The 113,266-nt window shown below is 66.7% G+C and carries 101 protein-coding genes and 1 tRNA gene (2 of these 102 running past the window's edge); 51 read left to right on the forward strand and 51 right to left on the reverse strand.

What is annotated here, in order from left to right:
* Positions 1-1,461, forward strand: the 3' portion of a protein-coding gene (locus AC1RRP_RS04420; protein ID WP_493033634.1) for an EAL domain-containing protein. It extends 876 nt beyond the left edge of the window; 1,461 of the gene's 2,337 nt are visible here — the last part of the coding sequence; its start codon lies beyond the left edge, outside the window; it ends in the stop codon at positions 1,459-1,461.
* A complete protein-coding gene (locus AC1RRP_RS04425) occupies positions 1,458-3,419 on the forward strand; it encodes a methyl-accepting chemotaxis protein (RefSeq protein WP_493033636.1) in 1,962 nt (653 codons plus the stop codon). The genes AC1RRP_RS04420 and AC1RRP_RS04425 overlap by 4 nt, the downstream gene beginning before the upstream one ends.
* 40 nt (positions 3,420-3,459) lie before the next feature.
* Here AC1RRP_RS04425 and AC1RRP_RS04430 read toward each other — a convergent pair whose 3' ends face one another.
* The 4 genes from AC1RRP_RS04430 to AC1RRP_RS04445 form a co-directional block, all read right to left on the reverse strand.
* Positions 3,460-4,341 (reverse strand): pirin family protein, encoded by an 882-nt coding sequence (locus tag AC1RRP_RS04430; RefSeq protein ID WP_493033637.1) that lies wholly within the window; start codon positions 4,339-4,341, stop codon positions 3,460-3,462.
* 34 nt (positions 4,342-4,375) lie between these two features.
* On the reverse strand, positions 4,376-4,930 hold the full coding sequence (locus AC1RRP_RS04435; protein WP_493033639.1) for a flavodoxin family protein: 555 nt from the start codon (positions 4,928-4,930) through the stop codon (positions 4,376-4,378).
* Between the two features lie 90 nt (positions 4,931-5,020).
* A complete protein-coding gene (locus AC1RRP_RS04440; RefSeq protein ID WP_493033641.1) occupies positions 5,021-5,431 on the reverse strand; it encodes a DoxX family protein in 411 nt (136 codons plus the stop codon).
* 43 nt (positions 5,432-5,474) lie between these two features.
* The gene (locus tag AC1RRP_RS04445) at positions 5,475-6,176 is read right to left on the reverse strand and encodes a pirin family protein (protein ID WP_493033643.1); all 702 of its coding nucleotides are present in this window, start codon (positions 6,174-6,176) and stop codon (positions 5,475-5,477) included.
* 128 nt (positions 6,177-6,304) lie between these two features.
* Between AC1RRP_RS04445 and AC1RRP_RS04450 the strand changes: the two genes are divergently transcribed.
* From AC1RRP_RS04450 to AC1RRP_RS04480, 7 genes are all read left to right on the forward strand, one after another.
* Positions 6,305-7,249, forward strand: a complete 945-nt coding sequence (locus tag AC1RRP_RS04450; RefSeq protein ID WP_493033645.1) for a LysR substrate-binding domain-containing protein — start codon at positions 6,305-6,307, stop codon at positions 7,247-7,249.
* 95 nt (positions 7,250-7,344) lie between these two features.
* Complete coding sequence (locus AC1RRP_RS04455; protein WP_493033647.1) at positions 7,345-8,391, forward strand: NAD(P)/FAD-dependent oxidoreductase; 1,047 nt, start codon at positions 7,345-7,347, stop codon at positions 8,389-8,391.
* Between the two features lie 104 nt (positions 8,392-8,495).
* Complete coding sequence (gluQRS, locus tag AC1RRP_RS04460) at positions 8,496-9,389, forward strand: tRNA glutamyl-Q(34) synthetase GluQRS (RefSeq protein WP_493033649.1); 894 nt, start codon at positions 8,496-8,498, stop codon at positions 9,387-9,389.
* Entirely contained in the window at positions 9,386-10,150 is a 765-nt protein-coding gene (trmB, locus tag AC1RRP_RS04465) for a tRNA (guanosine(46)-N7)-methyltransferase TrmB (RefSeq protein WP_493033651.1), read from the forward strand. Before gluQRS ends, trmB begins: the two co-directional genes overlap by 4 nt.
* Positions 10,151-10,163: 13 nt before the next feature.
* Complete coding sequence (locus AC1RRP_RS04470) at positions 10,164-11,081, forward strand: pseudouridine synthase (RefSeq protein ID WP_493033653.1); 918 nt, start codon at positions 10,164-10,166, stop codon at positions 11,079-11,081.
* A gap of 68 nt (positions 11,082-11,149) precedes the next feature.
* Positions 11,150-11,869 (forward strand): hypothetical protein, encoded by a 720-nt coding sequence (locus AC1RRP_RS04475; RefSeq protein WP_493033655.1) that lies wholly within the window; start codon positions 11,150-11,152, stop codon positions 11,867-11,869.
* A 136-nt stretch (positions 11,870-12,005) separates the two neighbouring features.
* Positions 12,006-12,980: a Bug family tripartite tricarboxylate transporter substrate binding protein gene (locus AC1RRP_RS04480; protein ID WP_493033657.1), complete on the forward strand. Its 975-nt coding sequence runs from the start codon at positions 12,006-12,008 to the stop codon at positions 12,978-12,980.
* 128 nt (positions 12,981-13,108) lie between these two features.
* Here AC1RRP_RS04480 and AC1RRP_RS04485 read toward each other — a convergent pair whose 3' ends face one another.
* The gene (locus AC1RRP_RS04485) at positions 13,109-14,815 is read right to left on the reverse strand and encodes a methyl-accepting chemotaxis protein (RefSeq protein ID WP_493033659.1); all 1,707 of its coding nucleotides are present in this window, start codon (positions 14,813-14,815) and stop codon (positions 13,109-13,111) included.
* Positions 14,816-15,148: 333 nt separating this feature from the next.
* Between AC1RRP_RS04485 and AC1RRP_RS04490 the strand changes: the two genes are divergently transcribed.
* A complete protein-coding gene (locus AC1RRP_RS04490; protein ID WP_493033661.1) occupies positions 15,149-16,333 on the forward strand; it encodes a lipid-transfer protein in 1,185 nt (394 codons plus the stop codon).
* Between the two features lie 11 nt (positions 16,334-16,344).
* On the opposite strand, the gene AC1RRP_RS04495 is transcribed toward AC1RRP_RS04490, so the two are convergent.
* Genes AC1RRP_RS04495 through AC1RRP_RS04510 form a run of 4 tightly spaced genes read right to left on the reverse strand, consistent with a single transcriptional unit; the run spans position 16,345 to position 19,572 of the window.
* On the reverse strand, positions 16,345-16,812 hold the full coding sequence (locus AC1RRP_RS04495; protein ID WP_493033663.1) for a rhodanese-like domain-containing protein: 468 nt from the start codon (positions 16,810-16,812) through the stop codon (positions 16,345-16,347).
* Between the two features lie 27 nt (positions 16,813-16,839).
* Complete coding sequence (locus AC1RRP_RS04500) at positions 16,840-18,153, reverse strand: MFS transporter (RefSeq protein WP_493033665.1); 1,314 nt, start codon at positions 18,151-18,153, stop codon at positions 16,840-16,842.
* A 13-nt stretch (positions 18,154-18,166) separates the two neighbouring features.
* Positions 18,167-18,898, reverse strand: a complete 732-nt coding sequence (locus tag AC1RRP_RS04505; RefSeq protein WP_493033667.1) for an MBL fold metallo-hydrolase — start codon at positions 18,896-18,898, stop codon at positions 18,167-18,169.
* An 11-nt stretch (positions 18,899-18,909) separates the two neighbouring features.
* Complete coding sequence (locus AC1RRP_RS04510) at positions 18,910-19,572, reverse strand: ArsR/SmtB family transcription factor (RefSeq protein ID WP_493033669.1); 663 nt, start codon at positions 19,570-19,572, stop codon at positions 18,910-18,912.
* 134 nt (positions 19,573-19,706) lie between these two features.
* Between AC1RRP_RS04510 and AC1RRP_RS04515 the strand changes: the two genes are divergently transcribed.
* Positions 19,707-20,855 carry an acyl-CoA dehydrogenase family protein gene (locus AC1RRP_RS04515; RefSeq protein WP_493033671.1) on the forward strand — a complete coding sequence of 383 codons (1,149 nt, stop codon included), beginning with the start codon at positions 19,707-19,709 and terminating at the stop codon, positions 20,853-20,855.
* Between the two features lie 76 nt (positions 20,856-20,931).
* A complete protein-coding gene (locus AC1RRP_RS04520) occupies positions 20,932-21,177 on the forward strand; it encodes a hypothetical protein (RefSeq protein ID WP_493033673.1) in 246 nt (81 codons plus the stop codon).
* A gap of 47 nt (positions 21,178-21,224) precedes the next feature.
* On the opposite strand, the gene AC1RRP_RS04525 is transcribed toward AC1RRP_RS04520, so the two are convergent.
* Entirely contained in the window at positions 21,225-22,496 is a 1,272-nt protein-coding gene (locus AC1RRP_RS04525; protein ID WP_493033675.1) for a nitronate monooxygenase, read from the reverse strand.
* Positions 22,497-22,726: 230 nt separating this feature from the next.
* Here AC1RRP_RS04525 and yihG point away from each other — a divergent pair, with 230 nt between their 5' ends.
* A complete protein-coding gene (yihG, locus tag AC1RRP_RS04530) occupies positions 22,727-23,620 on the forward strand; it encodes a 1-acylglycerol-3-phosphate O-acyltransferase, YihG family (protein WP_493033677.1) in 894 nt (297 codons plus the stop codon).
* 155 nt (positions 23,621-23,775) lie between these two features.
* On the opposite strand, the gene AC1RRP_RS04535 is transcribed toward yihG, so the two are convergent.
* From AC1RRP_RS04535 to AC1RRP_RS04550, 4 genes are all read right to left on the reverse strand, one after another.
* Positions 23,776-24,213 carry a universal stress protein gene (locus AC1RRP_RS04535; protein ID WP_493033679.1) on the reverse strand — a complete coding sequence of 146 codons (438 nt, stop codon included), beginning with the start codon at positions 24,211-24,213 and terminating at the stop codon, positions 23,776-23,778.
* 172 nt (positions 24,214-24,385) lie between these two features.
* Entirely contained in the window at positions 24,386-25,255 is an 870-nt protein-coding gene (locus AC1RRP_RS04540; RefSeq protein WP_493033681.1) for an energy transducer TonB, read from the reverse strand.
* A gap of 181 nt (positions 25,256-25,436) precedes the next feature.
* Entirely contained in the window at positions 25,437-28,529 is a 3,093-nt protein-coding gene (locus AC1RRP_RS04545) for an FAD-binding and (Fe-S)-binding domain-containing protein (protein ID WP_493033683.1), read from the reverse strand.
* A gap of 7 nt (positions 28,530-28,536) precedes the next feature.
* Positions 28,537-29,217 carry a GntR family transcriptional regulator gene (locus AC1RRP_RS04550; protein WP_493033685.1) on the reverse strand — a complete coding sequence of 227 codons (681 nt, stop codon included), beginning with the start codon at positions 29,215-29,217 and terminating at the stop codon, positions 28,537-28,539.
* A 113-nt stretch (positions 29,218-29,330) separates the two neighbouring features.
* Here AC1RRP_RS04550 and AC1RRP_RS04555 point away from each other — a divergent pair, with 113 nt between their 5' ends.
* The 6 genes from AC1RRP_RS04555 to AC1RRP_RS04580 all read left to right on the forward strand — a co-directional run bounded on the left by AC1RRP_RS04555 (position 29,331) and on the right by AC1RRP_RS04580 (position 36,154).
* Positions 29,331-30,566 carry a pyridoxal-phosphate-dependent aminotransferase family protein gene (locus tag AC1RRP_RS04555; RefSeq protein ID WP_493033687.1) on the forward strand — a complete coding sequence of 412 codons (1,236 nt, stop codon included), beginning with the start codon at positions 29,331-29,333 and terminating at the stop codon, positions 30,564-30,566.
* A 40-nt stretch (positions 30,567-30,606) separates the two neighbouring features.
* On the forward strand, positions 30,607-31,584 hold the full coding sequence (locus AC1RRP_RS04560) for a Bug family tripartite tricarboxylate transporter substrate binding protein (protein WP_493033689.1): 978 nt from the start codon (positions 30,607-30,609) through the stop codon (positions 31,582-31,584).
* A gap of 141 nt (positions 31,585-31,725) precedes the next feature.
* Positions 31,726-32,517, forward strand: a complete 792-nt coding sequence (locus AC1RRP_RS04565) for an enoyl-CoA hydratase/isomerase family protein (RefSeq protein ID WP_493033691.1) — start codon at positions 31,726-31,728, stop codon at positions 32,515-32,517.
* The gene (locus tag AC1RRP_RS04570; RefSeq protein ID WP_493033693.1) at positions 32,517-33,731 is read left to right on the forward strand and encodes a CaiB/BaiF CoA transferase family protein; all 1,215 of its coding nucleotides are present in this window, start codon (positions 32,517-32,519) and stop codon (positions 33,729-33,731) included. The genes AC1RRP_RS04565 and AC1RRP_RS04570 overlap by 1 nt, the downstream gene beginning before the upstream one ends.
* 60 nt (positions 33,732-33,791) lie before the next feature.
* Entirely contained in the window at positions 33,792-34,904 is a 1,113-nt protein-coding gene (locus AC1RRP_RS04575) for an ABC transporter substrate-binding protein (protein ID WP_493033695.1), read from the forward strand.
* Between the two features lie 119 nt (positions 34,905-35,023).
* Positions 35,024-36,154 carry an ABC transporter substrate-binding protein gene (locus AC1RRP_RS04580; RefSeq protein ID WP_493033697.1) on the forward strand — a complete coding sequence of 377 codons (1,131 nt, stop codon included), beginning with the start codon at positions 35,024-35,026 and terminating at the stop codon, positions 36,152-36,154.
* 82 nt (positions 36,155-36,236) lie between these two features.
* On the opposite strand, the gene AC1RRP_RS04585 is transcribed toward AC1RRP_RS04580, so the two are convergent.
* Positions 36,237-37,349, reverse strand: a complete 1,113-nt coding sequence (locus tag AC1RRP_RS04585; RefSeq protein WP_493033699.1) for a transglutaminase-like domain-containing protein — start codon at positions 37,347-37,349, stop codon at positions 36,237-36,239.
* A 172-nt stretch (positions 37,350-37,521) separates the two neighbouring features.
* On the opposite strand from AC1RRP_RS04585, the gene AC1RRP_RS04590 reads away from it, so the two are divergent.
* Positions 37,522-38,697 (forward strand): hypothetical protein, encoded by a 1,176-nt coding sequence (locus AC1RRP_RS04590; RefSeq protein WP_493033701.1) that lies wholly within the window; start codon positions 37,522-37,524, stop codon positions 38,695-38,697.
* A 17-nt stretch (positions 38,698-38,714) separates the two neighbouring features.
* Entirely contained in the window at positions 38,715-39,827 is a 1,113-nt protein-coding gene (locus tag AC1RRP_RS04595; RefSeq protein ID WP_493033703.1) for an acyltransferase family protein, read from the forward strand.
* Here AC1RRP_RS04595 and AC1RRP_RS04600 read toward each other — a convergent pair.
* Together AC1RRP_RS04600 and alaS are read right to left on the reverse strand one after the other, a co-directional pair.
* Positions 39,722-40,264 (reverse strand): TlpA family protein disulfide reductase, encoded by a 543-nt coding sequence (locus tag AC1RRP_RS04600; RefSeq protein ID WP_493033705.1) that lies wholly within the window; start codon positions 40,262-40,264, stop codon positions 39,722-39,724. The genes AC1RRP_RS04595 and AC1RRP_RS04600 overlap by 106 nt on opposite strands.
* The gene (alaS, locus tag AC1RRP_RS04605) at positions 40,264-42,888 is read right to left on the reverse strand and encodes an alanine--tRNA ligase (protein WP_493033707.1); all 2,625 of its coding nucleotides are present in this window, start codon (positions 42,886-42,888) and stop codon (positions 40,264-40,266) included. The genes AC1RRP_RS04600 and alaS overlap by 1 nt, the downstream gene beginning before the upstream one ends.
* 190 nt (positions 42,889-43,078) lie before the next feature.
* Here alaS and AC1RRP_RS04610 point away from each other — a divergent pair, with 190 nt between their 5' ends.
* The 5 genes from AC1RRP_RS04610 (at position 43,079) to AC1RRP_RS04630 (ending at position 46,481) form a co-directional block, all read left to right on the forward strand.
* Positions 43,079-44,563, forward strand: a complete 1,485-nt coding sequence (locus AC1RRP_RS04610; protein WP_493033709.1) for an NAD-dependent succinate-semialdehyde dehydrogenase — start codon at positions 43,079-43,081, stop codon at positions 44,561-44,563.
* Between the two features lie 8 nt (positions 44,564-44,571).
* Complete coding sequence (locus AC1RRP_RS04615; protein WP_493033711.1) at positions 44,572-45,048, forward strand: LEA/WHy family protein; 477 nt, start codon at positions 44,572-44,574, stop codon at positions 45,046-45,048.
* Positions 45,049-45,062: 14 nt separating this feature from the next.
* Positions 45,063-45,136, forward strand: a tRNA-Gly gene (locus AC1RRP_RS04620).
* 10 nt (positions 45,137-45,146) lie between these two features.
* A complete protein-coding gene (locus AC1RRP_RS04625; RefSeq protein ID WP_493033713.1) occupies positions 45,147-45,938 on the forward strand; it encodes a spermine/spermidine synthase domain-containing protein in 792 nt (263 codons plus the stop codon).
* A gap of 120 nt (positions 45,939-46,058) precedes the next feature.
* Positions 46,059-46,481 (forward strand): BLUF domain-containing protein, encoded by a 423-nt coding sequence (locus AC1RRP_RS04630; protein WP_493033715.1) that lies wholly within the window; start codon positions 46,059-46,061, stop codon positions 46,479-46,481.
* A gap of 108 nt (positions 46,482-46,589) precedes the next feature.
* On the opposite strand, the gene AC1RRP_RS04635 is transcribed toward AC1RRP_RS04630, so the two are convergent.
* From AC1RRP_RS04635 to AC1RRP_RS04645, 3 genes are all read right to left on the reverse strand, one after another.
* Positions 46,590-48,221 (reverse strand): sensor histidine kinase, encoded by a 1,632-nt coding sequence (locus tag AC1RRP_RS04635; RefSeq protein ID WP_493033717.1) that lies wholly within the window; start codon positions 48,219-48,221, stop codon positions 46,590-46,592.
* A gap of 214 nt (positions 48,222-48,435) precedes the next feature.
* A complete protein-coding gene (locus AC1RRP_RS04640) occupies positions 48,436-49,428 on the reverse strand; it encodes a substrate-binding domain-containing protein (RefSeq protein ID WP_493033719.1) in 993 nt (330 codons plus the stop codon).
* A 9-nt stretch (positions 49,429-49,437) separates the two neighbouring features.
* Positions 49,438-50,421: a Bug family tripartite tricarboxylate transporter substrate binding protein gene (locus AC1RRP_RS04645; protein ID WP_493033721.1), complete on the reverse strand. Its 984-nt coding sequence runs from the start codon at positions 50,419-50,421 to the stop codon at positions 49,438-49,440.
* Between the two features lie 118 nt (positions 50,422-50,539).
* Between AC1RRP_RS04645 and AC1RRP_RS04650 the strand changes: the two genes are divergently transcribed.
* On the forward strand, positions 50,540-51,052 hold the full coding sequence (locus tag AC1RRP_RS04650) for a MarR family winged helix-turn-helix transcriptional regulator (protein ID WP_493033723.1): 513 nt from the start codon (positions 50,540-50,542) through the stop codon (positions 51,050-51,052).
* Positions 51,053-51,168: 116 nt separating this feature from the next.
* Here the strand turns inward: AC1RRP_RS04650 and AC1RRP_RS04655 are convergent, their stop codons facing one another.
* The 3 genes from AC1RRP_RS04655 to AC1RRP_RS04665 all read right to left on the reverse strand — a co-directional run bounded on the left by AC1RRP_RS04655 (position 51,169) and on the right by AC1RRP_RS04665 (position 52,878).
* A complete protein-coding gene (locus AC1RRP_RS04655; RefSeq protein ID WP_493033725.1) occupies positions 51,169-51,402 on the reverse strand; it encodes a hypothetical protein in 234 nt (77 codons plus the stop codon).
* Between the two features lie 122 nt (positions 51,403-51,524).
* A complete protein-coding gene (locus tag AC1RRP_RS04660; RefSeq protein WP_493033727.1) occupies positions 51,525-52,163 on the reverse strand; it encodes a 3-oxoacid CoA-transferase subunit B in 639 nt (212 codons plus the stop codon).
* A gap of 10 nt (positions 52,164-52,173) precedes the next feature.
* Complete coding sequence (locus tag AC1RRP_RS04665; protein WP_493033729.1) at positions 52,174-52,878, reverse strand: CoA transferase subunit A; 705 nt, start codon at positions 52,876-52,878, stop codon at positions 52,174-52,176.
* A gap of 89 nt (positions 52,879-52,967) precedes the next feature.
* Here AC1RRP_RS04665 and AC1RRP_RS04670 point away from each other — a divergent pair, with 89 nt between their 5' ends.
* From AC1RRP_RS04670 to AC1RRP_RS04690, 5 genes are all read left to right on the forward strand, one after another.
* Positions 52,968-53,522: a helix-turn-helix transcriptional regulator gene (locus AC1RRP_RS04670; RefSeq protein WP_493033731.1), complete on the forward strand. Its 555-nt coding sequence runs from the start codon at positions 52,968-52,970 to the stop codon at positions 53,520-53,522.
* 7 nt (positions 53,523-53,529) lie between these two features.
* Complete coding sequence (locus AC1RRP_RS04675; protein WP_493033733.1) at positions 53,530-54,180, forward strand: Rossmann-fold NAD(P)-binding domain-containing protein; 651 nt, start codon at positions 53,530-53,532, stop codon at positions 54,178-54,180.
* 246 nt (positions 54,181-54,426) lie between these two features.
* Positions 54,427-55,836, forward strand: a complete 1,410-nt coding sequence (locus AC1RRP_RS04680) for a diguanylate cyclase (protein WP_493033735.1) — start codon at positions 54,427-54,429, stop codon at positions 55,834-55,836.
* Positions 55,837-55,877: 41 nt separating this feature from the next.
* Complete coding sequence (locus AC1RRP_RS04685; RefSeq protein WP_493033737.1) at positions 55,878-56,453, forward strand: peroxidase-related enzyme; 576 nt, start codon at positions 55,878-55,880, stop codon at positions 56,451-56,453.
* Positions 56,454-56,575: 122 nt separating this feature from the next.
* Positions 56,576-57,025, forward strand: coding sequence for a tetratricopeptide repeat protein (locus tag AC1RRP_RS04690; RefSeq protein ID WP_493033739.1), 450 nt, complete (start codon positions 56,576-56,578; stop codon positions 57,023-57,025).
* A 3-nt stretch (positions 57,026-57,028) separates the two neighbouring features.
* Here AC1RRP_RS04690 and AC1RRP_RS04695 read toward each other — a convergent pair whose 3' ends face one another.
* The 3 genes from AC1RRP_RS04695 to AC1RRP_RS04705 form a co-directional block, all read right to left on the reverse strand.
* Entirely contained in the window at positions 57,029-59,452 is a 2,424-nt protein-coding gene (locus tag AC1RRP_RS04695; RefSeq protein ID WP_493033741.1) for a Lon protease family protein, read from the reverse strand.
* A 73-nt stretch (positions 59,453-59,525) separates the two neighbouring features.
* The gene (locus AC1RRP_RS04700) at positions 59,526-62,672 is read right to left on the reverse strand and encodes an EAL domain-containing protein (protein WP_493033743.1); all 3,147 of its coding nucleotides are present in this window, start codon (positions 62,670-62,672) and stop codon (positions 59,526-59,528) included.
* A 140-nt stretch (positions 62,673-62,812) separates the two neighbouring features.
* A complete protein-coding gene (locus tag AC1RRP_RS04705; protein WP_493033745.1) occupies positions 62,813-63,595 on the reverse strand; it encodes an SDR family oxidoreductase in 783 nt (260 codons plus the stop codon).
* Positions 63,596-63,764: 169 nt separating this feature from the next.
* Between AC1RRP_RS04705 and AC1RRP_RS04710 the strand changes: the two genes are divergently transcribed.
* Together AC1RRP_RS04710 and AC1RRP_RS04715 are read left to right on the forward strand one after the other, a co-directional pair.
* Positions 63,765-65,450 (forward strand): electron transfer flavoprotein-ubiquinone oxidoreductase, encoded by a 1,686-nt coding sequence (locus tag AC1RRP_RS04710; RefSeq protein WP_493033747.1) that lies wholly within the window; start codon positions 63,765-63,767, stop codon positions 65,448-65,450.
* Between the two features lie 154 nt (positions 65,451-65,604).
* Positions 65,605-66,363, forward strand: a complete 759-nt coding sequence (locus AC1RRP_RS04715; protein ID WP_493033749.1) for a molybdate ABC transporter substrate-binding protein — start codon at positions 65,605-65,607, stop codon at positions 66,361-66,363.
* 69 nt (positions 66,364-66,432) lie between these two features.
* Here AC1RRP_RS04715 and AC1RRP_RS04720 read toward each other — a convergent pair whose 3' ends face one another.
* Positions 66,433-66,939, reverse strand: coding sequence for a DUF1993 domain-containing protein (locus tag AC1RRP_RS04720; RefSeq protein WP_493033751.1), 507 nt, complete (start codon positions 66,937-66,939; stop codon positions 66,433-66,435).
* A gap of 91 nt (positions 66,940-67,030) precedes the next feature.
* Positions 67,031-67,273, reverse strand: coding sequence for a DUF2789 domain-containing protein (locus tag AC1RRP_RS04725; protein ID WP_493033753.1), 243 nt, complete (start codon positions 67,271-67,273; stop codon positions 67,031-67,033).
* Positions 67,274-67,394: 121 nt separating this feature from the next.
* Here AC1RRP_RS04725 and fumC point away from each other — a divergent pair, with 121 nt between their 5' ends.
* Both fumC and ytfE read left to right on the forward strand, forming a co-directional pair.
* Positions 67,395-68,828 carry a class II fumarate hydratase gene (gene fumC, locus AC1RRP_RS04730; RefSeq protein ID WP_493033755.1) on the forward strand — a complete coding sequence of 478 codons (1,434 nt, stop codon included), beginning with the start codon at positions 67,395-67,397 and terminating at the stop codon, positions 68,826-68,828.
* Between the two features lie 139 nt (positions 68,829-68,967).
* A complete protein-coding gene (gene ytfE / locus AC1RRP_RS04735; protein WP_493033757.1) occupies positions 68,968-69,699 on the forward strand; it encodes an iron-sulfur cluster repair protein YtfE in 732 nt (243 codons plus the stop codon).
* Positions 69,700-69,753: 54 nt separating this feature from the next.
* Here the strand turns inward: ytfE and ccoG are convergent, their stop codons facing one another.
* The gene (gene ccoG, locus AC1RRP_RS04740; RefSeq protein ID WP_493033759.1) at positions 69,754-71,202 is read right to left on the reverse strand and encodes a cytochrome c oxidase accessory protein CcoG; all 1,449 of its coding nucleotides are present in this window, start codon (positions 71,200-71,202) and stop codon (positions 69,754-69,756) included.
* A 332-nt stretch (positions 71,203-71,534) separates the two neighbouring features.
* Here ccoG and hppD point away from each other — a divergent pair, with 332 nt between their 5' ends.
* Positions 71,535-72,611 (forward strand): 4-hydroxyphenylpyruvate dioxygenase, encoded by a 1,077-nt coding sequence (gene hppD, locus AC1RRP_RS04745; RefSeq protein ID WP_493033761.1) that lies wholly within the window; start codon positions 71,535-71,537, stop codon positions 72,609-72,611.
* A gap of 108 nt (positions 72,612-72,719) precedes the next feature.
* Positions 72,720-73,658, forward strand: coding sequence for a hypothetical protein (locus AC1RRP_RS04750; RefSeq protein ID WP_493033763.1), 939 nt, complete (start codon positions 72,720-72,722; stop codon positions 73,656-73,658).
* 12 nt (positions 73,659-73,670) lie between these two features.
* On the opposite strand, the gene AC1RRP_RS04755 is transcribed toward AC1RRP_RS04750, so the two are convergent.
* The 3 genes from AC1RRP_RS04755 to AC1RRP_RS04765 all read right to left on the reverse strand — a co-directional run bounded on the left by AC1RRP_RS04755 (position 73,671) and on the right by AC1RRP_RS04765 (position 79,390).
* Entirely contained in the window at positions 73,671-75,143 is a 1,473-nt protein-coding gene (locus AC1RRP_RS04755) for an RNB domain-containing ribonuclease (protein WP_493033765.1), read from the reverse strand.
* A gap of 50 nt (positions 75,144-75,193) precedes the next feature.
* The gene (locus AC1RRP_RS04760; protein ID WP_493033767.1) at positions 75,194-78,091 is read right to left on the reverse strand and encodes an EAL domain-containing protein; all 2,898 of its coding nucleotides are present in this window, start codon (positions 78,089-78,091) and stop codon (positions 75,194-75,196) included.
* 87 nt (positions 78,092-78,178) lie between these two features.
* Complete coding sequence (locus tag AC1RRP_RS04765) at positions 78,179-79,390, reverse strand: GGDEF domain-containing protein (protein WP_493033769.1); 1,212 nt, start codon at positions 79,388-79,390, stop codon at positions 78,179-78,181.
* A 386-nt stretch (positions 79,391-79,776) separates the two neighbouring features.
* Between AC1RRP_RS04765 and AC1RRP_RS04770 the strand changes: the two genes are divergently transcribed.
* From AC1RRP_RS04770 to rbp, 3 genes are all read left to right on the forward strand, one after another.
* Positions 79,777-80,013 (forward strand): DUF6566 family protein, encoded by a 237-nt coding sequence (locus AC1RRP_RS04770; protein WP_057676587.1) that lies wholly within the window; start codon positions 79,777-79,779, stop codon positions 80,011-80,013.
* A 36-nt stretch (positions 80,014-80,049) separates the two neighbouring features.
* A complete protein-coding gene (gene infA, locus AC1RRP_RS04775; RefSeq protein ID WP_493033771.1) occupies positions 80,050-80,316 on the forward strand; it encodes a translation initiation factor IF-1 in 267 nt (88 codons plus the stop codon).
* A 77-nt stretch (positions 80,317-80,393) separates the two neighbouring features.
* Positions 80,394-80,744 carry an RNA-binding regulator gene (gene rbp / locus AC1RRP_RS04780; RefSeq protein ID WP_493033773.1) on the forward strand — a complete coding sequence of 117 codons (351 nt, stop codon included), beginning with the start codon at positions 80,394-80,396 and terminating at the stop codon, positions 80,742-80,744.
* Between the two features lie 52 nt (positions 80,745-80,796).
* On the opposite strand, the gene AC1RRP_RS04785 is transcribed toward rbp, so the two are convergent.
* Positions 80,797-81,822, reverse strand: a complete 1,026-nt coding sequence (locus AC1RRP_RS04785) for a hypothetical protein (protein ID WP_493033775.1) — start codon at positions 81,820-81,822, stop codon at positions 80,797-80,799.
* 160 nt (positions 81,823-81,982) lie between these two features.
* Here AC1RRP_RS04785 and gcvH point away from each other — a divergent pair, with 160 nt between their 5' ends.
* Together gcvH and AC1RRP_RS04795 are read left to right on the forward strand one after the other, a co-directional pair.
* Complete coding sequence (gene gcvH / locus AC1RRP_RS04790; protein WP_493033777.1) at positions 81,983-82,345, forward strand: glycine cleavage system protein GcvH; 363 nt, start codon at positions 81,983-81,985, stop codon at positions 82,343-82,345.
* A 127-nt stretch (positions 82,346-82,472) separates the two neighbouring features.
* Entirely contained in the window at positions 82,473-84,392 is a 1,920-nt protein-coding gene (locus AC1RRP_RS04795; protein ID WP_493033779.1) for a PhoX family protein, read from the forward strand.
* Positions 84,393-84,408: 16 nt separating this feature from the next.
* Here the strand turns inward: AC1RRP_RS04795 and AC1RRP_RS04800 are convergent, their stop codons facing one another.
* The 3 genes from AC1RRP_RS04800 to AC1RRP_RS04810 all read right to left on the reverse strand — a co-directional run bounded on the left by AC1RRP_RS04800 (position 84,409) and on the right by AC1RRP_RS04810 (position 87,693).
* Positions 84,409-85,140: a proteasome-type protease gene (locus AC1RRP_RS04800; protein ID WP_493033781.1), complete on the reverse strand. Its 732-nt coding sequence runs from the start codon at positions 85,138-85,140 to the stop codon at positions 84,409-84,411.
* A 70-nt stretch (positions 85,141-85,210) separates the two neighbouring features.
* Positions 85,211-86,170, reverse strand: coding sequence for an alpha-E domain-containing protein (locus AC1RRP_RS04805; RefSeq protein WP_493033783.1), 960 nt, complete (start codon positions 86,168-86,170; stop codon positions 85,211-85,213).
* Between the two features lie 17 nt (positions 86,171-86,187).
* Entirely contained in the window at positions 86,188-87,693 is a 1,506-nt protein-coding gene (locus tag AC1RRP_RS04810; RefSeq protein WP_493033785.1) for a circularly permuted type 2 ATP-grasp protein, read from the reverse strand.
* A gap of 126 nt (positions 87,694-87,819) precedes the next feature.
* Between AC1RRP_RS04810 and AC1RRP_RS04815 the strand changes: the two genes are divergently transcribed.
* From AC1RRP_RS04815 to AC1RRP_RS04825, 3 genes are read left to right on the forward strand one after another with little or no spacing between them, the layout of a single operon-like run.
* Positions 87,820-91,302, forward strand: a complete 3,483-nt coding sequence (locus tag AC1RRP_RS04815; RefSeq protein WP_493033787.1) for a transglutaminase family protein — start codon at positions 87,820-87,822, stop codon at positions 91,300-91,302.
* Positions 91,303-91,346: 44 nt separating this feature from the next.
* The gene (locus AC1RRP_RS04820; protein ID WP_493033789.1) at positions 91,347-93,911 is read left to right on the forward strand and encodes a circularly permuted type 2 ATP-grasp protein; all 2,565 of its coding nucleotides are present in this window, start codon (positions 91,347-91,349) and stop codon (positions 93,909-93,911) included.
* Between the two features lie 10 nt (positions 93,912-93,921).
* Complete coding sequence (locus tag AC1RRP_RS04825; RefSeq protein ID WP_493033791.1) at positions 93,922-94,848, forward strand: transglutaminase family protein; 927 nt, start codon at positions 93,922-93,924, stop codon at positions 94,846-94,848.
* Here AC1RRP_RS04825 and AC1RRP_RS04830 read toward each other — a convergent pair.
* The 6 genes from AC1RRP_RS04830 to aroQ all read right to left on the reverse strand — a co-directional run bounded on the left by AC1RRP_RS04830 (position 94,837) and on the right by aroQ (position 99,495).
* Complete coding sequence (locus AC1RRP_RS04830; protein ID WP_493033792.1) at positions 94,837-95,802, reverse strand: hypothetical protein; 966 nt, start codon at positions 95,800-95,802, stop codon at positions 94,837-94,839. The genes AC1RRP_RS04825 and AC1RRP_RS04830 overlap by 12 nt on opposite strands.
* Positions 95,803-95,880: 78 nt before the next feature.
* Entirely contained in the window at positions 95,881-96,414 is a 534-nt protein-coding gene (locus AC1RRP_RS04835) for a DUF2937 family protein (protein WP_493033794.1), read from the reverse strand.
* A 98-nt stretch (positions 96,415-96,512) separates the two neighbouring features.
* Positions 96,513-97,178 carry a DsbA family oxidoreductase gene (locus tag AC1RRP_RS04840; RefSeq protein ID WP_493033795.1) on the reverse strand — a complete coding sequence of 222 codons (666 nt, stop codon included), beginning with the start codon at positions 97,176-97,178 and terminating at the stop codon, positions 96,513-96,515.
* A gap of 52 nt (positions 97,179-97,230) precedes the next feature.
* Positions 97,231-97,656, reverse strand: coding sequence for an alternative ribosome rescue aminoacyl-tRNA hydrolase ArfB (gene arfB, locus AC1RRP_RS04845; protein WP_493033797.1), 426 nt, complete (start codon positions 97,654-97,656; stop codon positions 97,231-97,233).
* A gap of 13 nt (positions 97,657-97,669) precedes the next feature.
* Complete coding sequence (gene trhP, locus AC1RRP_RS04850; RefSeq protein ID WP_493033799.1) at positions 97,670-99,043, reverse strand: prephenate-dependent tRNA uridine(34) hydroxylase TrhP; 1,374 nt, start codon at positions 99,041-99,043, stop codon at positions 97,670-97,672.
* Complete coding sequence (gene aroQ, locus AC1RRP_RS04855; RefSeq protein ID WP_205630035.1) at positions 99,040-99,495, reverse strand: type II 3-dehydroquinate dehydratase; 456 nt, start codon at positions 99,493-99,495, stop codon at positions 99,040-99,042. Before aroQ ends, trhP begins: the two co-directional genes overlap by 4 nt.
* Before the next feature lie 79 nt (positions 99,496-99,574).
* Here aroQ and AC1RRP_RS04860 point away from each other — a divergent pair, with 79 nt between their 5' ends.
* Both AC1RRP_RS04860 and AC1RRP_RS04865 read left to right on the forward strand, forming a co-directional pair.
* Entirely contained in the window at positions 99,575-100,870 is a 1,296-nt protein-coding gene (locus AC1RRP_RS04860) for an amidase (protein ID WP_493033802.1), read from the forward strand.
* Positions 100,867-101,457: a nitroreductase family protein gene (locus AC1RRP_RS04865; protein WP_493033804.1), complete on the forward strand. Its 591-nt coding sequence runs from the start codon at positions 100,867-100,869 to the stop codon at positions 101,455-101,457. Before AC1RRP_RS04860 ends, AC1RRP_RS04865 begins: the two co-directional genes overlap by 4 nt.
* Here the strand turns inward: AC1RRP_RS04865 and AC1RRP_RS04870 are convergent.
* Genes AC1RRP_RS04870 through aroC form a run of 4 tightly spaced genes read right to left on the reverse strand, consistent with a single transcriptional unit; the run spans position 101,454 to position 104,694 of the window.
* Complete coding sequence (locus AC1RRP_RS04870) at positions 101,454-102,629, reverse strand: MFS transporter (protein ID WP_493033806.1); 1,176 nt, start codon at positions 102,627-102,629, stop codon at positions 101,454-101,456. The two genes, AC1RRP_RS04865 and AC1RRP_RS04870, sit on opposite strands and share 4 nt — an antisense overlap.
* Positions 102,630-102,650: 21 nt before the next feature.
* The gene (locus AC1RRP_RS04875; RefSeq protein ID WP_493033808.1) at positions 102,651-102,842 is read right to left on the reverse strand and encodes a 4-oxalocrotonate tautomerase; all 192 of its coding nucleotides are present in this window, start codon (positions 102,840-102,842) and stop codon (positions 102,651-102,653) included.
* Between the two features lie 14 nt (positions 102,843-102,856).
* On the reverse strand, positions 102,857-103,591 hold the full coding sequence (locus tag AC1RRP_RS04880; RefSeq protein ID WP_493033810.1) for a class II aldolase/adducin family protein: 735 nt from the start codon (positions 103,589-103,591) through the stop codon (positions 102,857-102,859).
* Positions 103,592-103,599: 8 nt separating this feature from the next.
* A complete protein-coding gene (gene aroC, locus AC1RRP_RS04885; RefSeq protein WP_493033812.1) occupies positions 103,600-104,694 on the reverse strand; it encodes a chorismate synthase in 1,095 nt (364 codons plus the stop codon).
* 49 nt (positions 104,695-104,743) lie between these two features.
* On the opposite strand from aroC, the gene AC1RRP_RS04890 reads away from it, so the two are divergent.
* Positions 104,744-108,274, forward strand: a complete 3,531-nt coding sequence (locus AC1RRP_RS04890; RefSeq protein WP_493033814.1) for a class I SAM-dependent DNA methyltransferase — start codon at positions 104,744-104,746, stop codon at positions 108,272-108,274.
* A gap of 57 nt (positions 108,275-108,331) precedes the next feature.
* Here the strand turns inward: AC1RRP_RS04890 and AC1RRP_RS04895 are convergent, their stop codons facing one another.
* The 3 genes from AC1RRP_RS04895 to AC1RRP_RS04905 all read right to left on the reverse strand — a co-directional run bounded on the left by AC1RRP_RS04895 (position 108,332) and on the right by AC1RRP_RS04905 (position 109,545).
* Complete coding sequence (locus tag AC1RRP_RS04895) at positions 108,332-108,637, reverse strand: addiction module antidote protein (protein ID WP_493033816.1); 306 nt, start codon at positions 108,635-108,637, stop codon at positions 108,332-108,334.
* Between the two features lie 6 nt (positions 108,638-108,643).
* Positions 108,644-108,928 (reverse strand): type II toxin-antitoxin system RelE/ParE family toxin, encoded by a 285-nt coding sequence (locus tag AC1RRP_RS04900; protein ID WP_493033818.1) that lies wholly within the window; start codon positions 108,926-108,928, stop codon positions 108,644-108,646.
* A gap of 158 nt (positions 108,929-109,086) precedes the next feature.
* A complete protein-coding gene (locus AC1RRP_RS04905; protein WP_493033820.1) occupies positions 109,087-109,545 on the reverse strand; it encodes a CBS domain-containing protein in 459 nt (152 codons plus the stop codon).
* 142 nt (positions 109,546-109,687) lie between these two features.
* Between AC1RRP_RS04905 and AC1RRP_RS04910 the strand changes: the two genes are divergently transcribed.
* Together AC1RRP_RS04910 and AC1RRP_RS04915 are read left to right on the forward strand one after the other, a co-directional pair.
* Positions 109,688-110,989: an O-acetylhomoserine aminocarboxypropyltransferase gene (locus AC1RRP_RS04910; RefSeq protein WP_493033822.1), complete on the forward strand. Its 1,302-nt coding sequence runs from the start codon at positions 109,688-109,690 to the stop codon at positions 110,987-110,989.
* Positions 110,989-111,807: an alpha/beta fold hydrolase gene (locus AC1RRP_RS04915; RefSeq protein ID WP_493034175.1), complete on the forward strand. Its 819-nt coding sequence runs from the start codon at positions 110,989-110,991 to the stop codon at positions 111,805-111,807. The genes AC1RRP_RS04910 and AC1RRP_RS04915 overlap by 1 nt, the downstream gene beginning before the upstream one ends.
* A gap of 12 nt (positions 111,808-111,819) precedes the next feature.
* Here AC1RRP_RS04915 and AC1RRP_RS04920 read toward each other — a convergent pair whose 3' ends face one another.
* Positions 111,820-112,215 carry a tetratricopeptide repeat protein gene (locus tag AC1RRP_RS04920; RefSeq protein ID WP_493033824.1) on the reverse strand — a complete coding sequence of 132 codons (396 nt, stop codon included), beginning with the start codon at positions 112,213-112,215 and terminating at the stop codon, positions 111,820-111,822.
* 101 nt (positions 112,216-112,316) lie between these two features.
* Positions 112,317-113,266, reverse strand: the 3' portion of a protein-coding gene (locus AC1RRP_RS04925) for a tetratricopeptide repeat protein (protein WP_493033826.1). It continues 2,848 nt past the right edge of the window; only the last 950 of its 3,798 coding nucleotides appear in the window; the start codon falls outside the window, past its right edge — the gene reads right to left on this strand; it ends in the stop codon at positions 112,317-112,319.

A 113,266-nucleotide genomic window follows, 5' to 3' on the forward strand; every position in this document is an offset into this window, starting at 1 on the left:
AGCACCTTCCTGAGCGCCAGCGGCAAGACTTTTCCCGTTGAGATCAGCAGCCGGCCGGTGCGGCGCAAGGACCGATTCGTGCGCAGCGTGACCGTGTTCTCCGACATCTCCGAGCGCAAGGCGCACAGCGAACACATCTACCACCTGGCCTACCACGATGCCCTCACCGGCCTGCCCAACCGCCGCCTGCTGTTCGAGCGTCTGCAGGAAACCCTGGGGCGCAGCAACGGAAGCAGCCGCGGCGCCCTGCTGTTCTCGGACCTGGACCGTTTCAAGCAGATCAACGACACCCTGGGCCACAAGGTCGGCGACGCGCTGCTGCAAGCCGTGGCCGGGCGCATGCAGCGCATCGTCGGCGACCAGGGCCTAGTGGCGCACACCGGCGGCGACGAGTTCGCGGTGCTGCTGGAGAACCTCGACCCCGAGCGCGCCAGTGCCCAGGCACGCAGCCTGGCCGAGAAGCTGCGCAGCAGCATGCGCGAACCCTTCGGCATCGACAGCCAATACCACCAGATGTCGGTCAGCATCGGCGTGGCGCTGTTCGATGGCCCCGAAACCGGTGCCGACGAACTGATCAAGCGCGCCGACATGGCCATGTACGAGGCCAAGGCCGGCGGACGCAATGCCATCCGCTTCTTCGACCACGACATCGCCGTGCACCTCAGCCAGCGCGTGACCCTGGAAGCCGAACTGAACCAGGCGCTGGCCCTGCAGCAGTTCCGCGTGTACTACCAGCCACAATTCGACGGTGACGGCCGCATGGTCGGCGCCGAGGCCCTGGTGCGCTGGCTGCATCCACAGCGCGGCCTGGTGACGCCGGGCCACTTCATCCCCCTGGCCGAGGAAACCGGCCTGATCCTGCCGCTGGGCCAGTGGGTGCTGGAGCAGGTCTGCCAGCAGATCGAGCGCTGGCGCGGCCAGCCGGTGCTGGGCGAGCTCGTGATCTCCGTCAACCTCTGCGCCCACCAGCTGCTGCAGGCCAATTTTGTCGAAAGCGTCACCTCGGTGCTGATGGCCACCGGCGCCGACGCCAACAAGCTGCAGCTGGAGCTGACCGAAAGCGTGCTGGCCCACAACATCGACGACGCCACCCACAAGATGCGCCGGCTGGTGGCGTTGGGCGTGCAGTTCGCGCTGGACGACTTCGGCACCGGCTACTCTTCGCTCAGCTACCTCAAGCGCCTGCCCATCCAGCAGCTCAAGATCGACGCCTCCTTCGTGCGCGATCTGCAGACCGACCCCAACGACGTGGTCATCACCCAGACCATCGTCGCCCTGGGCCGCAGCCTGGGCCTGGAAGTGATCGCCGAGGGCGTGGAAACCCAGGCCCAGCGCGACATCCTGCAGCAGCAGGGCTGTCGCCTGTTCCAGGGCTATTTCTATGCCCGGCCTCAAGCTTTGGCCGATTTGGTCGATCTAGTCCATAAAGTTCATCCGTTTCCCCTGGAGTCTCCCCCATGACCGGTTTTTTCGGACCCGCCACGGCCCTGATGGCGCGCCTGCGCTTCAGCTACAAATTCGCACTCTCCGGCCTCGTGGCCCTGGCCCTGCTGCTCTACATGGGCATCTCCCAGCTCACGGCCCTGCAGTCGCGCGTGAGCATGATCGCCTCGGAACGCGCTGCCGTCGCCCTGATGGCCGATCTGGTCGAATGGAACAAGGTGCTGATCGAAAGCCGGCGCATCACCATCACGGCCGCACCCGGCGACCAGGGTGTGCGCCAGCGCTTCAAGGACAACGCCAAGGCGGTGGACGCCGTGCTCAAGCGCATCGAAGACGGTGTGAAAGCCTCCACGCCCTGGTTCGACATGGGCAAGGAGCTGAAGGGTCTGCAGGAGGGCTGGGCCGAACTGCAGAAGAAGGTCGACGCCCTGCCGCTGGATGCCGACTTCGCACAGAAGGCCTTCGGCGCGCACGCCCCGGAGTACGGCCGCCTGTACGCCTTCATGCGCGACATGGGCAACCGCTCGCGCATGTCGCTGGACCCGGACCTGGACCTGTTCTACCTGGGCTACCCGCTGGCCAACAACACGCCCAGCACCGCCGGCATCGCCGTGCGCATGGCCGCCTATTCGACGCTCAACGTCTCGCGCGGCGACATCAAGCCCGCCGACAAGGTGTTCTACGAAGTGACCGAGGCGCGCCTGAGCGACACCTTCGGCACGGTCGAGACCATGCTCTCCCAGGCCATGAAGGCCAACCCCGACGTGGAAAAGAAGCTCAGCAAGAACTTCGACACACTCAAGTCCAGTGCCAAGGAATTCATCGCCTTCACGCGCAAGAACTTCACCACCGCTGACACCATCGGAGTCAACCAGCAACAGGCCGGTCAGGCGGCGCAGGCCACCATCGATGCGGCGTGGGCGCTGGTCGAGCAGAACCGCAAGGTCATGGACGAACTGCTGGCCGAGCGCTCCAGCAGCGCCGCCACCAAGCGCACCCTGCTGGGCATCGTGCTGGGCCTGGGCATCCTGGTCTCGATCTACCTCTACATGGGCATGTATTTCGGCATCACGGGTGCCATGCAGCAGGCCAAGCAGGCTGGCCGCGCCATTGCGGCGGGCGAGCTGGGCACCGTGCCCGAACCGGCCACACGCGACGAATTCGCCGACCTGATGGACGACCTGCGCCGCGCTGACCGCTCCCTGGTCGGCATCATCAGCAACGTCAAGGGCGCGGCCGAGTCCATCGCCACCGCCTCCTCGGAAATCGCCCAGGGCAATGCCGACCTGAGCTCCCGCACAGAACAGCAGGCCGGCTCCCTGGAGCAGACCGCCTCGGCCATGGGCAGCCTCACGCAGACCGTGCAGCACAGTGCCGACAACGCGCGCCAGGCCTCCCAGCTGGCGGCCACCGCGTCCGAGGTCGCAGCGCGTGGCGGCCAGGCCGTGGGAGAAGTCGTGAGCACCATGGCCGGCATCCAGCATGCCTCGAAGAAGATCAACGACATCATCGGCGTGATCGACGGCATTGCCTTCCAGACCAACATCCTGGCCCTCAACGCCGCCGTGGAAGCCGCGCGCGCCGGTGAGCAAGGCCGGGGTTTTGCCGTGGTGGCTGGTGAAGTGCGTCTGCTGGCGCAGCGCAGCGCCGAGGCCGCCAAGGAGATCAAGGCCCTGATCTCCGACAGCGTGAACCAGGTGGACAAGGGTTCGCACCTGGTCGGCGACGCCGGCAACACCATGGGCGAGATCGTGGCGCAGGTCCGGCGCGTGACCGACCTGATCGGCGAGATCAGCGCGGCCACGGTCGAGCAGTCCTCAGGCATCGCCCGCGTCAACGACTCGATCACCGGCATCGACCAGATGACGCAGCAGAACTCGGCCCTGGTCGAGGAATCCGCCGCCGCAGCGGCCAGCCTGCGCGATCAGGCCAACCGTCTCAACGAGATGGTCAGCGTGTTCAAGATCACCAGCTGATCCATGGCCACGAGGTCCAGGCCGGGTCTCGTCGCTTGCCTCAGGCCAGGAAGCGTCGCTCGGGCAGGGGAATGAACTCGGTCTCGCCCGGCACCTGGCCCAGGCGCTGAGCCTCCCAGTCGTCGGCCGCCTGCACGATGCGCTCGCGGCGCGCTGAAACGAAGTTCCACCACATATGGCGTGGCGCATCGAGCGGTGCACCGCCGATCACCACCAGGCGGGTGGCTGCGCTGGCGATCAACTCCGCGCCCGCCGGGTCCGGCACCACCATCTGCTGCGCCGCCAGCGGCTGGCCATCGCAGTTCAGCGAGCCCTGTACCACGTAGACCGCCATCTCGGGCGCCAGCGCGGGCAGTTTGAGACGGCCGCCGGCCGGCAGCTGCACATCCAGGTAGAGCGTGGGCATCAGCGTGTGCACCGGCGAACGCAAGCCGAAGGCCTGCCCCACCAGCACGCGCACGGTCGCATCATCGACACGCCCTTCGGGAATCGCCGCCGCCGGTGTGTGCTCGAAAGACGGCTCGGTCTCCTCGTGCTCACGCGGCAAGGCCACCCAGAGCTGCAAGCCATGGTTGGTGTAGGTACTGCTGCGCAGCGACTCGGGGCGGCGCTCGGAATGCACGATACCGCGCCCGGCCGTCATCCAGTTGATGGCGCCGGGCTCGATCAGCTGCGAAGAGCCGATGCTGTCGCGGTGCATCATCGCACCCTCGAACAGATAAGTGACCGTGGCCAGGCCGATGTGCGGATGCGGCCGCACGTCGTGCTCGCTTGCGGGCGTTTCCAGCGCGGGGCCGAAGTGGTCAAAGAAGATGAAGGGGCCGACCGAACGCTGCGTCGCAGCCGGCAGGAGGCGCCGCACCAGGAAACCGCCCCCCAGATCCTTCTGGTGGCCCGTGAGGATATGCGGTGGCGATGTCATGGTGTTGTGGCCCTCCTGGAGCCCGACTCTACGCTCAGCCGCGCAGCTTGGCGGCAGCCGCGGCCACGCGCTGGCCGAACAGGCGCGCGGTTTCCAGGTCACCGGCTTCCATCTTGTCGGCCGGCGCATCGGAGGCGGTCTGACCCATGAGGCCGGCGTTTGCGGCGAGATAGTTCACGTCGCTGCGCTTGGAGTCCTTGGTGTTGTGGTACGCCATGCCCAGACCGACCCACAGGCCGCCATGCTGCATGGCCAGCGTGTGCAGATAGCTCAAGGTGGAACCCTTGTCGCCATTGACGTTGGAACTGTTGGTGAAACCTGCGAACACCTTGTCCTTCCAGGCCTGGGTGTACCAGGGCTTGCTGGAAGCGTCGGCGAACTTCTTGAACTGCCAACTCACGCTGCCCATGTAGGTGGGCGAGCCCATGATGATGGCGTCGGCGGCGGCCAGCGTCTCCCACGCCGCTTCGGGCAGGTTGCCCTCGGCGTCGATGGTGAGCAGCTCGGCGCCGGCCCCTTCGGCCACGGATTGGGCCAGGCGCTGGGTGTGACCGTAACCCGAATGAAAGACAACAGCAACTTTTGCCATGAGATGACTCCGGTAAAAAACGATTTGAGAAATTTGCAGGGACGCGTGCCGGGTCTCGTGTGTCACGAGACCCGGCACGCGGGCTGAGGATCAGCGCTGACGCTTGGCGTCCAGGCTCCAGGCGCCGGCACCGTGCGCGGCCAGCACCAGCAGGCCACCGACCACCGCGATGTTCTTGTTGAACATCAGCTGTTGCACGAAGGCCTGGTCGGCCGGCACGCCCCAGTAGTTGTGGAAGATGAAGGTCGCGACCAGCGTGAACAGGGCCAGCGCCAGGGCGGCCAGGCGGGTGCCGAAACCGAGGATCAGGGCCAGGCCACCGAGGATTTCCACCGCGACGGCGATGGCTGCGCCCACTTCCGGCAGGGGCAGGCCCTTGGAAGCGATGTAACCGGCGGTACCGGCAAAGCCACCGATCTTGCTGATGCCAGCCGGCAGGAACAGGGCGGCCAGCAGCAGTCGACCGATGAGGGACAGGGGGTTTTGCAGTGTGTTGAACATGGGAAGCTCCTTGGGTAAAAAATGAAACAGGGTGGAAAAACAGTCAGTCGGCCAGGTCGAAAACCAGCACTTCGGCATCCTTGCCGGCCTGGAGCTCGACCCGACTTTCGCCGGCCAGCAGGGCAGCGTCGCCGCCGCTCAGCCGCTGGCCATTGACCTCCAGCTCGCCGCGCACCAGGTGCACATAGCTCTTGCGCACCGGATCCAGGGACAGTGTCGCGCTTTCGCTGCCATCGAACAAACCGGCATACAGACGGGCATCGGCATGGACGGTCACTGAGCCGTTGGCGCCATCGGGCGAGGCCACCAGGCGCAGCGCACCGCGCTTCTCGGGCGTGGCAAAGGTCTTCTGTTCGTAGCTGGCCGGAATGCCGGTCACGTTCGGCTCGATCCATATCTGGAAGAAATGCGTCGTGTCCTTGGGCGCATGGTTGTATTCGCTGTGCATCACGCCGTTGCCGGCGCTCATGCGCTGCACATCGCCCGGCGGGATGGCGCGGCCGTTGCCCATGTTGTCCTTGTGCGCGAGTTCGCCGGACAGCACGTAGCTGATGATCTCCATGTCGCGGTGGCCGTGCGTGCCGAAGCCGGTGCCCGGGGCGATGCGGTCCTCGTTGATCACGCGCAGGTTGCCCCAGCCCATGTGCTGCGGGTCGTAATAACCGGCAAAGGAAAAACTGTGGAAGGACTTGAGCCAGCCGTGATCGGCGTAGCCGCGGTCCTGCGATTTGCGTACGGTCAGCATGGTGGGCTCCTTCCAGGGTTCAGCAGGACAGGCCTGCGATGGGGTGAACTTTAGGCCGGTCCGCGGGGTTTGCGATCCATGCGCTTTGATGGCATCATTCAAATTAATTGAATTTAAGATGATCCACCATGCAAACCGCCCGTGACGTTCTGACCCCCGACGCCCTGGCCATGCTGCAGACCATCGAGCACGCCGGCAGCTTTGCCGCTGCCGCGCGCGCCCTGGGCGTGGTCCCCAGCGCCCTGACCTACCGGGTGCGCCAGATCGAGGATGCTTTGGACGTGCTGCTCTATGACCGCAGCTCGCGCCAGGCCCGGCTCACCGCCGCCGGCGCCGAGCTGCTGCGCGAAGGGCAGCGCCTGCTGGCGGAAATCGACGCCGTGGCCAACCGCGTCAGGCGCGTGGCCACGGGCTGGGAATCGCAGTTCACGGTGGCGCTGGACGGCATCATCCACCGCACCACGGTGATGGAACTGTGCGAGAGCTTCTTCGCCCTGGGCGCGCCGACGCGCCTGAAACTGCGCGAGGAAACCCTCTCGGGCACGCTGGAGGCGCTGACCGCCGGCCAAGCCGACCTGGCCATCGGCGTGGCCCTGGACCCCAGCACCAGCGCCGGCGTGCACGGCAAACCCCTGGGGCCGGTCAGCTTCGTCTACGCGGTGGCGCCGCATCACCCGCTGGCGGCAGCGCCCGAGCCTCTGACCGACGAGATGCTGCTGCGCCATCGCGCCGTGGCGGTGGCCGACTCGGCGCAGCGCGGCAGCGGCCTGACCATCGGCCTGCTGGCCGGACAGGATGTCTTCACCGTGGCCACCATGCAGAGCAAGCTCGATGCGCAGCTGCGCGGCCTGGGCGGCGGCTTCGTGCCCGAGAGCATGGCGCGACCGCACATCGACGCCGGCCACCTCGTGGTCAAGAAAACCGAGCGACCGCCACGGGTGGTGCGCGTGAGTTACGCCTGGCGCGGCGGCACCGAGCACCAGCAAGGCCGCGCCCTGCAGTGGTGGCTGCAGCAGCTCGAAAGCCCGGCCACGCGGCGGGCACTGCTCGGGCCGGTCCACACCAGTTTCTGAGGCCCGGCGGTGGTCCCCGGGAAGGCCGGCCGCCGCTCCGGTACAGTGGAAGCGAAGGTGCAACTGAAATATCGACAAGAACGGAGACTGCCGACATGAAAAAACCCGCGCAACACTACGCCGTCATCGGCGCCGGCATGGCCGGCGTGGCCTGCGCCCGCACCCTGGTGCAGGCCGGCCACCAGGTCAAGCTGTTCGAGAAAAGCCGCGGCGCCGGCGGCCGCATGGCCACGCGTGATACCGAGTTCGGCAGCTTCGACCACGGCACCCAGTACTTCACGGTGCGCAACCCGATGTTCGCGCGCGCCCTGGAAACCGTGCCCGGCCTGTGCCGGCCCTGGAGCGCCAACGCCGTGCGCGTGCTCGACCCGCTGGGCCGCGTGGTGGCCGCGCCGCTGCCCACGCGCGAATCGCACTGGGTGGCCACCCCCGGCATGAACGCGCTCGTCAAGCGCTGGGCCGAACCGCTGCTGGCCCAGGGTGCGGTGGAACTGCAGACCCGGGTGGTCAAGATCGAACGTGATGCGCTCAACGAGCGCCGCTGGCAGCTGCACACCGAAGGCGTGGACGACAGCCGCCACGTGCACTCCGGTTTTGATGGCGTGCTGCTGGCCATGCCCAGCGTGCAGGCGCTCGAACTGCTGCGCAACTCGAAACAGGCACCCGCCCTGGCCGAGCGCATTGCCGAAGTCCGTGTGGCGCCCTGCTGGACGCTGATGGTGGCCTTTCCGCAGGCCATGCAACCGGGCCTGTCGGCGCTGGGGCCGCAGTGGAATGCGGCGCGCAGCACCCACCACCGCATCGCCTGGCTGGCACGCGAATCGAGCAAGCCGCGACGCGGCCCCATCGAACGCTGGACCGTACAGGCCAGCCCGGCCTGGTCGCAGGAACACCTCAACGACGACGCCGAGCGCGTGCAGTCCAAGCTGCTCAAGGCCTTTGCCGAAGTCACGGGCATCCGCGCCGAACCCAGCTACGCCACCGTGCACCGCTGGCACTACGCGCAGACCCTCCAGCCCCTGGACCAGAGCCATCTGTGGGATCCGGCCGCGCGCATCGGCGCCTGCGGCGACTGGTGCATGGGCCACCGCGTCGAGGATGCCTTCATCTCGGGGCTGGAGCTGGCACTCAAGGTGGCATGACGAACATGACCCCCACGGTCGCTCACTGCGTGTGCTCCCTGCCCCCCGAGGGGGCCGAGTTTCGCCTTGGGGCGGCCCGGCGGCGAAACATCCGCGCTTGGTGAATGCCTGCGAACTACGTCGGTCGCTTCGCCCCCTCGCCCACCGGCCCGCTGCACGCCGGCTCGCTGGTGGCCGCACTCGCCAGCTGGCTCGATGCCCGCGCCCACGGCGGGCGCTGGCTGGTGCGCATCGAGGACGTCGACGTGCCACGCTGTGTGCCCGGCGCCGACCGGGTGATCCTGCAGCAGCTCGCCGATTGCGGCCTGCTGCCGGACGAGCCGCCCCTTTACCAGTCGCAGCGCAGCGCGCTCTACGAGCAGGCACTTGATGCGCTCGTGGCGCGCGGCCTGGCCTACCCTTGTGCCTGCTCTCGCCGTGACATCGAAGCCGAGCAGCAGCGCCTGGGGCGTGTGAAACCGCGCCATGGTGAGCTGGTCTACCCCGGCACCTGCCGCGACGGTCTGCACGGCAAGCAGGCGCGGGCCTGGCGCCTGCGTGTGCCCGCCGGCGTCGTGCCCTGGACCGACCGTCGTCTGGGCCCGCAATCGCAGGACGTGGAACAGGACGTCGGCGACGTCGTGCTGAAACGCGCCGACGGCCATTTCGCCTACCAGCTCGCGGTGGTGGTGGACGACGGCGACCAGGGCATCACGCACATCGTGCGCGGCGAGGACCTGGCCGACAACACGGCGCGCCAGCTCCTGCTGCAGCGCGCGCTTGGCCTGCCCACGCCCGCCTACCTGCATACACCGCTGGTGCTGGGCGCCAACGGCGAAAAACTCAGCAAACAGAACGGCGCCCTGGCGCTGGACACACACGATCCGCTGCTCGCCCTCAAGACCGCCGCCGCCGTGCTGGGCCTGCACGTATCGGGCACGACCATCGGCGACTGGCTGGCGGCGGCCACGGCGCAATGGGCTGCCGTCTGGAGAGCGCCCGCTAAAATCCAGGGGTGACCGATACCCCCAAGCCCCCCGCACAGGATGCCGCAGCGTCAGGCCCGCCCAAAGACCGGCGCCGCCTGCCGCCGCCCGGCGTCGACTTTCCCAAGACCATCAAGAGCTTCGTCAAGCGTGCCGGGCGCACCACCACGGGCCAGGCCAAGGCCTTCGAGCTGTATGGCCCGCGTTTTGTGCTGCCTTACAGCGCAGCGCCGCTGGACCGGGTGGCGGTCTTCGGCGCGGAAGCGGCGAAGCGCCCGCTGATCCTGGAGATCGGCTTCGGCATGGGCGACGCCACGGCGCATATCGCAGACCTGATGCGCGATACCAACTTCCTGGGCTGCGAGGTGCATGAGCCCGGTGTGGGCGCGCTGCTCAAGCACATCGGCGAACGCGGGCTGACCAACCTCCGCATCCTGCAGCACGACGCGGTCGAGGTGCTGGACCACATGCTGCCGGAGCAGAGCCTGGACGGTGTGCACATCTTCTTTCCCGATCCCTGGCACAAGACCAAGCACCACAAGCGTCGCCTGCTGCAGGCCCCGCTGGTGGCCAAGCTGGCGACACGCCTCAAACCGGGCGGCTACCTGCACTGCGCCACCGACTGGGAACCCTATGCCCAGCAAATGCTGGCCGTGCTGGGCGCCGAGCCGCTGCTGAAGAACACCGCCGAGGACTACGCCCCCAAGCCCGACTACCGCCCTCTGACCAAGTTCGAGAAACGCGGCCTGCGCCTGGGCCACGGGGTCTGGGATCTGGTGTTCACGCGCATCTGACCTCCGTCCGGCCATGAGCCGCCCGCCACACCGCCACAAGCCGCCCATGGTCGACGGCGTGAGTGCGAGCTGCGTGGCCCTGCCGCACGGCGCGTGGCCGCGGCTCATCGACTTCCTGGCCGAGCGTCTGCCAGCCATCAGCCCCGAACAGTGGATGCAGCGCATGGGTGCAGGCCGTGTGCTGGACGAAGCAGGCATGGCGCTGCCGCCCGAGGCGCGTTTTGTCCCCGGTACGCGCGTCTACTACTACCGCGAACTCGAGACCGAGCCCCTCATCCCCTTTGAAGAAGAAGTGCTCTACCAGGATGCCCACCTGCTGGTGGCCGACAAGCCGCATTTCCTGCCCGTCACCCCCACCGGCCGCTTCGTGCAGCAGACCCTGCTGGTGCGCCTCAAGCGCCGCACCGGCATCGAACATCTGAGCCCCATCCACCGCATCGACCGCGAGACCGCCGGCCTGGTGCTGTTCAGCGTGCAGCCGCAGGACCGCGGCGCCTACCAGGCCCTGTTTCGCGAGCAGGTGGTGCACAAGGAATACGAAGCCATCGCCCCGCTACGACCCGATCTGCCGCTGCCGGCCGTGCATCGCAGCCGTATCGAACCCGATGCACGCTTCTTCCGCCAGCGCGAGGTACCGGGTGCCCCCAACAGCGAAACGCAGATCGAGCTCATCGAAGCGCTCGGCGATCTGGCGCGTTACCGCCTGCGCCCGCGCAGCGGCAAGACGCACCAGCTGCGCGTGCACATGGACGCGCTGGGGCGCCCGATCACCGGCGACCTCTTCTACCCTGAAGTGGTCCATGGCCCGGGCCAGGCCGAGGAAGACTGGAGCCACCCCCTCCAGCTGCTGGCGCGCGCGCTGGCCTTCACCGACCCCGTCACCGGCGAGTCGCGCCACTTCGAAAGCCGGCGCCAGCTGGCGGCAAGGTGATACGTCTTGAAACAGCGCAACTGCCACGACACGGCGATACTGCAACGCATTTCCTGCACCACGACACCATGAAAAAACACCTCACACTGCTCGCCTTCACCGCCTTCCTGGCCCAGCCCGCCCTCGCCGGCGACCTCTCGGCACTCGGCAACCTCAGCCAGTCGGAATTCCGCCGGGTCTCCGAAGACCTGGGCGCCGCCTTCAGCTACAAGCCCATTGCGCCGACCGAGGCGCAAGGCATCACGGGCTTCGACATCGGCCTCGAAGTCACCGGCACCGACATCTCCCGTAGCGCCGGCGCCCTGTCACGGGCCGGCGCCAGCGACAGCAGCATGAACACGCTGCTGATCCCGAAGCTGCATCTGCACAAAGGGCTGCCGCTCGGGCTGGACGTGGGGGGCTTCATCGCCAACGTCCCGGCCATCAACGCCCAGCTCTACGGCGCCGAAGTACGGTATGCCCTGCTCGGTGGCGGCGTGGCCATGCCGGCCATCGGCGTGCGCGGCGCCTACACCCGGCTCGACGGCGCCAGCCAGCTCGCCCTGAGCACGCGCAGCCTGGACATCTCCATCTCCAAGGGCTTCACCGTGCTCACGCCCTACGCCGGTGTCGGCCAGGTCTGGGTCAACAGCTCGCCCAATGCGGGCAACCTCGCGGGCGAAAGCTTCAGCCAGGGCAAGCTCTTCATCGGCCTCAACCTGAACCTGGGCCTGTTCAACCTCGCCCTCGAAACCGACAAGACCGGCGACACCACCTCCTGGGGCATGAAGGCGGGCCTGCGCTGGTGATCGCCCGACACCATGGGGCTATCACTTTTTCCGATAGCTGCTAAGTACTAACCAGCGTCCGACGGACGGCCGTGCTCCCTATACTGAAAGATTGCATCGGCCCGCCTGGCGGGCTGCATCCACCTGAGGAGATTCCATGACCTTCAAGATCACGACGCTCGCCCTCGCGCTGGGCACCTTGCTGACCGCCGGCCCCGCGCTGGCCCAGGCCAACTGGCCGACCAAACCCCTGACCATGGTGGTGGGTTTTGCCGCCGGCGGCGCCACCGACGCGGTGGCCCGCATCATCGCCAAACACCTGGGCGATGAGCTCAAGCAGAACGTGGTGGTCGACAACAAGGCCGGTGCCGGCGGCAACATCGCCACCGACTTCGTGGCCCGCGCCGAGCCGGACGGCCACACCCTGCTGCTGGGCAGCGTGGGTTCGCTCACGGTCGCCCCGCACATGAATGCCAAGCTGCCCTACAAGCCGCTGCAGGACTTCGCCCCCGTCACCATGGCCGTGGTGTTCTCCAACGTGCTGGTGGTCAAGGCTGACCTGCCCGTGAAAAACCTGGCCGACTATGTGAAGCTGGCCAAGGCACAACCCGGCAAGCTGACCTACGCATCGCCCGGCATCGGCGGCGCCGGCCACCTGGCGGGCGAACTGCTGAAGATCAAGGCCGACATCGACCTCACCCACGTCGCTTACAAGGGCGGCGGCCCGGCCATGCTGGGCCTGCTCGGCGGCGAGGTCGATTCCTTCATGTCTACCCCGCCCACGGCCGGCCCGCACATCAAGAGCGGCAAGATCCGCGCCCTGGCCACCACCGGTCTCAAGCGCGACCCGCTGATGCCCGACGTGCCCACCGTGGCCGAGCAGGGTTACCCCGGCTTCGATACGCTGAACTGGTACGCCTACGTGGTGCCCGCGAAGACGCCCAAGGCTGTGGTGGACCGCCTGAACCAGGTGCTGGTCAGGATCCTCAAGGAACCGGAGGTGGTCAAGGAACTTGAGTTGAAGGGCCTGTCACCCAGCCCCAGCACCCCGGCCGAACTCGCGGCCTACATGAAGCGCGAGTACGACACCTGGGGGCAGGTGGTCAAGAAGGCTGGTATCAAGCCCGAGTAATCGGACCCGGGCCAGCGCAGCGGGCTCAGGCGACCGCTGCACTGGCGAACTCATTGTTGGGCGCTAAGCTGGCCAGTAAGCCTGCATGGAACGGCCACACGCCGACCCTCACCCCTCAGACAGTTTGTTCAGAAGCTTTCCCAGTCTCCGGCATCCCCCCCCGCGCTGGACTTGACCGGCACGGCGGAAGAAGCCGCCGGCGAAGATAGCGCCGGCTTGGGAGTGGCCGGGCGCGGTGCCGGCTTGCTGGCAGGCGCGCGGCTGGGTGCAGGTGTGGCCGCAGCCTGCGCCCCCTGGGCCAGCTTGAAGACGGCCACCGCCTGCACCAGGTCCTGTGCCTGCCCGCGCAGGCTGCTGGCCGCCGCCGCCATCTCCTCCACCAGCGCGGCGTTCTGCTGCGTGGCCTGGTCCATCTGCGTGACCGCCTCGCCGATCTGCGCCACGCCCTGGCTCTGCTCGGTGCTGGCCGCGCTGATCTCGCCCATGATGTCGGTCACGCGCCGGATGCTGACCACCACTTCGTTCATGGTGGCGCCGGCCTGGTCCACCAGGGTCGTACCCTGCTCGACCCGGCCCACACTTTCCGTGATCAGGGTCTTGATCTCCTTGGCGGCTTCCGCGCTGCGCCCGGCCAGGCTGCGTACTTCGGCGGCCACCACGGCAAAGCCGCGGCCCTGCTCGCCAGCACGCGCGGCCTCCACCGCCGCATTGAGCGCCAGGATGTTGGTCTGGAAAGCGATACCGTCGATCACGCTGATGATATCGGCGATCTTCTTGGAACTGTCATTGATGCCTTTCATGGTGTCCACCACCCGAGCCACGACTTCACCGCCCTGCACGGCCACGGTGCTCGCGCTCTGCGCCAGCTGGTTGGCCTGGCGGGCGTTGTCGGCGTTCTGCTTCACCGTGGAGGAGAGTTCTTCCATCGAGGCCGCCGTCTCTTCCAGCGCGCTGGCCTGGCTTTCGGTGCGCGCGCTCAGGTCGTTGTTACCCTGGGCAATCTCGGCGCTGGCCGTGGAGACAGACTCCGAGCCCTGGCGCACCGTGCCCACCACCCCCACCAGGGAACTCTGCATGGACGACAGGGCCTGCAGCAACTGCGCCACCTCGTCCTTGCCGGTCGTCGTGATGGGGCGCGACAAATCACCCTGCGACACGGCATGCGCAGTCTCGATGGCCTCGGCCAGGGCACGCGAAATATTGCGCACCAGCATCCAGCCAAAAACAATGGCGAAGCCTGCGCCCAGGATGAAGAAGCCGATCATCATCATGCGGGCCGTGGTGAAACGCGCGACGGCGCCGTCATATTCCTGCCTGGCCACGTCCAGTTGCAGTTCGGTCAGCAGCCCCAGCTGCTTGCGCACCTCCGGATAGATCACCCTGTCTTTTTCGGCCAACAAACGGCGCGCCGTATCGAGGTCGTTGGCGCGCAGGGCCGTCTGGACGGGCCGCAGGAATTCACCGACAAAACGGTCCCAATCCTGGGCGAAGGCCTTGGCAATCTCGGTCTCCTTGGGGGTCAGGTAGGTGGCCATGTATTCTTTCCACACCTTGTTGATCGCAGCGATGTTCTGATCGATTTCGTCTGCCCTCTCCTTGATGTTCTCCGGCGTGGGCATGGCGATGGCGTTGTTGGCCGCCACCCGGTTGCGCAGGATGTTGCGCTGCACGTCCAGCAGCTGCCCCATGGGCACGGTACGGTCTTCGTAGACCGTCTTCAAGCCGTCATTGGTATCGCCCATCCCCCGTATGCCTATGAAACCGACGATCAGCAGCAGCAGGACGAGCACGCCGACCAGCAGGGTGAGTCGCGTGGAGATCTTGAGGTTGTTCATCGGGAGTCCCTGGTCGTTGTTCATTTGGGGGAGGTGGCATCGGAGGACCGGAATCAGCATAACGCCGGATCAGGTTCAGGGCAATGACGATCAGCACGGTTTTCCCACGATCCCTTGCACGCTGTCCATGGGCGCCCTGGCCCGGCGATCCCGCTGACCGCCCTGGCTGTCTGTCGACCCCAAAGCGCTGAAACTTGAGTGTCCCACGCCCAAGCCAGCCGCGGCCGGCCATGACCTGCTCGCGACAAGCAGCAAACATACGCGGCCATTGGCGAATTCGGCGCGCCGCCGGCCGGTGCTAAGCTGGCAGCAGTCAGAACTGCGGAGCTCCCCATGTCCAGCCACGTCCTGGTCGCCGGTGTCGGCATGATCCCCTTCACCAAACCCGGCGCCAACCGCCCCTACCCCGAGATGGCCGCCGAAGCCACGCGCGCGGCCCTGGCCGACGCCGGCCTGGATTACGCGCAGATCCAGCAGGCCTACGTGGGCTACGTCTACGGCGACTCCACTGCTGGCCAGCGCGCGCTCTACGAGGTGGGCATGAGCGGCATCCCCATCATCAACGTCAACAACAACTGCTCCACCGGCTCCACCGCCCTGTTCCTGGCGCGCCAGGCCGTGGCCAGCGGTGCGGCCGACTGTGTGCTGGCCCTGGGCTTCGAACACATGAGCCCCGGCGCCCTGGGCGCCGTGTTCGGCGACCGGCCCTCGCCCTTCGACCGCTTCGACCACGCCACCGAGGAGCTGGTCGGCCATGCCGAGATACCGCTGGCCCTGCGCTACTTCGGCGGCGCCGGCCTGGCGCATATGCAGCAGTACGGCACGAAGCTGGAAACCTTCGCCGCCATCCGCGCCAAGGCCAGCCGCCACGCCGCGCACAACCCGCTGGCGCTCTTCCGCAAGGAAGTGACAACCGACGATGTGATGGCCGCGCCCATGCTGTGGGACGGCGTGATGACGCGCCTGATGGCCTGCCCGCCCACCTGCGGCGCCGCAGCGGCCGTGATCTGCTCGGATGCGTTCGCGCGAAAGCACGGACTGGACCGCAGCGTGCGCATCCGCGCCCAGGCCATGACCACCGACACGCCTGCCACCTTCGAGGCGCGTGACATGCGCGAGGTGGTCGGTTTCTCCATGGCGAAGGACGCCGCGCGCCAGGTCTACGAGCAGGCCGGCATCGCCCCGCAGGACATGGACGTGGTGGAACTGCACGACTGTTTCGCCCAGAACGAACTCATCAGCTACGAGGCCCTGGGCCTGTGCCCGGAAGGCGGCGCCGAGAAGTTCGTCATGGACGGTGACAACACTTACGGCGGCCAGTTCGTCACCAACCCCTCGGGCGGCCTGCTTAGCAAGGGCCACCCGCTGGGCGCCACGGGCCTGGCCCAGTGCACCGAGCTCGTGCAGCAGTTGCGTGGCCAGGCCGGCGCACGCCAGGTGGCCGATGCGCGCCTGGCCCTGCAACACAACCTGGGCCTGGGTGGCGCCTGCGTGGTGACGCTGTACGAGCGGGTCTAGGGCCTGCGACGTCAGTTCCCGCTGTGCGAGGGTGCGCCCGTGGCGCGGCTGGCCGCGTCGAAACCGCCCTTGGCTTTCCACTCGCCCATGCCGCCCTGCAGGATGCGCACGTTCTCGTACCCTGCCAGGCGCAGCGCCAGCCCGGCCTGCGCCGACAGCGTGCCCTGGTTGCAATAGATCAGCACCGGCTTGTCCTTGGGGATCTCGTTGCGCTTGGCCAGCACCTGGCGCCACTCGATGTGGTGCGCGCCGGGGATGTGGCCCTTGTCGAACTGACCCTTGTCACGCGCGTCGATGACGAAGAACTTCTTCCAGTCGTCCTTGGGGATCTGCTCGGGGAAGATGGTGGCGCCGCCGTAATCGACGAACTCGAAATAGCCCTCCAGCGCATCGAGGACCGCCTTGTCGTCGGCATGGGCCGGCAGGCTGGCAACAGCAGCGGACAGCGCGAGCAGGGAGAGGGTCAGCAGTTTTTTCATGGTTTCATTTCTCCAGTTTGAATCGGTTCAGGCGGGGTTGATCCGCGGGTGGGTTTCCTCACCCCACCACCACAGCAGCGCACCGGAAAGGGCCATGGACAGGGCCACGAACCAGAAGGCGCCCTCCATGTGACCGGTGAAATGCGCCACCGCGCCCAGGCCCAGCGCGCCGATGCCGTAGCCCAGGTCGCGCCAGAAGCGGTAGATGCCGATGGCCGAGCCGCGCCAGCTGGGGTGCGAGATGTCGGCCACAGCGGCCGAGAGGTTGGGGTACAGCAGCGCCATGCCCAGACCCGACACCGCCGCCGAAAACGACCACCAGGCCACGCCCGAGCCCAGCAGCATCATGGCCACGCCGGCGCCGCAGATCCCCATGCCGGCCACATTGGGCAGGTGGCGGCCGATACGGTCCGACAGCTTGCCCGTAAAGAGCTGCGAGCCGCCCCAGACAAAACCATAGACGCCGATGACCCAGCCCACCTGGGGCAGGCACAGGCCCTGCTGGTAGAGGAACACCGGGTAGAAGACCCAGATCAGCGCATCGACGAACTTCTCCACCAGGCCGGCCTGGCAGAGCGCGGCCAGGCGGCGGTCGCGCCAGGTCATCAGCGCAAACAGGTCCCAGGTGCTGGGCTTGGCAGGCACGTTGACGGGATAACGCGGCACCGGCCCGCCGGCCTTGCCGGCCGCATGGCGCGCCCCTTCGGCCTTGGCCCAAGGCAGGGTTTCCCGGACGAAGAACAGCGTCAGCAGCAGCGCCGAGACGATCACCACCAGGCCGAAGATCAGCAGGCCCAGCCGCGCGCCGAAGGCCGTGGCCATGTAGCCGGTCACGATTCCGGCGATGGCCACGCCCACATAACCGGCGAACTCGTTGAGGCCGATGGTCAGGCCGCGCTGGTCGGCGCGCGTGATGTCGAGTTTGGCCGTCTGCGTCATGGACCAGGCGAAGCCCTGGTTCATGCCCAGCAACACCGTGGCTGCCACGATCCAGCCCCAGCTCGGGGCCCACAGGATCATGAAGGGAATCGGCAGCGCGCTGAGCCAGCCGATCAGCAGCACACGCTTGCGCCCGAAACGCTCCGACAGGCGACCGGCCACGAAGTTGAGGGTGCCCTTGACGAAGCCGAAGGCCACGACAAAGGAGATCAGCAGCATGAAGGAGCCCTGGGGCACGCCGAACTCGACACTGGCCAGGGCCGGCACCACGGTGCGCATCATGCCGATGGTCAGGCCCACCAGCAGCACCTGCAGCAACTGGTGGACGAACTGCGCCAGGTTCTGACGGATGCCGTGCAAATAGTCTTGCACCTCGTGGCGCGCCACGCTGAGTTCACTCACAATGCTTCCCCGTTCAGGCCGAGATATTGGCCGCGACCATACGGTCCATGTCGGCCGGGCGCGGCGGGATCTCGCGCGTGAGCTCGGTGATGAACTCTTCGCGGCGCATGGAAAGCGCCGGGTTCCAGCGCTTCTCAAAGCCGATGGTGGACGAGGGCTTGCCCGACAGGCCGACACCACAGGCGCTACCCGCCTGGTGGCCAGGGTAGATCTCCAGATCGGCCGGCAGGCGCATCAGCCGGGTCTGCAAAGCGTCATGGAGCTGCCCCGCCATCACGCGCTCTTGTCCTGCCAGGTCGGGGCGGCCGACGGCGCCGACGAACAGCGTGTCGCCCGTCAGCACGAACCAGGGCGCGCCGCCGCGGCGCAGGTCGGTGACCAGCGGGCAGATGCTGTCGGGCGTATGCCCCGGCGTGTGCAGCACTTCCACCTGCACATTGCCCAGATCCAGGGTCTGGCCGTCGCGCAGCGGCTCGAAGTCGAACTGCACGACGCTGCGGTCAGCCTCGTGCAGGCAGTACGGCGCGCCCAGCATGGCGGCCAGCTTGCGCCCGCCGGAGTAGTGGTCGGCGTGGACGTGGGTGTCGATCACGTGCGTGATCGACACCCCGGCCTTCTTCGCTTCATCGATGAACCAGGGTTCATCCCCCGCCACGACGTCCACGGCCACCGCCTTGGCAGCCGTTGCGCACCCGAAAAAATAGGACAGCGACGCTTCTTTCGTCGCCAGTTGCCTGAAAAACATGGTGTCTCCTCTTATCCGCGTTCCAGCGGCAAACCGGCGGCCCGCCACTCGGCCACGCCGTCCAGCAGCTTGCGCACGCGGTAGCCCTTGCGCGTGAGCAGTTGCTGCGCTTCCTCGGAAAACAGGCAGAACGGTCCACGGCAATAGGCAACGATCTCGCGCCCCTTGGGCAGTTCGGCCAGGCGTTTCTCGATCTCGGCCACCGGCATGGAGCGCGCATAGGGCAGGTGCGCCACCTCGTACTCTTCCTCGGGCCGCACGTCCAGCACGATGACCTCGCCGCGCTTGGCCTGGGCCAGCAGTTCCTTGCGGCTGGCCTGGGTGAGCTGCTCGGGTGCGGCCACCATCTTCTGCAGCGCCAGCTGCAGCTCCACCAGATGCTCCTCGGCCACCAGGCGCAGCGTCACCCAGAGCTGGCCCACGTCCTCACCACTGAGGCGGTAGACCATGTACTTGCCCTCGCGCCGGTGCTCCACCAGGCGCGCGGCCTTGAGCGCCTTGAGGTGCGCGCTGGCCAGTTTGACGTCGATGGACAGTTCGGCCGCCAGCACCTCCACCGTCTTCTCGCCCTGGGCCAGCAGTTCCAGCAGCTCCAGCCGCTTGGGACTGGAGACGGCCTTGCCGATGCGGGCCACCTGTTCGTAGAGCAGGTCCTTGAGTTCGCGCTTTTTCATGCGTACATTCTAACGTCTGTTTGAATGATGTAAAGCTCGGGAAAGCACGGACGGCCTCCGGCGCCGGCAGCTTCAACGGCAGCGCAAGCCTGTCGCACAATCGGCAGCACACGCGCCGCCACCGAAGGAACCCCATGCTGCCGCAACTGCACCGCCACCCCTGGATGGATACGGACATCGACGCCTTCCGCGACCAGCTGCGTCGTTACGTCAACGCCCAACTGCTGCCGCACCTCGCTGGCTGGCGCCAGCAGGGTTACATCCCGCGCGGAGTCTGGCGGCCTTTCGGTGAGCTGGGTTTCCTGCTGCCCGAGATGCCCGAAGCCTATGGCGGCGCCGGCGCCAGCCTGGCCTACCAGCTGGTGGTGGCCGACGAACTGGCGCGCGCCGAAATCCCCGGGACGGTCGCCGTGCACACCATCGCCGCGCACTACATCCTGGACTACGGCACCGAAGAGCAGAAGCAGCGCTGGCTGCCCGGTCTGGCCAGCGGCGAACTGATCGCCGGCATCGCCATGACCGAGCCCGGCGCCGGCTCCGACCTCAAAGCCATCCGTACCCGCGCACGCCGTGAGGGCGATGACTACGTGGTCGACGGCAGCAAGGTTTTCATCACCAACGGCTACACCGCCAACCTGCTGGTCGTGGTCGTGCGCACCGGCGGCGAGGGCAGCAAGGGCGTCTCGCTGCTGGTGCTCGAAACGGAGAAGCTGCCGGGCTTTCGCGCCACCCTCCTGGAAAAGGTGGGCCTGCACGCCTCGGACACCTGCGAGCTCTTTTTCGACGGTGCGCGCGCGCCCGTCGCCAACCTGCTGGGCGGCACGGAAGGCCAGGGTTTTGCACAACTCATGAGCCAGCTGCCCTTCGAGCGCATGCTGCTGGCCGTGGCTGCGGCCTCGGTCATCGAACGCGCGGTGGAGCTCACGGTGGACTACACGCAGCAGCGCAAGGCCTTTGGCCAGCGCGTGATCGATTTCCAGAACACGCGCTTCAGGCTGGCCGAATGCGCCACGCTGGCGCACGTGGTGCGCAGCTTCGTGAACGACTGCACCCAGCGCCTGCTCGACGGCACGCTGGACGTGGAGGCGGCGTACATGGCCAAGTGGTGGACCACCGAGCAGCAGTGCAAGGTGACGGACGAATGCCTGCAGCTCTTTGGCGGCTACGGCTACATGGCCGAATACCCCATCGCCCGCCTCTGGGCCGACGCCCGCGTGCAGAAGATCTACGGCGGCACCAACGAGATCATGAAGGACCTGATCGCGCGCAAGGTCTGCGGCTGAGGGCGTGCGGTTGCGGGGCGGGCCGCAGCCCGGCATGGATAATCCAGACACCCTTCACGCACAAGAGACCCGCAGCATGCCCGCCACCGAGATCAAAGTCACATCGGCCGGCATCGTTGCAGGCAAGGAGCTGCTCATCCCGACGGGTGAGCAAGGCAGCACCCTGCCGCATGTGCAGGACTGGGTCACCAGCAAGCTCAAGGCCAAGTCAGCCCTCAAGGACGTCAGTGCCTCGGTCCTGGTCAAGGGCATCAAGCAATGGGCGGCCTACGATGAAATAGCGGGTTCCCGGAAAACAAGAACCGTCTTCAAGATCACCTAGGGTAGGCCGATCCGCCCTGGGCGGCCCCGAAGGCGCGAACGAGCGGATCAGTCGGCTGACACCGGCGCCGCCTCGGCCGCCGGCAGGCGCACCTGGTTGTCGGTGCTGAACTGGTAGTCCTCGAAGACGTGCTGCGCGCTGAGCAGCTGGTAGCTGCCGTCGGCGTGGCGCACGCTGGTGTCCTTCAGGCGCCAGGCCAGCTGGCCGCAGGTCCAGATGTCGAAGTTGCGCATGTGGGTGCACAGGCAGGTCTTGTCCCACACCTTGACCTTGCGCTCGCCGGGGTGGGCCGCCACCTCGCGGTTATAGGCCTCGATATAGGCGCACTTGCCGTTGGCGTCCAGCAGATAGCCGTAGGCCTCGCAGTTCGGGCGGATGCCGTCGCCGATGCCGGGGCTGCCCTTGATCATGCGCATGGGATAACCCGTGGGCGAGATCTCGTTGACCTCGATGTCCTCTTCCTTGGCCTTGAAGTATTCCTGCTTGATGTCCTCCGGCAGGCCGCACTCCCTGGTGACGGTGAAGCGCGTGGCCACCTGCACACCCGAGGCGCCCATCTCCATGAAGCGCACGGCATCGCTGCCCGTGAAGATACCGCCCGCGGGGATGACGGGAATGTCGAGCTGCTCCTGCTTCAGGTAGGCCAGGATCTCGGCCACGATGGTGGCCAGGTCGTACTGGGCCCAGTCCATGCCGAAACCCAGGTGACCGCCGGCCAGCGGGCCTTCCACCACCACATAGTCGGGCAGGCGGTTCAGGCGGCTGTTCTTCTTCAGGAAGAGCTGCAGCGCGCGCAGCGAAGACACGATGATGCCCAGCTTGGCGTCACGAAAACGCGGGTTGCCCTCGATCAGCGCGAAAGAGCCCAGGTGCAGGCCGGCCGCCAGCGTGATGCCGTCGATGCCCGCGTCCAGCGCCGCGTTCATGCGCACGCTGAGCGTCTCCTTGGGCCCGTTCATCGTGAGCTTTTCCATGCAGTTAATGAAGATCTGGCCGCTGCCGGTCTTGCGCGCCATGGTGTTGCCCACGTGCAGGCGCGTGGCCTCGGCCAGATCCTCCAGGTTGAACTTCACGGCCGACTTGTCCGCCGACTCCACGTTGTACTGGTACTGCGCCTGCTTGGCCTTGACGAACTTGGTCTTGTAGCGGCGGTCGCTCACCGTCTTGACCATGGCATCGGAGATATGCCCCACCCCGCCCAGGCGGGCGGCCTCCACGGCGAGATCGGCGGAGGAGATGTCCACCCCCATGCCACCGATCATGATGGGTACCAGTTCCTGGCGACCCAGGCGCATGCGGAAATCATCCAGACGTTTCATCTGCATTTCTTGAATAGTCAGCTCCAACCCGGCCGGAGCCCCGGCCCCGGCTTCTTGCCTGCAATTATGTGCCGGCTCGCTGCCACCCGCCTTACATCAGGGGAAATCCGTCAAATGATGATCTAGCGCAGTGCCGGAAGCCCGCACAAGACGCACAATGTGCCTACCGCTTCATTTGTGGCGGCGTCCGGGCCAGAACTTGGCCTGTCCTCCGCCCACCCCGACCTGCCATGCTCAGTTTCCTGCCTTCCCTCGTCAAAGGCATCCTCGCCTCCTTGCTGCTGGCGATCAACACGCTCTCCTGGTGCTCGCTGTTGTTCATGTTCGCGCTGGTCAAGCTGGTGTTGCCCTTCCAGGCCGTGCGGCAAGCCATCGACCCGGTCCTCAATGCCATCGCCACCGCCTGGATCGCCTGCAACAGCGGCTGGATGTGGCTTACGCAGAAAACCCGCTGGGATGTGCAGGGCGTGGCCGAGCTGCCCTACCAGGGCTGGTACCTGGTGAACTGCAACCACCAGTCCTGGGTGGACATCTTCGTGCTGCAGCATGTGATGAACCGGCGCATCCCCATGCTGAAGTTCTTCCTGAAGCAGCAGCTCATCTACGTGCCCGTGATCGGCCTGGCCTGGTGGGCGCTGGACTTCCCCTTCATGCGCCGGCACGGCAAGGCCGCCTTGCGCAAGAACCCCGACCTGCGCCGCCAGGACCGCGAGACCACGCGCCGCGCCTGCCAGAAATTCGCCCGCGTGCCCACCAGCGTGATGAACTTTGCCGAAGGCACGCGTTTCACCGCGGCCAAGCACCAGTCCTCGGGCTCGCCCTACCGCCACCTGCTCAAGCCCAAGGCCGGCGCGCTGGCACTGGCGCTCAACGCCATGGGCGATCAGTTCCACGCCATGATCGACGTGACCATCGTCTACCCCGATGGCGCCCCCACCTTCTGGCAGTTCCTCTGCGGCCGCACGCCCAGGGTGATCGTGCGTGCGCGCCAGCTGCCCATCCCGGCCGAGTTCTGCACGGGCGACTACGAGGACGACGCGGAATTCCGCGGCCAGTTCCACCGCTGGCTGGCGGCCATCTGGGAAGAAAAAGACCAGCAGATCACTGCGCTGCTGCGGGGCTGAGCGGGCGCCTTCAGAACTTGTGAAGAAATCATAGCGAGCGGCCCGAGCGCAAGGCGGACGGAGCGCAGTCACCGGAACGTACTTCAGGTACGTGAGGATGACGAGCACCGCCCAACGCCGCGACGGGCCAGCGCCGTAGATGTATTCGCAAGTGCTCAGCGCGTGATCACCACCAGCACGCTACAGGGCGCGTGCTCGATGAGTGATTTGGAGACCGAGCCGCGCCACCAGCGCGCGGCCCAGCTGTCCTGGTGCTGGTGCCCCAGCACGATCAGGTCGGCCTGCAGGCGGCCGGCAGCCTTGGCCAGCTCGTGCACCGGATCGCCACTGAGCACCTCACCGCGTGCCTGCAAACCCGCCTGCGCCAGACGCTGCACCCCGGCCTCAAGGATGAGGCGGTAACGTTCCCGCTCGATCTCCTCCACCTTGGGGTCATAGAGCCCGCCCTCGGGCCCCAGGCTGGCGATGGGCAGCGGCATCACGGCCACGAGCACCAGCTCGGCCTGGCTCCACTGCGCGATCTCGCGGCTGCCCAGCAGGGCCTGCTGCCCGGACTCGGAACCGTCGTAGCCCAACAGGATGCGCTTGTACATGGCAAGACTCCGTTTCTGGATGGATGTGGGTTCGCCTGCATCTTAGGACGATCCGCGGGGGCTGCCAACTTTGCCGGGGCAGAGGTGCTCCACAAGGCGTGGCACCGTCACGGTCACACGAGGCCCCGGCGCAGGGCTTCGATGGCAGCGAACCCATACCCGCATCGGATCGTCAGCGGCCCAGTTTGTCCGATCCCCATTGCTCAAGCTGTCTCTGGTCGTGCGCGCCCTCGGCCTCGATGGAGTCCTGGGGCAGTTGCCTGAGGCATTCCTCGACAGCCTGCGGGTCGAGTTTCTCGACCGGCTCGGGCTCGGTCGGGACTTGCGGGGACCGCCCGTCCCACGCAAACGGATTGCGGAACGAAGGCGGCTCCGGCAGGCAGTCGTCCCGGTAGATCGGGGGCCCCTCCGAAGCAAAAGGCGTGAACGAGATCGTCCTCTCGAAGCGCAGGGGTTTGCCAGTCGGCGTCGCCGGCAAACGCGGCATGCTCTCGATGGCTCGACGGGCCCGTTGCTCGGCAAGGGCGGAAGTGCTCCACAACAGCTCCAGCTTCGACAAGCTCCCATCAGGCGCAATTTCCACCCGAAACCTGACCAGGCCCTGGTCGGGGCCCTCGATCGCCGTGCCCATCAGGCTGCGGACCTGCTGACCCCAGCTGTAGCGGTAACCCTTGCTGTTCCTGCGCGTGTATCTGGCGGCGAAGGCCCACTCTTCGGCAGTGGGCGCCGGCGGTGCGGGCATGGAAGCCGGTTGACGCCCGGCCGCCGCGGCCGTCACGGTGCGGTCGGGCAGGACCGTTTTCGCAGGAGCCGTGATCGCGGCTGGCCGGGGCCCCAGGATCGCCGGATAGGCCGGGACAGGGAGCGCCCTCGTGGGAGGAGGTGGCACAACCCCGACCCCGGTGACGACCTCCGCCGCTTCCGGCGGAGGAGACTTGCCGGACAGACTGAACCGGTAGTTGACGGCCAAGGCAAGCACCACTGCGTGCAGGAGCACGGAGAATACGACAGCCAGCAGCAAGCTGCTGCGCAGGGACCGCATGTCTCGACCAGGCCTGGCCTAGTACTGCGCCCCAGAAGTATCGAAACATGAAAGCGCGCCTTCGCGCGCATGGCCGCGTTGCAAATCCTCGCCATAGCGAAGGCTATGACTGTGGTTTGCGCCTCGCCCTGCGCACGAATTCATCGCTTTCATCATGTTCCTCTACCTCTGGGTTGCAGTACTAGCCCAGCTGTCCTGCGAGCAGCCTCGCCACGTGCACCGCCTCACGCTGCGCACCATCCGCGATCTGGTGCCTGCAACTGGTGCCGTCCGCCACGACTATCGCATCGACCTTGGCCCGCACGGCCGGCAACAGCGCCGCCTCGGCCATCTGCATCGATACCTCGTAGTGCTCGGCCTCGTAGCCGAAGCTGCCGGCCATGCCGCAGCAACTGCTTTCGATCAGCTCGGGCTTGGCACCGGGGATCAGGCTGAGCACTTCCATCACGGGCGTGACGGCGGCGAAGGCTTTCTGGTGGCAGTGGCCGTGCAGCAGTACGGGCTGGCTCACGGGTTTGAGTTTGGCCTTGAAGGCTTCCAGCTGGCCGGCCCTGGCTTCGCGGGCCAGGAACTCTTCGAACAGCAGGGCCTGTCTGGCAATGGCCTGCGCCGGTTCGCCCACGCCCATCACCAGCAGTTCGTCGCGCAGGGTCAGCAGACAAGACGGCTCCATGCCCACGATGGCGATGCCTTTTTCGGCGAAGGGCAAGAGGCTGTCCACCACCTCGCGCGCTTTCACCCTGGCCTGGTCCACCATGCCGGCGGAGAGCAGGGTGCGGCCACAGCAGAGGTGCTTGCCGTCTTCTTGCACCTTGCTGGCGATGTGCACGGTGTAGCCCGCAGCCTGCAGCACCTGCAGGGCGGCGTGGGCGTTCTCGGATTCGAAAAAGCCGTTGAAGGTGTCGACGAAGAGCACCACGGGTTTGGCGGCGGCCAGCACTTCGGCGCGCGTGGCGCTCTGCACGGGTGTATTGAAGAAGTGGGTTGACTTCCATTGCGGCAGGCTGCGTTTGGCGGAAAAGCCGAAGAGCTTTTCGCTGAGCTGGGCCATCAGAGGAACCTTGTCGCGCAGGTTGAGCAGCGGGGCCACCTTGGCGGCGTGGCGCGCGTAGTCGGGCAGTTGGCCCACCAGCTTGTCCTTGAGCGTGTGGCCGTGTTTGGCCTTGTAGTGCTGCAGGAACTCGACCTTGAGCTTGGCCATGTCCACGCCGGTGGGGCAGTCGCGCTTGCAGCCCTTGCAGCTCACGCAAAGATCCATCGCTTCGCGCACGACTTCGCTGGTCAAGGCATCCTTGCCGTCCAGCCCCTCGATCTGGCCGCTGAGCGCCAGGCGCAGGGTGTTGGCGCGGCCGCGGGTGAGGTGCTGTTCGTCGCGTGTGACGCGGTAGCTCGGGCACATGGTGCCGGCGTCGAACTTGCGGCAGTGGCCGTTGTTGTTGCACATCTCCACGGCCTTGGCAAGGCCCTGGGCCGGGTCGCCGCCGGTGCCGGGGGCAGTGGTCACTTCGGTCACCGGGTCGGCCTGCACGTTCCAGGCGCTCCAGTCCAGCGCGGGCTGGATGGGCACCACCTTGTAGCTGGGCCGGAAGCGCATCAGCGTGGTGTCGTCCATCCTGGGCGGGTTGATCAAACGCTTGGGGCTGAGCAGACAGGCCGGATCCAGGTACTCCTTGATCTGGGTGAAGGCTTGCGTGAGGCGCGGGCCGAACTGCCATTCGATCCACTCGCCGCGGCACAGGCCATCGCCGTGCTCGCCGCTGTAGGCGCCCTTGTACTTGCGCACCAGCTCGCTGGCCTCTTCGGCGATGGCGCGCATCTTCTTGGCGCCATCGCGCCGCATGTCCAGGATGGGGCGCACGTGCAGCGTGCCGACCGAGGCGTGGGCGTACCAGGTGCCGCGGCTGCCGTATTTGCTGAAGACCTCGGTGAGCGCGTTGGTGTATTCGGCCAGGTGCACCAGGGGCACGGCGCAGTCTTCGATGAAGCTCACGGGTTTGCCGTCGCCGCGCAGGCTCATCATGATGTTGAGGCCGGCCTTGCGCACTTCCCACAGGTTCTTCTGCGGCGCGTCGTCGATCATCTCCACCACGCTGCCGGGCAGGCCCAGCTCACCCATCAGGTCCACCAGTTCCTTGATCTTGGGCGCGATGTCGGCCTTGCTGGCGCCGGAGAATTCCACCAGCAGCACGGCTTCGGGTTTGCCGCCGTTGATGGCGGGCGAGAGCGCGGTGCGGATGGTGGGGGCGAAGGCCGGGTTCTGCAGCGAGAGCTCGATCATGGTGCGGTCCACCAGCTCCACGGCCGTGAGCGCACCCTCGCGCATGTTGTGGCCCAGCTTGACGATGTGCTGGGCGCTGTCCATCGCCTGGTAGAAGGTGGGGAAGTTCACCACGCCCAGCACCTTGGCGCGCGGCAGCTCGCTGAGCTGCAGGCAGAGCGAGCGGGTGAGCGCCAGCGTGCCTTCGCTGCCGATGAGCAGGTGGGCCAGGTTGACCGAGCCGTCCTTCGTGTACGGCTTCTCGTTCTGGTTGTGGAAGATGTCGAGGTTGTAGCCGGCCACACGGCGCAGCACCTTGGGCCAGCGGGCTTCGATCTCGTCGCGGTGCAGGCCGGCCAGGCCGCGCACGTAGTCGCCGATCTGCTTCTCGCGGCCACTGGCCTGGTCGTAACGGCCGAAGGTCAGCAGTTCGCCGTCGGCCAGCCAGGCCTGGGCGCCGATGACGTTGTGCACCATATTGCCGTAGGCGATGGAGCGGCTGCCGCAGGAGTTGTTGCCGGCCATGCCGCCCAGCGTGGCCTGCGCGCTGGTGGAGACGTCCACCGGGTACCAGAGGCCGTGCTTCTTGAGATCGGCGTTCAGGTGGTCCAGCACCAGGCCGGGCTCCACGCGCGCGGTGCGCTGCTCGACGTTGACGTCGAGGATCTTGCGCATGTGTTTGCTGTGGTCGATGACCAGCCCCGCACCCACCGTCTGGCCGCACTGGCTGGTGCCGCCGCCGCGCGGCACGATGGGCACACCCAGGTCGCGGCAGATGTCGATGGCCAGGCGCACGTCGCAGGCCTCGCGCGGCAGGAACACGCCCACGGGCATGGCCTGGTAGATGGAGGCGTCGGTGGCGTAACGGCCGCGGTCGGCCGGGCTGAACAGCACCTCGCCCTGGGTCTCGGCGCGCAGGCGCGCGGCCAGGCGACCGGCGACTTCGTTGCTGAGGCGGGAAACGGTCTCGTAGGTCTGGGAGGCGGGTGTCACATTGGCGGGCAGGGGGGCGTTCATATCCATCTCACTTTGCGATCTGCGCTGTCTGAGCCGCGCGCATTTGCTCCACCACGACATCACGCTTGTGGCCCAGGTGGGCGACGAGTTCGGTGCGCAGGGCGGCGCCGTCGCGCCTTTGCAGGGCCTCGATCATGCGGTCGTGCTCCTGCATGGCGCGCGCCCATTTCTCGCCATCCTGGTTGGAGCGGAAGCGCAGGGCCTGCAGTCGGGCGTTGACCTGCTGGTAGGTGGCGGTGAGCACCGGGTTGCGGGCGGCGGCGTTGAAGGCGCGGTGGATGGCCGCGTTGAGCCGGTAATAGGCCGAGAGGTCGCGCCGGGTATAGGCGGCCTTCATCTCGTAGTGCATGGCCTCGATCTCGGCCAGCTCCGCGGGCGTGATGCGTTGTGCCGCCAGTTCGCCCGACAGACCTTCCAGGCCGGCCATGACCTCGAAGGTGTTGAGGATGTCGGCCTCGCTCAGCTCCACGGCAATGGCGCCGCGGTTGGGCAGCAGCTCCACCAGGCCTTCGGCGGCCAGGGTCTTGATGGCCTCGCGCAGCGGGGTGCGCGAGACCTTCATCTGCTCGCACAGTTCGCGCTCGTTGAGTTTGGCGCCGGGGGCGATCTGCCCTTCCACCAGCAGCTGGCGCAGGCGCTGGGTGACCTGCCCGTGCAGGGCCGTGGGCATGGACAGGATTTCAGCCATGGATATGCTTTGTATTCAAAAAGATCGTGATTTCAGGCGATTTTAGGGTCTTTCTGATTGACAAACAAATTTTGTATGCAAAAAATGCGTCTGTTCTTCACCTCTGATTTGCCATGCTGACCACTGATTTCCACCCCACCGGCCGCCACTTCCTGCAGATCCCGGGCCCCTCCCCCGTGCCCGACCGCGTCCTGCGCGCCATGAGCCTGCCCACCATCGACCACCGCGGCCCCGAGTTCGGCGCCATGGGCCTGAAGATCCTGGCCGACATCCAGAAGATCTTCCAGACCAAACACCCGGTCATCATCTACCCGGCCTCGGGCACCGGCGCCTGGGAAGCCGCGCTGACCAACACCCTCTCGCCCGGCGACCATGTGCTCATGTACGAGACAGGCCACTTTGCCTTCCTCTGGAACCGCCTGGCCACGCGCCTGGGCCTGAAGGCCGAGGTCATCGCCCTGCCCGGCACCGACAACGGCGTGCCGGCCAGCTGGCGCCGCGGCGTCTCGGCCGAGCTGATCGAGCAGCGCCTGAGGGCCGACCCGGGCCACAGCATCAAGGCTGTGTGCGTGGTGCACAACGAAACGTCGACGGGCGCGACCAGCAACATCGCCGCCGTGCGCAAGGCGATGGACGCGGCAAAACATCCGGCCCTACTGCTGGTGGACACCATCTCGGGCCTGGCCTCGGCCGACTACCGACACGACGAATGGGGCGTGGACGTCTCCATCAGCGGCTCGCAGAAAGGCCTGATGCTGCCGCCGGGCATGAGCTTCAACGCGCTCTCGCCCAAGGCCATCGAAGCCAGCAAGACCGCCAAGCTGCCGCGCAGCTTCTGGGCCTGGGACGAGATCATCGAGATGAACAAGACGGGCTACTGGCCCTACACGCCCAACACCAACCTCATGTACGGCCTGAGCGAAGCGGCCGACATGATCCTGGGCCAAGGCCTGGAGACCGTGCTGGCGCGCCACCAGCGCTGGGCCGCCGGCGTGCGCGCCGCGGTGAACGCCTGGGGCCTGCCCATCCAGTGTGCCGACGCGGGCGTGTACTCGCCCATCCTGACCGGCGTGATGACGCCCGAGGGTGTGGACGCCGATGCCATCCGCAAGATCGTCTACGAGCGTTTCGACTGCTCGCTGGGCACGGGCCTGGGCAAGATCAAGGGCCGCATGTTCCGCATCGGCCACCTGGGTGACAGCAACGACCTCACGCTGATCGGCACCATAGCCGCCTGCGAGATGGGCCTGAAGCTCGGCGGCGTGAAGCTGGCGGGCTCGGGCGTGCAGGCCATCATGGACTACTACGCTGGCCACCCGGCGGCCGTGCCCCAGCGCAAGGCCGCCTGATCGACAAGCAGAATTTCTACAACGACCCGAGGAGACACCCATGAAACGCAGAACCTTCGTCACCGCCACGGCGGCCACAGCTGCCACCCTGGCGGCCCCCATGCTCCAGGCGCAGACCCTGCCCGGCGGACCGGTCCGCATCATCGTGGGCTTCGCCCCGGGCGGCGGCACCGACGTGCTGGCCCGCATCGTCGGCCAGAAACTGCAGGCCATGTGGAACACCACGGTCGTCATCGAGAACAAGGCTGGCGCCTCCGGCGTCATCGCGGCCGACTTCGTGGCCAAGGCCCCGGCGGATGGCAACACCCTGCTGATGGCCCACATCAACAGCCACGCCCTAGCCCCCGGGCTCATGCCCAAGCTGGGCTACGTGGTGGAGCGCGACTTCACGCCGCTGACGCTGGTGGGCGTCACGCCCAACCTGCTGATCGCCAACACCAACCTGCCCGCCAGGACGGTGGCCGATGTGGTGGCCCATTGCAAGGCCGAACCGGGCAAGGTCAGCTTCGGCTCGGCCGGCCAGGGCTCGGCCCAGCACCTGGCCATGGAGTCCTTCAAGCTCGCGGCCGGCGTGGATGCGCTGCACGTGCCCTACAAAGGCTCGGGCCCCATGCTGGTCGACCTGATCGGCGGCCAGATCCAGTACTCCTTCGACACCATGACGGCCGCCACCCCGCACGTGAAGAGCGGCAAGGTACGTGCCATCGCCCAGACGCGCGCCAAGCGCGCCTCGGGTCATCCGACAGTGCCGACCATGGCCGAGGCCGGTTTCCCCGGCTTCGAGGCCACCACCTGGTATGGCCTGGTGGGCCCGGGCAAGATGCCGGCGGCCATGGCACAGCGCATGAACGAAGACATCAACAAGGTGCTGGCCATGCCCGACGTGAAGGAAAAGCTGGACCTGTACGGCGCCGAAGACGGCGGCGGCACGGCCCAGCAGTTTGCCGAGTTCATTCGCGCGGAGCAGCTGAAGTGGGGCAAGATCATCAAGGACGCCAAGGTGACGGTAGAGAGCTAACCCCCGTGAGGTGCCGCACATCGTGCGGCACCTCTCCCCCCTTTCAGGGGGCGACGCCAGTGGCCCGGCGAAGCCGGTTCCACGGCGTCCCTCGCATTGAAACCCGCCAATGTGGCGAACCTTCAAACGGGCATCTTTCCCATGAACGAATCAGGCCGGGTCACCCTGCGCATCGAGGCCGGCGTGGCCTCGGTGCTCTTTGACCGACCCCAGGCACGCAACGCGATGACCTGGGCCATGTACGAGCAGCTGATGGTCATCTGCCGCCAGCTCAAGGACGACCGCAGCGTGCGCGTCGTCACTTTCCGCGGCGCCGGTGGCGAGGCCTTTGTGGCCGGTACCGACATCGCGCAGTTCCAGAACTTTGGCAGTGGAACGAAAGGCGGCGAGGACGGCGTGGCCTATGAGCGCCAGATCGACGCCTGCATGGAACTGCTGGGCAGTCTGCCCATGCCCACGCTGGCCGTGGTCGAGGGCTGGTGCGTGGGCGGCGGCGTGGCGATTGCCACCGGCTGCGATTTCCGCATCGCCACGCCCACGGCCAAGTTCGGCGTGCCGATTGCCAAGACCCTCGGCAACTGCCTGTCGGTGAGCAACCTGGCGCGCCTGTCGGCCGCCTTCGGCATGCAGCGCGTCAGGCGCATGCTGCTGCTGGCCGAGATGATCAACGCCGACGAGGCACTGGCCTGCGGCTACCTGCAGGAGGTGGGTGCACCGGGCGAGCTTGATGCCGCCGTGTCGCGCCTCACGGGCAAGCTCGCGGCCCTGGCCCCGGTGACGCAGCGCGTCAGCAAGGAAGGCCTGCGCCGCCTGACCGTGCACAGCCTGCCCGAGGGCGAGGACCTGGTGCGCGCCGCCTATGGCAGCGCCGACTTCCGCGAGGGCGTGAGCGCCTTCGTCGAGAAGCGCCCCCCGGCCTGGAAAGGAAAGTGATGAGCGACAAGACCACACGCCCCGGCCCGCTGAACGGCCTGCGCGTGCTCGAACTCACGCAGATCATGTCGGGCCCGACCTGCGGCCAGCTGCTGGCCGACATGGGGGCCGATGTGATCAAGGTCGAGAAGCTGCCCGGCGGCGACGATGCGCGCGCCTACCGCGACCCGCTCGTCAACGGCGTCTCGGCCCCCTTCATGATGATGAACCGCAACAAGCGCGGCATCGCCATCGACCTCAAGCACGCCGACGGCAAGGCCGTGCTGCTGCGCATGGTCGAGAAGTCCGACGTGCTGGTGGAAAACTTCCGTGGCGGCACCATGGACAAGCTGGGCCTGGGCTACGAGGAACTCTCGAAGGTCAATCCGGGCCTGATCTACTGCGCCATCACGGGTTACGGCCGCAGCGGGCCGTATGCCGGCAAGGGCGGGTTCGATCTGATCGCCCAGGGTTTCGCCGGCCTGATGTCCATCACGGGCGAGCCCGGCGGCGCACCGGCCAAGAACGGCAATGCGGTGTCGGACATGAACGCCGGCATCCTGGGCGCTTTGGGCATCGTGGCAGCCTATGTGCACAAGCTCAAGACGGGTGAGGGCCAGATCGTCGACACCTCGCTCAGCGATGCGGCCCTGCAGCAACTCTACTGGCACGCGGCCATCTTCTTCGCCACCGGCAAGTCGAGTGAGCCCACGGGCTCGGCCCACATCCTGACCGCGCCCTACCAGGCCTTCGAGGCCAGCGACGGCTGGATCAATATCGGCGGCGCCAACCAGGCCAACTGGGAGCGCATCGCCGAGGTGCTGGGCCACCCCGAGTGGCGCAGCGACGCGCGCTTTGTCACCAACAGCGACCGCATGGCGCACCGCGAGGAACTGGTGGCGCTGATGAACGCCGTGCTGCGCACACGCACGCGGGCCGAGTGGCAGTCCGCCTTCGACAACGCCGGCGTGCCGGCCGGTCCGGTGCACACCGTGGGCGAGGCGCTGAGCCACCCGCAGACCCTGGCACGCGGCATGGTGGTGGAGCTGGACCATCCGCAGGCCGGGCTGACACGTGCCCTGGGCTGCCCCATCCATTTCTCCGCCACCCCGGCGCAGGTCACGCGCCCGGCCCCCCTGCTGGGCCAGCACACCCGCGAGTTGCTCAAGGAATTTGGCTACAGCGACACACAGGTAGATGCGTTCATAAGTACTAACGCAATAGCCGAAGCGTAAAAACCTGTCATCATGGAAATCAGTCGCAAGCTCCAGCGGCACTTTTATGAGTGATGGCTTATGCGTATAACCATATCCGCGCTGCTGTGCGCGTTGGGAACATTGATCGGTACGACAGCAACGGCCCAGAATGCCTGGGTCGTCGGCCAATCTGCACCGCTGTCCGGCAGCAATGCCGTCTTCGGGCAGGACATCCGCGACGGCGCCCTGGCCTATTTCAAGCTGGTCAATGCCCAGGGCGGCGTGGGCGGTGTCCCCATCGAGCTCGTCACGCTGGATGACCAGAACCAGCGCAAGATCGCCGGCGAAAACACCACCAAGCTGCTGCAGAACCGCAACCTGGTCGCCCTGTTCGGCTACGCCTCGGCCACGCTGAGCCTGGACGCCATGCCCCAGGCCGAGAAGGCCGGCATGCTCTTCTTCGCCCCCTTCTCCGGTGCCAACCCGGTACGCAAGCCCAGCCCCGTGGTCCACACCCTGCGCGCCTCCTATGGCGACGAGCTGGAAAAGATGCTGGCCTTCTGGACCGGGCTGGGCATGAAGCAGGTGGTGGTGGTGCACTACGACGACGAGGTCGGCATCCAGAACCTCGGGGTGGTCAAGGACTACCTGGCGCGCCAGGGCAAGCAGCCGCAAGCCTTCGCCCTGGAGCGAAATGCCAAGCTGGACGACGCCCGTTTCACGCAGCTGGCCGCCCTCAAGCCCGAAGTCATCATCAACACCGTGCTCTCCGGCCCGGCCGCCGAGATCAGCAAGCAGCTGGTGGCACGCGGCATGTACATCCCCATGTCCAGCCTGTCCTTCGTCGGCGCGCAGCAGTACATCGATGCGGCCGGCGATGCCGGCGCCGGCGTGTCCATCTCCCAGGTGGTGCCCAGCACCGGCGCCTCGCTGCCCGTCGTGCGTGAATGCAGCAAGGCCCTGCAGGAGTCCGGCGTCACCAAGGCCATGAACAGCACGCACCTGGAAGCCTGCATAGCCGCCAAGGTGCTGGCCGAGGCCATGCGCCGCAGCAAGAAACCCGGCGACCACAAGGCCCTGCTGGCTGCCCTGAGGAACCTGGGCAGTTTTGATACCGGCGGTTTCACCGTGACCTACGGACCGGAGCAGAACCACGGCAGCAAGTACGTGGAACTGGGCATGGTCACGCGCGGCGGCAAGCTGCGCAACTGAATCACGAAACAATTGCTTACGCGGCTAAACACCTGCACACAGGTGTTTCCGTTTCAGCCCTAGTCCTGAAACAAGTTCGGGATCACCATGGAGGCATCAAGTTTTCCATGGGACCGCACATGTTCACTCGACACTTCAAGCGCCTGGGTCTGGCCACTCTGCTGTGGACACTGGGCGGCTTGCTGCACGCCACCGCGCAGGCCCAGAACGCCTGGGTCGTCGGCCAGTCCGCACCGCTGTCCGGCAGCAATGCCGTCTTCGGCCAGGACATCCGCGACGGCGCCCTGGCCTATTTCAAGATGCTCAACGCCCAGGGCGGAGTGGCCGGTGCGCCGGTCGAGCTGCTGACCCTGGACGATCAGAACCAGCGCAAGCTCGCCGGCGAGAACACCACCAGGCTGCTGCAGACCAAGGGCCTGGTGGCCCTGTTCGGCTACGGCTCGGCCACGCTGAGCCTGGACGCCATGCCCCAGGCCGAGAAGGCCGGCGTGCTCTTTTATGCCCCCTTCTCCGGCGCCAACCCGGTGCGCAAGCCCAGCCCCGTGGTCTACACCTTGCGCGCCTCCTATGGCGACGAGCTGGAGAAGATGCTGACCTTCTGGATGAGCCTGGGCATGAAACAGGTGGTGGTGGTGCACTACGACGACGAGGTCGGCGTGCAGAACCTGGCGGTGGTCACCGACTACCTGGTGCGCCAGGGCAAGACACCCAGGGCCTTCGCACTGCAGCGTAACGCCAGGATCGACGCCGCCAAGATGGACGCGCTGGTCGCCCTGCAGCCCGAGGTCATCATCAACACCGTGCTCTCCGGCCCGGCGGCCGACATCAGCAAGCAGCTGACCGCACGCGGGCTCTATGTGCCCATGTCCAGCCTGTCCTTCGTCGGCGCGCAGCAGTACATCGACGCCGCCGGGGCGGCCGGCGCGGGCGCCTCGATTTCGCAGGTGGTGCCCAACGCCTCCGCCTCGCTGCCCATCATCCGCGAATGCGGCAAGGCCCTGCAGGACGCCGGCATCAGCAAAGCCATGAACAGCACGCACCTGGAAGCCTGCATCGGCGCCAAGGTGCTGGCCGAGGCCATGCGCCGCAGCAAGCGCGTCGGTGACGCCAAGGCCACGCTGGCCGCGCTGCGCACCCTGGGCAGTTATGACGTGGGCGGCTACACGGTGCACTACGGACCCGAGCAGAACCACGGCAGCAAGTACGTGGAACTGGCCATGGTCACGCGCAACGGGCGACTGCGCAACTGATGGGTGAGGGTGAGAGGGAGTTCTCCAGAGGGAATTGCAAAGGGCGCCGATGGCGCCCTTTTTTTATCCCGTCGCAGCGGACTCAGACCGTGAGTTCGCGCGCCGTGATCTGGTACTTGAAGGCGTCGGGCGAGTAGGAGTCCAGGCGCTCTTCGGCGGTCTCGGCCACCGGGTACATCAGGAAGCCCAGCCTGGGGCCCTTGGCGCCGGGCAGCGCCACGTCATGCGCCATGTTCCAGGCCAGCCAGTTGCCTTCCCAGCCGCCGAACAGGGCCTGGTTGACCGGCGCCACCACTGGATCAGTGGTGTTCTTGATCCACTGCGGCGTCTCCAGGCGCATGACCTTGGCCACGTCGGCCGGGTCCATGGCCACCCAGCCATGGTCCTTGAGGTAGACCTCGGCGCGGCAGTGCTGCGCGCCCTTGAGGCTGGCCGGGTTGCCGCTGAGTTCCTTGTAGCCGAAAGCCGAAGGCACCAGGCGCAGGCCGTAGACGTCGCGCGCGGGCAGGCCCACGGCACGGCACAGGCCGACGAGTACCGCATTCAGGTCGGCGCACTTGCCGCCCAGGTTGCCGGTCTCCAGCATGGCCTTGATGTCACCCTCGCCGCAGCCGCGCACCTTGGGTTCGCGCCAGGTGTTGGCCACCACCCAGTCGTAGATCTTCTTCGCCTTCTCGGCGTCGGTCCGGGCGCCGCGCGTGGCTTCCAGCGCGGTCTTGCGCACGATGCCGTCGGTGGGCAGCAGGGCCGTGGGCCGGGTCCAGAACTGGAGATTGGCCGCCGCCTCGGGGACCGGCTTTTTGGTCGCCCAGTTCACGGCACGGTTGTTGGTCTGGATGCGGCTGGTCAGCTCGACCCAGGGCTTTTTCTCGCCAGGTGCGAAGTCCACCTGCAGCAGCCGGGCACCGTAGACCAAGTCGCTGCCCATGCGGGCCTGGCCATTGCTGGCATAGCTGTTGCCCAGCGAACGCTGCCAGTCGGCATCGACCGAAGGCACCGGCAACCAGACGCGGGTGGCGCCTTCGGCCTGCTGGATGTCGACACGAGTCGTCACCTCGAAGGTGCGCCAGGCGCCGGGTTGGGGGTTGAACTGGCGCTGCGCCGGTGCGGTCTGCGCCAGGCCCAGGGCCGGCAGCGTGTAGGCGGCCGACAGGCCTGCCGCGTTCTTCAGGAATGTTCGACGTTCGGTGGTCATCAAGAGAGCTCCGTCATGGTGTGTAAAGGCCGCCGGCACAGGTCAAGATGCTCCGGAACGGCTGCACGCGATGGAATATCGCGTGGCTACCCAGATTATCGAGCCCACCCCACCCCGGAGTAATCCCCAAGCTAAACCCCACGAAGCTTGGGGTATATTGACCGCCACACCTATGAGAAAGCTGCTGGAGACCTTCAATACGATGGAGCAGACAGGGCAAGGGCTCGCCAGTCGTGGCATCCTGCTGCGCGGCGTGGGCAGCCACAGCACCGAAAGCGTGCGCCGTGTCTTCCTGGAGCAGCTGGGCGCCACCGACCTGGCCGCCCACATCCGTGCCGAACCCGGCCAGGGCCCGCAGGGCCATGGGGTGCGGCTCTGGCTGGACCACCCCGCCCGTCAGGCCTGGGCACCGGGCCACAACACCATGCAACTGGCCAGCACCCTGGGCTTGCGCACGCTGGACAGCGAGACCGACCTGCAGCGCGAGGTCCTGGTGACCCTGCTGATGAGCCCGACCGGCCTGGACTTCCCCAGCCTGGACGAGTTCGAGTCGGCCATCCACATCCGCCGCAACATCGTGCAGGCCGCGCGCCGCACCACGCTGGCCTTCGACACCGAAGCCGCCGAGCGCCCCCAGGACTGTTGGACCTACGACGAAGACCGGGGCTTCACCCTGCTGCCGGACGTGCCGCTGATCGACGCGCTGGTCAAGACCACGCAGCCCGACATCTCGGGTCGGCTCTACTCCTTCTCCTGCTACCGTGCCACCGAATACGTGACGCTGCTGGGCATCGCCCAGGAGCTGGCGCGCAGCAACACCGAGCTGTTCGAGCGCCTGCAGGACGTCTGGCGCCAGCGCGCCATCATGTCCGAGGAGTTCCATACCGTCTTCCTGCGCGAACAGGGCTCCATGGAAGCGCCGGTGCCCCCGCTCTACTATGTGCCGGGCGACCGCGTCTGGTTCCGCAACCCCGACGAGGCCTCGGCCGACGCCTGCGGCTTCGAAGGCTCCTGGGTCATGTACCTGGGCAACGGCCTGTTCACCAACTTCTGGAAACAGCACCAGCCCTACACCCTCACCCGCAAGTGCGTCGAGATCTACCACTGGCGCCACGGTCTGTACCGCGACGACCAGGGTGAATCGCAGATCGACGAAGTCCGCATCGAGCCACTGATCGAGGCCACACTCGCCAACCCGGACGAACTGGCGCAGGTCATGGCGCGCATGACGCGCTGGCGCGAGCCGCGCGGCGTCTACACCGAAGCCGGCGGCTGCATGGACACCACACGCGAGTTCGCGCGCTGGGTGCGCCCCGGCACCAGCGACATGCCCATCCCCAGGACCTGAGCGTCGCGCACAGACGCATGCAGGCGCGGCATACATTTGTCGACGGGCTCAAGACGCTGGGCGCGCAGCTTATCGTCTTGCACCACCTCTCGGCCTATGGTCCGCTGGCCGAGGCCCTGCACCGCATGGCGCCCACCGTCGGCGGCTGGCTCTACGACTACGCCCGCATGGCGGTCCAGCTCTTCCTGGTGCTGGGCGGTTTCCTCGCGGTGCAGCACCTGGGGCCCATGGCCAGCGCCCAGTCCTCCTTGCGCATGGCCCTGGTGCGACGCTACCAGCGCCTGGTCCTGCCCTTCTTCGCCGCCCTGCTGCTGGCCGTGGCCTGTGCGGCGCTGACACGGCTGGGTCTGGACGATGAATTTGTGCCGGCCGCACCGGGCATGGGCCAGATCCTGGCCCATGCCCTGCTGCTGCAGGATGTGCTGGACATCGAAGCCCTGTCGGCCGGCACCTGGTATGTGGCCATCGACTTCCAGCTCTTCCTGCTGCTGGCACTGCTCATGCGCCTGGGCTATCGGGTGGATGCCAGCAAGACCGTGACGGTCCTGCTGGTGCTGGGCCTGATGCTGGCGTCGCTGCTGCTCTTCAACCGCCAGCCCGAGCTGGAGCCCTGGGCCCCGTACTTCTTCGGCTCCTATGGCCTGGGCGCCGCGGCCTGGTGGGCCGGGCGCTCGCGCCACCCGCTGGCCGCGCTGGGCCTGCTGTCGCTGATCGGCATCGCTGCGCTCTGGCTGGAGTTCCGTGAACGCATTGCCCTGGCGCTGGTCGTGGCCCTGCTGCTGGGTATCCTGGTATGGCACCGACACCGCCTTCCGCGACGGGAACATCCGCTGCCCGTGCCCTTGCGGCAGCTGCTGCACCGCGGCGCCAAGACGTCCTATGCGCTCTTCCTGATCCACTTTCCCGTGCTCATGCTGGTCAATGTCTTCTACGCACAGCTGGACTCTGCGAGCGCCGTCACGCTGGCCTGCGTCGTGCTGGGCTACTGGCTGGCCAGCATGGCGCTGGCCTGGGCTTTCGAGCGTTACGTCGAAACGCCGCTGGCGCGCTGGGGCTTGCCGCGCAGAAGCGGCTCCACGAGCGCCAGCGCCTCGCGACCGGACCAGTCCACCTCACCACGCACACGCTGACGCGGGCGCCCTTCGGCATCGATCAGGAGTGTGGTGGGCAGCACATTGGCGCCCCAGGCCTTGGCGGCTTCGCTCTGCGGGTCGAGCAGCACCGTGAGCTCCAGGCCGCTGGACTGCAGGTACTGGGTGATGCGCCGCGGCCCCTCGCCCACATTGATGGCCAGCACCTGCAGCTGCTCGGGGCCGTAGATCTCGGCCAATTGCTGCAGCGAGGGCATCTCGGCCCGGCAAGGCGGGCACCAGGTGGCCCAGAAGTTCAGCACGACGGCGCGGCCACGCAATTCGGCCAGGGTCCAGGTCTTGCCCTGCAGGTCGAGCGCACGCAGCGCGGGCGCCGGTTGCCTGGCCGGCCAGGGGCTCACGTCATAACCGCGCTGGGCCAGCGCCGGACCGGCCAGCGTGGCCAGGGTCAGGCCCAGGAGGTCGCGACGCTGCATCAAAGTTTTTCCGCCACCCAGCCCTGCACGCTGGCCAGGGCCGCACCGAGCTTGCTGGCGTCGGTGCCGCCGGCCATGGCCATGTCGGGTTTGCCGCCGCCCTTGCCACCGACCTGCTGGGCCACGAAGTTGACCAGTTCGCCGGCTTTCACCTTGCCGATGCTGTCGGCCGTCACGCCGGCCGCCAGTTGCACCTTGTCGCCGTCCACGGCAGCCAGCACGATGGCCGCAGTCTTGAGCTTGTTCTTGAGCTGGTCGAGGGTGTCGCGCAGGGTCTTGGCGTCGGCGCCTTCCAGGCGCGCAGCCAGCACCTTGAGGCCCTTGACGTCCACGGCCTGCGTCGCCAGGTCGTCGCCCTGGCTCGACGCCAGCTTGCCCTTGAGCGCGGCGATTTCCTTTTCCAGCGCCTTGACCTGGTCCAGCACCTGGCCCAGGCGGGCGTTGAGTTCCGTGCTCGGAGCCTTGAGCGTGCCGGCGGCCTGCGTCACCGTGTCTTCGAGCTGCTGCAGATAGCCCAGCGCGTTGACACCGGTCACCGCCTCGATGCGGCGCACGCCAGCGGCCACACCGCCTTCGGCCACGACCTTGAACAGGCCGATGTCGCCCGTGCGCTGCACGTGCGTGCCGCCGCAGAGTTCACGGCTGCTGCCGATGTCGAGCACGCGCACGCTGTCGCCGTATTTCTCGCCGAACAGCATCATGGCGCCGGTCTTCTGCGCGGACTCGATGTCCATCACGCGGGCCTGGGTGGCGGCGTTGGCCAGGATCTCGTCGTTCACCTTCGCCTCGATCGCGCGGATCTGGGCTTCGGTGACCGGCGCGTTGTGCGCAAAGTCGAAACGGGTGCGCTCGGCATTCACCAGCGAGCCCTTCTGCTGCACATGGGTGCCCAGCACTTCGCGCAGGGCCTTGTGCATCAGGTGCGTGACCGAGTGGTTGCGCATGGTGGCCGCGCGCAGGCCCAGGTTCACCTGGGCCGTCACGTGGTCGCCCACATTGAGCGTGCCCTGGGCCAGGGTGCCGTGGTGGCCATAGACATCGGCCTTGATCTTCTGCGTGTCCCCCACCTCGAAGCGGGCCGAGCCGGCGATCAGGACGCCCTCGTCACCCACCTGGCCGCCGCTCTCGGCGTAGAAAGGCGTGGTGTCGAGCACCACGACGCCGTTCTGCCCGGCCTTGAGCACGGCGGTGGATGTGCCGTCGACATACAGCGCGACAACCTTGGCCTGGGCCTCCAGCTTCTCGTAACCCACAAACTGGTTGCCCGCGCCCGTGTACTCAAGCGCCTTGTCCATCTTGAACTTGCCGGCGGCACGGGCCTGGTTCTTCTGCTTCTCCATGGCGGCTTTGAAACCGTCTTCGTCCACGCTGAGGCCGCGCTCGCGGCAGACGTCGGCAGACAGGTCCAGCGGGAAGCCATAGGTGTCGTGCAGCTTGAAGGCCACCTCACCCGGCAGCACCTTGGCACCACCGGCCAGGGCCGCGTCCAGGATCTCCATGCCGTTTTCCAGCGTCTCGTAGAAACGCTCTTCCTCGGCCTTGAGCACTTCGGTGATGCGCTTTTCCTCGGCCTTGAGGCGGGGGTAGGCGTCGCCCATCAGGCGCACCAGCTCGGCGACGAGCTTGTGGAAGAAGGGCTTCTTCTGGCCCAGCTTGTAACCGTGGCGGATGGCGCGGCGCACGATGCGACGCTGCACGTAACCGCGGCCCTCGTTGCTGGGGATCACGCCGTCGCTCACCAGGAAGGCGGTGGCGCGGATGTGGTCGGCGATCACCTTGAGCGAGGGGTTCGTCAGGTCCTGCGTTCCAGTCTCGCGACCCGCGGCCTTGATCAGTGCGGCGAAGATGTCGATCTCGTAGTTGCTGTGCACGTGCTGCAGGATGGCGGCCAGGCGCTCCAGGCCCATGCCGGTGTCCACGCAGGGCGCGGGCAGCGGCGTGACGGCGCCCGTCTCGTCCATGTTGAACTGCATGAACACGTTGTTCCAGATCTCGATGTAGCGGTCGCCGTCTTCACCGGGGCTGCCCGGGGGGCCGCCGGCGATGTGGTCGCCGTGGTCATAGAAGATCTCCGAGCAGGGGCCGCAGGGGCCGGTGTCGGCCATCATCCAGAAGTTGTCGGACTTGTAGCGGCCACCCTTGTTGTCGCCGATGCGGATCACGCGCTCGGGCGGCAGGCCGATTTCCTTGGTCCAGATGTCGTAGGCCTCGTCGTCCTCGGCATACACGGTGGCCAGCAGGCGCTCCTTGGGCAGCTTGTAGACCTCGGTCAGCAGCTCCCAGGCCCATTTCAGACTCTCACGTTTGAAATAGTCACCAAAGCTCCAGTTGCCCAGCATCTCGAAGAAGGTGTGGTGGCGCGCGGTGTAGCCCACGTTCTCCAGGTCGTTGTGCTTGCCGCCGGCGCGCAGGCAGGCCTGCACCGAGGCCGCGCGCACATAGCTGCGCTTGTCGCTGCCCAGGAAAACATCCTTGAACTGCACCATGCCGGAGTTGGTGAACATCAGGGTCGGGTCGTTGCCTGGCACCAGCGGGCTGGACTGTACGACGGTGTGGCCCTTGGCGGCAAAGAAGTCCAGAAAGGTCTTGCGGATGTCGGCAACGGAGATGACGGGTTGGCTCATGGTTTTCCTGGACCGTGCGCTTGCTCCCCGGGGGATCGCGGCACGCACGTAACTGCTTGATTTACTTGAACTATCGATTATAAGTTTGAGGCGTTGGCGCTTCCCCTGTCGCCCCTGTGAAGCCCCCACGGCCCACTCACTGGCAAAATCATCCGCCACGCCCCTCACACAACCACCGAAGAGACCCACCATGGACATGAAGACCTCTCCCCTGGCCCTGCTCAAGGACCCCAGCTTGCTCAAGACCGACGCGCTGATCAACGGCCAGTGGGTCCAAGGTGCCGCAGCCAAGCGTTTCGACGTGCTGGACCCGTCCAACGGCCAGAAGCTGGCCGACGTGGCCAACCTGGGCCCGGCCGATGCCGAGCAGGCCATCAAGGCGGCCAACGCGGCCTGGCCGGCCTGGCGCGCCCTGACCGGCAAGCAGCGCAGCATCATCCTGCGCAAGTGGTTCGACCTGCTGATGGCCAACCAGGAAGACCTGGGGCGCATCATGACCGCCGAACAGGGCAAGCCTTTCCCCGAAGCCAAGGGCGAGGTGGCCTACGGCGCCAGCTTCGTCGAGTGGTTCGCCGAGGAGGCCAAGCGCGTCAACGGCGAGACCTTGCCGCCCTTCGACAACAACCGCCGCCTGATGGTCATCAAACAGCCCATCGGTGTCTGCGCGGCCATCACGCCCTGGAACTTCCCGCTGGCCATGATCACGCGCAAGGTGGCGCCGGCGCTTGCCGCGGGTTGCCCCGTCATCATCAAGCCGGCCGAGCTGACGCCGCTGACGGCGCTGGCCGCCGCCGAGCTGGCCATCCGCGCCGGCATCCCGGCCGGCGTGCTCAACATGATCACCGCCGACGGCGACAACTCGATTGCCGTGGGCAAGGTCTTCTGCGCCAGCGAGGTGGTGCGCCACATCAGCTTCACCGGTTCCACCGAAGTGGGCCGCATCCTGATGGCGCAGAGCGCGCCCACGGTCAAGAAACTCTCGCTGGAACTCGGTGGCAATGCGCCCTTCATCGTCTTTGACGATGCCGACATCGACTCGGCCGTGGAAGGTGCCATGGCCAGCAAATACCGCAACGCCGGCCAGACCTGCGTCTGCGCCAACCGCATCTACGTGCAGGACGGCGTGTACGACCAGTTCGTGCAGAAGTTCGCTGCCAAGGTCAAGGCCGTCAAGGTCGGCAACGGCTTCGAGGACGGCGTGTCGCAAGGCCCGCTGATCGAGGACGCGGCCGTCGAGAAGGTGCAGCGCCACGTGGCCGATGCCGTGGCCAAGGGCGGCAAGGTGGTGACCGGCGGCAAGAAACTACAGGGCCAGTTCTTCGAGCCGACCGTGATCTCGGAGGCCAACGCCAGCATGCTGTGCGCCACCGAGGAGACCTTCGGCCCCTTCGCGCCGGTGTTCCGCTTCAAGACCGAGCAGGAGGTGGTGGACGCCGCCAACAACACCATCTTCGGCCTGGCCACCTATTTCTACACCCGTGACGTGGGCCGCATCTTCCGCGTGAGCGAGGCGCTGGAGTACGGCATGGTGGGCATCAACGTCGGCGTGCTGGCCACCGAGCACGTGCCCTTCGGCGGCGTCAAGCAGTCCGGCCTGGGCCGCGAGGGCTCGCACCACGGCATGGACGACTACGTGGAGCTGAAGTACCTCTGCCTGGGCGACATCCTCAAATGACCACCGCCATGGCAGTCGCCCTGGTGCGGACCCGTCGCCGTCTGGCGCTGGTCGCCCTGCCCCTGCTGCTGGCCGCCTGCGCCACGGTGGCGCCGGACAGCGCGCCCAAGATCGACGTGGTGGGCATCGAGCCCCTGCCGACCCTGGGGCCGGAGTTCCGCCTGCTGGTCAAGCTGCACATCGTCAACCCCAGCGACACCCCGCTCGAGTACGACGGCGCCTATGTCGAAATCAATGTGGACGATCGGAAATACGCCGACGGCGTGATCGACGCCCGCGGCAGCGTGCCCCGCTTCAGCGAGGCGATGCTCAGCGTGCCGGTGACGATCAACGCCATGGCCGTCGTGCGCCAGGCCCTTGCGTTGGCCAGCGGCGAGCGCAGCCCCACCATGCGCTACCAGCTGCGCGGCAAACTCTCGGGCCCGCTCTTTCACAGCCATCGCTTCGAAACCAGCGGCGAACTGCCTCTGCCGGCGTCGCGCTAGAATCACGCACTATTGCGGGTGTCGTTCAATGGTAGGACTCTTGCTTCCCAAGCAAATAACGTGGGTTCGATTCCCATCACCCGCTCCAGCCAGCTTCCATGTCCAGCACCCCTTCCGGCGCATCCGAACCCGCGTTCGATGCGCCGTTTGTTTTTACAGCGGACGGCCACAAGTCCCTGTACTTCACCCTTGACCAGCTGCAAAGCCGCATGTGCAGCGAGCACCCCACGCAGCTGGAGGTGGACTACACCCGCACCATGATGGGCTTCCTGCTGCTGGACAGCCAGCCGGCCAGCATCGCCATGATTGGACTGGGCGGCGGCTCGCTGCTCAAGTTCTGCCACCGGCATCTGCCCCAGGCGCAACTCACGGCGATCGAGATCAACTCCCAGGTCATCGCACTGCGCCACGAGTTCCAGGTGCCCGACGACGAGCGCATCCGGATCATCTGCGCCGACGGGGCCGACTTTATCCGCACCCTGGCCGAAGAGAGCACCGGCCACTACGACGTGTTGCTGGTGGACGGATTCGATGGTCGGGGACAGCCGGCCAGCCTGTGCTCTCAGCGCTTCTATGACGACTGTTTCCGGGCGCTTTGCCCCGGCGGTGTCCTGGTCGTCAACCTGCACCACGACCACCCCGATCACGGCGTGTACACGGGGCGTCTGCGGCTGGCCTTCGACGGCAACCTGCTGGAGGTTCCGTCCAAGGAGAAAAGCAACAGCATCCTCTTTGCCAGAAGGAGCCAGCGCCTGTGCATCGATGAACTGCGGCAGAGCCCTGCGCTGGAAAAATTATCTCCGGAGGTGCGCGTCCAGCTCCAGCAGGAGTTTTCGCGCATCGGCTGGGACATACGGCAAGCCGGCCAGGCCCCGCCCGGGGGTTGCTAGCATGGGGCCCGCCCATCGGGCATGGCTGGCGGCAGCCGGGGTCAGCTTGGCCACATGTAACATAGCATCTGGAAGGGCTATTCCCCTACCAGATAATCAGGCCCCACAGGAGATGACCCCATGCTGATCCAGCTGACCTACGCCAGCCACTCTTCCCGCGCCCTCGGCCCGGCCGACGTGAAAGACATCTGGCAGACCTCGCAGCGCAACAACTCGGCCGTCGGCGTCACCGGCGCGCTGTGCCTGGCCAACGGCCTCTTCCTGCAGCAGCTCGAAGGCGACCGTGACGTGGTCAACCAGGTCTATCTGCGCATCCTCAAGGACAACCGTCATACCGAACCGTCCATCCTGGACTTCGGCGAGATCGCCTCGCGCCGCTTCAGCAACTGGAACATGGGCCTGATCTCCTCGCTGGCCGAGAACCGCCAGATCTTCCTGAAGTATTCGCGCAAATCCGAGTTCGACCCCTACAGCATGAGCCCGTCGTCGCTGCGCGGCTTCTTCGACGAGATCGTGCAGGGCGGCGTGCGCTGGATCGGCTGAGCCACAGCAACCGTTCGCTCAGGCATCCACAACCCGTCGACGGCGTCGCAATTGTTCTGCGCGGCCGAACGTCCCTGACCCGCGTATCGGTCCGAGCCTGCCCGCTCTTCAGCGGGCTGCGCCCCGAGGAAGGCTCAGAGTGAAGCGGGCGCCCTGACCCGGCTGCGACTCGACCGTCAGGGTGCCGCCCATGAGCAGGGCCAGGGCCCGCGAAAGCGCCAGGCCCAGCCCCGTGCCGCCGTGCTCGTAACTCACGCGGCTGTTGCCCTGGCGAAAGCGCTCGAAAATCAGTTCCTGCATCTCCGGCGCAATTCCCGGCCCGGTGTCGACCACGTGCACACGGACGGTCTCGGGCGTGGCGTCCAGCTCGAGCGTGACCGCACCGGCCGGCGTGAACTTCATCGCGTTGGACAGAAGGTTGTTGAGGATCTGCTTGAGGCGCAGGCCGTCGCAGACCAGGACAGCCGGCGCACCGGGGGCAATCTTGAGCTCCAGCCTCAAGCCCTTGGCTGCGGCGCTCACGGCGAAGAAATACACGGTGGACTGCAGCAGCTCGGCCAGCGCCTGGGGCTCCGGTTGCAGGGTCATGGCCCCCGCCTCCACCTTGCTCAGGTCCAGGATCTCGGTGAGCAGGGCATTAAGGTGCTCGGCCGCCTTGCGGATCAGGCCCGCCTGCTCACGATAACGAGGGTCTTCCAGGCGCTGCTCCATGAGTTCGGAAAAGCCCCGGATGCTGGTCAGTGGCGTGCGCAGTTCATGCGAAATGGCCGCCAGGAATTCCGTCTTGGCCTGGTTGGCCGACTGGGCCTGGGCCTCGCTGAGTTCGAGGGCGCGGTTCTTGGCCTCCAGCCAGCGCAGGCTGCCCAGCAGCAGCACCGCGCCACCGAACACCGCCACGCTGAACAAGGCGGTCAGCAGCAAGGTGAGGAAGCGTGTGGCACGCCAGGTCTCCAGGGCCACGTCGGTCGTGGTGCCGACCAGGATCAGCAGGGGATACTGGCCCACGCGCTGATGCGCCAGGATGCGTTCGGCCCCGTCGATGCCGCTGGGCCGGACTTCGGCCCCTGCATCGGGCCGGGGATGCTGCGCCCAGAAACCGGTCGCCTGCAACACCGTCCCCATGCCCTTGGAAACACTGTCGATGACACGAGCCCGCACGACCAGGTCATCCCCCACCAGTGTCACGACACCGAGCGCGCCCAGTTGCACCTTGCCGTAGACCTCCTCGAAATAGCCCGGGTTGAGCGAGGCCACGATCACGCCCCGCAACGTGCCGTCGGGGCCTGCGATCTTGCGCGTGAGCTGGATGGTCCATTTGCCCGAGACTTTGCCGAGCACCGGCTTGCCGATGAACAGCCCGTCGGGCGTGGTCTGCCCGGACGCGTCGCGCTCCAGTTCGGGCCGCAGATGCACCCTGATGTGCTCGCGCTCGGACAGGTCCACATGACCGGTCTTCTGCCCGGTCGGGTCCAGGTTGCTCCCGACGAAACGTGCGTCAGCGCCGACATAGGACAGCTGGGTCAGGATGTCGGGCACCAGCCCGGTCTCGTTGGCGATGCGCGCATAGTCCTCGTCCCTGAAGCTGCCGGCCAGGACCCTGTCGCGCATGCGCAGCATGGCCTGATCGGTGGTGGCCAGAACCCGCAGTGTCTGCTCCTGCAGCGCTTGTGCCAGGTTGGCGTTCTGCCGCATCTCGGCTTTCAGCGTCTCCTCGCGCTTGAACCGCAGGTCGATCAGCACAGCCGTCCAGGCGCCGCCCAGGATCAGGAGGACAAAAAAGACAAGGAGATAACCTCGCCGCAGGGCATCCGGTCGGCCATGCAGGGCAAGCGTCGGTGGGAAAGCGGCGGCGGGCACTTCGGTCGGGCAAGCAGATGTTCCGGCCGATCATAGCTGGCCTGCCGCGGCGCCTGGCCGCCACGCAGACAGGGCGCCCTGCGCTGGCCCGGATACTTCAGATCCTGAACGACTCCAGCGTCTGCGGCGCAAAAAGCTCCCTGGGCTCCAGCAGACGCCTGGACAGGCCCTGCTCAAAGGAATAGCGCAGGAAAGTGCGCAAGGTGGCCTCGTTCCTCTCGTAGCCATAGGGCCAGAAGTCATTCCCCATCTCGCGCCTGGCCTGCTCGACGTGGGCCGTCAGCCAGGGCAGCATGGTCTTGAGGGCCGCCGTCTCGTAGAGGTCTTCGTAGCTGCGCTGCTGGGACGCCGCCAGCGCCTTCATCATGGATTGGGCGATCCAGGGATGGGCCTCGTAGACATCACGGCGCAGGGCCACGGTGTGCATGATCGGGAATATGCCGGTTTCCCTGAAGTAGTTGCGCTCCACCGGCTCGTAGTCTTCGAACAGGCGTCTGACCTTGCCCCCGCCCTGCAGAAAACTCGATGGCATGCGCGCCGTGTAGAGCGCATCGATCTCGCCGTCGAGCAGCATTTTCGAGAGCGTCTGCTGCGGGCCGATGGGCCTGACCTTGATGTTGGGCGGCAGATCGAGCCTGATTTTCTCGGAACGACCGGGCTCCTCCTCGCCGCCTGTGTAGTAGGTGACGCTGTCCACCGGCACGCCGTAATGATCGGACAGGATGCCGCGTATCCACACGGGCGCCGTCATCTGGTACTCGGGGTTGCCGACGCGCTTGCCGATCAGGTCCTTCGCTTCACGGATGCCGGAATCCGCGTTCACATAGATGCATGAATGCCGGAAGAAACGCGACGGGAAAATCGGGATCGCGACAAATGGCCGCGGCTCACGAAACATCGACACCGTGTAGGACGAGAGCGACATCTCTGCCATCTCGAACTCCTGGTGCCGCAGCATGCGGAAGAAGGTCTCCTCCACCGGCAGGTTGAGGTAGTTCAGGTCGATGCCGTCGGGCTGGATGCTGCCATCCATCAGGGCGCGGGTGCGGTCGTAGTTCCAGCAGGCGAAGGTGAGTTTGAGTCTGGACATGGGTCGGTGTCATTCGCTCTTGAGACCGGCGGCGCTGATGGCCTGGGCCAGACGCGCAATCTCGCCCTGGATGGCCTGGTCGAACTCCGCCGGGCCGGCGCCGACGGCAACGATGCCCGCGCTGTTCAGGCTCTGGACCAGTTCGGGTTGGCGGGCCACAGCGGCCATCTCCGCGCTGAAGCGCTCGATCACGCTGGCCGGCGTGCCCCGGGCGGCAAAGACGCCTATGGTGGGTGCGAAATCAAAACCCGGGATCGTCTCCGCGATCGCCGGCACACCCGGCTCCTGGCTGGAACGCTGCGCCGCGTTGTTGCCCAGCAGCCTGACCTGGCCGTTCTTGACGAAGCCGGCCAGCGAAGGCAGGGCCGAGAAGGCCAGGTCCACCTGCCCCCCGATCAGCGCCGGCACCGACTGGCTGCTGCCCTTGTAAGGGATATGCCGCAGATCGATGCCCAGCGCGCTCTTCATGGCTTCCATGGTCAGATGATGGGTGCTGCCCACGCCCGAGGAACCGTAGGTCAGGACACCGGGTCTGGCCTTGGCCAGCGCGATCAACTCGGACAAGTTGCCGACCCCCACCTTGGGATGCACCGCCAGGTAGAGGGGCGCGCGGGCCGCCAATGACACGGCCATGAAATCGCGCTGGTAGTCGTAGTTCAGGTTCTTGTAGAGGGCCGGGTTGATGGAGAACATGGAACCATCCGTCACCAGGTAGGTGTAGCCGTCGGCGGGCGCCGTCGCCAGGGTCTGAGCGGCGACCACGCCATTCGCACCAGGCTTGTTGTCCACCACCACGGGCTGCCCCAGGCGCTCGCCCAGGCGCTGCGCGAACAGGCGGGCCACCGTGTCGGGCAAGCCCCCCGCCGGGTTGGGCACGACCAGCCGGATGGATCTGTTCGGATACGAGGCCTGCGCCTGGGCGAGCCCCGGCAAGGCCAGCATGGCTGCCGCAGTCAGTGCACACCCCCACAGCATGGAACGACGTGTACTCATGGCTAGTCTCCTGTTTGCTCCGGCGGGGGCCGATGGCCAGTTGCCGATTTTTACTTAGGGAACTAAGATAATAGGCCATGCCCTCCGCCCCGTCAAACCTGTGCCCGCCACCCGCACCATGAGCCATGACACCCGGGATATCCTGCGGCGCTGGCGCGAAGCAGTCCCCAACGACCGCCTGGCGCACCTGATCCGCGACACGGAACGCGCCTTCCGCAAGTCCCTGCAGGTGCGCCTGGCCGCGCACGCCGTACCCTTCGGCCACTGGGCCTTCCTGCGCATCCTCTGGGAAAAGGATGGCCTGACCCAGAGGGAACTGAGCGAACGCGCCGGCGTGATGGAGCCCACCACGTTTGCGGCCATGAAGGCCATGGAAGCGCAGGGTTACATCCTGCGCAAGCAGTTGCCGACCAACCGGAAGAATGTGTACATCTACCTGAGCGCGCAGGGCCGGGCCCTGCGCAAGAAACTGGTGCCGCTCGCCGAGGACACCAACAGCATCAGCACCAGGAACCTCACACCGGAGGAGTTGCTCACGACGCGTCGGGTCCTGCTGAAGATGATCGAGAACCTCGCCGAGGACGAGCAGGCCTGGGAGGCTGCGCCGCAGCGCAGACCCCCGCGCGCCTGAGGCGCGCCGGGACGCGACGAGGCGGCCCCGGGTGATGGTCCTTGAAGAGCAGGGGCAGCCTCTGGTCACGCAAGCGCGGGCTATCGCTTCCCCGCACCGCGCCGCCATGGCGTTCATCATTTCCGGCCGCAGGTACCACAGGCTTTCGAGATCAGCGCAAAGTGCACCTGCTGCCTGAACGCCTGCCCGTCCGGGCCGAGGTGTTCCAGCAGCGCGCACAACATGGCCTCGCGCACGGGCTCCACCACCGCCTCGGGGGCTTCGGTCTGTGGCTGGCCCGGCAGGGCCCAGAAACTGTTTTTCAAGCGCATGGGGTTCGCATCCGGACGGCCTTCGCGATCGACCTTCATGATGGCGGCTCCCGGGGCCGGCAATGGGAGCAGGAACGATCCGCTCAGGGGCCAATTCCGCGTCTCGGAACACACCCATGAAAAAAGGCCCCGACAGGGCCTTTTCCTGAAGCCGTCGCCGCTCAGACCAGCGGCACACCCGTCTTCGACTGGATGAACTCGCGTGTCACGCCCGGGGCCAGCTCCACCAGCTTGAGGCCTTGCGGCGTGATGTCCATCACGCCGAGGTCGGTGATGATGCGGTCGATCACGGCCTTGCCGGTCAGCGGCAGCGTGCATTCGGGCAGGATCTTGAAGTCTTCCGTGCCGTCCTTCTTCCTGGCCACGTGCTCCATCAGCACGATGCAGCGCGGCACGCCGGCCACCAGGTCCATGGCGCCGCCCATGCCCTTGACCATCTTGCCGGGGATCATCCAGTTGGCCAGGTCACCCTTGCCGCTGACCTGCATGGCGCCCAGGATGGACAGGTTGATCTTGCCGCCACGGATCATGGCGAAGCTCTCGTGGCTGCCGAAGATGGCCGAGCCCTTGATGGTGGTGACGGTCTGCTTGCCGGCGTTGATGAGGTCGGCGTCCACCTCATCCTCGTAAGGGAAAGGGCCGATGCCCAGCATGCCGTTCTCGCTCTGCAGCCACACCTCGATGTGGTCGGGCACGAAATTGGCCACCAGCGTCGGGATGCCGATGCCGAGATTCACATAGAAGCCGTCCTGCAGCTCCTGCGCCGCGCGCGCGGCCATTTGGTCTTGGGTCCAGGGCATGTTCTTCTCCTCAAACTTTACGGTCGCGGGTGGTGCGCTTCTCGATGCGCTTCTCGGGCGTGGGGTTGTGCACGATGCGGTGCACGTAGATGCCCGGCAGGTGGATGTCGTCGGGCGCCAGCTCACCGGTGGCGACGATGCGTTCCACCTCCACGATGCAGATCTTGCCGGCCATGGCGGCGGCCGGGTTGAAGTTGCGCGCCGTCAGGTTGAAGCGCAGGTTGCCCGAGCGGTCGGCGATGTCGGCCTTGATCAGCGCCACGTCGGGCAGCAGTGCCCGCTCCATCACATAGGTCTCGCCGTCGAACTCGCGCAGCTCCTTGCCCTCGGCCACGATGGTGCCCACGCCGGTCCTGGTGAAAAAGGCCGGGATGCCCGCGCCGCCGGCGCGCAGCTTCTCGGCCAGCGTGCCCTGGGGCGTGAACTCCAGCTCCAGCTCGCCGGCCAGGTACTGGCGCTCGAACTCCTTGTTCTCGCCCACGTAGCTGGAAATCATCTTCTTGACCTGGCGGGTCTGCAGCAGCTTGCCCAGGCCGAAGTCGTCCACGCCGGCGTTGTTGGAAATGGCGGTGAGGTTCTTGGCGCCGCTGTCGCGCACGGCGTCGATCAGGGCCTCGGGGATGCCGCACAGGCCGAAGCCGCCCACGGCCAGCAGCTGGCCGTCGCGGATCACGCCTTCGATGGCCTTGGCCGCACTCGGGTACACCTTGTTCACGCTGTTCTCCTTTTAAAAATGTTTGAATCAGCAAATCCGCAACGATACTACCTATCCAAATACGTAGTTATGCCTAAAATCCGCACCCTATGGACATCGACTACCGACTCGCTTTCGAATACGCCCCCATCGGCATGGTGCTTTCGCGCAACCGCATCATCATGGACTGCAACCGGCATGTCTGCGAGATGTTCGGCAGCAGCCGCGAAGAGCTGGTCGGCCAGTCCTTCCTCGTGCTCTATCCCAGCGCCGACGAGTTCGAACGCACCGGCGCGCGCATCACCCCCATCATGAACCGCCAGGGCAGTTATGCCGATGACCGCATCATGAAGCGGGTCGACGGCCGTTTCAAGGGGGAGGTGTTCTGGTGCCACGTGACCGGCCGCGCGCTCGACCCGGCCGAGCCGCACGGCGCCGGCATCTGGACTTTCGAAGACCTCAGTTCGCGCCGTCCGGTCAAGGCGGAACTGACGGCACGCGAACGCGAGGTGGCCGCCCACCTGCTGGAGGGCCTGACCTCCAAGGAGATCGGCAAGGCCCTGGCCATCAGCTACCGCACGGTGGAGATCTACCGCGCCCGCTTGATGCGCAAGTACAAGGCCAGCACCACGGCTGACCTGGTGCACAAGCTCACCGCCGGCTGATCCCGCCATGACCACCCTAACCCCACCGCTGCGCCTGCTGCTGGTCGGCGCCACCGGCGCCGTCGGCCACGAGGTGCTGACGGCCGCCCTGGCCGATCCGCGCATCCTTCAGGTCGTCGCCCCCACGCGCCGCCCCCTGCCCGCCCACCCCAAGCTGCTCAACCCGGTGCCGGACTTTGCCGCCCTGCCCGCCGATACGCCGTGGTGGCAGGTGGACGCCGTCATCTGCACCCTGGGCACCACGATCAGGACCGCCGGCTCGCAGGCCGCCTTTGCCGCGGTGGACCGCGACCTGCCCATCGAGGTGGGCCGGCTGGCCCGCGCCGCCGGCGCCAGCCGCTACGCGCTCAACTCCTCGCTGGGCGCCAGCGCTGGCGGCAACTTCTACCTGCGCACCAAGGCGCAGGTAGAAGACGGCATCCGTGCCCTGGGCTACCCGGTCTACACCGTGGTGCGCCCTTCGCTGATCGACGCCGAGCGCGAGGAGTCGCGCCCGGGCGAGCGCATCGGCCTGGCCATCGCGCGTGCGCTACGCCCGCTGATCCCGCGCCGTTACAGGGCCGTGCCGGCGGCACGCATCGCCCAGGCCCTGCTTGCCGGTGTGCTGCGCGGGCAGCCGGGGGAAGACATCGTCGAATCGGAACGGCTGCAAACCTGACACGCGGCCCGAAACGGGTGTGACTTCTTCATCACTTTGGCCCCTGGCGCGGCCGGGCCAGCTCGACGCGACCGGTGATATGCATTAAAGTGTATACAGCTTCAGGGACATTCTGCAGAGCGCCAAAGGCGCCCGGAAGCACAAGAGCAAGTCGTTAGGAGTTCCGGTTTGCGGCGTCTGAGAGATTGGCTGATCGCTCAATCGAGCGGGGTCAACCACCGCCTTGTCTACGGGCTGGTGGGTGGCTTGCTGCTCTGCCTCTGGGGCTTCGTCGGCTTCTGGTCCTGGTGGGAACGCAGCAGCACCCTGGCGGCGAATGCGCAGGTGCTGGAGCAGCTTACCACCGCCGTCCACGAGCAGACCCGCAACCTCTTCAAGCAGGCGGAAACTTCCCTCACCGTGGCCAACCTCTGGATGGCCGAGCATCCCGACCAGGACCCTGGCAAGGCGCCCGGCTTCATCCGGCTGGTGGAGAACCTGCGCCTGGCCTCCGACAAGCGGATCGACATCCGCATGGTGACGCGTGACGGCACGCTGCGGTACATCCCTGACCGGGGCCAGACGAACCGGACCAATGTCGCCGACCGCGATTACTTCCAGGCCCAGTTCAACGAGAAGACCCGTGGACTTTACGTGGCCAAGCCGGTCATCAGCCGGGTCACCGGCAAACTGGGCATCCCCATCTCCATCCCGGTGACCCGGGCCGGCGGCGACATCGCCGTCCTCTTCGCCGCCATCGAGCTCGACCGCATGGCCGGTACCTTCGAGGCCGAGCGCATCCAGCCCCTGGGCACCATTGCCATCCTGCGGGACGACGGACTCTTCATGTTCCGCAGCCCCATGGACGACAAGATCGTCGGCACTTCCGTCGCGCAGAGTCCGATGTGGAAGCAGCACATGGGCACCTCCCCCGGCGGGTTCTACCATTCCGAAATCAGCCCGGTTGACGGCCGCTCGCGCGCCGTGGCCTACACCCGGGTGCAGGACTACCCACTGGTGGTGGCCGTCACCGCCTCGATCGAAGACCTGCTCGCAGACTGGCACCTGCACACCGGGCTGCTGGTGCTGGTGGCCCTGCTGATCTCTGTCTTCTCCATGCTGCTGGGCTCCACCCTGCTGCGCACCCTGAAAAAGGAGGCGCTGGCACGGCACGAACTCGAACATCTGATGCTGACCGACCCGCTGACCGGGGTCGGCAATCGCCGCATGCTGGAACTGCGGCTGGACGACGAGATCCTGCGCGCCCAGCGCTACCGCCGCGCCCTCACCGCCGTCTACTTCGACCTGGACCACTTCAAGCAGGTCAACGACAGGCACGGACACGATGTCGGTGATGCGGTGCTGCGCCTGGTGGCCGACAGCCTGGTGGCCAATGTGCGCCAGAGCGACCACGTCGCGCGCCTGGGTGGCGAGGAATTCGTGGTGCTGCTGACCGAAACCGGCATCAGCCCTGCCGTGACCCTGGTGGAGCGCATGCGCTCGGCGGTGGCCGCCCTGCATCCCCCGGGACTGCCCGGTCACATCACCATCAGCGCTGGCCTGGCCCAATGGCGCGAGGGCGAGAGCGCCGAGTCGCTATTGCGCCGGGCCGACCGGGCCCTCTACCGCGCCAAGGCATCAGGCCGCAACAGCGCCTTCACCGACCTGGAAGCCTGAGGGCGCATCGGATAATGCGCGCTCCAACCGCCGGAGATCGCATGAACCGCTACCCCCATCCCGAACTCAAGGACCTGCCCGAGGACATCCGCGCGCGGATCCTGGAGGTGCAGGAGAAATCGGGTTTCATCCCCAACGTTTTCCTGGCGCTGGCGCGCCGCCCGGCCGAATGGCGCGCCTTCTTCGCCTACCACGATGCGCTCATGCTCAAGGAAGACTCGGGCCTGAGCAAGGGCGACCGGGAGATGATCGTCACCACCACCAGCGCGGCCAACCACTGCCTGTACTGCGTGGTGGCGCACGGTGCCATCCTGCGCATCTACGAGAAAAAGCCCCTGGTGGCCGACCAGGTGGCCGTGAACCACCGCAAGGCCGACATCACGCCGCGCCAGCGCGCCATGCTGGACTTCGCCATGAAGGTCTGCCAGCGCTCGCACGAGATCGATGAGGCCGACTTCGCCGCCCTGCACGCCCACGGCTTCAACGATGAGGACGCCTGGGACATCGCCGCCATCACGGCCTTCTTCGGCCTGTCCAACCGCATGGCCTCGTTCAGCAACATGCAGCCCAACCCCGAGTTCTATCTGCTGGGCCGCATGCCCAGAGACAAGAAGTAGGCCCGGCCGCGGATGGGGCCGTCCGACCGGCGGCGCGGCACCAAGCCTGCGCCTCGTTATGCTGTGCGGGCCGACGCAAAAGCCGCGGCGACGCCGCCGCCGTCGTGCAGGAGGAGCCTGTCATGAAACACCACTTTTTGCTCGTCACGCTGCTGCTGTGCAGCCAGCTGACCTGGGCGGCCGACATCCCGACGGTCACACCCGCCGCCGCCGAACTGAAACCGGCCCGTGCCCTGATCGCGAAAAAGGACTGGGCCGGCGCTGCCGAAGTGCTGGCCAACTACACCCGCGCCAACCCGGCCAGCGCTGACGGCTTCAACCTGCTGGGTTACAGCTACCGCCACCTCGGGCGTTACGACGAATCGCTGGCCGCCTACAACAAGGCGCTGGCGCTGGACCCCAGGCATCGCGGTGCGCACGAATACATCGGCGAGGCCTATCTCCAGCTCGGCCAGCTCGACAGGGCCAAGGTGCATCTGGACGCGCTGGACAAGCTGTGCTTTCTGCCCTGCGAGGAATACACCGACCTGAAGAAGGCCTACGAGGCGGCGCTGGCCGGCGGGCGCAGGTAGCCGCTACTTGAGCGTGCGCGGCCGGCGTTCGGGTCTGGCTCCCGAGGCCTGGCAGGCCTTGCGGTAGTCCTGCAGCGTCTTCTGCGCACGGCCCAGCACCGTATCGGCCGGGTAGCCGCCGGCACCGAACTCACCAAAGCGCTGACCGCAAAGCAGCTCCATGCCCTCGCCGGCATTGTCGGCCGTCCAGATCTGGAAACGCCCCTGCTCCACGGCCTCCACCACGCGGCGCTCCAGCATGAGGTGACGGCGGTTGCGGCGCGGGATCAGCACGCCCTGGCGGCCCGTGAGGCCAATGAGCTCGCAGCTGCGGAAATACCCTTCGATCTTCTCGTTGATGCCGCCCACCGGCAGCATCTCGCCGTGCTGGTTCACCGCCCCCGTCACGGCAATGCCCTGGCGCAGCGGCAGGCCCGACAGTGAGGACAGCAGGGCATAGAACTCGGCGCAGGAGGCCGAGTCACCCTCCACCCCGCTGTACTCCTGCTCGAACACCACCGCGGCGTTGAGCGCCAGCGGTGCGATGTGGGCGAACAGCGCGGCCAGGTAGCTGTTGAGGATGAGCACGCCCTTGTCGTGGATGGGGCCCGAGAGCTCCACCTCACGCTCGATGTTGAGCAGGCCTTCGTCGCCCGCGTGGGTGCGCGCCGTCACGCGCACGGGAAAACCGAAGCGGTAATCGCCCAGGTCCACCACGGTCAGGCCGTTGACCTGCGCCACCTTTTCGCCGTCCACGTCCAGCAGGCGCTCGCCATCGGTGATGGTCTCCTGCAGGCGCTGCTCGGGGTAGTCGTGGCGGTGGATGCGCGAGCGCCGTGCGGCCAGCACGTCGACGGCCTCCACCAGAGTCGCACCGCGCGCGCGCGCCATGGCGGCGGCCTCCATCACCAGGGCCTCGCTGTGCGCGAAGATGGCGCTCTGGCGTGTCTGGTCCTCGGCCTCGCGGTGGGCCTCCTCCAGCAACGCGGCCACGGCCGGCGCGCTGAAGTGCGGCAGGCCCAGCTTGTGGCAGGTATGGGCCACGAAGATGGCGGTGGCGCGGCGCGTCTGGGCATTGGCCGTGAAGCTTTCGGCAAAGTCCACCTTGCAGCGGAAACGCCGCGCGAACTCCGGATCGCCCTCCTGCACGGCGTAGTACTCCTCTACCGACGCAACCAGGATGATCTTGACGTCAACGTCCACCGGCTCGGGCTGCAGCGACACCGCCGCGATGGGCGCGTAGAGCATGCCGGGCTCCTCGATCTGCAGGCGCCCGCTGCGCAGGAAACGGCGCAACTTCTCCCACACCGGCTCGTCGGCCAGCAGGTCGCGCAGGTGCAGCATGATGAAGCCTCCGTGCGCGCGCAGCAGGCTGCCCGCGCGGATGCGCGAATAGTCCGTGACCAGCACATCGTTTTCGTTCTGGTACTCGATACTGCCGAACAGGGTTCGAAACAGCGGGTTGTCTTCCACGATCACCGGCGCGCCCTCGCGACCATGGTTGTCCACCACCAGGTTCACGCTGTAGCGCACCAGCGCGCTGGCCAGCGCCTCGACGCGCACGCCGTCCTCGTCGTTGTCGCCCGGCTGGAACAGCTCCAGGTTTTCCAGCACGTCGTGCGCCACCTGGTCCAGATAGCTGCCCAGCTTGACCGTGTCCTTGATCTGCTTGCGCAGCTCGTTTCGGATCTCCTGCAACTCGTGCTCCAGCAGCGGCTTGATCACCTGGCGGCGCAGCGCGGCCAGGCCCTCGTTGAGCACGCGCTCCAGCGCGCGCGTCTTCTCCAGGTAGCGGGTGATCTCGCCGCGCAATTCTTCTTCGAGACGGTCCGTCTCGGCGCGCTTTTCCTTGGGCAGGGCCAGCAGCTTGCCTTCGGTCATGGGCTCACCCTTCTCGTCGCGCAGCGTCAGCACCAGGTGCCCCTCGTCGCGGATGATGGCGAAGCTGCGCGCCTCGGCGTAGGCGTCGAGTTCGGCAAAGGCACGCACGTCCTCGGCCTTGTAGGTCTTGTGCAGGCGCTCGCTCTCGGCGCGGAAGTCTCCGCCGCCCAGCTGCTTGGGTATCTCCGCCTGCAGCGTCTTGACCAGCTGCTGCATCAGGCTGCGCAGCTGGCGGCCCTGGCCAGGCGGCATGCGCAAGGCGCGTGGGCGCTCGGGCGCGTCGAAGTTGTGCAGGTAACACAGGTCGGGCGGCACCGGCCGGCCAGCCGCCAGCTCGTGCATCATCTGCGCCAGCAGCGTGGTGCGCCCGCTGCCCACCTCCCCGAGCACGAAGAGGTTGTAGTCAGGCGCGTCCATCTGCAGGCCGAAACGCGCCGCCTGTTCGGCCCGCTCCTGGCCGATCCAGGGCAGCGGCTGCCCCAGCAACTCGGAGGTATCGGCAAAACCCAGCGCCTTGGCGTCGACGGCCAGGCGCAACTCGGCGGGCGGAACTTGGGTGGTCGGCATGGCGGCTATTGTGCGCCGCCGGGCCGGGCCTGGCTTGATGAGGATCAAGAAACGCCGGGCCGCGCCGCGGCCGTCAGCCCTGCCGCCGGGCCCAGGGCTGCTGCGCCTGCCACTGGCTGAGCCAGCGCGGCAGGTCCGTCGCCGGCATGGGGCGCGCGATGCCATAACCCTGGCCCAGCGTGCACCCCAGTGAGAGCAGCATGCGGCCGTGCGCCACGGTTTCCACGCCCTCGGCGATCACCTTGCGGTTGAAGGCCCTGGACAGGCCGATCACGCCCTCGACGATGGCCAGGTCGTCACGGTCTTCCAGCATGTCGCGCACAAAGCTCTGGTCGATCTTGAGCAATTGGGCGGGCAGCTTCTTCAGGTAGGTCAGGGACGAGTAGCCGGTGCCGAAGTCGTCCAGCGCAAAGCGCACGCCCAACTCGGCGCAGGCATGCATGAGGCTGGAGACCTGTGGGATGTCTTGCAGCGCGCTGGTCTCGACGATCTCCAGTTCCAGCCGCCCGGGCGGGACGGACGGGTGCGCCGCCAGCAGCGCCCGCAGCTTCTGCACGAAATCCTCCTGCTGCAACTGCCGGGAAAACACGTTCACGCTCACGGGCAGCGGCAGGCCCATGCCCTGCCACTGTTCCATCTGCACCAGGGCCATCTCCATCACCATCTCGCCGATGGCGATCGCCAGCTCCTGGTCCTCGATCACCGGCAGGAAAATACCCGGGCCCAGCAGGCCGCGCTGCGGATGCAACCAGCGTATCAGCGCCTCCACGCCGACGACCTCGCCGGAATCCATATTGACCTGCGGCTGGTAGAACAGCACGAACTCCCGCCGCCGGTAGGCGGCCTTGATCTGCTCCAGGCTCTCGCGTTTGGTCCGGATGGCGGCATCGTTCACCACGTCGAAGAGGTGGTAGCGGTTCTTGCCAGCCTGCTTGGCCAGGTACATGGCCTGGTCGGCATGCCGCACCAGCTGCTCGGAGCTCGAGCTATCCGTCGGGTAGACGGTGACGCCGATGCTGGCCGACACCTGGAGCGGGTGACCGTCGATCTGCACCGGCTCGGCCGCCACCTGCAACAACCGGCGCAACAGGGGCTCGCAGTCTTGCTGGTTCGCCAGGTCCGTCATGACGGCGACGAACTCGTCGCCCCCGATGCGCGCGAGCGTATCGCCGTCGCGCAGCACGGACTTGAGCCGCTTGGAGATGACCACCAGGAATTCGTCTCCGGTCGCATGCCCGTACCGGTCGTTGATGTCCTTGAAACCGTCCAGGTCCAGGAAGGCAATGCCCACGGACTTGTCCCGCCGCGCGGATTGCGCCATGGCCTGCTGCAGGCGGTCCGACAGCAGCACCCGGTTGGGCAGGTGGGTCAGCATGTCGAAGTGGGCCACCTCGGCCAGCTGCTCGTTGATCCGGCGCATTTCGGTGTTGGCGGCCTCCAGCTCGGCCTGGCTGCGCAGCCGCTCGCTCATGTCGCGCAGGATCATGCTGCTGTAGCGGCCGCCCTGGCTGTCCTCGTAGAGGCTGGAACTGATTTCAACCGTGAACCGGCTCCCATCGCCGCGGATCATCGTCAACAGGCCGCCCGCCCGGCCCGCCTCCGCCCGCTTCACCAGCAGTTCATGGAGCCGGGGATCGGCGGCGTCCGTCAGGCCGGCCCGCCCCTTGGCGATGATCTGTGCCTCGCTCAGCCCGAAGAGCTGGCACGCCGCCCGGTTGGCAGCCAGCACCCGGCCATCGGGCACGGTCAGCAGCACGGCGTCCATGCTGTTCTCGAACAGGGCCTTGAACTTCAGCTCGCGGTCCTCCAGTTCCGACGTCAGCTTGCGCCGCATGGTGATGTCGACAAAGGTCACGACGATCTGGTCCAGCTGACCGGCGGCGCCCATCCAGGGGTCGGCACGGCACAGCACCCAGCCGATGTCGGCGCCCTCCGCTTTCACGATGCCGGCCACCAGGTCCTTGACGGGTTGCCCGGTCGTCAGCACCCGCGAAGCGGGGTAGTCGGTCACCGGCATGGTGCTGCCGTCCTCGTTCAGGAAACGCCAGGCCGGATCGATCAGATGCTTGCCCGTCATCTGCTCGAACGTCAGGCCCAGGAGTTTGCTGGCCTCGTTGTTGCAACGCAGGACAGCGCCTGCGGCGTCATGGACGACGACGCCCGTCATCAGGTTGTCGATCAGGAACCGCTGCTCGGCCTCGCTCGCGCGCAGGGCCGCATCGGCGGCCATTCTTTCGGCTTCGCTGCTGCGCGCCTGCTCGACCAGTTTCCAGGAGACCAGCTTGATCGACACCAGCAGCAGGATCAGCATGACCAGCGGAGTCCCGATACCCGCGAACCACTGGTAGACGATCTGGTGCTCAGGCTGGGCAATGAAGGCCGTCACCGGGAAGCTTTCCAGCCGGTAAAAGACGTTCACGAAGTCGTCCCCGCCGGAGAGCGCGGTGGGCCCCGTCACCCGCCCGTACCAGGGGAAGTCATGCTGTTTCAGGTAGTTGTAGAGCGCCCCCGTTCGCGGTTTGCCGAACACGTCTTCCTTTCGGATCGTCGTGGGCAGCGGGTAGCGCGACAGCAGGTAGCCGTCGTCCCGCATGACGCCCACCATGAGCCGCTCGACCATGGGCACCTCTTTCCACACCGAGACCAGGAAGTCCGTGGGGAAAACATCCGTCAGCACGGCGACACCCTTGCCCGTGCGGTCACGCAGCACATAACGCAGCGAGAAAGCCCATTGTCCCGTCAGCATCCCCAGCTGCGGCCGCCCCAGGTAGACGCCGCGTGAGTTGTCGTACTCCGACAGGAAGACCTGGAAGGAGGGCTGCTCGCCGATGCTCGGGAGCTGGCCCAGCTCCCGTGTATGGGACGAGGCCAGAAACTGGCCACGCATGTCCGTGACGAAAGCCAGGCTGATGTCCTGCCGGTGCTTCTTGTAATCCTCCAGCAGGTGCTGCATGCCGGCGCGGTTGCCAGGACCGCCGGGCAGCTTGTCGATGCCCTCAGCCAGAGTCAGCATGCCAGCCTGCTTGGAGAGGAAATAGGTGTCCAGCGTCCGTGCCATGAGCACCAGGATGGACTCCATGTGCTGGTCTTCCCTGGCCTTGACCTTCCGCCAGGAATCGATGGCGTAGAAGGCAAACAGCAGCAGGACCAGGGCGATGACCACATTGGTCACCCGGTTCAGGGTATGCGAGGCGCCACCGCTCTGTAGGGGCTGGTTCATGCGAGCGAGACGCGGGGACTCATGTAGCAATGCCGCTTGTTGTTGGTCTTGATGACACCGCGTCTGTTATATCGGCAATCAGGGCACCTGACAATAAGGAAGAGTCGCCGGGCATAGGCCCCACGCGGCGCCCACAGGCCTCAGACCGCGAAGCCGTCGTCGGCCTGGATCACCGCGCCGTTGATGAAGTGACTCTCGTTGGAGCACAGCATCACCAGCACCGCGTCCAGGTCGGCCGGCTGTCCCACGCGCTTGCGGGGCAGCATGGCAATGAGCTTCTGCCCCTGCTCGGTCTGCCAGTGGTGGTGGTTGATCTCGGTGTCGATATACCCCGGGCACAGCGCATTGACGTTGATGCCGAACTTGCCCCACTCCATGGCCATGGCGCGGGTCATGTGCACCACGGCGGCCTTGCTCATGCAGTACACGCCGATCTGCGGCAGCACCTTGAGCCCGGCCATGGAGGCGATGTTCACGATGCGCCCGCCCGTGTACGTGCCCGGTGCCGCGCCCTTGGCGCGCGCCAGCATGCGCTTGCCCACTTCCTGCGCCACGAAGAAGGCACCCTTGGTGTTGGTGTCGAGCACGAAGTCGTAGTCTTCTTCCGTCACGTCCACCAGGCGCTGCGTGGTGCTCACCCCCGAGTTGTTGATCAGGATGTCGATGGAACCGACCTCGGTCTCGGCGTGCGCCACGGCCGACTTGATGGAGCCGATGTCCGTCACGTCCAGCTCCACCACATGGGCGTCGCCACCCTCGCCCTCGATCTGCGCGCGCAGCTCCTTGAGCTTCTCGATGCGGCGCGCCGCCAGCACCACGGCCGCGCCGGCACGCGACAGGGTGCGCGCAAACTGGGCGCCCAGACCGCCCGAGGCGCCGGTGATGAAGGCCACGCGGCCGGAAAGATCGATGCTGTAAGCCATGACAGGCCCTTTCTGAGTCAAGTCAAACAAAATAGAACGACCGTTCTATTTTTATCTCAAACCGGAATAAAATCAGTCCCGAAGCCGACAGGCCGGGTGCGCGTTTACCCCTAACATCCGCCCCCGAGACAGCCCCATTATCAAGCGACTTCCTACGAAAGCAGCCGCCATGACGAACGAAGAAATCCTTGCCCAGTTCGGCCCCCGCGAGGCCATGGAATACGACGTGGTCGTCGTCGGCGGCGGCCCCGGCGGCCTGTCCACGGCCATCCGCCTCAAGCAGCTGGCCGCTGAAAAAGGCCAGGACGTCTCGGTCGTCGTGCTGGAAAAAGGCGGCGAACCCGGCGCCCACATCCTCTCCGGTGCGGTGATGGACCCGATCGCCCTCAACGAACTCTTCCCCAACTGGAAAGAGATGGGCGCCCCGCTGCACCAGCCCGTGACCGGCGACGACGTGCTCTTCCTGTCCGAGACCGGCGCCAGGCGCACCCCCGACTTCCTGGTGCCCGACTGCTTCCACAACGACGGCAACTACGTCATCAGCCTGGGGGTGCTCACCAAATGGCTGGGCGAGCAGGCCGAGGGCCTGGGCGTGGAGATCTTCCCCGGTTTCACCGCGGCCGAAGTGCTTTACAACGACGATGGCTCCGTCAAGGGCGTGGCCACCGGCAACCTGGGCATCGGCAAGGACGGCCAGCCGCATGACGGCTTCCAGCTCGGCATGGAGCTGCACGCCAGGTACACCGTGTTCGCCGAGGGCGCGCGCGGCCACCTGGGCAAGCAGATCATCGCGAAGTACAAGCTCGACGAAGGACGGGACCCGCAGAGCTACGCCCTGGGTGTCAAGGAACTCTGGGAAGTGCCGGCCGACCAGGCCCAACCCGGCCGCGTGGTGCACACCGCCGGCTGGCCCATGGACAACAGCACCTATGGTGGCGGTTTCCTCTACCACCTCGAAGGCAACAAGGTCACCCTGGGCTTTGTCACCGGCCTGGACTACCAGAACCCCTGGCTCAGCCCCTTCGAGGAAATGCAGCGCTGGAAGACACACCCCGCCATCCGCAAGCACATCGAGGGCGGCAAGCGCATCGGCTACGGCGCGCGCGCCATCACCGCCGGCGGCCTGCTGAGCCTGCCCAAGGTGGTCTTCCCCGGCGGCGCCCTGGTGGGCTGCGACGCCGGCTACCTGAACGCCAGCCGCATCAAGGGCAGCCACGCCGCGATCAAGAGCGGCATGCTGGCCGCCGAGGCGCTGTACGGCGCCCTCACCTCCGGCCGCCAGCATGACGAAGTGACCGCCTACCCGGTCAGCTTCGCGCAGAGCTGGCTCTACGACGAACTGCACAAGTCCCGCAACTTCAAGCAGTGGTTCAAGAAAGGCAACCTGATCGGCGCCATCATGACCGGCATCGAGAACTGGTTCCTGCCGAAGATCGGCATCAAGACCCCGCCGTGGACCGTCCACCGCAAGGAGGCCGACCACACCCGCCTCAAACCCGCGGCCGAGTGCCCGCCCATCGCCTACCCCAAGCCGGACGGCAAGCTCACCTTCGACCGCCTGAGCAGCGTGTTCATCAGCAACACCAACCACGCCGAAGACCAGCCGGCCCACCTGACGCTCAAGGATGCCAGCGTGCCTGTGAGCATCAATCTGAGCAAGTACGCCGGCCCCGAGAGCCGCTACTGCCCGGCCGGCGTCTACGAGTTCGTGAAGAACGCCGACAACAGCGACCGTCTGCAGATCAACGCGCAGAACTGTGTGCACTGCAAGACCTGCGACATCAAGGACCCGACGCAGAACATCGTCTGGGTCACACCCGAAGGCGGCGGCGGGCCGAATTACAGCGGCATGTGATGCGCTGAAGCGTCAAGAGGCACGGGGCCGGACGGCAAAGTCCGGCCCCGTTTGCTTTGGGCGAGACGAGGGCGTATCCGGTGGTGAACCGGATAGACCGCAAGGCGCTTGCTCCCTAGAATGCCTCCACCACGTCTTGTACAAGGGATTCGACATGCGCCTGCTCTCTGCTTTGCTGCTGCCCACCCTGGTCCTCACGGCCACCCTGGCCCAGGCCGACACGATCAAGGTGCTGACCACGGGCGCCTTCAAGCAGGTGGTGGTGGCCCTGGTGCCGGCCTTCGAGGCGCGCACGGGCCACAAGGTGGAGGTGCAGAACGACACCGCGGGCGCCCTGGCCAGGCGCATCGGTGCCGGTGAAAGCTTCGACGTGCTGGTGCTCACCCCGGCCGGTCTCAAGACGCTGGCCGCCGAAGGCAAGGTCACAGCGGAGAGCGTGGCGCCCCTGGCCAAGGTGGCCATCGGCGTGGCCGTGAAGGCCGGCGCGCCGCAACCTGCCATGACCAGCGTGGAAGACTTCAGGCAGGCCGTGCTGGCCGCACGCAAGGTGGCCTATATCGACCCGGCCGCCGGTGGTTCCAGCGGCATCTACCTGGACGGTCTCTTTCAACGCATGGGCATTGCCGAGGCCGTGCGCGCCAAGGCCGTGCTGGTGCCCGGCGGCCTGGTGGCCGACAAGCTGGTGAGCGGCGAGGCCGACCTGGCCATCCACCAGATCAGCGAGATCCTGCCGGTGCAAGGCGCCCAACTGGTCGGTCCCCTGCCCGAGGCCATCCAGAACTACACCACCTACGCGGGTGCCGTGAGCGCGGCGAGCCGCCACCCGCAGGCCGCCTTGGCCTTCCTGGCCGCACTCTCCGGCGCGGAGGCGGCGCAGACCATCCGCAGCAAGGGCATGCTGCCGGTGCCGTGAAGAACGAACCCGACGTCAGGAAAAAACGGGGCCTGATGGCCCCGTCCTGTTCTGGATCACGCCGCCGCCTCAAGGGTTGCCGAGGTAGTCGCGCTTGCCGATCTCCACGCCGTTGTGGCGCAGGATGGCGTAGGTGGTGGTGACGTGGAAGTAGAAGTTGGGCACGGCGTGGCCCAGCATGAACTGCATGCCGGTGTAACGGGTTTCCTTGTCGCCGCGCTTGATGACGATGTCCTTGTCTTCCGTGCCGTCGATCTGCGCGGGCTTGAAGCTCTGCAGGTAGGCGATGGTCTTGGCGATGCGGGCCTTGAGCTCAGCAATCGTCTTCTCCGTGTCTTCGTAGACCGGGATCTCCACACCAGCCAGGCGCGCGGCCAGGCCCTTGGCAGTGTCGGTGGCGATCATGACCTGGCGGGCCATGGGCAGCATGTCGGGGTAAAGGCGAAAACCGGTGAGCGCGGTCTCGTCCAGCTTCCTGGCTTCCACATGGGCCTGGGTCTTATCCAGGATGGCCGACAGGTTGCCGAGGATGTTGATGAAACGCGGCACGCTGGCCTGGTACATGGAAATGCTCATGGAAGTCTCCGGGGTAATGGCAATGAAACAGCGCGCATTGTGGTGCCGCTGGCCCGCTTCTGCTGGCGCAAGGGCTTTGCCGCAGGATGTGTCAGGGTCGGGCGGCGCGCAGGGCCAGGTTGAGCTGGTCGGCAACTTCGGCCCAGTCGGCGTCGGCCAGCAACTGCTCGCGCAGCAGCGCGGCCTGGGCCGGCGTCCAGAAGGGCGCATCTTCCAGCCGGACGGCCGGCGGCAGCGGCGAATGGCGCTGGATGAAGGCGGAGATGCTGGGCACATCGGCGGGCAGGCCCAGCTGGGCGAACAGTTCACAGAACTGGTGGTGGTGGGGCGACATGGCAGTGGTCCTTTCCGGCCGTACCCGGCAGTGCCGGGGGCACAGGCTGTATTGAACCCGCATCCGGCGCGGCGCACAATGGCGGCGTTGGAATGACCCACCGCAGCACGGGAGCATCACCATGTCCCTCGGCACCTTCCCTCCCCCCGCGTCCACACGCACCGAGCGCGATAGCTTCGGCCCTATCGAGGTGCCCGTCGAGTGGCTCTGGGGCGCGCAGACCCAGCGTTCGCTGGCCTACTTCGATATCTCCACCGAGCGCATGCCGGCGGAGATGGTGCAGGCCCTGGCCATGGTCAAGCTGGCCAGCGCCCGCGTGAACCTGGAGCTGGGCCTGCTCGCGCCGGACAAGGCCATGGCCATCGCCAGTGCGGCAGAAGAGGTGCTGGACGGCGAGCACGACGCCGAGTTCCCGCTCTCGGTCTGGCAGACCGGCTCGGGCACGCAAAGCCATATGAACATGAACGAGGTGCTGGCCAACCGGGCTTCCGAACTGCTGGGCGGCCCGCGCGGCGCCGCGCGTCTGGTGCACCCGAACGACGACGTGAACCTGGGCCAGTCGTCCAACGACGTCTTCCCCACGGCCATGCACCTGGCGGCAGCACACAGCATCTCCGTCTCGCTGCTGCCGGCCCTGAACCGGCTGCACAGGGCGCTGGCGGCCAAGGCAGCGGCCTTCGGCGACATCGTGAAGATCGGCCGTACCCATCTGCAGGACGCCACACCCTTGACGCTGGGCGACGAGTTCTCGGGGTATGCGGCGCAGCTGGAGCATGCGTACACGCTGATCCACGCCATGCTGGCCTCGCTCTACCCCCTGGCCATCGGCGGCACGGCGGTAGGCACGGGCCTGAACACGCACCCCGAGTTCGGCGCGCGCGTGGCGGCCGAACTGGCGCGCGGCGCGCAGTTGCCCTTCACCAGCGCCCCCAACAAGTTTGCCGCGCTGGCGGCGCACGACGGCGCGGTGGCTGTGCACGGCGCGCTCAAGACGCTGGCGGTGGCGCTGATGAAGATCGCCAACGACGTGCGCTGGATGGCCTCGGGCCCGCGATCAGGCCTGGGCGAGATCGGCATCCCCGAGAACGAGCCGGGCAGTTCCATCATGCCGGGCAAGGTGAACCCCACGCAATGCGAAGCGCTCACCATGCTCTGCTGCCAGGTCATGGGCAACGACGTGGCCATCACCCTGGGCGGGGCCTCGGGGAATTTCGAGCTCAACGTCTACAAGCCGCTGATCGCCCACAACCTGCTGCAAAGCATCCGTCTGCTGGCCGACGGCATGCGCAGCTTCGAGGAACATTGCGTGCGCGGCATCGAACCCCGGCGCGAACGCATCCAGGCGCTGCTGGAGCGCTCGCTGATGCTGGTGACGGCCCTGACCCCCCACATCGGCTACGACCGTGCCGCCGAGATCGCCAAGCGCGCCCACCAGGACGGCTGCACCCTGCGCGAGGCGGCGCTGGCGCTGGGCCATGTGAGCGCAGCGGACTTCGACCGCTGGGTGAACCCGGCCCTCATGGTGCGGCCCGCGCCCCCGCCCGGGCCGGCCTGAAAGCCCACGAATTCCCCAGGTACTCCAGGGGCATCCGCCCCAAATGGCTGAAACTTGCGCCAGATCAATTTAAAGATGTGCACAAAGTATTTCTTTAAATTCATAATGGCTGCACCTCATACAGACATGGAGTATTGCGATGAACGCCCGACTGGAAACCACCGCCCCTGACACCCTGAGCGCCGACCAGGCCATCGGCCAGATCGCCGTGCAGCTGCCCGGTGCCACCGCCGTGTTCCGCCGCCTGAAGCTGGACTTCTGCTGCGGCGGCCAGATCAGCCTGCGGGACGCCGCGGCCGACAAGGGCCTGAACCTGCCCGCCCTGATGGAAGAGCTGGGCACCCTGCAGCGCCCCAGCACGATGCCGGCCGCCAGCGAGCCGGGCGCACTGATAGCCCACATCCTGGCGCGTTACCACGAGGTGCACCGCGTGCAGCTGCCCGAGCTCATCCGCATGGCGCGCCGGGTGGAGGCCGTGCACCGCGAGAACCCGGACGTACCGGCCGGGCTGGCCGATTTCCTGGAAGACATGGAGCAGGAGCTGCTCTCGCACATGATGAAGGAGGAGCAGATCCTCTTCCCTATCCTTAAGGCCGGCGGCAACGCCTTCGTGGTCCAGCCCATAGCCATGATGCGGCATGAGCACGTGGACCACGGCGAGGCGCTGGAACGCCTGGCCGCCCTGACCAACGACGCCACCCCGCCCCAGGGCGCCTGCAACACCTGGCGTGCGCTCTACGCCGGCATCGCCCAGCTCAACGAGGACCTGATCAACCACATCCACCTGGAGAACAATGTGCTGTTCCCGCAGTTCGAGACGCCGCAGCCGGCCCAGGGCTGCGGCTCGGGCTCGGCTTGCGGCTGCAGCTGAAGCCGGACCAGAGCCCGGTCGGCCCGCGGGCCGGCCGGTTTTTTTTTGCCCGGCTCAGTGCGGCACCAGGAAGGTGGACTTCACCCTCGTGGTCTTCTCTTCGCCGTCCTGCACGGTGGTGACCGTGAACACGATGGGCCTGGCCTGGCCCGGGTGGGCCTGGGCGGTTTCGGGCGGCAGGGTCAGGCGTAGCGGCAGGGTCCCGATGTCCAGCGCGTCGACCGCCAGTTCGGTCGGCGTGACGATGGCCAGCCCCTCCAGCCCGGCCACGCCGATGCGGTAGTGCTGCGGGTGTTCGCTGCCATTGGTGATCTGCATGCGGTAGACGTTCTCCACCACGCCCTGCCCCACCACACGGGCCATGGCGCCGCGGTCCTTGATGACGTCGACCACGAAACCCTGGCGCAGCGAGAGGCTGACCACGAAGGCCAGGCTCATGGCCAGCAGCAAGACACCATAGATCAGCACCCGCGGGCGCCAGACGCGACGCAGCATCTGCGCAGGTGACCAGGACTTGACGATGGCGTTGCCCGATGAATAGCGGATCAGGCCCTGGGCGTAACCCATCTTGTCCATGACGTCGTCACAGACGTCGATGCAGGCAGCGCAGGCGATACATTCGTTCTGCAGGCCCTGGCGGATGTCGATGCCCGTGGGGCAGACCTGCACGCACAGGGTGCAGGCTATGCAGTCACCCAGGCCCAGGGCCTTGGGGTCGGCCTGGCGCGAGCGCGAGCCGCGCGCCTCGCCGCGCTGGCTGTCGTAGGCGATGACCAGCGAATCCATGTCGATCAGCGCGCTCTGGAAGCGCGCGTAGGGGCACATGTACTTGCAGACCTGCTCGCGCAGGTAGCCAGCATTGCCATAGGTGGCAAAGCCGTAGAACAGCACCCAGAACCATTCCCAGGGCGAGAAGGACAAGGCGGCCGCCTCTGCCGCGAGCGTGTGGACGGGCGTGAAGTAGCCGACGAAGGTGAAGCCGGTGTACAGGCCGATGAGCAGCCACAAGACCTGCTTGCTGCCCTTGCGGGCGATCTTCTGCACGCCCCACGGGGCGGCGTCCAGGCGCATGCGCGCACTGCGGTCGCCTTCGGTGTGGCGCTCCACCCAGAGGAACATCTCGGTGTAGACCGTCTGCGGACAGGCGTAGCCGCACCACAGGCGCCCGGCCACCGCCGTGAAGAAGAACAGGGCCATGGCCGAGATGACCAGCAACGCTGCGAGGTAGATGAAGTCCTGCGGATGCAGCACCAGGCCCAGCACGTAGAAACGCCGTTCGGTCAGGTCGAACAGCACCGCCTGGCGCTCGTTCCACTGTAGCCAGGGCAGGCCGTAGAACACGAGCTGGGTCAGCCAGACCATGGTCCAGCGCCAGCGGGCGAACCAGCCGCTGACGGCGCGAGGGTAGATCTTCTGCTGCTTCTCGTAGAGCGAGACCATGAGCTCCGGGTCCGGAGCCTGGGGCTGGATGGGGATGATGCGGGGGGGGATGGGATCGGTCATGGGCAGCAGGACGAGCACTTCTCTTTAAGATACATATATTTTAAATCTTATAAGGGCGCCGCCGGATCACAGACGTCCCTGCATCATGCAGGGTTTAAAAGACCCGGGGCGTGGCCGGGGTGCTCCCATCGGGCGGCCCTGGCGCGGGTCCCCTGAATCCGTTAATCTTGTGCCCAGTCAAGATCCGCCATGTCCATCCAGTTCCTGATCATCGGCCAGCACCTGGCGCGCAGCACGCGCGGGCGGCCCTGCGCGCCGCCTGCGCAAGGCTGAGTCCCCCTGCCGTGGCGTGCGCCGGCGCGCCTGCCGATCATTTTTTCTGGAGACCTCTCATGGCTGATCTGTTCGACAATCCCATGGGCCTGTGCGGCTTCGAGTTCGTGGAATTCGCCTCGCCCGCCCCCACCACCCTGGAGCCCCTGTTCGAGAAGATGGGTTTCTCCCTGGTGGCTCGCCACCGCAGCAAGGATGTGCTGTTGTACCGCCAGGGCCACATCAACTTCATCGTCAACCGCGAGCCGCGCAGCCTGGCCGGCTACTTTGCCGCCGAGCACGGGCCCAGCGCCTGCGCCATGGCCTTCCGGGTGCGTGACTCGCATAAAGCCTACGCCCGCGCCATCGAGCTGGGCGCGCAGCCGGTGGAGGTGCCCACCGGGCCCATGGAGCTGCGACTGCCGGCGATCAAGGGCATCGGCGGAGCACCGCTCTACCTGATCGACCGTTTCGAGGATGGCAAGAGCATCTACGACATCGACTTCGAATTCATCGAGGGCGTGGACCGCCACCCGCGCGGCCACGGCTTCAAGGTGATCGACCACCTGACGCACAACGTGTACCGCGGCCGCATGGCCTTCTGGGGCGCCTTCTACGAGCGCATCTTCAACTTCCGCGAGATCCGCTACTTCGACATCCAGGGCGAGTACACCGGCCTGACCAGCCGCGCCATGACGGCGCCCGACGGGCTGATCCGCATTCCGCTCAACGAAGAGTCCGGCCGCGGCACGGGCCAGATCGAGGAATATCTGATGAAGTTCAGCGGCGAAGGCATCCAGCACATCGCCCTGCTGACCGACAACCTGATCGAAAGCGTGGACGCGCTGCAGCTGGCCGGCATTCCGCTGATGACAGCGCCCAACGACATCTACTACGACATGCTGGCCGAGCGCCTGCCCGGCCACGGCGAGCCGGTGCCCGAACTGCAGGCGCGCGGCATCCTGCTCGATGGCTCCACCAAGGATGGCAAGCCGCGCCTGCTGCTGCAGATTTTCTCCGAGACGCTGCTGGGCCCGGTGTTCTTCGAGTTCATCCAGCGCAAGGCCGACGAGGGTTTTGGCGAGGGCAACTTCAAGGCCCTGTTCGAGAGCCTGGAGCGCGACCAGATCCGCCGCGGGGCCTTGCAGCCTGAATAGGCCATCCCATGATCCGGGGATGGACAAGAAGCTCCGGGAAGATCACAGTGGCAGCCCGGTCACGCCGAAAAAGCATGCCAGCGTGCCCCCACACCACCAGGAGGAGCCATGCTGAAGTACACCCTCTACGCCTTGCTGATCATCGGCCTGAGCGGCTGCGGCACCCTGGTGCCCGGCGCCATGACCCCCATTGGCACGCCGCCCACGAGCGGCGAAACCGAGTCCGGCTTCACCTACATCCCGATCGACCCCTTCCCGGTGGAAACCGTGGCGGGCGAGGGCTGCAAGACCGGCAGCAGCCGCGGACAGCTGCTCGACGCGCTGCCCGACAACGCCGTACGCATGCTGGTCGAACGTTTCGACACCTCGGGCGGCGTGACCTTCGGTGCCTCCAAGGTCACGGCCAGCGGCGAAACCTATCGCGTGACGGTGGACTTCATCAACGCCGACACCATCAACGTGCCGATCCGCATCCGCAAGATGATGCGACACAAGCAGTCCCATCAGCTGGAGCCGGTCAACCTGTTCCAGTCAGCCGGCACGGACTACGAAGCAGGCTCGGAGGTCTATGACGTCAGCCGCGCCGACGACAAGGCCGTCACCACCCCGGAGGAGAAGGCCTTCATGGCCGAGTACAACATCCCGGTCTACGTGGGCGTGGGGCTGCGCGTATCAGCCAACGTCTACGTGATCAGCGGGGACACCAACATCTCCGGCATCGGGGTCATCGGTGCGGAGGCCGAGGCCTCGCGCCTGCGCGGCTCGCTGATCGTGCAGACCCTGGGCATCAACGGCAAGGCCATTGCCGCCGCCCTGCCGATCCAGAGCGAGTTGAATCGCACGACGGCCCAGAACGCGATCGTCGCGGTCGGCTCCATCAAGGCCCTGCTCTACGCGGACGAGACCGTCAAGTCACCCCGCGTGGTCGGCCTGTACCTGCCCTTCCAGGGCGGCAAGCCACTGGTGAACGCGCTGATCTCCGAACTCTCCAAGCGGCGCGTGCGGTGGGAACGCCCCTGCCTGGTTCCGGCCGGCGGGAAGGGCTGAGCCCCACTCGGCTCAACGCACGAGCACGAAGTCTATGAACCCGCGCTCCACCGAGGTGGACACCAGCTTCACACGCAGCTGCTGACCCACCCGCAGCTCGGGCAGCTCGCCCGTGAGGCGGCCTTCGGCCGGCGGCTCGAAGATGCGCACCCAGGTGCCGCTCGCGCTGAGGCCGGTGACCAGGGCGTCGAAGCGCTGGCCGATGCGGTCATGCAGCAGCAGCGCCGCTTCGGACTTGCGTACCTGCCGCTCCACCTTCTGCGCGGCGTCTTCCTGCGCAGTGCAGTGCGCCGCCAGCTCGGCCAGTTCTTCGCTGGAATACGGCGGCCGCTCGCCGGCCAGCGCCGCCTTGAGCAGGCGCTGGGTGATCAGGTCCGGGTAACGGCGGTTGGGCGCCGTGGAGTGCATGTAGTCCTGCACGGCCAGGCCGAAGTGACCGATGGGCGGGCCCTGGGTGCGCTCCACCACATATTCACCCGAGCCCATGAGCTTGACGATGACAAGTGACAGGTCCGGAAAGCGCAGCGGGTCCAGCCGATGCTGCCGGGCCAGGAAGGCTTCCAGCGCCTTGGCGTCGGGCTCATGCGGCAGCGTGGTGCCGTAGCCCTGCGCCACTTCGACGATGCGCAGCCAGCGTTCGGGTGAGCGCACCACACGCCTCAGCGAGGCCGCGCCCTGCGCCGCCAGGTAGCGCGCCGTGCAGCCGTTGGTGGCGATCATGAATTCCTCGATGAGCTGGCGGGCGCGGTTGTGCGGCTGCAGGCGGATACCGGTCATGCGCTCGCCGTCAAACAGTGCGCGCGGCTGGAAGGTCTCGAACTCCAGCGAGCCTTCGGCGCGGCGCAGCACGCGCAGCTTCTGCGCGAGGTCGTCTTGCAGGCGCAGCTGCGCATCCATGCCGGCGATGCGGTGGGCGGCGGCCGGCAACTCGCCCTTGGCCTCGATCCAGGCAGCCACCGCGTCATAGGCCAGCTGCGCCTGGTTGCGCACGCGAGCGCGGTAGATGACGGAGGCCGTCATGATGCCGTCGTCGCTGAATTCCATTTCGCAGACCACGGCCAGGCGGTCTTCATCGGGGTTGAGCGAGGTGAGGTCGTGGCTCAGGCGCTCGGGCAGCATGGAGAAGACGCGCGCCGAGGTGTAGACCGAGGTGGTGTTGATACGCGCATGCTCGTCGATCGGCGAGCCTTTCTTCACCAGCGCGTCGACGTCGGCCACGGCCACGAACAGGCGCACGCGGCCGTGGGCTAGCGCCTCGCCCACGGTGAGCTGGTCGAGGTCATGCGAGTCGTCGTTGTCGATGGAGCACCACGGCAGCGCGGTGAGGTCGCGGATACGACTGTCCTGCTCCTGCGCCGGACCCTTGAGCCGGGCCACTTGCTGCTGCACGGCCGGCGGGAACTCGGGCTGCAGGCCGCGGCTGAACATGGCCCAGCTGGCGATCGTCGACAGATCGGTGCGGTGATGGATCAAGGCGTGGCGCATCAGTACCCCTGACTGTTAAGGCCGGATGGTACGCCTGCAGCGCAGGCGCCTCAGCCCTGCTGCGCCAGCCAGTCCTGCAGCGGCACCGGCCGCGCGTACAGGTACCCCTGCAGACTGGCGCAGCCGCTGTTGCGCAGGTAGTCGGCCTGGGCCTGGGTCTCCACGCCCTCGGCCACCACGTGCAGGGAAAAGTTGCGCGCGATGGACAGCACGGTCTCGACGATGCCGCGGGCGTGCAGCTCATCGGGCAGGCCCTGCACGAAGCTGCGGTCGATCTTGAGCTCGTACAGCGGCATGCGGTTCAGATAGGCCAGGCTGGAGTAGCCGGTGCCGAAGTCGTCGATGGAAAAGCGGATGCCCAGGGCCGCCAGTTCATGCATGCGTGCCAGGATCTTGTCCAGGTCTTCCACCAGGTGGCCCTCGGTCACCTCGAAGATGAGCCGGTCCGCCGGCGCGCCGGTGTCGGCCAGCGCGCGGCGCACCTGGGCCACGAAATCGGGCTCGCGCAGCTGGCGCGGGCTGATGTTGATGGACAGGGGCATGGCGTGCCCGGCCTGCGCCAGCGTGACCAGCATCTGGCAGCCCTGAGCCAGCACCCATTGGCCCAGCTCCAGGATCAGGCCGGTGGATTCGGCCAGGGGAATGAACTGCGCCGGGGAAACGTACCCACGCACCGGATGCAACCAGCGCAGCAGGAGCTCGCCACCGCAGGGCCGCCCGGTCGCATCGACCTGGGTCTGCAGGTGCAGGGCCAGCTGGCCGGCACCGATGGCGTGCTTGAGGTCCAGCTCCAGCGCCAGCCGCTCCTGCACCTCGGCGTGCATGGCCGGCTCGTAGAAGGCGATGGCATTGCGGCCGGCAGCCTTGGCGCGGTACATCGCGGTGTCGGCCTCGCGCAGCAGGTCGTCTACCGAACGGCTTTGCGGCGTGAGCAGGGTCACGCCGATGCTGCAGCCCGAGGCATAGACCTGGCGCCCCAGCGTCACCGGCTGCTGCAGCGCCTTGCGGATCTTCTCGGCCACGCCCAGCGCCACCAGGCTGGCTTCGTGGGTTTCCGTGCCCACATGGGGCAGCAGGAGGACGAATTCATCGCCGCCGATGCGCGCCACCGTGTCCTGCTCGCGCAGCAGGCCGCTCAGGCGTTGGGCCACCTGCAGCAGCAGGGCATCACCCACCGCATGGCCGCTGGCGTCATTGACGTTCTTGAAGTGGTCCAGGTCCAGGAACAGCACGGCGGTGCAGGCGCCCGAGCGCTGCGCGGTGTGCAGGGCCACGGTCAGCCGGTCCATGAGCAGGCGCCGGTTGGGCAGGTCCGTCATGGGGTCGTAGAAGGCCAGGCGATGGATGTGCGCCTCGTTCTCCCGTCGTTCGGTGATGTCGACGAAGCTCACCCGCAGTTGCCGGCGCCGGTCCGAAGGCATCTGCAGCAGGTTCATCTCGCACAGCACGTCGGCGCCGCCCGCCACCGGACGCACGCGGCACTCCTGCACCACATGCTGCCCGCGCGGCAGGGTGGCGAGGGTGGTGTCCAGGAAACGCCGCATCGACATCCCTTCGGGCTGGACCGCATCCGGCGCGAAGAAACGCAGGAGGTCGGAGCGCAGGAGGTCGGCCCGCGAGCAGGCAAACAGCACTTCGGCGTTGCGGTTGGCGTCGACGCACAAGGCGCTGTCCAGGTCGTAGACGACGATGGCCTCGGGCGCGTGCTCCACCAGCATCTTGACGCTGGCCTCGCTGTCCAGGGCCTGCTGCTCGGCCCGGCGGCGGCGGCGGTTCTGCAGGGTCAGGGTCACCACCATGCCCGACAGCACCAGCAACGCGGCACCGGTGCCCAGCACCAGGGTGCGGTGCGCCTCATACAGGCTGGGCGGTCGGTGGATGATGACGCTGTCCGGCGGCAGCGCCGATGTATCGGCCCCCCAGCGCTGCAGTTGCGCCCAGTCGAACATGGGCACACTGCGGCTGGGCAGCGGGGTGACGGCCTCCTGCAACACCAGCCGGCCCAGCACGAGGTCATGGCCCAGGCGCGCGGCGCGCTCGCCCTCGGTGCCGATGGCGTACATCATGCCGCCCACGCTGGACTCGACGCCAAAGCGGGTGTCGAACAGGTAGAAGGTGGGCACGCTGGTCACGCGGGAGAACGCCACGCCAACATCGGCCGAGCTGAAGGTCTTGCCGGCGGCGTCGCGGTTGAAGGTGGTGCGCAACACGATGGTGCCGGGCGGGAGCTGGGCCAGTCGCAGCAGGATCTGCTCGTAGCTCAGCTCGTTGGTGTAGTCGAACTGCAGCCGCCCCTGCCAGCGCGGCGCCAGGGCTTCGAGCTCACGCCGCGCCGCCAGGTCCGGCACGCCGGTGCCGCCCAGCACCAGCACCTTGCGGGTGTCGGGGAAGAGCTTGAGGGCGATGTCCAGGGTGCCGGCGTAGTCGAAGCTGACGTCCTGGCGCAGGAAGCGCCGCCCGCTGCGGACGGCCTGCTCGGCGCTGATGGACGCATTGGAGGCGATCACCGGCGCCGTCGGGCTCAGGGTGGGCAACTCTTCGAGCAGGAAATTGAGCGGCGTCTGCTGGAAGGTGACGACGAGGTCCAGCGAACGGCTCGCGTATTTGTGCAGCAGCAGTTCGCGGCTGAGCTTACGGTAGGCCGGGTCGGGGTTGCGCGCCAGGTCCAGGTATTCCACGTAGACCTTCTCCACCGGCAGGCCCAGCTGCCGCCAGGTGGCCACGAAGCTGGCGACATAGGCATCCACACCGGGTCGGCCATAACCAGGCTGCAGCAACAGGAGCACCTGCTTGCCCGCCTCCGGCGTACCCGCGACGACCGGTGGCGTGCGCCCCGACGGCGTCTGGGCCGACACGAGAGCACCGGCCAGCACCAGCCCCCAGACCAGCAGCAGGCCGCTGCGCACGGCCGGGTTGGCTAACCAGCGGAAGGGGAAGGTGATACCCATGGGGGCCATGGTACATGGCGCCATCGCCTGCGCCACAGGCGGCGCGACTTCTCCTGTTGCGGACCGGGCGCCAGGCTGGCGGCGGTCTCAGGCCGCCGTCATGACGCGGTTGCGCCCCTGGTGCTTGGCGAGATAGAGGGCCCCGTCGGCCTCTTTGAGCAGGACCTCGGCCTGTTCGGCGCGCTGCACGCGGGCGGAGGCCACGCCGATGCTGATGGTGACAAAGCCGGCCACCGGAGAATGTTCGTGCGGCATGGCCCGGCCCTCCACGGCGGCGCGGATGCGCTCGGCCATGGTACGGGCCTCGCCCGCGGTGGCGCCGGGGAGCACAAGCACGAACTCCTCGCCGCCGTAGCGCGCCACCAGCTCGCCGGAGCGGCGGGCTTCAGCGGCCAGGAGCGACGCCACCTGGCGCAGGCAGGCGTCGCCGGCCTGGTGTCCGTAGTGATCGTTGTAGGCCTTGAAATGGTCCACGTCGATCAGGGCCAGCGCCAGTGGCAGGCCCATGCGCGCGGCGCGCTGCCATTCTGTTTCCCACACTTCATCGAAGCGGCGCCGGTTGGCCAGGCCGGTCAGCGCATCGGTGCTACTGAGCGCGGCCAGCTGGCGGTTGAGGGCCTCCAGTTCGGCCGTGCGCTCGCGTACGCTGGCCTCCAGCCGCTCATTGGTGGTGACGATCTTCTGCTGCAGACGTTCCTGCTCGGCCACTTCGCTGCGCAGGCGGCGCGAGAACATCCAGCCCACCCAGAGCAGCAGGCCCAGCGCCGCCAGGCGCAGGCCGTAGGTCAGCTGGCGCATCTGCTCCAGCCGGCGGGCACGCTGGGCCAGTTCGTCACTCAGCGCGCTGATGACGGATTCGGTGGTGATCTCGTAGATCTTCTTGGCCAGCACGTAGTCGTCCTCGAAGAGCACGGCGCGCGCCCGGCCCCAGTTACCCGCGCGCATGTGGCGCAGGGAGCGCGCCTCGGTGGTGCGCAGGCCTCTTTGCAGATCAAGCAGCACGGAGATGTCGCCCGAGAGTTCCATTTCCCGGCTGAGTTCGGCCACGGTACCGACCGTGGCGGTGAGGTGTTCGTCGACGCTGTCGTAGCGGCTCACGCGCAGCAGCTTTTCCTCCAGCACGGCGCCGCTGAGCAGGCTGGTGAGCTCCTGCTCCAGGCGCACGATGCGTTCCAGGCGCGTGCTGATGCCCAGATGGCGCACGTGCATGTCCTCGCTGCGCACGTCGACATAGAGCCCCAACACAAAGGTCAGGACCAGGATGGCCACGGCGATGTAAGTACTGCCCAGGTATCTCATGTTCGAGTTGTTGGCGAGTCCAGGGGGAGCCTCCCGAAAGGCGGTATGGCCATTTTGCCGACCCGCCAGGCGGCCGCAAAAGATTTATCGGCACAATTCCACAATACCGCGTACAATCGCCACGTTGCTGCAACTTGCTTACCTTTGCAGCAGCTGTTGTCTGACTTGGTTCGCGGCACCTACAAGCCGCCCGCCTCACCATCTGGCCGTACTCACCGGCCCCCGGTCGTCAAACTCCCCTTCTCTGCGGCGAGCCCTATCCCCGGTCTGTATTTCCTTCCCTGGACCGAACACCCCAAGCGGCTTGTGCCGCAACGTCCAGCCCCAGGGCTGACGGTTTTTCCAGTTTCTTGCGACGCGTACTGAAACGCGCGCCTTTAGTTTTGATGATCACCACCCTAGAAAATGCATTCTCGGTGGGCAAGTACCTTGTCTCACCCCTCACCCGAACCACCGATTCGGGCCAGTACACGGCTTCCGTGTCCATCCGTAGCGGCAGCGGCCGCGGCACGTCTGACCGTGTCTACCGCTTCGTGCCCGAATTCGCCACCCGCGAAGGCGCCCTCCAGTACGCCGTGGCCGAAGGCCACAGCTGGCTGCAGCAGCGCCAGTGCGCGGCCTGAGCGGCTTACACTGTCATACCCCACGAGGAATATCCCATGGCCAAGGAAGAATTGATCGAGATGGAAGGCAAGGTCGAGGAAGTGCTCCCCGATTCGCGCTTTCGCGTCACACTGGACAACGGACACAGCCTGATCGCCTATACCGGCGGCAAGATGCGCAAGCATCACATCCGCATTCTGGCGGGCGACAAGGTGTCGCTTGAGCTCTCGCCCTATGACCTGGGCAAGGGCCGCATCACCTTCCGCCACCTGGCACCCCGTACCGGCGGCGCGCCCGCGCCCGCACGGCGCACGTTTCGTTGACAGCCCATCCGGGCTGTCATTCCCCTGCGTCACAAGTTGCATTGCGACCCACGGCGCGTTTTTAGAAAGGCTCAATCATGAGCAGCAAACTTTATGTCGGTAACCTCTCCTACTCGGTGCGGGACGACGATCTGCAACAGAAATTCGGCGAATTCGGCTCTGTCCAGTCCGCCAAGGTCATGATGGACCGCGACAGCGGCCGCTCCAAGGGCTTCGGCTTCGTGGAAATGTCCAGCCCGGCGGAAGCCGAAGCTGCGATCCGCGGCATGAACGGCCAGAACGTTGACGGCCGCGACATGGTCGTGAACGTTGCCCGTCCGATGGAACCCCGCACCGGTGGTGGCGGCGGCTTCGGCGGCGGTGGCCGTCGCGAAGGCGGTGGCGGCGGTTACGGTGGCGGCGCCGGCGGCGGCCGTCCCCGTTACTGAAGTCTCGGCTTCCTCTGAAAAACCGGCCCTTGGGCCGGTTTTTTTATGCCCGCTACTGAGGCGGGCGTGGCGGGTCGACGATGGTGGGGTTGCCTTCGCGTATGTCCCGTGGCCGCGCTGGCGTACTGACGAGGGCGTCGGGCGCCGGGTTGATGACCAGGTCTTTGGGCGCAAGGCGCAGGGGAGCAGCCGCCTGGGGCTGCGGGTCGCTGCGGCCGGGGTTGACCTGGTTGTTGCCCGTCTTGAGCCCGGGGTTCTGCGCCGCGCCGGTGAAGGGGTTGTACCAGCCGCGCGGCGCCACCGCATCACCACCACGCGGTGCATCCGGGTCCACGCTGCGGGCCGGAAAGATGTCGGGAAACGAACCCGAGGTCTGCTTGACTTCACCCGTGGCATGCGTGGTGGTGGTCTCCGTGGCTGAGCCGTCGTAGAAGCTTTCGCGCACGGTGGTCTTGATGGGCTCCCCATGCGCGTCGAACACCGTTTCCTTGGAAAAGACGGTGCCGTCTTCGCGGCGCGTGTCGGCATAGTCGGCGCGCCAGTGATTGCCCGAGTAGTCCCGGAAGCTGGTGCTGCCCCAGGTGCGGTTGCCATCGCTGGACTGCCGTGAGGTGCTGCGCTCGGCCCAGACCGGGCCGTGCCCGTCGTCCGAACCGTTGCCGTACTCGGTACCGCCCCCACTGTCCTGGCGCGTGAGGCTGCCCTTGTCCGGCAGGCCCGGAGGACCGACCAGGGTCGAACGCGGCCGGGTATTGCGATGGGCCGCCAAGGGATCGTTGGGCAGGCCGGACAGCTGGGGCTTGCCCGCCTGCGCCGGCTGACCGCCGATGCGGCGCTCCGTGTCGCTGCGGCCCGGTGTGAAACCGGGGATGTCGGTCAGCGCCCCCTCACGCTTCACGCCCCCGACCCCGCTCTCCTTCACGGCCTGCAGTTCGCGCGCATGGACCAGGCTGGCAATCTGGCGGGCGCTGCGCTCGACATGGCTTTGGGCGGTAGGCAGGGGCTGCAGGCGCAACTTTTGCCCAGCCGATGACGGTGCCGGCAACTTGTCGGCCCAGGCGCTTGCGAGCAGTGCCATGGACATCCTAAAACGCATGGTGTTCTCCTGTCGTGGTGACCATCGGCATCCTGGGCCATGGCGCCGACCGTGGGCATCCCACAAAAGGGGGATTCCGACAGACGGCAAGGACCGCAATCCGGGCAGGTAAGATCACGCCCTCGACAACGGAGAGATGGTCATGATCAGGTTCAGCGACGAACACGTGTGGGTGCGGGTGGAAGGCGATACGGGCGTGGTGGGCATCACCGTGCACGCGCAGGACACGCTGGGCGACATCGTCTTCGTGGAACTGCCGGCCCTCGGCAAGACCCTGGCCGCCAAGGACGTGGCCGGGGTGGTGGAGTCCGTCAAGGCCGCGGCCGACGTCTACGCCCCGGTCAGCGGCACGGTCACCGAAGTCAACGAGGCGCTGCGCGCCGACCCGGCCCTGGCGAACAGCGAGCCGCTGGGCGACGGCTGGTTCTTCAAGCTCAAGCTCTCCCAGCCCGCCGAGTTCGACGCGCTGATGGACGAAACGGCCTACGCCAGCTTCAGCGCCTGAGCTGGCCCCCGCCCCGGCGACGTGCTGTTTTGCCACGGCACTGTCTTCATACTGTCACGGTCACGCCTTAAAAACGCGGGGGGCCGGTCGAACGACCGGCCGACGCAACCCTCAACAAGGCAGGACCATGGCCAAGGACTTCTCTACCATGGAGGACAGCAACCGCTCCTCCAACCCCAGCATCCACGACATTTCCGACCCGACCCGGCGCACGCTGCTGCGCGGCGGGCTGGGCGCCACGCTCAGCGGCCTGCTCGCGCCGCTGGGTGGCGCAGCCGCCCTGACGGCCTGCGCCAGCACCGGCAGTACCAGTCCCCTGCTGGGTTTCAAGAGCGTGCCGATCTCGACCGCCGACACCGTCGTGGTGCCCGAGGGTTACACAGCCCAGGTGATCGCCCCATGGGGTGACCCGGTGGGTCTGTCCGGCGAGAACCACGCCTTCAAGGAAGACGGCAGCAACACGGCTGCCCAGCAGGAGACGCAGCTGGGCATGCACCATGACGGCATCCACTACTACGCACAGAACGGCTCGAAGTCCGGCCTGCTGGTGATGAACCACGAGTACACCGACGAAGGCCTGCTCTTTCCTGACGGCATGAAGACCTGGACGCCCGAGAAAGTGCGCAAGGCCCAGGCCGCCCATGGCGTGTCCGTGATCGAGGTCGAAGACCAGGGCGGCCAGTGGAAGGTGGTAGCGCCCTCACCCTGGGCCCGTCGTATCACGGCCAACACGCCCATGACCCTGGGCGGACCCGCCGCCGGCCATCCGCTGCTGCAGACCGCCGCCGACCCGAGCGGGCGTCGTGTGCTGGGCACGCTCAACAACTGCGGCAGCGGCATCACGCCCTGGGGCACCTACCTCACCTGTGAAGAAAACTTCATCAACTACTTCAACGGCGGCGACACGCTCACCCCGCACGAGGCGCGCTGGGGCCTGAAGAAGGGCGGCGCCGGCGGCTACCGCTGGCACGAGCACGACGCGCGCTTCGACGCCACCAAGAACCCCAACGAACCCAACCGCTTCGGCTGGGTGGTGGAGATCGACCCGTCCAACCCCAGCTCCACGCCCGTCAAGCGCACGGCCCTGGGCCGTGCTGCGCACGAAGGCGCCACGGTGGCTGTGACGCAGGACGGCCGCGCCGTGGTCTATATGGGCGAGGACGCGCGTTTCGAGTACATCTACAAATTCGTCAGCCGCGACCGCATCCAGCCGGGTGGCGCGCGCGCCAACGCCACGCTGCTGGACCACGGCACGCTCTACGTGGCGAAATTCAACGCAGACGGCAGCGGCCAGTGGCTGCCGCTCACCTACGGCCAGGGCCCGCTGACGGCCGCCAACGGCTTTGCCGACCCCGGCGAGGTGCTGATCAAGAGCCGCCAGGCCAGCGACCTGCTGGGCGCCACCAAGATGGACCGCCCCGAGTGGATCGAAGTCGATGCACAAGGTTGGGTCTACAGCACGCTGACCAACAACAGCAACCGCGGCGTGGGCAAGAACCCGGGCACGGATGCCGCCAACCCGCGTGCCAACAACAGCATGGGCAACATCATCCGCTGGAAGGATGACGGCGACTTCCATGGCACCACGCTGAAGTGGAACCACTTCGTACTGGCCGGCGACCCGGCCAACACACGTGCCGAAGCGCGCGGCAATGTGAAGGGCGACATGTTCGCCTGCCCGGACGGCCTGTGGACCGATGCGCGCGGCGTGCTCTGGATCCAGACCGACATGTCGACCTCGGCCATGGGCAAGGGTGACCTGGCGCGCCTGGGCAACAACATGATGCTGGCGGCCGACCCGGCCACGGGCGAGATCCGCCGTTTCCTGACCGGCCCCAGCGGTTGCGAGATCACCGGCGCCACGGGCACGCCCGATGGCCGCACGATGTTCATCAACATCCAGCACCCGGGTGAAAGCCCCTCGGAGCGCAGCGACCCGGCCGAACCCGGCAAGCTCTCGAACTGGCCTTCGGGCAAGGCTGGCGCCCGCCCGCGCTCGGCCACGGTGGTGATCCGCAAGCGCGATGGTGGTCTGATCGGGACCTGAGCTGTTGTGGCCCGGGCTACTTCCAGTAGCCCGGTGCAGGCAGCTCGTTGAACACCTTGCGCAACTGCTCGCCCCAGCGTTCGCGCAATGAAGCGAAGTACGGGTCCTTGCCGTCGATCAGGGTGCGGCGTTGCACCTTGAGCGCGTCCTTCTCGTAACACAGCAGGTCCAGCGGCAGGCCGACCGAGAGGTTGGACTTCATGGTCGAATCCATGGAGATCAGGCAGCACTTGGCGACTTCGTCCAGGCTCAGCTGGCTGCCGATGACGCGGTCCAGGATGGGTTTGCCGTATTTGGATTCGCCGATCTGGAAATACGGTGTCTCGGGCGTGGCTTCGATGAAGTTGCCGGCGGAATAGACGTTGAAGAGGCGCGGCTCCTCGCCACGGATCTGGCCGCCGAAGATCAGGCTGACGTTGAACTCGATGCCGAAGGCCTTGAGCGATTCGGCGTCACGCGCATGCACCTTGCGCACGGCGTCGCCCACGATCTTGGCGGCGGAGAACATATTGGGCGCGTTGCCCAGGTGCTTCTCGCCCTGGGCCTGCATCTGCACACGCAGGCCGCTGGCCACGGACTGGCTGACGGCCAGGTTGCCGGCCGTGAGCAGCACCATGACACGCTCGCCCGGCACCTCGTAGACGTGCATCTTGCGAAAGGTGTTGATCTGGTCCACACCGGCGTTGGTACGTGAATCGGAAAGAAAGACCAGCCCGGCTTCATTGCGGACGGCGACGCAGTAGGTCATGCGAAATCACTTCGATCGTTTGGAGACTCCGCCATCTTAACGACAGCGGGATCTGACCCCGCGCCCGGGATCAGGCAACTTCGGGCATGAGGAAATCCTGACTGATGCGCGAGCCGATGTTGTTGACCCGGTCCAGGAACTGGGTCAGGTAGGCGTGCAGGCCGGTGGCCAGGATTTCGTCGATGCGGCTGTATTGCAGCTCGGCGCGCAGCTTGCCCGCCTGGCGCAAGGTCTCGTTGTCCTCGTCGCTGCTGACCAGGCGCAGATTGCTGACCACCTCGTTCATGCTGGCGTGCAGGGAACGCGGCATGTCGGGACGCAGGATCAGCAGTTCGGCCACGCGCTCGGGCTTGATCACGTCGCGGTAGACCTTGCGGTAGATCTCGAAGCCGCTGACGCTGCGCAGGATGGCACTCCAGTGGTAGAAGTCGTACTCCTGGTCCTTCTGCGTCCCATTGCCGAAGAAGTCGCTCTGTACCGCGTGGAACTTCACGTCCACCAGGCGCGCGGTGTTGTCGGCACGTTCGAGGAAGGTGCCCAGGCGCATGAAGTGCAGGGATTCGTCCATCAGCATGGTGCCCACGGTGACGCCGCGCGAAAGGTGCGAACGGAATTTCACCCATTCAAAGAACTGGCCCGGGTCGCGCTCGAACTCTCCGCTCTTGAGCATGCGAATGACCGAGAGCCAGGTCTGGTTCTGGGTTTCCCAGACCTCAGTGGTCAGTGTGCCGCGCACGGCGCGTGCGTTCTCGCGCGCGGCGCGCAGGCAGGAGATGATGGACGAGGGGTTGTCCTCGTCGCTGACCATGAATTCCATGACGCCCTTGGCTGTGACCTCGCCGTACAGCGCCTGGTAAGAGGTCAGCAGCTCGCTGATGGACAGCAGGCCCTGCCAGCCCACCTGGGCCACGGCCGCCGACTGCGGCAGCAACGAGGTCTCGTAGTTCACGTTGAGCATGCGCGCCGTGTTCTCGGCGCGCTCGGTGTAGCGGCTCATCCAGTAGAGGTGATCGGCGGTGCGGCTCAGCATGGTGTGCTCCTGTACTTTCAGACTTCGAGGATCCAGGTGTCCTTGGTGCCACCGCCCTGCGACGAGTTGACCACCAGGGACCCCTCCTTGAGCGCCACGCGCGTCAGGCCGCCCGGCACCATCTGCACCTCCTTGCCTGTCAGCACGAAGGGGCGCAGGTCGATGTGGCGCGGCGCGATGCCCTGCTCCACAAAGGTGGGGCAGGTGGACAGGCTCAGCGTGGGCTGGGCGATGTAATTGCTCGGGTTGGCCAACACGGCCTTGCCGAACGCCTCGATCTCGGCCTTGGTGGCCGCTGGCCCCACCAGCATGCCGTAACCCCCGGCGCCGTGCACCTCCTTGACCACCAGGTCCTTGAGATTGGCCATCACGTACTTCAGGTCCTCGGCATTGCGGCACATGTGCGTGGGCACGTTGTTGAGGATGGGTTTCTCGCCCAGGTAGAACTCGATCATCTTGGGCACATAGGGGTAGATGGACTTGTCGTCCGCCACCCCGGTGCCCACGGCGTTGCAGATCGCCACGTGGCCGGCGCGGTAGGCGTCCATCAGGCCCGGGCAGCCCAGGGTGGAGGTGGGCCGGAAGACCCTGGGGTCGAGGAAGTCGTCATCGACACGGCGGTAGATCACGTCCACGCGGCGCGGGCCACGCGTGGTGCGCATGTAGACGAAGTTGTCCTTGACGAACAGGTCCTGCCCCTCGACCAGCTCCACGCCCATCTGCTGGGCCAGAAAGGCGTGTTCGAAATAGGCGCTGTTGTACATGCCGGGCGTGAGCACCACCACCGTCGGCTCGGCCGAAGTCTCCGGGCCGGAGGCGCGCAGCGTTTCCAGCAGCAGGTCGGGGTAGTGGGCCACGGGCGCCACGCGGTGGGCGCTGAAGAGATCGGGGAAGAGCCGCATCATCATCTTGCGGTCTTCAAGCATGTAGCTCACGCCGCTGGGCACGCGCAGGTTGTCCTCGAGCACGTAGTACTCGCCCTCGCCTTTGGCATTGGGCGCACGCACGATGTCGATGCCGCTGATATTGGAATAGACCTGGTTGGGCAGGTTCACGCCCATCATCTCGGGACGGAACTGCGCATTGTTCAGGATCTGCTCGGCCGGGATGACACCCGCCTTGATGATGTCCTGATCGTGGTAGACGTCGTGCAGGAAGCGGTTGAGCGCGTTGACACGCTGCACCAGGCCTTTTTCCATGCCGGCCCATTCGTGCGCGGGGATGATGCGCGGGATCAGGTCGAAGGGGATGAGCCGTTCGGTACCCGCGCCGTCCTCGTCCTTGGCACCGTAGACCGCGAAGGTGATGCCGACCCGGCGAAAGATCATCTCCGCTTCGTCACGCCGGGCCTTCATCACGTCGGCGCTCTGGCGCGCCAGCCACTGGGCATAGGTGCGGTAGTGTTCCCGCGCTTGGGCACCTGACGACAGTCCCTGGGATTGCGACTGACTTGGTCCAGCGCCCTGGCTCTGGCTTTGTCCGGCCGTGGCCGGTGTGGGGTACATCTCGTCGAATTTCAGCATGGCGCCTTCTCTCCTGTGACGACTACAGCAATTTTCGGGCCCAGCATGGGCCTGGCTCGGTTCTTGCGGTCCTGACACCAGGGCCTGTGCCGCTATTGCAGGCCCTCCCTGAACCGAGCCCCTGCCATGTCCATCCACGCCGCACTGAACCACGTCACGCATTACAAGTACGACCGTCTGGTGAACCTGGGGCCCCAGGTCATACGCCTGCGCCCGGCTCCGCACTGCCGCAGCAAGGTGATCTCGTATTCCCTGAAGATCGAGCCTGTCACCCATTTCATCAACTGGCAACAGGACCCCTTTGCCAACTACCAGGCCCGGTTGGTCTTCCCGGACAAGACCCGCGAATTCAAGGTCACGGTGGACCTGGTGGTGGAGATGGCGGTCTACAACCCCTTCGACTTCTTCCTGGAGCCCGAGGCCGAGCAGTTCCCCTTCAGCTACAGTGCCGCCACCCGCGAGGAGCTCGCGCCCTATCTGGCCGTGCCACCGCTCACGCCGCATCTGAAGGTGTACATGGCCCGGATCGACCGCACGAAGATGCGCACGATCGACTTCCTGGTGAAGCTCAACCAGCAGTTGCAGAACGACATCAAGTACCTGATCCGCATGGAGCCCGGCGTGCAGACGCCCGAGCAGACCCTGGGGCTGGGCAGCGGCTCCTGCCGCGACTCGGGCTGGCTGATGGTGCAGCTGCTGCGTCACTGTGGTCTGGCGGCGCGTTTTGTCTCGGGTTACCTGATCCAGCTCAAACCCGATGTGAGATCGCTGGACGGCCCCAGCGGCACCGAGGTGGACTTCACCGACCTGCACGCCTGGTGCGAGGTCTACCTGCCCGGCGCGGGCTGGATCGGCCTGGACCCGACCTCGGGCCTGATGGCCGGTGAAGGCCACATTCCCCTGGCCTGCACGCCCCAGCCTTCGGGCGCGGCCCCGGTGGAGGGCGGCGTGGACGAGAGCGAGGTGGCGTTCGCCCACCACATGCAGGTCACACGCATCTACGAATCTCCGCGTGTCACGAAACCCTACACCGACGCGCAATGGGCCCAGGTCATGCAGCTGGGCGAGGCGGTGGAGCGCCGCTTGCAGGCCGGTGACGTGCGTCTGACCATGGGCGGCGAGCCGACCTATGTGGCCGCCAGCGATCGCGACGCACCGGAATGGAACACGGATGCCCTGGGTCCGACCAAACGGGCCTATGCCACCGAATTGGTGCACAAATTGCGCACCGAATACGGGCAAGGTGGTTTTCTGCACTTCGGCCAGGGCAAGTGGTACCCGGGCGAACAGTTGCCGCGCTGGGCCCTGTCGATCTACTGGCGCCAGGACGGCCAGGCCGTCTGGCACAAGCCCGAGCTGTTTGCCGACGAGCGCGTGCCCGCGGCCTACACCAGCGAAGATGCGCGCCGTTTCACCCACGCCCTGGCGGAGAAGCTGGGCATGACGGGCCAGTACATCCAGCCGGGCTACGAGGATGTTTTCTACTACCTCTGGCGCGAACGCAAGCTACCCGTGAACGTCGACCCGTTTGACTCGAAACTCGACGACGAGATGGAACGCATCCGCCTGCGCCGGGTCTTCGGGCAGAAACTCGACGCCGCGGTGGGCTATGTGCTGCCACTGCAGGCGAACGACCCGGCACTGGCAGGCCCCACCTGGTCCACCGGGCCCTGGTTCTTCCGCGACGACCGCATGTACCTGCTGCCCGGCGACTCGCCCATGGGTTACCGTCTGCCGCTGGAATCCCTGCCCTGGGTCAAGCCCGGTGACTACCCCTACCTGATCGAGCAGGACCCCTACGCGCCGCGCACGCCTCTGCCGCAGGCGGCCCAGCTGCGCACGCAGTACGCGCCGCACCAGATGGGTGGCGGTTTTGCCGAGGGCGGCATCGTGGCCGTGCAAGGCCAGGGGCATGCTGCCGGACCGGGGCGAGCCGGCGCGGCGCAGGCCACTCTGCGCGGCGAGGGCCAGCCCTCGCACGCGACGCTGGCCCAGCCGCGATCGCCGCAGCGCTTCGAATCGGCGCACTGGATCACCCGCACCGCCCTGTGCGTGGAGGCGCGCGACCCCATGCGCGCCAACGGCCCCAAGGCCGAAGGCGCGCATGGCGGCAAGTCCAGCCTGCTCTACGTGTTCATGCCACCGCTGGCACGGCTGGAGGACTACCTGAACCTGCTCGCCGCAGTGGAGGCCACCGCCGACGAGCTGGGCATGAAGATCGTGCTCGAGGGTTACCCGCCGCCGCGCGACGCGCGCCTCAAGCTGCTGCAGGTGACACCCGACCCCGGGGTGATCGAGGTCAACATCCACCCCGCGCACAACTGGGGCGAACTGGTGCAGCACACCGAGTTCCTCTACGACGCGGCCTTCGAATGCCGGCTCTCGGCCGAGAAGTTCATGACCGACGGCCGCCACACCGGCACCGGTGGCGGCAACCACATGGTGCTGGGCGGCGCCACACCCGCCGACAGCCCCTTCCTGCGCCGGCCCGAGCTGCTGGCCAGCCTGCTGCTGTACTGGCACAACCATCCTTCGCTAAGCTACCTCTTCAGCGGCATGTTCATCGGCCCGACCAGCCAGGCCCCGCGCGTGGACGAAGCCCGCAACGACCAGCTCTATGAACTGGAGATCGCGCTACGCGAGATCCAGACCAACCGGGAGAAGTACGGCGCGGACATGCCGCCGTGGCTCGTGGACCGTACCTTGCGCAACATCCTGGTCGACATCACGGGCAACACGCACCGCAGCGAGTTCTGCATCGACAAGCTCTACTCACCCGACAGCACCACCGGCCGCCTGGGCCTGCTGGAATTGCGCGCCTTCGAGATGCCGCCGCACGCGCGCATGAGCGTGGTGCAACAGCTGCTGCTGCGCGCCCTGGTCGCGCGCTTCTGGGACACGCCCTACCTGGCCCCCGCCACGCGCTGGGGCACCGAACTGCACGACCGTTTCCTGCTGCCGACCTTTGTGCGCATGGACTTCGCCGACGTGATGACCGAGATGCGGCAGGCCGGATTTGCGTTTGACGACGCCTGGTTCGCGCCACACTTCGAGTTCCGCTTCCCCCTGGTGGGCGAGGTGCAGAGCATGGGCGTGGCGCTGACCCTGCGCACCGCGCTGGAGCCCTGGCACGTGATGGGCGAAGAGGGCACCTCGGGCGGCACGGCCCGCTACGTCGACTCCTCGCTGGAGCGCATCGAGGTGCGCGTGAGCGGCCTGAACCCCAGCCGTTACACCGTCACCGTCAACGGCCGGGCGCTGCCCCTGCAGCCCACGGGCACCGTGGGCGAATTCGTGGCCGGCGTACGCTACAAGGCCTGGAACCCGCCCTCCTCGCTGCACCCGTCCATCGGCGTGCATGCGCCGCTGACCTTCGACATCGTGGACACCTGGATGAGACGCTCGATGGGCGGTTGCCAGTACCACGTGACCCACCCGGGCGGACGCAGCTACGACACCTTCCCCGTCAACTCCTACGAAGCCGAGAGCCGTCGCCTGGCGCGTTTCTTCCACATGGGGCACAGCGATGGTGCTCTCAACGTGCCCCCGGCCAACAGTGAGTTGCCTGGAAGCCGCGAATTCCCGTTCACACTCGATCTCAGGCACTAGAAAGCAGCCGTGTCATGCGACAGTGATGTAACAATACCGTCACAGTGGATCACGCCAACCCCGACCTCTTCGACACCGCCGCCCCACCCTCGCCAGCCCAGCGGGCGGCGGCTTTGGCGCCACCGGCCAGCAGCGGCCACTACGATGAACTGCGCGGCGGCCTGTCGGGCCAGCAGGCGGCCCCGGCCTGGGCGGCCTTCTTCGAGCAGTTGGGCCATGAGGGCTTCGCCGACCTGAACCACCGCGCCCACAGCCTGGCGCGCCAGATCCGCGACAACGGCGTCAGCTACAACGTCTACAGCGATGCCAGCGGCCCGCAGCGGCCCTGGTCGCTCGATCTCTTCCCGCTGATCATCTCGCCCGAAAGCTGGTCGCAGATCGAGACCGGCGTGCTGCAGCGCGTACGCGTGCTCGAACAGGTGATGGCCGATGTCTACGGCCCGCAGCAACTGCTCAAGGCCGGACTGCTGCCGCCGGCGCTGGTGCAGGGCCACCCCGGTTACCTGCGCCCCATGCATGGCGTGGCGCCCGTGGGTGGCACACACCTGCACATCGTGGCCTTCGACCTGGCACGCGGGCCTGACGGCAACTGGTGGGTCATCTCGCAGCGCACGCAGGCGCCTTCGGGCCTGGGCTACCTGCTCGAAAACCGCATCTCGATCTCGCGCCAGTTCGCGCCGGCCTTCGAAGGCATGCACATCCAGCGCCTGGCCGCGACCTACCGCGCGCTGATCGACGCCCTCAAGCAGATGAGCCCGGCCGGCGCCGATTCGCACATCGCTCTGCTCACGCCCGGTCCCTACAACGAAACCTATTTCGAGCACGCCTACCTCGCGCGCTACCTGGGCCTGACCCTGGTCGAGGGCAGCGACCTGACCGTGCGCGACCAGAAGCTCTACCTCAAGACCCTGCGCGGCCTGGAGCCGGTGCACGGCCTGCTCAAGCGCCTGGACGACGAGTTCCTGGACCCTCTGGAGCTGCGCCCCGACTCCACCCTGGGTGTGCCCGGCCTGCTGCAGGCCATACGCGCGGGCCATGTGCTGGTGGCCAATGCACCGGGCTCGGCTTTCCTGGAGTCGAGCGCGCTGCTGGGTTTCCTGCCGGCCCTGGCCAGCCACCTGCTGGGCGAAAAATTGTCCCTGCCGGCCCTGCCCACCTGGTGGTGCGGCGAACGTGCGGGCCTGGAAGACGCACTGCCACGCCTGGGCGAGTGCGTGATCAAGCCGACCTACCCCGGTGCCGCCGGTGGGTTCGAAGCCGTGCTCGGCCGCAACCTGCCACGCAGCGGACTGGATGAATGGGCCGGCCGTATCCTGCGCGAAGGCGATCTGCATACGGTGCAGAGTTATCTGCCACCCTCGCAGATGCCGACCTGGCAGGACAACAAGATCGCGCCGCGTTCGGTGATGCTGCGCGTGTTTGCCATCGCCGACGGCCCGCAGTCCTGGCGGGTGCTGCCCGGCGGCCTGACCCGGCTGGTGAATGCCAGCGCGGGCATGGCCTCCATGCAGCGCGGCGGCAGCAGTGCCGATACCTGGGTCATGACCCACGGCGAGGTGGACCGCACCACGCTGCTGGCCAACCATCACGCGACGCCCATCCTCACGCAGCGCAAGCGCCTGGTCACCAGCCGCGCCGCCGAGAACCTCTACTGGCTGGGCCGCTACACGGAGCGCACGGAGAACAATATCCGGCTGGCCCGCCTCACCCTGGACAGCCTGAACGGGCAGGACCCCTGCTCACCCGCCCTGCTGAGCTGGCTCAGCGAGCTGGCCGTGAAGAACACCCTGGTGCTGCCAGACGTGCCCACCGCACTGCAGGCGCGTCGGGTATTCGAGCGCTCGCTGATCGCCAGCCTGGGCAGCCATGACATGGCCACCAGCGTGGGCTACACCCTGCGTGCGCTCAAGCTGGCCGCTGCTGCCGTGCGCGAACGGCTCTCGCAAGAGCAGTGGAACATCATCACCCGCGCCGAGGCCGAGATGACCCTATGCTGCGCCGAGCAGGCGGCCCAGGGTGACTACTCTGCCGCGGAAGCCCTGCGCGTGCTCGAAGCGGCCAGCAGCCATCTGGCCGCCATCACCGGCGCCCAGACCGACCGTATGACGCGCGATGACGGCTGGCGCCTGCTGTCCATCGGCCGCCAGATCGAACGCCTGTGTTTCCTGGCCCCGGCCCTGGCCGGCAGTTTCGAGACCGGTGCGGTCCATGACGACGGCGGCTTCGAGGCGCTGATCGCCCTCTTCGACAGCACCATCACCTTCCACGCCCAGTACCAGCAGAGCCGTGAAGTGCCCGCGCTGCTGGACCTGCTGGTGCTGGACCGCGACAACCCGCGCTCGCTGGGTTGGGTGGCGCAGACCCTGCGTGGCCGCCTGGCCAAGCTGGCAGCTTGCCCGGCCGGCGAGCTGGACGCGCTCGCCCTGCTGGTGCCCGACCCCGAGCGCTGGGAACTCGACGCCTTGTGCCAGACCCGTGAGGACGGCGCGCTGCCGCGACTGGCCGAGCTGCTGACGCAGTGCAACGAAGCGGCCTGGCGGGTTTCAGACGAGATCAGCCTGCGCTACTTCACGCACACGGGCGAATCCGGGCAAAGCCTGGGGGCCTGAACCCAAGCCCATGCATCTGCGCATCACCCACGAAACCCAGTACGACTACACGCCGGCCGTCGAGACCGCGCAGCACGTAGCCTATCTGCAGCCACTGGACACCCCGTACCAGGCCCTGCTGAGCCACCGGCTGGACGTGTCGCCGGCACCCGCGCAGCTGATGCAGACCGACGACATCTATGGCAACCGGCGCGTCTTCTTTTCATTGCAGACCCCGCATACCCAGTTGCGCGTGCTCGCCATCAGCGAAGTGCGCACGCGCGCGCCGGTGGCCGTTGACAGCCACATCAGCTGGGAAGCGCTGCGCGAACAGTTCCGTTACCACGCGGGCGCGGCCTGGAGCGCGGCCGCCGAATTCAGCTTTGCATCGGCGCGCGCACCGCGGCACGAAGCCTTCGCGGCCTACGCGCGCCCGAGTTTTGGCGCCGGTGTGTCGGCCCTGGCCGGCGCACGCGACCTGATGCAACGCATCCACGCAGACTTCACGTATGAGACGGCCAGCACCGAGGTCAACACCCCGCCGCTGGAGGCGCTGACCCAGCGCAAAGGTGTCTGCCAGGATTTCGCGCACATCATGCTGGCTTGCCTGCGCAGCATGGGCCTGGCCGCGCGTTACGTCAGCGGTTATCTGCTCACCCAGCCAGCACCCGGCCAGCCACGGCTGGTGGGCAGTGACGCCTCGCATGCCTGGGTGTCGGTCTTCCTGCCGGACCTGCCCAAAGCCCATGAGGGCCAGGGCTGGTACGACCTGGACCCGACCAATGCCCGTGACGGCTGGGGTACACCGGGCGAGGACTACGTGACCCTCGCCACCGGCCGCGACTACGCCGACATCTCGCCCATCCGCGGGGTGATCCACGGCGGCAGCCAGCACACCCTGGCCGTGGCCGTAACGGTGGAGCCAGTCGACGTGGCAGAGGGCGACTCAGGGGCCTGAGGCCGCCGGCTCTGCACGCCAGGGCTTCGAGTCGAAGCTGAACACCCGTGGATCACGGGCATCCACCGTGCCACGCACCCAGCCTGTGAAGGGCGAGCCATGGATCTCGACGCGCGTGAAGTTGCTCAGCAACTTCTGTCCGCTCTCGTCAAACAGCGGCTGGTTGATCTGGTGTTTGTGCGTGTCCCCATGGACCAGCACTACCTGGCCGGCGAAACCCTCGGTCTCCCGGCGAAGCTGGGCAATGAAGTCCCGGTAGCCCGGTTTGGGCCGACCGGCGCGGGCGGCTTCGAAGTCGGGATTGCCCTGCACCACGATCAGCACACCGGCCAGCTGGCGGCTGCGCGCCAGCGCAAAAGACTGTGCCAGCCAGGCCTCGTTGGCCCGGCTGCGCTCGATGAACTCGGGCACCGGGCCGCTGCCTGCGCGCGCGCCGTGGTAATTGTTTTCGCTGCCGGGTACGTTCAAGCCGACAAACAGCACCAAAGCCTGCTCCCAGCGGACGTTCTCGCGGTAGATCGCGTACGCCGGATCAGCGCTCTGGCGCTCCAGCCGAAAAGGGCGCGTACCCAGTGTGTCATCACCCCCCAGGAACAGCTCACGCAGGCGGGCCAGACGCTCGAGCGGGTCATAAGGACCATTGTTCGCGCGGTGGCAGTCGGTCCACTCGTTGTCACCCGGCACATAAACCAGCGGCAAAGGCGCAGCCCGGAACACGCCCAGGATGTCGAGGAAAGCCTCGTCGCTGCACACACTGCTGCCACTCTTGATGTCGCCGGCATGCACGGCAAACGCCAGCTGGTCGCGGCCCATGGTCGCCAGCATGGCGGGCAGTTGCTCGCGCTCCAGCCGGTTGTAGGGCGTGTCACCGAACAAGCCGAAGGAGACAGGCTGCGCTGACACGGCGCAGGCCCAGCTCAGGGCCAGGAGGCAGGAGATTCGACGCAAGGACATGGCAAGCACCCAGGGGCGTGAGGACGATGATTCGACCCTAATGCCGACAGATGACGGCTGCGTGACAGACCGATGACGCTAGTCGGCGCCGCGCCAGCGGTGGTTGATGTAACGCGTGGCCATGGCCTGCAGGCGACGGCCCCCGGCCATGGCGGCTTCGAGCAGCAGCAGCATCACCAGCGCCACCACGCCACCGGAAATCAGTGCGTCCTGCGTCAGCGGCACCGTGGCGTTGTACTGGATCAGGGTCTGCTCACGCAGGTCCGGGTCGGCGCGGAAGGCCACATGCCACAGGCGGCCCGGCAGATGGGTCTGCAGCGCCTTGGCCTCCCCCTCGAAGCGCAGCTTGCGCTGGTACATGCGCTCGATCGCGTCACCCTCGGCCTTGAAGGCGGCCACGTTGCTCTGGCGGTGCATGACGATCAGCGCCTCGACGTTGCCGCCGGTGTGCTGGTTGGCGATGATCAGGAAGGGCTGGAAGTTGATGGTGACTTCGCGCAGCGTCGCATCGACGCGCTTGGCGTACTGGTCAACCAGGTGAGGCAGTTGCATGCCCGCCAGCAGGCAGATGCACGCGACGACGATCATCACATAACGCAGCAGGACCGACATGGTTTTCCTCCGGGGACTTGTCCGGAGATTAAACCAGAGCCACCCGGCCCCAGGGCGGCGGAAACAAACGCTTGCAGTTTGGTCGGCGCCCGTCCGCTTCAGCTCGCCTGGGCGACCTCGCTGGCGATGCGGCGCAGCGCGTCCTCGTACGCCGCCACGGGCTGGCCGCCCGAGATCAGGTACTGGCGGTTGACGATGACGGCGGGCACCGAGCTGATGCCGGCCTGCTGCCACTGCAGCTCGTTCTCGCGCACGGGCAGCGCGTATTCGTCACCGCCCAGGATCTCGCGGGCCCGCGCCTCGTCCAGGCCGGCGGTGCGGCAGGCGCGCACCAGCACCTCGGCATCGGACACGTTCTCGGCGCGGCCGTGGTAGGCGATGAGCAGTTCCTTCTTCAGGGCGTACTGCTTGTCGGCGCCCAACTCGCCGGCCCAGTGCAGCAGGCGGTGCGCGTCGAAGGTGTTCCAGATGCGCCCACGTCCCTCGGGCTTGAAACTGAAGCCGACCGCAGCGCCGCGCGCGCGGATGGTTTCGCGGATCTGCGCCTGCTGCTCGGGGCTGGAGCCGTACTTCTGCGTCAGGTGCTCGGTCATGTCCTGACCCTCGGGACCCATGGCCGGATTCAGCTCGAAGGGCTGGAAGTTGATGTGGGCGTCGATCTGGCCCAGCAGGTTCTCGAGCGCCTGTTCCAGGCCGCCCAGGCCCACGGCACACCAGGGGCAGGCGATGTCGGAGACGAAATCAATTTGGAGTGAGGTAGTCATGAGTGAATGCTAGGGGATTAGTGAAAACCGTGCTGGCCCCGGATCAAACCGCTCAGTGCGACTCGGAACCATTACGCACCCGCCCCCGCTGCGCCTTGGTCTCGGAACGCTGGCTCTTGCCTTCCAAGCGGCGCTGGCGCGAGCCATAGGTAGGCTTGGTAGCGCGGCGCGTCTTGGGCGCACGGGCCACGCTGTTGACCAGTTCATGCAGGCGGGAAAAGGCGTCAAGCCGGTTCAGGTCCTGGCTGCGGTGCTGCTGGGCCTTGAGGACCAGCACACCCTCCTGCGTGATGCGGCTGTCGCGCAGGGCCAGCAGACGCTCCTTCACGTCCTCTGGCAGCGACGAGGCCGGAATGTCAAAGCGCAGGTGGATCGCGCTGGAGACCTTGTTGACGTTCTGGCCGCCGGCCCCCTGGGCACGGATGGCACTGATCTGCACCTCGGACTCATCGACCTGCAGCGGCGCGGGCTGGGACATGGCAGGCGCCGCCTCAGACGACGGCTGTCTCCGGCACGCCAGCGTTCAAGTTCACGTAGCGCGCCACGAAGGCTCCCACACTGCTGGCCGGCAGCGGTAGCCAGACCATGTGGCCATCGCCGGGGGCCACGCCCAAGGGCTGGGCCTCGGCGTTTTCCATGCGGTCGAGCAGCACGTCGCGATTGCCCGCCGGGTGGATCAACTCCAGGGTATCGCCCACGGAAAACTTGTTGCGCACACGCACCTGCGCCAGGCCGCGCGCGGCATCAAAGGCCATCACGTCGCCCACGTACTGGCTGCGGCCCGATTCGGAATAGCCCTTGAGGTAGTTCTGCGTTGCCTGCGGCGTGTGGCGCTGGTAGAAGCCCGAGGTGTAACCGCGGTTGGCCAGGCCTTCGAGCTGGCCCAGCAGGGCCGGGTCCAGGCCACGGCCGGCAGCGGCGTCATCGATGGCCTGGCGGTAGCTCTGCGCGGTACGCGCCACGTAATAGGGGCTCTTGGTGCGGCCCTCGATCTTGAGCGAATCGACGCCGATGGCCACCAGGCGCTGGATGTGCTCGATGGCACGCAGGTCCTTGGAGTTCATGACGTAGGTGCCGTGCTCGTCTTCCTCGATGGGCATGAACTCGCCGGGGCGCTTGCTCTCCTCCAGCAGGTAGGAAATCGATTCACGTGCCTCGCTGGGCAGCGTCTCGCCCTGGCCGCAGCCGTGGCCGGCAGCACGCGGGGGCGAGAGCACGTCGCCGCTGGCGTCCACCTGGGCGGTGTGGGTCTTGTAGTCCCAGCGGCAGGCGTTGGTGCAACTGCCCTGGTTGGCATCGCGGTGGTTGAAATAACCCGAGAGCAGGCAGCGGCCCGAGTAGGCGATGCACAGCGCGCCGTGCACGAAGACTTCAAGCTCGCTGTCCGGACAGTCCTGGCGGATCTGCTCGACCTGGTCCAGCGAGAGCTCGCGCGAGAGGATGATGCGCTTGACGCCCACCTTGTTCCAGAACTTCACCGCCGCCGAGTTGACGGTATTGGCCTGCACCGAGAGGTGGATTTCCATCTCGGGCCAAGTCTCGCGCACCAGCATGATGAGGCCGGGGTCCGACATGATCATGGCGTCGGGCTTCAGGGCAATCACCGGCGCCATGTTATTCACATAACTCTTGACCTTGTTGCCGTGCGGAAAGATGTTGGACACCAGGAAGAACTTGCGACCGAGTTCGTGCGCGCGGGCTATGCCGGTCTTGAGCACCTCGATGTCGCCGAAGTCGTTGTTGCGCACGCGCAGCGAGTAACGCGGCTGGCCAGCGTAGATGGCATCGGCCCCGAAGGCAAAGGCCGTCTCCAGCATGGTCAGGGAGCCGGCTGGCGCCAACAGCTCGGGGGCCTTGCGGCTCATTTCTTCTCCGTCAGCTGCACCAGGCCCGCGATGGCCAGGGCGTAACCGTTGATGCCGAAACCGGCCATCACGGCCTTGGCCACGGGCGAGATCCAGGACTTGTGGCGGAACTCCTCGCGCGCGTGCACATTGCTGATGTGCAGCTCGATCAGCGTCACACCGGCGCCCTTGATGGCGTCGTGCAGCGCGATGCTGGTGTGCGTGTAGGCACCGGCGTTGAGGATCACGCCCAGCAGCTTGCCGGCGGCCTGCTGGCGGCCGGCCTCGTGGATCCAGTCGATCAGCTCGCCCTCGTGGTTGCTCTGGCGGAAATCGAGCTTGAGGCCGTTGGCGGCGCAGGCACGTTCGCACAGTTCCTGCACATCGGCCAGGGTCTGCGAGCCATAAACGGCCGGCTCGCGCGTGCCGAGCAGGTTGAGGTTGGGGCCGTTGAGGACGAGTGCGGTTTTCATGGAAATCTTTCCCGGTCTTGGATCGCTGAATTGTGCCATTGGGCTACCATTCGGCGACAAGAATCACGAGGAAGACCGCATGACCACCCCCAAACTGCATGAACTCGGCGCCGCCCAGGCCGCCGCCCTGCTGGCACGACGCGAACTCAAGGCCGAAGACCTGGTGCGCGCCTGCCTGGAACGCGTGGCCGCGCGCAACGACGACATCCACGCCTTCGTGCACCTGGACGCCGTCTCGGCCCTGGCCCAGGCCCGCGCGCTCGACGCCGGCCCCGTGCGCGGCCCGCTGCACGGCCTGCCCCTCGGCGTGAAGGACATTTTCGACACCAGCGACCTGCCCACGGCCTACGGCTCTGCCGTTTATGCCCACCATCGCCCGGCGGCCGATGCTGCCAGCGTGGCGCTGTGCCGCGAGGCCGGTGCCGTGGTGCTGGGCAAGACCGTGACCACGGAGTTCGCCTACTTCGCGCCCGGCGCCACCGTCAACCCGCACAACGCCCTGCACACGCCGGGCGGCTCCTCCAGCGGCTCGGCCGCCGCCGTGGCCGACCACATGGTGCCGCTGGCCCTGGGCACGCAGACCGCCGGCTCCATCATCCGCCCGGCCGCCTACTGCGGTGTGGTGGGCTACAAACCCAGCCTGGGTCGCGTGGTCGGTGCCGGGGTGAAAAGCCTTTCGCCCACGATGGACGTGATCGGCGGCTTCGGCCGGGACGTGCGCGACGTGGCCCTGCTGGGCGCCGTGCTGACCGGCGACCTGCGCCTGCTCGAAGGCCACGAACACGGCACCCTTCGCATCGGCCTGTTCCCCTCGCCGTCCTGGTCGCAGGCGGATGCCGACACCCAGAAGGCCTGGGAACAGGCCACGCAGGCGCTGGCCCGCAACAGCGACCGCTGCCAGGACGTGGCCATGCCGCAGGACTTCGACGAGTTGATCCAGCTGCAAAAGGACGTGATGACCGTCGAGATGGCACGTTCGCTGAGCTTCGAGCGCCTGCGCCACCGCGAAGCCCTGAGCCCCGCGCTGGTGGCCTTGCTGGACGCGGGCATCGCCATGGACGGCGCCACGCATGCGGCCCGGCTGCAGCGCACGGCCGAATGGCGCCTGCGCATCGACGCCCTGTTCGAGCGGCACGACGTGCTGCTCACGCCCAGCACCATGGGCGCGGCACCGGCCGGCCTGAGTGCCACCGGCGACCCGCTGTTCTGCCGCAGCTGGTCGCTGCTGGGCCTGCCGGCCGTGCATCTGCCCTTTGCCAGCAACGCCAAGGGGCTGCCCGTGGGCCTGCAGCTGGTGGGCCGCATGGGTGAAGACCACAAGCTGCTGGCCGCGGCGCAGCGCATCCATGATCGCCTGAGGTACCGAGCCGCATGAACGATCGCGTCAACTCAGACATGCCCGCGGCCCTGGCCGCCCTGCTGAGCCGGCACTCGCTGGGCCCGCGCTGGATGGTCGCCCCCGGGCCCGATGCGCAGCAACTGGCGCTGGCGGCGCAGGCCGCACTGCGCGCCCCCAACCACGGCCGCCTGCAGCCCTGGCGCCTGGTGACGATCGCCGAGGCCCAGCGCCCGGCCCTGGCCGCGCTGTTCGAGCAGTTCGCGCGCGACGCCGGCAAGAGCGAGGAAGAGGTGGCCGCCGAACGCGAGCGCGCCTGGAACGGCCCGGTGCTGGTGGCCTGGGTGGCGCGCATCGATGAGAGCGTGGCCAAGGTGCCACCGCACGAACAGTGGATCTGCGTGGGCGCAGCCATGGGCAACTTCATGAACGCCGTGCACAGCATGGGCTACGGGGCCAAGATCCTTAGCGGCCGCAAATGTCAGCACCCGGCGCTGGTGCAGGCCTTCTGCGAAGAGGGCGAGCAGTTGGTGGGTTTCACCTGCATCGGCACGCCCACGCGCGGGCTGGAGCCGCGCGAGAAGGACGAGGCGGCGCCACGCCTCTCGGCCTGGAACGCGCCTTAGCGCACCGGGTGCCGCGGGCCATGCAGGTGGCGCCAGACCTGCCACGCACAGAGCGTGGCCAGGGCCGCGCAAACCAGTCCGGCCCAGAACACACTCGCCAGGCCCAGATGGCTGGTCAGCACGCCACCGGCCAGGCCGCCCAGCACGCCGGGTACGCCATAGGCCAGCACGGTGTACAGCGCCTGGCCTCGCCCGCGCAGGCTGCCCGGGAAATGGTGTGACAGCAGCGCGATGCAGACCGCGTGGTGGGCGGCAAAGGTGAAGGCGTGCAGACACTGGGCCAGCAGCAGCACCGGCCATAGCGCTGCGCCGCCAGCGGTCATGCCCATGCGCAGCACCGTGAGCGCGGCGCACAGCAGCAGCCAGCCGCTCAGGCTGATCAGCGGCAGCCAGCGGCTCTGGGTGTAGAACCAGACGATCTCCACCACCACCGAAATGCCCCACATCAGACCGATCACGGTCTTGCTGTAACCCAGCGCATCGAGGTGCAGCGAGAAGTAGATGTAGACGCCCATGTGCGCCAGCACATGGAAAAACGCCGAGGCGAAGAACCACTGCACCGGCCGCTGGCGCAGGATGGGCAGCAGCGGGCGCTTCTGCTCATGCGGGTGCAGCTCTTCCTTGAGATCGGGCAGCCACCAGACGCAGCCCACCACCAGGGCCATGGACACCACGGTCCAGGCCGGGAAGTGGCCCATGCCGTAGTGCTCGAACCAGGCGCCCGCCGTGAACACGGTGACCAGGAAACCCAGCGAACCCCACAGGCGCACCCGGCCGTAACGCTTGGCATCGAAGGCGCCGCCGGCGCTCACCAGGTGCGCCATCGCCGCCTCGCTCATGGGCATCATGGCGCTGGTGTGCAGGAACATGAGGAACAGCACCGCGGCCAGCCAGGCCACGCCAGCCTCCACCCACAGGCCCAGCGACACGATCAGCGCCGTGGTGGCCGCATACCGCAGCAGCTTGACGCGCTCGCCCGTGTGGTCGCTCAGCGCGCCCCAGGCATAGGGCCCGACCAGGCGGGTAACCGCGGGCACCGCCGTCAGCAGGCTGATGACCAGCAGGCTATAGCCCCGGTCCTTGAGCCACAGCGGCAGGTAGGGGTTGAAGAAGCCGATGTGCGCGAAATAGCTCGCCGACAGGGCCGAAAAAGGCAGCAGGTGTCGGCGCACGCTCGGCACGGGGAGCGGCCCTTATTTCTTCTTCTCGCTCCAGAGCACGCCGCCCGTGGCCCAGTCGGACTTCTTGACGTCGGTGAGGATCACGTCCACGGCCTCGGGCGAGGTGCCCAGGGCCTGGACGGTGGCCTCGGTCAGGGCCTTGACGAATTCCTTCTTCTGCTCGGGCGTGCGGCCTTCGAACATTTCAACGCGGATGGTGGGCATGGATGAACTCCTCTTCAGTTGCGGTAGCTTGGATCAATCTTGTCGAGTTTGCGCAGCAGGGCCGGCCATTCAGCGTCACCGTCGCGTTCGCTGCCGTCGCCGGTCCACTGGGCATACGTCCTGGTCGCCACTTCGTCACTGGCGACAAGCACGCGGCCTGCGGTCGCTGCCATGGCGCGCAGCTGGGCGCGCGCAGCACGCTCCAGGTGGTGCATGAGCATATAGGCCTCGGCCACGGTGCGGCCGACGGTCAGGGTGCCGTGGTTCTCCAGGATCAGGCCATCGAGTTCGCCGAGGTTCTGCACCAGGCGTTGACCCTCGGCCTCACTCAGGGCCAGGCCCTCGTAGGCGTGACGGCCCAGGCGCTGGAACAGGCGCATGGCGTGCTGGGTGGTGGGCTGCAGGCCACCGGGCAGCATGGCCAGGGCCAGGCCCCACTCGGTGTGCAGGTGCAGCACGCAGCGGGCACTGGCGCGCGCGGCATGGATGGTGCCGTGGATCGCAAAACCCGTGGGGTTCACGCGGTAAGGCGAATCGTCGAGCTTCTCGGCGCGCGTGTTGACCTTGACGAGGTTCGAGGCACAGACCTCCTCGAACAACAGGCCGTAGGGGTTGATCAGGTACACGCCCTCCTCGCCCGGCACGGCCGCGGAGATGTGGGTGTAGATGGTGTCGTCCCAGCCGTTCAGGGCGGCCAGGCGGTAGGCCGCCGCCAGAGCTATGCGCGTGGCGCGTTCGGCCTCGGTCATCGCTGGGCTCAAGCCTGGCCGGGAATCGGCGCCATGGGCAGCTGCACGTCACCGCACTGGGCGCGGTGCCGCAGCGCGTGGTCCATCACCACCAGGGCCAGCATGGCCTCGGCAATCGGCGTGGCGCGGATGCCTACGCAGGGGTCGTGGCGGCCCTTGGTGATGACCTCCGTGCTATGGCCCGCCGTGTCGATGGATTCGCGCGGCTGCAGGATGGAACTCGTCGGCTTGACGGCGATGGAGACCTCCAGGTCCTGCCCGGTGCTGATGCCGCCCAGCACGCCGCCGGCCTTGTTGCCCTTGAAGCCCTGGGGCGTGAGCGCGTCGCCATGGGTGCTGCCCTTGTCGGCCACGCTGGCAAAACCGTAGCCGATCTCCACACCCTTGACGGCGTTGATGCCCATCATGGCGTAGGCGATGTCGGCATCGAGCTTGTCGAACAGCGGCTCGCCCAGGCCCACGGGCATGTTCGTGGCCGTGACACGCAGGCGCGCGCCGCAGGAGTCGCCCGACTTGCGCAGGGCTTCCATATAGCTCTCCAGCGCAGACACGTCGGCCGCCGGGGCGAAGAAAGGGTTGTGGGGCACGTGGTCCCAGGACTCGAAGGGGATGGCGATCTCGCCGATCTGCGTCATGCAGCCGCGGAACTCGGTACCGAACTTTTCCTTCAGCCACTTCTTGGCCACGGCGCCGGCGGCCACCATGGGCGCGGTCAGGCGGGCCGAGGAACGGCCGCCGCCGCGCGGGTCGCGGATGCCGTATTTGCGCCAGTAGCTGTAGTCGGCGTGGCCGGGGCGGAAGGTCTGCAGGATCTGGCCGTAGTCCTTGCTGCGCTGGTCGGTGTTCCTGATGAGCAGGCAAATGGGGGTGCCCGTGGTCTTGCCCTCATACACGCCGGAGATGATTTCCACCGTGTCGGGCTCGTTGCGCTGGGTCACGAACTTGGAGGTGCCGGGGCGGCGGCGGTCCAGGTCGGGCTGGATGTCGGCCTCGCTGAGTGACATGCCGGGCGGGCAGCCGTCGATCACGCAGCCGATGGCCGGGCCGTGGGATTCACCGAAGTTGGTGACGGTGAAGAGGTGTCCGAAAGTATTGCCGCTCATGGGATGGGATTATCCCAGAGCCGCTGCACCTGCCGCTATCATGCCCCTCATGGGAGAGACCAACACGCAAAGCACCGCCACACCAGAGGCGGTTCAGCACTTCATTGGCCGCTGGAGCGGTGTCACCGCCTCCGAGCTGTCCACCGCGCAAAGCTTTGTGCGCGAACTGTGCGCCCTGCTGGGTGTGGAGCCACCCCATCCCACGGGGGCTCAGGACTATATGTTCGAGCGCCCCATCACCTTCCAGCACGGGGACGGCAGCAGCAGTGCCGGCCGCATCGACTGCTACCGCCGCGGCCACTTTGTGCTGGAAGCCAAGAAGATCAAAGGCAGCACCGCCACCAAAGGCTTTGACGACGCCCTCATGCGCGCCCGAGCCCAGGCTGAGGGTTATGCCCGCGCCCTGCCCGCCTCTGAAGGGCGCCCGCCGTTCTGCCTGGTGGTGGATGTGGGCAACGTCATCGAGCTGTATTCCGAGTTCACCCGCAGCGGCGCCACCTACACGCCCTTCCCCGACCCACGCAGCCACCGCATCAAGCTGGCCGATCTGGCCCGCCCCGAGGTGCTGGACACCCTGCGCGCCATCTGGACGCAGCCCGACAGCCTGGACCCCGCCCGCGCCAGCGCCCGCGTCACCCGGGAGGTGGCCGCCCAGCTGGCAGAGCTGGCCAAATCCCTGGAGCAGACTGGCCACCGCGCCGACCATGTGGCCGCCTTTCTGACCCGCTGTCTGTTCAGCATGTTTGCGGAAGACGTGGAGCTGCTGCCCAAAGGCAGCTTCCTGAACCTGCTGCGCAGCCACCACGCCCAACCCGGCACGCTGCAGCAGATGCTGCGCACCCTGTGGACCGATATGGACCGCGGCGGTTTCAGTGCTGCGCTGGCGACGCCGGTGCTGCTCTTCAACGGCAAGCTGTTCAAGGACCCGCTGGCCACCGGGTACAGCCTGCTGCTCACGCCGGCCCAGATCGACCTGCTGATCACGGCCGCCAGCGCCAGCTGGCGCGAAGTGGAGCCCGCCATCTTCGGCACCCTGCTGGAACGCGCGCTCGACCCGACCGAACGCCACGCCCTGGGCGCGCACTACACCCCACGCGCATACGTCGAGCGGCTGGTGCTGCCCACCGTGGTGGAGCCCTTGCGCGCAGACTGGGCCAATGCCCAGGCCGCGTCGCTGGTGCTGGCCCAGGAAGCGGCCGAACTCAGCGGCAAGGCCCATGAAGCCAAGATGGCCGAGGCCCGCGCCGAAGTGCACAAGTTCCACCACCAGCTTTGCACCACCCGCGTGCTGGACCCGGCCTGCGGCAGCGGCAACTTTTTGTACGTGACGCTGGAGCACCTGAAACGCCTGGAAGGCGAAGTCCTCAACCAGCTGGAAGCCTATGGCCAGACGCAAGACAGCCTGGCACTGGAGGGCGAAACCGTCACGCTGCAACAGCTGCGCGGCATCGAGCTGAACGAGCGCGCCGCCGCCCTGGCCGAGCTGGTGCTTTGGATCGGTTACCTGCAGTGGCACATCCGCACCCGCGGCAACAAGGCCGTGGCCGAACCCGTGATCCACAACTACGGCAACATCGAATGCCGCGACGCCGTGCTGGCCTGGGACGACCTGGAGCCGGCTTATGACAGTGATGGCACGCTGCTCACGCGCTGGGACGGCAAGACCTTCAAGACCCACCCGGTCACGGGCGCCCAGGTGCCCGACGAAGCGGCCCAGGTGCCGCAGTGGAAATACCTGAACGCACGCAAGGCCGAGTGGCCCATGGCGCAGTTCATCGTGGGCAACCCGCCGTTCATTGGTGCCAGCACCATGCGTGCCGCGCTGGGCGACGGTTATGTGGAGACACTGCGCCGCGTCTGGTCCGAAGTACCGGAAAGCGCAGATTTCGTCATGTACTGGTGGAGCCATGCGGCAGACCTGCTGGTGCAAGCGCAGACCCATCGCTTCGGCTTCATTACCACCAACAGCATCCGCCAGACCTTCAACCGCCGCGTGCTGGAACGCGCCCTGCTGGCCGGCACGGTGATTGAATTTGCCATCCCGGACCACCCCTGGGTGGACTCGCACGATGGTGCGGCCGTGCGCATTGCCATGACCGTGTGCCGCCGCGACGCGGATGTAAACATGACGATGGATGACTCGCTGGCCGGGCGCGACTATGCCAAGCTGCTGACCGTGACGAGTGAAGCGCCCGGTGAGCACGGCGAAGTGCTGGTGAGTTTCAGCCAGCAATTTGGCGAAATCCATGCAGATTTGAGCGTTGGCGCCAATACAGCAAGCGCCGTGTCACTGCGCTCCAACGAGAACCTCAGCAATCGTGGCGTGCAACTCTTTGGCGCAGGCTTCATCGTCACAGAAAAAGAAGCTCACGAATTGGGTCTGGGTAACACACCCGGTCTGGAGCAAGTAATTCGTGAATATCGCAATGGGCGCGATCTGACTGAAGGCCAAAGAGGCGTCAAAGTCATTGACGCATTTGGCATGACAGCCGAACAACTTCGCGCTCGATTCCCGGCCATCTATCAGTGGCTAATGGAACGCGTTAAACCTGAACGCGACCAAAATAACCGCGCAAGCTACCGTGTTAACTGGTGGATACACGGTGAGCCCCGCAAGGTTCTGCGCAAGCAACTCGCGCCCCTCCCCCGTTACATCGCCACCGTAGAAACCGCCAAGCACCGCACTTTCCAGTTTCTGGACGCCAGCATCCTGCCCGACAACATGCTCATTGCCATCGCCAGCAACGATGCCCATCACCTAGGCGTTCTCTCCAGTCACTCCCACATTGAATGGGCTTTAGCAGCAGGCGGTCGTTTAGGTGTTGGGAATGATCCGCGTTACAACAAATCCCGCTGTTTCGAAACCTTCCCCTTTCCTGACACAGACACCGGTCTCACCCCGGAATTGCGCCACCGCATCGCCGCCCTCGCCGAGCAGATCGACGCCCACCGAAAGAAGGTGCTGGCGCAGTCGGCCAAGGACGGCAGCAAGCTCACCCTCACCGGCCTGTACAACGTGCTGGAAGCCCTGCGCGAGGGCCGTGAACTCACGTCCAAAGAAAAAGCCATCCACACCCACGGCCTGGTCGGCGTGCTCAAGGACCTGCACGACGAGCTGGACGCCGCGGTGCTGCAAGCCTACGGCTGGAGCGATGCGCCCGACACGCCCGAGCTGCTCACCCGCCTGGTCGCGCTGAACGCCCGCCGCGCTGCCGAAGAAAAGAACGGTAACGTGCGCTGGCTGCGCCCCGAGTTCCAGCACCCGACGGCGGCAACCGCACCCAAAGCAAAGAAGAACGAAGAACTGTTCGCACCGGATGCGCCGGATGAGGCGCCCGCGTCGGCAGCAAGAGCGGTGGCCAAGCCCGAGACCGGCGCCCAGCCCTGGCCCGCCACCCTGCCCGAACAGGTGCGCGCGGTGGCCGCGGTGCTGTCTGCCAGCAGCGGCGCGATGGCGCTGGACGCCATCGAAGCCAGCTTCAAGAGCCGCGGCCCCTGGAAGAAAGGCCTGCCGCGTATTTTGGAAACGCTGGAGGCCCTGGGCCGTGCACGGCGTGAGGGGGATGGGTGGCGGAGTTGAAAGAGAGCCGGGGACAGGCCTTGCATTTGACGCAGGGGCCCGCTCTTCCTCCGGCTTTCAGGCATGAATCGCCTGCGCCACCAGTTTCACGCCCAGCGCCTGACACACCCGGTTGATCGTGTCGAAGCGGGGCTGGGAGGTGGAGCGCAGGGCCTTGTACAGCGCCTCGCGCGTCAGGCCCGACTGCTCGGCGACCGCGCTCATGCCGCGCGCCCGGGCGACCACGCCCAGTGCGTGGGTGAGTTCGCCCATGTCGTTCTCTTCCAGCACAACAGTAAGGTAGCTGGCAACGTCTTCGTCGGTCTTGAGCATTTCCGCCATATCGAAATCAGGCAGCTCGGAGACTTTGATTTTCCGGGTCATGGTCATTCACTCCTCAAGGGTTCTGGACAGCGCGATGGCCGCCGCAATGTCCGCCTGCTGGGTGCTCTTGTCGCCGCCACCCAGCACCTCGCCGCGCTGCACGTAGTACATGCGCCAGCCCGGCCCGAAGTGCTCACGCATCTCCCACACGCCCTCGCCCACCGGCTCCACATCGCCCAATAGACCGCGCTGCGCCTTGTCCAGCCGCTTGCCCAGCCGGATACGGCTCATGCCGTCTCTGATGTTGCCCAACCAGTCATCGAACTCGGGGGTGCGCTTGATCGTCGGCATGGGATGATTGTAATCACTTGTTCACAGTGTCGCAAGGGACGGCGATGTTTTGCCCTTCGCCACTGCTCACCCAAGTCAGGGGAGCCTGTCAAGCATGGATCTGACGTTGCCAGCGTCAAACCGAATGGCTCGGCGACCGCGCTGGCATGGTGCGCAACTCAGAACTTCGAATCCGGCACGTCGTCTTCCGGCCAGTCGCGGATGTAGGCCTTGAGCATCTTGTTCTCGAAGTTCTGGCTGTCCACCACGGCCTTGGCCACGTCGTAGAAGCTGATCACGCCCATGAGCATCTTCTTGTCCATCACGGGCATGTAACGTGCATGGCGGTCCAGCATCATGCGGCGCACCTCGTCGAGCTCGGTCTCCATGGTGCAGGTCAGGGGCGCGTCGTCCATGGCGGTGCGCACCAGCGTCGTGCCCACGCTGCCCCGGTTCTTCACCACCTGCTGGATGACTTCGCGGAAAGTCAGCATGCCCACCAGGTCGCCGTGTTCCATGACCACCAGCGAGCCGATGTCCTTCTCGGCCATGGCGTCCAGCGCCCTGGCCAGGGGTTCCTCGGGGGTCACGGTGTACAGGGTGCTGCCCTTGACGCGCAGGATGTCGCTGACTTTCATGGTGTGCTCCTCGTGACGCCTATGTAGCTTGGTTTGCTATGAATATAGCCCACAATGTCACCATTCAAACGCTAATGCCCGCGCAGGTCAACCGGTCGCAGCCACCGGTTTACCCTGATGACGGCGGCTCAAGGAGAACTCCATGCCCGGCTATTCCGACCCTGGCTTCGACACCCTGGCCTTGCACGCCGGTGCCGCACCCGACCCGACCACGGGGGCCCGTGCGGTGCCCATCCACCTCACGACTTCCTTTGTCTTCGAGTCCAGCGACCATGCCGCGGCGCTGTTCAACCTGGAACGCGCCGGCCATGTCTACAGCCGCATCAGCAACCCCACCAACGCGGTGTTCGAGCAGCGCATGGCGGCCCTGGAAGGCGGCATCGGTGCCATTGCCGTGGCCAGCGGCCAGGCGGCGCTGCACCTGAGCGTGGCCACGCTGATGGGCGCGGGCTCGCACATCGTGGCCTCGACCGCCCTGTACGGCGGCTCGCAGAACCTGCTGCACTACACCTTGCGCCGCTTCGGTATCGAGACCACCTTCGTCAAACCGGGTGACCTGGACGGCTGGCGCGCCGCCGTGCGCCCGAACACCAGGCTCTTCTTCGGCGAGACCGTAGGCAACCCGGGCCTGGACGTGCTGGACATCCCCGCGGTCAGTTCGATCGCCCATGAGGCCGGCGTGCCGCTGCTGGTGGACTCCACCCTCACCTCGCCCTGGCTGATCAAGCCCTTCGAGCACGGCGCCGACCTGGTCTACCACTCAGCCACCAAATTCCTCAGCGGCCACGGCACGGTGATCGGCGGCGTGGTGGTGGACAGCGGCAGCTTCGACTGGGACCGGTCCGGGAAATTTGCCGAACTCAGCCAGGCCTACGACGGTTTTCACAACATGGTCTTCACCGAAGAGTCGACCATCGGCGCCTTCCTGCTGCGCGCGCGGCGCGAGGGCCTGCGCGACTTTGGCGCCTGCATGAGCCCGCACACGGCCTGGCTGATCCTGCAGGGCATCGAAACGCTGCCGCTGCGCATGGCGCGCCACATGAGCAATACCGAGAAGGTCGTCCAGTTCCTGGCCAGCCAGCCTTTCGTCTCGCGTGTGGGCCATCCGCTGCTGGAGAGTCACCCCAGCCATGCACTGGCAAGGAAGCTGCTGCCGCGCGGTGCGGGTTCGGTGTTCAGCTTCGATCTCAAGGGCAACCGGGAACAGGGCAAGGCCTTCATCGAGGCGCTCAAGCTCTTCAGCCACCTGGCCAATGTGGGCGACTGCCGCAGCCTGGTGATCCACCCGGCCAGCACCACCCACTTCCGCATGAGCGACGAGGCCCTGGCCGGTGCCGGCATCACACAGGGCACGATCCGCCTGTCCATCGGCCTGGAGGACCCGGACGACCTGATCGAGGATTTGAAGCGGGCATTGAAGGCCTCAGAAAAGGCAGGTGCATGATGATGCTCACCGTCAACGGCGCACCCAGCTACTGCTACACCGGCGGCAAGGCGTTTGATGCGACCAAGCCCACGGTCGTGATGATCCACGGCGTGCTCAACGATCACAGCGTCTGGAGCCTGCAGAGCCGTTACCTGGCCAACCACGGCTGGAACGTGCTGGCCGTGGACCTGCCGGGCCACGGCCGCAGCAGCGGTGACGCGCCCGAAACCGTGGAACAGGCGGCCGCCTTCATCGCCGACCTGCTCGACGCCGCAGGCATCCAGCGTGCCGCCCTGGTGGGCCACAGCTGGGGCTCGCTGATCGCACTCGAAGCCGCCGCACGCCTGAAGCAGCGCATCAGCCACCTGGTGCTGGTGGGCACGGCCTACCCCATGAAGGTCTCGCAGACCCTGCTGGACGCCTCGCTCAACGAGCCTGAAAAGGCCCTGAAGATGATCAACGTCTTCTCACGCAGCACCCTGGCGGCGCCCCCCTCCTCGCTGGGGCCGGGCACCTGGATCTACGGCGCCAGCCTGGCCCTGGGCCGGCGCGTGCTGGCCAGCAATCGGCAGGTCAATGTGTTCCACCGCGGCTTCCAGGCCTGCGACCGGTATGCGAATGGCGAACAGGCCGTGACCCAGATCGACTGCCCGGTGCTCTTCCTGCTGGGCAGCATGGACCAGATGACGAGCCCCAAGGCGGCACAAAGCCTGATCGCCAAGGCCCGTGAGAGCGGTAAAAAGGTGGAAGTGGTCAGCCTGCCCGTGGGCCACCACCAGATGACGGAAACCCCGGACGAGACACTGGCCGCGATCCGCGATTTCCTGCGGCGCTGAAGGCCGCAGCGCTTATTTGCCGGTCATCAGCCGCGCCATGACCTGATCGGCGTCGGCCTTGAGCGGGCTGTTGGGGTAGGTCTTGCTGAACTCGGCAAAGGCGGCCTTGGCCTGGTCCTTCTGCTCGGCCTCGACCAGGGCCATGGCCTTCTGGAACGCGCCGAGTTCGTCGGCATCGATGGACTGGGGCTTGGCCTCGCCTTTCCAGTAGACGTCGGTGGCTTCGACGGCCGCGCCACGCACCCCGCCCACGGCGGTGGTGCTGCCCAGCTTCTTCTGCGGCGTCATCTGCTCGATCTTCATGCGCAACCGCTCCCAGAAGCCGGTCCAGGAATCGCCCTGGCCGCCGCTCTGGGCAAAGGCAGTGGCAACACCGAAGGCAAGCAGGAGAGTGATGAGCTTTTTCATGTGGGACTCCGGAAGTTCAGGGCGTGTCCGCCGTCATCAGCGAGTATGGGAGCCAGCCAGTCAAAATCAAGTCCGCTGGCGACACACACACGCCCGTTTGTCTATTTTTTCTCACGCGAAGCCGCCGCCGCGGGCCTGGCCCTGGACGAAGACAAGGCGTTCAGCAGCTCCAGGCCCAGCGCCTTGTACTTGTTCGCCATGGCCGGGTCCACCTTCTGGGCCTGCGTGAACGCCTCCTTGGCCTTGTCCACGTTCTTGCCGGCCTTGTAGGCCTGGGCCAGGTTGACCAGGATCTCCGGGTCCTTGGGATCAGCCTTGGCCGCATCGGCGTAATACTTCTGCGCGTCGGCGTACTGGCTGTCCAGCATGTGCAGATTGCCCAGGTTGTTGAGCGCGGCGGCGTTGCGCGGCTGGTTGTCGACCACCTTGCGGAAGTACTTGCGCGCCTCGGCGCGGTCGCCCTGGCGCGCCAGGATGATGCCGGTCTGCAGGTGCGCGTCCATGTCGGCCGGGTTCTTCTGGATGGCCTGCAGGTAACGGCGCGTCATGGTCTGCGAGCTGATCTTGAGCACCGAGAGCAGGTCGCCGGGGAAGTTGCGCTCCATCACGTCGCGGCCCACCACCGGGGCGCGCCAGGGGTCCTCGGGCAGGCCGGCAGGCTTGAACTTCTCCCAGGCCTCGTGCACATCGAAGACGGCAAAACCCTCCTTGCCCTTCTCGCGGTAATAGGTGGCGGCACCGGTTTCCCAGGCCTTGATGAAAGACTTGCCCACCAGCGTGGCCTCCACCGGGATCCACAACATGCCCTCGTGGACCACGTACATGTCGTTCATGGTGTAGCCGTCGGAGCTGGCCTCCACGCCGGTGGCGAACATCATGAGCATGTGACCCGGCACCAGCAGCACGCGCGTGGGGATGCCCAGGCTCTCCAGGGCGGCCGAGTACAGCGCCACCAGATCGTCGCAATCACCCGAGCGGCGCTGGATGGTCTCGCGCGGGTACTGGATGTAATCCACGTAGTCGACCTTGTTGGACGTCACCTGGTAGGGGT

Source organism: Hylemonella sp. GW821-FHT12C09, assembly GCF_058807395.1.

Bases quoted from the DNA above. Each gene is read 5' to 3' on its own strand.
- AC1RRP_RS04425 (WP_493033636.1), top strand. From the start codon at position 1,458: ATGACCGGTTTTTTCGGACCCGCCACGGCCCTGATGGCGCGCCTGCGC.
- AC1RRP_RS04430 (WP_493033637.1), bottom strand. From the start codon at position 4,341: ATGACATCGCCACCGCATATCCTCACGGGCCACCAGAAGGATCTGGGG.
- AC1RRP_RS04435 (WP_493033639.1), bottom strand. From the start codon at position 4,930: ATGGCAAAAGTTGCTGTTGTCTTTCATTCGGGTTACGGTCACACCCAG.
- AC1RRP_RS04440 (WP_493033641.1), bottom strand. From the start codon at position 5,431: ATGTTCAACACACTGCAAAACCCCCTGTCCCTCATCGGTCGACTGCTG.
- AC1RRP_RS04445 (WP_493033643.1), bottom strand. From the start codon at position 6,176: ATGCTGACCGTACGCAAATCGCAGGACCGCGGCTACGCCGATCACGGC.
- AC1RRP_RS04450 (WP_493033645.1), top strand. From the start codon at position 6,305: ATGCAAACCGCCCGTGACGTTCTGACCCCCGACGCCCTGGCCATGCTG.
- AC1RRP_RS04455 (WP_493033647.1), top strand. From the start codon at position 7,345: ATGAAAAAACCCGCGCAACACTACGCCGTCATCGGCGCCGGCATGGCC.
- gluQRS (WP_493033649.1), top strand. From the start codon at position 8,496: ATGCCTGCGAACTACGTCGGTCGCTTCGCCCCCTCGCCCACCGGCCCG.
- AC1RRP_RS04470 (WP_493033653.1), top strand. From the start codon at position 10,164: ATGAGCCGCCCGCCACACCGCCACAAGCCGCCCATGGTCGACGGCGTG.
- AC1RRP_RS04475 (WP_493033655.1), top strand. From the start codon at position 11,150: ATGAAAAAACACCTCACACTGCTCGCCTTCACCGCCTTCCTGGCCCAG.
- AC1RRP_RS04480 (WP_493033657.1), top strand. From the start codon at position 12,006: ATGACCTTCAAGATCACGACGCTCGCCCTCGCGCTGGGCACCTTGCTG.
- AC1RRP_RS04485 (WP_493033659.1), bottom strand. From the start codon at position 14,815: ATGAACAACCTCAAGATCTCCACGCGACTCACCCTGCTGGTCGGCGTG.
- AC1RRP_RS04490 (WP_493033661.1), top strand. From the start codon at position 15,149: ATGTCCAGCCACGTCCTGGTCGCCGGTGTCGGCATGATCCCCTTCACC.
- AC1RRP_RS04495 (WP_493033663.1), bottom strand. From the start codon at position 16,812: ATGAAAAAACTGCTGACCCTCTCCCTGCTCGCGCTGTCCGCTGCTGTT.
- AC1RRP_RS04505 (WP_493033667.1), bottom strand. From the start codon at position 18,898: ATGTTTTTCAGGCAACTGGCGACGAAAGAAGCGTCGCTGTCCTATTTT.
- AC1RRP_RS04510 (WP_493033669.1), bottom strand. From the start codon at position 19,572: ATGAAAAAGCGCGAACTCAAGGACCTGCTCTACGAACAGGTGGCCCGC.
- AC1RRP_RS04515 (WP_493033671.1), top strand. From the start codon at position 19,707: ATGCTGCCGCAACTGCACCGCCACCCCTGGATGGATACGGACATCGAC.
- AC1RRP_RS04520 (WP_493033673.1), top strand. From the start codon at position 20,932: ATGCCCGCCACCGAGATCAAAGTCACATCGGCCGGCATCGTTGCAGGC.
- AC1RRP_RS04525 (WP_493033675.1), bottom strand. From the start codon at position 22,496: ATGAAACGTCTGGATGATTTCCGCATGCGCCTGGGTCGCCAGGAACTG.
- yihG (WP_493033677.1), top strand. From the start codon at position 22,727: ATGCTCAGTTTCCTGCCTTCCCTCGTCAAAGGCATCCTCGCCTCCTTG.
- AC1RRP_RS04535 (WP_493033679.1), bottom strand. From the start codon at position 24,213: ATGTACAAGCGCATCCTGTTGGGCTACGACGGTTCCGAGTCCGGGCAG.
- AC1RRP_RS04540 (WP_493033681.1), bottom strand. From the start codon at position 25,255: ATGCGGTCCCTGCGCAGCAGCTTGCTGCTGGCTGTCGTATTCTCCGTG.
- AC1RRP_RS04545 (WP_493033683.1), bottom strand. From the start codon at position 28,529: ATGAACGCCCCCCTGCCCGCCAATGTGACACCCGCCTCCCAGACCTAC.
- AC1RRP_RS04550 (WP_493033685.1), bottom strand. From the start codon at position 29,217: ATGGCTGAAATCCTGTCCATGCCCACGGCCCTGCACGGGCAGGTCACC.
- AC1RRP_RS04555 (WP_493033687.1), top strand. From the start codon at position 29,331: ATGCTGACCACTGATTTCCACCCCACCGGCCGCCACTTCCTGCAGATC.
- AC1RRP_RS04560 (WP_493033689.1), top strand. From the start codon at position 30,607: ATGAAACGCAGAACCTTCGTCACCGCCACGGCGGCCACAGCTGCCACC.
- AC1RRP_RS04565 (WP_493033691.1), top strand. From the start codon at position 31,726: ATGAACGAATCAGGCCGGGTCACCCTGCGCATCGAGGCCGGCGTGGCC.
- AC1RRP_RS04570 (WP_493033693.1), top strand. From the start codon at position 32,517: ATGAGCGACAAGACCACACGCCCCGGCCCGCTGAACGGCCTGCGCGTG.
- AC1RRP_RS04575 (WP_493033695.1), top strand. From the start codon at position 33,792: ATGCGTATAACCATATCCGCGCTGCTGTGCGCGTTGGGAACATTGATC.
- AC1RRP_RS04580 (WP_493033697.1), top strand. From the start codon at position 35,024: ATGTTCACTCGACACTTCAAGCGCCTGGGTCTGGCCACTCTGCTGTGG.
- AC1RRP_RS04585 (WP_493033699.1), bottom strand. From the start codon at position 37,349: ATGACCACCGAACGTCGAACATTCCTGAAGAACGCGGCAGGCCTGTCG.
- AC1RRP_RS04590 (WP_493033701.1), top strand. From the start codon at position 37,522: ATGAGAAAGCTGCTGGAGACCTTCAATACGATGGAGCAGACAGGGCAA.
- AC1RRP_RS04595 (WP_493033703.1), top strand. From the start codon at position 38,715: ATGCAGGCGCGGCATACATTTGTCGACGGGCTCAAGACGCTGGGCGCG.
- AC1RRP_RS04600 (WP_493033705.1), bottom strand. From the start codon at position 40,264: ATGCAGCGTCGCGACCTCCTGGGCCTGACCCTGGCCACGCTGGCCGGT.
- alaS (WP_493033707.1), bottom strand. From the start codon at position 42,888: ATGAGCCAACCCGTCATCTCCGTTGCCGACATCCGCAAGACCTTTCTG.
- AC1RRP_RS04610 (WP_493033709.1), top strand. From the start codon at position 43,079: ATGGACATGAAGACCTCTCCCCTGGCCCTGCTCAAGGACCCCAGCTTG.
- AC1RRP_RS04615 (WP_493033711.1), top strand. From the start codon at position 44,572: ATGGCAGTCGCCCTGGTGCGGACCCGTCGCCGTCTGGCGCTGGTCGCC.
- AC1RRP_RS04625 (WP_493033713.1), top strand. From the start codon at position 45,147: ATGTCCAGCACCCCTTCCGGCGCATCCGAACCCGCGTTCGATGCGCCG.
- AC1RRP_RS04630 (WP_493033715.1), top strand. From the start codon at position 46,059: ATGCTGATCCAGCTGACCTACGCCAGCCACTCTTCCCGCGCCCTCGGC.
- AC1RRP_RS04640 (WP_493033719.1), bottom strand. From the start codon at position 49,428: ATGTCCAGACTCAAACTCACCTTCGCCTGCTGGAACTACGACCGCACC.
- AC1RRP_RS04645 (WP_493033721.1), bottom strand. From the start codon at position 50,421: ATGAGTACACGTCGTTCCATGCTGTGGGGGTGTGCACTGACTGCGGCA.
- AC1RRP_RS04650 (WP_493033723.1), top strand. From the start codon at position 50,540: ATGAGCCATGACACCCGGGATATCCTGCGGCGCTGGCGCGAAGCAGTC.
- AC1RRP_RS04655 (WP_493033725.1), bottom strand. From the start codon at position 51,402: ATGAAGGTCGATCGCGAAGGCCGTCCGGATGCGAACCCCATGCGCTTG.
- AC1RRP_RS04660 (WP_493033727.1), bottom strand. From the start codon at position 52,163: ATGCCCTGGACCCAAGACCAAATGGCCGCGCGCGCGGCGCAGGAGCTG.
- AC1RRP_RS04670 (WP_493033731.1), top strand. From the start codon at position 52,968: ATGGACATCGACTACCGACTCGCTTTCGAATACGCCCCCATCGGCATG.
- AC1RRP_RS04675 (WP_493033733.1), top strand. From the start codon at position 53,530: ATGACCACCCTAACCCCACCGCTGCGCCTGCTGCTGGTCGGCGCCACC.
- AC1RRP_RS04685 (WP_493033737.1), top strand. From the start codon at position 55,878: ATGAACCGCTACCCCCATCCCGAACTCAAGGACCTGCCCGAGGACATC.
- AC1RRP_RS04690 (WP_493033739.1), top strand. From the start codon at position 56,576: ATGAAACACCACTTTTTGCTCGTCACGCTGCTGCTGTGCAGCCAGCTG.
- AC1RRP_RS04695 (WP_493033741.1), bottom strand. From the start codon at position 59,452: ATGCCGACCACCCAAGTTCCGCCCGCCGAGTTGCGCCTGGCCGTCGAC.
- AC1RRP_RS04700 (WP_493033743.1), bottom strand. From the start codon at position 62,672: ATGAACCAGCCCCTACAGAGCGGTGGCGCCTCGCATACCCTGAACCGG.
- AC1RRP_RS04705 (WP_493033745.1), bottom strand. From the start codon at position 63,595: ATGGCTTACAGCATCGATCTTTCCGGCCGCGTGGCCTTCATCACCGGC.
- AC1RRP_RS04710 (WP_493033747.1), top strand. From the start codon at position 63,765: ATGACGAACGAAGAAATCCTTGCCCAGTTCGGCCCCCGCGAGGCCATG.
- AC1RRP_RS04715 (WP_493033749.1), top strand. From the start codon at position 65,605: ATGCGCCTGCTCTCTGCTTTGCTGCTGCCCACCCTGGTCCTCACGGCC.
- AC1RRP_RS04720 (WP_493033751.1), bottom strand. From the start codon at position 66,939: ATGAGCATTTCCATGTACCAGGCCAGCGTGCCGCGTTTCATCAACATC.
- AC1RRP_RS04725 (WP_493033753.1), bottom strand. From the start codon at position 67,273: ATGTCGCCCCACCACCACCAGTTCTGTGAACTGTTCGCCCAGCTGGGC.
- fumC (WP_493033755.1), top strand. From the start codon at position 67,395: ATGTCCCTCGGCACCTTCCCTCCCCCCGCGTCCACACGCACCGAGCGC.
- ytfE (WP_493033757.1), top strand. From the start codon at position 68,968: ATGAACGCCCGACTGGAAACCACCGCCCCTGACACCCTGAGCGCCGAC.
- ccoG (WP_493033759.1), bottom strand. From the start codon at position 71,202: ATGACCGATCCCATCCCCCCCCGCATCATCCCCATCCAGCCCCAGGCT.
- hppD (WP_493033761.1), top strand. From the start codon at position 71,535: ATGGCTGATCTGTTCGACAATCCCATGGGCCTGTGCGGCTTCGAGTTC.
- AC1RRP_RS04750 (WP_493033763.1), top strand. From the start codon at position 72,720: ATGCTGAAGTACACCCTCTACGCCTTGCTGATCATCGGCCTGAGCGGC.
- AC1RRP_RS04755 (WP_493033765.1), bottom strand. From the start codon at position 75,143: ATGCGCCACGCCTTGATCCATCACCGCACCGATCTGTCGACGATCGCC.
- AC1RRP_RS04760 (WP_493033767.1), bottom strand. From the start codon at position 78,091: ATGGGTATCACCTTCCCCTTCCGCTGGTTAGCCAACCCGGCCGTGCGC.
- AC1RRP_RS04765 (WP_493033769.1), bottom strand. From the start codon at position 79,390: ATGAGATACCTGGGCAGTACTTACATCGCCGTGGCCATCCTGGTCCTG.
- AC1RRP_RS04770 (WP_057676587.1), top strand. From the start codon at position 79,777: ATGATCACCACCCTAGAAAATGCATTCTCGGTGGGCAAGTACCTTGTC.
- infA (WP_493033771.1), top strand. From the start codon at position 80,050: ATGGCCAAGGAAGAATTGATCGAGATGGAAGGCAAGGTCGAGGAAGTG.
- rbp (WP_493033773.1), top strand. From the start codon at position 80,394: ATGAGCAGCAAACTTTATGTCGGTAACCTCTCCTACTCGGTGCGGGAC.
- AC1RRP_RS04785 (WP_493033775.1), bottom strand. From the start codon at position 81,822: ATGGCACTGCTCGCAAGCGCCTGGGCCGACAAGTTGCCGGCACCGTCA.
- gcvH (WP_493033777.1), top strand. From the start codon at position 81,983: ATGATCAGGTTCAGCGACGAACACGTGTGGGTGCGGGTGGAAGGCGAT.
- AC1RRP_RS04795 (WP_493033779.1), top strand. From the start codon at position 82,473: ATGGCCAAGGACTTCTCTACCATGGAGGACAGCAACCGCTCCTCCAAC.
- AC1RRP_RS04800 (WP_493033781.1), bottom strand. From the start codon at position 85,140: ATGACCTACTGCGTCGCCGTCCGCAATGAAGCCGGGCTGGTCTTTCTT.
- AC1RRP_RS04805 (WP_493033783.1), bottom strand. From the start codon at position 86,170: ATGCTGAGCCGCACCGCCGATCACCTCTACTGGATGAGCCGCTACACC.
- AC1RRP_RS04810 (WP_493033785.1), bottom strand. From the start codon at position 87,693: ATGCTGAAATTCGACGAGATGTACCCCACACCGGCCACGGCCGGACAA.
- AC1RRP_RS04815 (WP_493033787.1), top strand. From the start codon at position 87,820: ATGTCCATCCACGCCGCACTGAACCACGTCACGCATTACAAGTACGAC.
- AC1RRP_RS04825 (WP_493033791.1), top strand. From the start codon at position 93,922: ATGCATCTGCGCATCACCCACGAAACCCAGTACGACTACACGCCGGCC.
- AC1RRP_RS04830 (WP_493033792.1), bottom strand. From the start codon at position 95,802: ATGTCCTTGCGTCGAATCTCCTGCCTCCTGGCCCTGAGCTGGGCCTGC.
- AC1RRP_RS04835 (WP_493033794.1), bottom strand. From the start codon at position 96,414: ATGTCGGTCCTGCTGCGTTATGTGATGATCGTCGTCGCGTGCATCTGC.
- AC1RRP_RS04840 (WP_493033795.1), bottom strand. From the start codon at position 97,178: ATGACTACCTCACTCCAAATTGATTTCGTCTCCGACATCGCCTGCCCC.
- arfB (WP_493033797.1), bottom strand. From the start codon at position 97,656: ATGTCCCAGCCCGCGCCGCTGCAGGTCGATGAGTCCGAGGTGCAGATC.
- trhP (WP_493033799.1), bottom strand. From the start codon at position 99,043: ATGAGCCGCAAGGCCCCCGAGCTGTTGGCGCCAGCCGGCTCCCTGACC.
- aroQ (WP_205630035.1), bottom strand. From the start codon at position 99,495: ATGAAAACCGCACTCGTCCTCAACGGCCCCAACCTCAACCTGCTCGGC.
- AC1RRP_RS04860 (WP_493033802.1), top strand. From the start codon at position 99,575: ATGACCACCCCCAAACTGCATGAACTCGGCGCCGCCCAGGCCGCCGCC.
- AC1RRP_RS04865 (WP_493033804.1), top strand. From the start codon at position 100,867: ATGAACGATCGCGTCAACTCAGACATGCCCGCGGCCCTGGCCGCCCTG.
- AC1RRP_RS04875 (WP_493033808.1), bottom strand. From the start codon at position 102,842: ATGCCCACCATCCGCGTTGAAATGTTCGAAGGCCGCACGCCCGAGCAG.
- AC1RRP_RS04880 (WP_493033810.1), bottom strand. From the start codon at position 103,591: ATGACCGAGGCCGAACGCGCCACGCGCATAGCTCTGGCGGCGGCCTAC.
- aroC (WP_493033812.1), bottom strand. From the start codon at position 104,694: ATGAGCGGCAATACTTTCGGACACCTCTTCACCGTCACCAACTTCGGT.
- AC1RRP_RS04890 (WP_493033814.1), top strand. From the start codon at position 104,744: ATGGGAGAGACCAACACGCAAAGCACCGCCACACCAGAGGCGGTTCAG.
- AC1RRP_RS04895 (WP_493033816.1), bottom strand. From the start codon at position 108,637: ATGACCCGGAAAATCAAAGTCTCCGAGCTGCCTGATTTCGATATGGCG.
- AC1RRP_RS04900 (WP_493033818.1), bottom strand. From the start codon at position 108,928: ATGCCGACGATCAAGCGCACCCCCGAGTTCGATGACTGGTTGGGCAAC.
- AC1RRP_RS04905 (WP_493033820.1), bottom strand. From the start codon at position 109,545: ATGAAAGTCAGCGACATCCTGCGCGTCAAGGGCAGCACCCTGTACACC.
- AC1RRP_RS04910 (WP_493033822.1), top strand. From the start codon at position 109,688: ATGCCCGGCTATTCCGACCCTGGCTTCGACACCCTGGCCTTGCACGCC.
- AC1RRP_RS04915 (WP_493034175.1), top strand. From the start codon at position 110,989: ATGATGCTCACCGTCAACGGCGCACCCAGCTACTGCTACACCGGCGGC.
- AC1RRP_RS04920 (WP_493033824.1), bottom strand. From the start codon at position 112,215: ATGAAAAAGCTCATCACTCTCCTGCTTGCCTTCGGTGTTGCCACTGCC.